Raw genomic sequence first — 112,111 nt, forward strand, 5'->3', positions numbered from 1 at the left:
CGACCACGCGGCGGCCAGTGCGCAGGCGGCCCCGCGTGTCCCGACACGGGCGTCGCGCCGGTCGGCGGCGGCCGGCAGCAGGGCCAGCAGCGGAGTGCCATGCGGCGGGGTGCCATGCGGCGGGCGGTCTCTTGTCGCAAGTCGCGCCATTACCTCGTCGAACAGCGCTACGCGCACGCGGGCTCCTGTTGCGCCTGCGGGCGGGGCGTTGCCGCCGTGGTTTGCGGTGCGAACTGTACGGCGCCCGACGGCCACGGACCGGCCGGCGACCCCATCCAGCGCGTGCCGGCCGGGATGTCCTCGCCCTTGCTGACCAGCGTCAGCGGGCCGAGTTCGGCATCGGCACCGACGCTGCCGTTGTACAGCACCGTGCAGCGCGTGCCGACATGGACGCCGGCGCCGATCCGCACGTGGCCGATCTTCATCACCCGGTCTTCGAACAGGTGGGTCTGCGGGCCGCAGGCGGCACCGAGCACGACGCCGTCGCCGAGTTCGACGCAGTCGAATTCGGTCATGTCGGTGGTGTCTAGCCAGACGTTGCGGCCGACCCTGGCGCCGAGCGCGCGGAAGGCCCACGGCAGCCATGGCGTGCCGCGCAGGTAGTTGACGAAGTTCGGTACGGCGATCGATTCGTAGACGTTGGTGATCGCTTCGCTGGTCCAGACGAATGGGGTCCACATCGACACCGCGCGCGGCCGGTAGCGGCCGATCAGCAGCCATTTGAGCGCCGCGACGAAGGCAAAGGTGCCGATGCCGTAGAGCAGGCCGAACAGGCACAGCAGGCCGGTGACGGTACCCCAGTGGTTGAGCTCGGCATACGGCTCGACGATGGTCACCATCAGGTAGCCGGCGGCGATGATCACCGACGTCGGCAAGACGATGCGCAGTGCCTCGATCGCGCCACGGGCGATGCGGCGCCAGACCGGCGGGTGGAAGGTCAGCGAATCCGGGAAACCCTGGGTCTGTTCGCGCGCCGGCAGCAGCATCGGCGGCGAGCCCATCCAGGTGTCGCCGCTGCGCGGTTCGGCCGGGGCACGCGACTGCACGCCGACCAGTACGCCCGAGGGCAGCACCGTGCCGTCCGGTACGTAGGCACCGTTGCCGACGAAGCTGCGGTGGCCGATCACCGTCGGCTTGATGCTCATCCAGCCCTGATCGATTTCCTCGTCGCCGAGCATCACCGCGTCGGCGATGAAGGTCTCGTCACCCAGTGTCAGCATGTCCGGCACGACGCCCATCGCGGTCGAGATCTCGGCGTTGCGGCCGACTTTGGCGCCGAGCATCCGGTACCACCACGGCGCATAGACGGTCGCATACAGACCGTGCAGCACGGCGAGACTCGATTCCTGCACCAGGTTGGCAATCCACTTGCGGTGGTACAGCGCACTGTGCACGCTCCAGCGGCCGGGTTTCAGCCGGCCGAGCACCAACCAGCGCAATGCCGCACCGACGCAGGCCGTCATCGCGACCAGCACCGCGCTCGCCGGCAGTGCCAGCAGCAGGTAGAACGCGAACGTCAGCACCGCCGGTGCGTGGTTCTGGGTCAGGTCGAGCCAGTTGCCGTCAACGACGTCGATCAGCATGAAGCTCGGGAATACCGGCAGGAAGAACACTGCCGACACCAGCGCGGCGCAGACGAAGTGCAGCACCAGCTCGAACGCGGCGGCGCCCCGGCCGTGCGCCGGGCGCGGTGGCAGGCGGTTCGCGTCGACCGTGCCGGTGCGGCGCGCCGGCGAGCCCTGCCAGACTTCTCCGGCCGGCACGTGGCCGCCCGGCGGCAGTGCCGACAGGCCGTCGAGCCGAGCCGCCGTGCCGACGACGCAATCCTCGTGCATTGCGCAGTACGAACCGACGTAGCCGCGCTCGCCGATGACGATGGACCCGACGACGAGCTCTTCGCCGTCGACGCGGACGTTCTCCAGATTGACCGACGCCCCGACACTGGCGCCGGCACCGATGTGCAGCAGGTCCGGTGCACGGACGTTGATGGCGCCGAGCTGGGCATCGAAGCCGATCTTCGCGCCCATCAGCCGCAGGTATGCACGGTGCAGCGGCGAGTTCGACAGCAGGTGCTTGGGCGGCAGATCGGTCAGCCGGTCCGCCAGCCACCAGCGGAAGTAGAAACCGCCCCAAAGCGGATAGCGGCCCGGCCTGACGCGGCCGAGCAGCAGCCACTTGGCTGCGACCGGCACGGCGAAACTCAGCACGTTGGCAGCGATGTAGGCGCCGATCGCAGTCAGCACCGCCAGCGGCACGCTGTCGCCCGGTCCGCCGGTCATCACGTGGTAGACGAGGAAAGGCACCAGCCACATCAGCATGCGCAGGCCGATCAGTACCGGCAGCGCGGCGAGCTGCGCCGCGCCGCAGAGCGCGCGGGCCAGCGGCCGGGTCGTCAGCCGGCGCGGCGTGCGAGTCGGGCCGGCCTGCGTTGTCCCCTTGGCCGACAGCGCCGCGGCGATCGCACCCAGCGTGCGGTGCTGGTAGACGTCCTGAACCGACGCCGTCGCCAGTTGCGGGGCCTTGCGCAGCGCCGAGATCAGCCGTGCCGCCAGCAGCGAGTGGCCGCCGAGGTCGGCGAAGAAGTCGTCGGCAAAGCGTAGCGGCTGGCCCGGAAAGAGCTGGCCGAGCGCGGCGAACAGTGCGGTTTCGACCTCGCCGCTCGGCTCGTCCGATTCGCCGCTGCGGGCCTCGAACGTCACCGGCAGCGCCTTGAGTGCCTTGCGGTCGATCTTGCCCGACAGCAGGCGCGGCATGGCCGGCAGCGTGACGAACAGCGCCGGCAGCATGTAGGGCGGCAGCTTTTCGCGCAGTGCCTGACGCAGGGCGCCCGCATCGATCCGACTCCCGAGCGGACCGTCGGCGACCAGATAGGCGACCAGCTGGTCGATGCCGGCCACCGGCTTCAGCGAGACGGCGACGGTGCCGACATTCGGCTGCTCCGCCAGTGCGGCTTCGATCTCGCCCAGTTCGACGCGGAAACCGCGCACCTTGACCTGATCGTCGGCGCGGCCGAGGCAGTGCACCTGGCCGGCCTCGTCGATGCGCGCCAGATCGCCGGTGCGGTACATGCGCTCGCCCCAGACCGGGGTGACGAATTTTTCCGCGGTCAGTTCGGGCCGGCCGAGATAGCCGGCGGCGACACCGGGCCCGGTGATGCACAGCTCGCCGGTTTCACCGGGAGCTACGATGTCGCCGGCTTCGTTGATCACCAGCAGGCCGTAGTTCGGCAGCGGCTTGCCGATGGTGACCGGCGAGCCGCGCTTCAGCAGCGCCAGACTGGCAGAGACCGTGGCCTCGGTCGGGCCGTAGGTGTTGAACAGCTGGCGTTCCGGCGTGGCGAAGCGCTCGACCAGCGTGTCGGGGCACATTTCGCCGCCGAGATTGATGATGCGCAGGTTGGGCACGTCGTGACTGAACAGCGCCAGCAGCGTCGGCACGCAATGGAGCACGGTGATGCCGTGTTTCTGCAGCGCTGCCGGCAGCGCGTCCGGGTCTGCGACGATGGCTTTCGGCGCCAGCCACAGGGTGGCGCCGACCAGATAGGAAATCCAGATTTCCTCGAACGACATGTCGAAGGCGACCGAGAAACCCTGATAGACCTTGTCGTCGCCGCGTACGCCGAGGACGGCGTTTTCGCTGCGCAGGAAGTGGCAGATGCTGCGCTGGCTGATGGCGATGCCCTTGGGCTTGCCGGTCGAGCCCGAGGTGTAGATCACGTAAGCGGTGTGTTCGGGCGTATGGCCGTTGCGGCGGCGCAAGGTGCCGTCGACCCGGCGCTGCAGCGCCTCGGCGGTCCACACCGGCAGGCCGAGGCTGGCGAGTTGCGGCATCAGCGCGTCGCAGCTGACGAGGCCGGCGGCATCGGCGTCCTCCAGACAGGTCTGGATCCGGTCGACCGGGGTGTCCGCATCGAACGGCAGCCAGGCACCGCCTGCCTTGGTGATCGCGGCCTGCATCACCAGCAGGTCGATGCCGCGTGGCAGCCACAGGCCGACGATGCGGCCGGGTTCGAGTCCGGTTTCGAGCAGGTGGTGGGCGGCGAGGGCGCTGAGCCGGTCGAGCTCGGCGTAATTGAGCTGACGGTCGTCGCAAATCAGCGCGATCTTGTCGGGATGGCGGGCTGCCGTGGTCTCAAGCAGGTCCGGCAGCGTTTCGTCGCACAGCAGCTCCGGCCGTTGCGGGCCCCGGGCGTGCCATGCGGCGTGTACGGCTTGGTCGAATTCCGGCTTCATCGTCTGGGTCTCGTGCAGTTTGCGGTGTAAGTGCGGCCCCTTGGCGAGCGGGAGCACGCCATGGTCGCATCATCCTGCTGACGCGCCCCGGGCCACTGCTAAAACGCACGGTGCGCTGTTGCGCTGACGTCGGAAACGGAGAAATACGTACGGCCACGTAACGGCGGGTACACCGGTGTGACGGCGCAGGGCCGCCGGACACGGCAGGGCATGCAGCGTGAATGTGCCGCTTGGCAAGCCCGCGCGGGCCGGCGACGATGGCCGCCTTTCGCGCATCGCCGTGTCGGGCGTGCGAAAGTGATTGCCGTCTGCCACGATACTGGCCATCTTCAAAAGACCCGCGTTGCCGTGACGGCAGCCGGGCGATTCCACTTCCGGTAGAGACCCGCATGCGCATGCCTTCGTTGCCCCGACTTGTCCTCTTCGTCGTCGTCTATGGACTGCTGGCGCTGTTCAGCATGAGCACGCGCGATCCGGTCACGCATTCGACTATCGTCTGGCCGGCGGCCGGCATTCTGCTGGGTACGCTGATGCTTGCGCCGTACCGGCAGTGGCCGGTCTGGGCGCTGGTGGCCGTGGCGCTGCACACCGGCATGGCACTGCTGCACGACCGGCCGCTGGCGGTGTCGCTGCTGCTGTCGGTGATCAACCTGCTGATCATGGCCGGCATCGCCGGTGCATGGCGGCGCAGGGTGGACGAACCGGCATCGCTTACGCAGCCGGCCAGCCTGTTCTGGTTCGTGCTGCTGGTCCTCGTCGGCTGCATTGCGGGCGCCTACGTGTCGATTGCGGCGCTGCACGGTCTGGGCTTCGTGTCGGGCCGGCTGAATCCGCTGGTTTTCGCGATCTCGGACGGTGTCGGCGCGCTGATCGGCGCACCGCTGGTCATCGCCTGGGCCGGCTTCCATCCGGCGCGCTCGGCCGGAGCCCCGCGGCGTACGGCCTGGCAGGGGCTGCTGGGCTTTGTCGCGCTGATCGTGTCGGCCGAGCTGGCCTTTGACGGCCCGACCGCGACCATGGTGCTCGAATCGACCAAGTACGAGCTTTCCTACCTGCCACTGCTGTTCGTCGTGCTGATCGCCATGGCCTGGCAGCGCCGCGGCATGACGCTGGCACTGGTCGTGCTGGCCGGCATTGCCGGGCTCAATACCTATCAGGGCGAGGGCCCGTTTGCCGCCTCGGCCGGCCTGCTCGGCAATCCCTTGCTGGAGGTCCAGCTCTATCTGGGCGCTGCGGCGCTGCTCGGCTTGCTGATGGCGGCGATGAACGCCAGCCGGGACGAGGCGCTGCGCGAGGCGCTGGCGTGGAAGGTTCGGTCGGAGGGCATGCTGATCGGCACCCGCCAGCTGATGTACGAGGTCGATCCGCGCAACGGCAACGCGGTGTGGGCCGGGCCGCTGGACGAGCTGCTCGGTCTTGCGCCGGCCGACCTGCCGACGCTGGCCGCGTTTCTCGAACGCGTGCATCCGGACGATCGTGCGCGTGTCGCGGCCTACGCCGAGCAGCGCGGCAACGGCGATACGGGTGCGCTGACCCAGCGTTTCCGCTTCCTGACCGGATACAACGACTACGTGATGCTGCAGGACATCGGTGCGCCGGTGATCGACTTTGACGATACCGTCTACCGGATCGATGGTCTGTTGCGTCTTGACGAGCACGGTGTCGAGCAGGGCTGAGCGCATGGACGCCACCGAAGCCCGCAACCCGGTCGGGGTGCTGCTGGTCCACGGACTGGGCGGCACGCAGTACGACCTCGGTTCGCTGCACAAGATCCTCAAGCGTGCCGGCGTCGAGGCGCACACGCTGACGCTGCCGGGGCACAGCGGCAAGCCCGAAGACCTGCTCGACGTGCGGGCCGAGGACTGGGTCGACACGGTCGAGGCACGCTACCGCGAGTTGGCGGCACAGCACGAGACGCTGCACGTCGTCGCCATGTGCCTCGGTTCGCTGATTTCGGTCGAAGCGCTGAAGCGGATCGCGCAGCCGTCGGGCAAGCTCGTGCTGCTGGCGCCACCGGTGTTTCTCGATGGCTGGGCGACGCCGTGGTACTGGATCTTCCGCCACATCGTTTACCGGATACCGTACTTCGCCCGCGGCATGAAAATCGCCGAGGAAGAGCCGTTCGGCGTCAAGAACGATCTGGTGCGCAGCATCGTCAAGGCCAAGTTCGAGCGCGGCGACGATTTCCACTATCCGTGGGTGCCGTTGGCGTGCATCAAACAGGTCGACCGGCTGCGGCGCTGGGTGGCCAGGGGTCTCGATGCGATCCGCAGTCCGACGCTGATCATCCACGCCCGCGAGGACGACCTGACCAGTCCGCGGTCGGCCGAATTCCTCGTGCGGGAAATGGGCGGGATGGCGCGGATGGTGCTGCTGGAAAACAGCTACCACATGATCTGCGTCGACAACGATCGCGACCAGGTCGCGATCGAAATGCTGCGCCACCTCGATCTGGACGCATCGGTGGTCAAGGTGCGGAGCCGCGCGCGCGGCTGACGGCGGGGTTTACCAGCGGCCGGCGCGGTAGGCCGACTCGATCAGGCGCACCGTGGCCGCGGCGTCGGCACCGGTCACCGGCATTGCCTGCCCGGCGGCCAGACTGTCGAGCCAGGCGTCGAGCTCCTGCCGGTAGGGGTCGGCGTCCGAAAAGGCGAGGTCGTCCAGCGTCAGCCCGGTCGGCGACGTCAGCCTGACCCGGGCCGGGTCGAACGCGACGTCGCTGCTGATCGTCGCGTGCTCGAACCGCAGGCAGAAACCATGGCTGTTGCCCGGGAAGGCCGTTCCGCCGAGGTAGTGCGCGCTGGCGCCATCGGCAAAACGCAGCTGCAGCGCGACGGTGTCCTCGATCTCGTGCGGTGACGGTTGCTGCTTGCCGATCTGGGTCTCGATCGACTCGGGTTCGCCAAGCAGCGTGCGCAACCAGTCGAGCTCGTGCGCGGCCACTTCGTACAGATAGCCGCCACTACCGGCGCGCTGGGCTTTCCACGGCGCGATGTTCAGAAAGTCGCGCTCCAGACGCCAGAACGACAGGTGCAGCGCACGTCCCAGCCGGCCGGCGCGGTAGAGGTCGGCGATCGCACGGTAGGGCTCGAACCAGCGCAGCACGTGGCCGACCATCAGCGGGACGTTTGCCGCGGCGGTTGCCGCGTTGATCGCCTCGCAGGCGGCGTTGCCCAGCGCCATCGGCTTTTCCAGAAACACGGCTTTGCCCGCGCCGGCCGCCCGGACCGCATTGTCGCAATGCTGCGCCGGCGGTGTGGCGATCAGGACTGCGTCCAGCTCGGACAGTGCCAGCAGGGCCGCCTCGTCGGCACAGGCCCGGGCACCCAGCAGTGCCGCAGCCTTGGCGCTGCGCGCCGGGTCGACGTCGGTGACGGCGACGATGCGCGTACGACCGGTCTGGACGGCGGTACTGGCAAGAAACAGACCGAACTGGCCACAGCCGATCAATCCGAGACGCACACGGTTCATGTCGATTTCCTCATCGTCGCCAGCGCGACCGGCTTGCCGGTGCGTGCCGCGGCCAGCGTGGCGTAGTAAGCGTCAACCTGTTCGAGCATCAAATCCGCCGGTATCGGTCGCGTTCCGTCGGTGAAAAAGCGCCGCATCGCCTCGAACAGCAGGGTGTAGCCGACATCGAATTCGATCTCGGGCGCCGATTGTGTTTGCCCGAACAGTTTCAGCGTGAAGCCGTACCATGCGCTGTCCGGGCCCAGCAGGGACAGGACACCGCGCACCGGTCCGACGGCCGAGTCGGCACCGTATTCGACGAGGGTGCTGGCCGGCGCGACCAGCTGGTGCGGGTTCCCGTCGTTGCAGGGCAGTTCGGCGTGGACGATGCGTTCCAGCCCTGTGCCCAGCGTACTGGCCAGGCAGGCGTAGAGGTGCGGCAGGTACCAGTCTGCCGTGTCGGTGGGGCCGGTCAGCGTGAAAAAACGCAGCGGCCCGATCTCGGTCAGTGCCTGCCTGACCCGCGCGGCCGCACCGGTGTGCATGAGGGCCGACGCCGAGTAGACCGCACCGCCGTGCCGGTCGGCGAGGGCGAGCAGTTCGCGCGCGTCGTCCGGACTGCCGGCCAGGGGCCGGTTCAGGAAAACGCGCCGTCCTGCGAGCAGGTGCGGACGGGCAAGGGCCAGGTAATCGCGCGGATCGAGTCCGGTGATGACGACGCCGTCGCAGTCATCGCCGACCGCGTCGGCCGAAAGAGCGTGACTGGCGCCGGTTTCTGCCGCCAGCGTCGCAGCCACGGCCGGGTCGGCATCCCAGAAACGTGCGGCGACCAGCCCGTGTGCCGGCTGCTGCTGCCATTGTCCGGCCCACATCAGCCCGTGGCTGCCCGGGCCGCAGCCGATGATGCCAAGGCGCAAGGCGCCGTTCCGCGTGCTGTTCATTAGCGTTTCCTGATGGATTGGCCCATTGTGCGCGGCAGGAGAGGGAGCGAACAGTGTCGGGGATCAGGTCTGCAAGCTCGGCAAAACGGCGAGGGCCGTTCTGCCGTGTGCAGGGAGGCACAGGCGGCGCGAGGCGCCGAGCCGCCTCAGGAGGATTTGCGGCCGAGCACGGCGGCGAGGGCGTTGGCCATGGCGGTATCCGGCAAGGCCTGGCTTGCCTTGGGCGCGCTGGCCGGCTTGGCCGGACGCGGCTTGCTGGCCGGCTTGCCGCGCTTGGCGTTGGGTTGCGCCGGCTTGCCGTTGCCTTCTGCCGGTTTGCGGGCCGGACGTGCTTCGGCCTGCCTTGCTGCGTATTCCTTGGCGCGCTCGGCGCGGCGAGCGTCCTCGGCGGCCTTGATCCGTGCCTTGATAGCCGTCGAGACCGCTGCGGCGTGCGACTGCTGTTCGGCGGTCATCTCGCCGCTGGGCGTGCCGTCGAGGGCATAGCGCTGGCCGCCTGCAGCCATCGCCGCCTGATAGGCTGGACGGCGCACCCACAGGAAGACCGCGCGGGCAATCTTGTCCACATCCAGTCCCTTGGTCTCGCACTCGGCCTTCAGGCGTTCGCGCGTGTCCAGTGCCAGCGGTTTGGTTTGCTTGAGATCGAACACGGCAGGCCAGTGCTCGGCCAGCAGCGCAAACGCGGCCTGGCGTTCCTCGGCCATTTTCTGTTTGCGGTTCGAAGATTCGGTCATGGTGCCTCCTGACAGGCGCAGTGCAGACGAAAAACCCCGATGCGTCGCCCGGGGTTGGCGCCGGACGGACGGCTGGGCGGATCCGGAGACTCCCGAATCGCTGCGCAACGCGGCGTGACGGCTTTGAAACCGGCGATCATACCATAGCGCTTGCGCGGGCCAGCGGCACCTGCCTACTTTTGCGGGGGATGAACAACGGAGGACGTCCCCGGCAAGCAGCCAGCTACTCGAACTTGCAACGACCGCGTTGTTCATTGCGCTAAGCTCCTAAATATCTACTGGCAGCGAAGTAACCCTGCTGGACCTGGAGATGGGCCCAACCTTGTCGCAAGGAGGCTCGAATGACACTCAAACGCATGCTGGTCGTTTTGGTTTCGACGGCCTTGATGGCCGGTTCGCCGTTGCTGGCTGTCGGGGCCGGTTCGGCCGTCGTGGTGCCGTGGACGGACCTGCAATGGAAGGACCTGGGCAACGGAATCGCTGCGGCGCCGGTTTCGGGGCGCATGGAGCAGGAGCGGAGCCGGTTCTTCCTGAAGTATCCGGTCGGTCTGGTGACGCCCAGGCACCATCACGATGCGGACCACTACGTGACGGTGCTGTCGGGCACGATCACGCTGAGTGTCGAAGGCAAGGACTATCGGCTGGGGCCCGGGGCTTACTTTGCTTTGACGAACAAGGTGCCCCACACGGCGAGGGTCGAGGGGAACGAGGACGCGGTGTTCTTCATCCAGGCCGACGGGCCGTGGAATGTCGTGATGGAGAAGTAGCTGGCAGATACGTACGCGGGTCGACGCGCGGAGCCGTTGCTCGGCTCGGCGTCATCCATGCCACGGCAGGGTGAAGCTTCGCCGATTGCAACGCTGCTTGGGCGTTCTTTGCTTTGACCAGGGCCCCGGCCGGGGCCTTGGCGTGCCCTGAACCCTGCCGGCCGGTCGCCGGCTTCAGTTGTTGCCGCCGACGATCGGCTCGCGGGGAAACAGGGAATCCACCAGATTGATCGGGCCTTCGCGTTTGCCAATCCAGATGTCGTGATGCGGCGCGGTTTGAAAAAATGCGACCTGACTATTGTCGAGCGGCACCCACGCATAACTGACGATGCTGCGTTTCCATTGCGATTGCAGATAAGGATCCAGAGGGCGGATGTCGCTGCTGCCTTCATGGGTTTTTCGTCGGTCGCGAATCAGGAATATCAATTGATCGGCGACCGAGATCTGAATTGCCGATACCGACCAGCGGGTGCCGGTCAATTCGTCCGATTCGATGATGTCTATCGTGCCGCCGCGGCAGACACCGTAATACTTCAGTCCGCGGTGATTGATCGATACTTCGTAATTGCAGCCCATGCTGTTGACCACAACAAACCCCAGAAGTGCGAGCGTCAGCAGCGGCAATATGAAATGGATTTTCTTCACGGCTGGGCCTGCTGATTCGTGTTCACGACATTCACCATCCGGCCGGAGATCAGCACGACGCTGCCCGATTGCACCGGTCCGGTTTGCGCAGAAAGGGGGGTGTGATTGTCGACCGCACACACCCATTTGCCATTGGTCTGCGTGCAGTCGACGTCAATCCATTCGTGATAACTCACCAGCAGCGTCACCAACAGCAAAACCAGGCAGATCAGATTGATGGCGCGCCAGCGGCATCTCCGCGCATCGTTGGCGGGTGTTGCTGCAAGGACGGGCGACGTGTCGGGCCGTGCGGGGGCGGGTGCTGCCTCGGGGGGCGGATCGTGCAGGGGTCCGGCAGGGGCCGGTATCGCCACGGCTTCGACCGCAGCGGGGCGAAACTCGGCTTTCAATCCGACCAGCAGCGTCAACAGGTAACCCTGACGAGGCTGGTTGTGGATTTCCACTTCCGGCGGGACGGTCTGCAAGTGCCTGCGCAGGGTGGAGATCGCCACGGCCAGCGAGCTGGCGCTGATCGGTTTGCCCTGCCAGCCGATGGCGACCAGTGCGTCCTTGCTGCAGATCTGGCCGGGATGGTCGAGCAGGTGGGCAAGGATTCTGGCTTCTGCACCGGAAAGGCGCACCCGGGTTTCCGTTTGCGACTGTGTGTGCAGGGTCAGATAGCGCAACTCAGGCTGAAACTCGAACGAGCCGAACAGTAAGCGAGATCCTGACACGCATATTCCCTTGACGTAGAAATTCACGACACCGGCATTCGTCGGCGCGGTGCTTTCAAAGCCGGAGCCCGATGATAGCTCAGGGGAATCGGGGCGAACAGCGCTGTATTAATTGGATTTTTCGTAAATTTTAATAATTTTTGATCCATTTACGCGGCATGTCCGCTGGCTCAGAGTCGATTCGCCAGCAAGACGAATGTTCCGACGCACCGCTAGGTCCGGGCCGGATTGCGGGGTGTCGGGAGATGAATTCATGCAGGGCGTGAAAGCGGTTGTTGGGATTGCTGCGACAGAGACGGAGCGGGTGCTCGCCACACACCTGGTCCACCCCGGATCCGGTCTGCGCATTGCACTGGCAACGGGTCTGGTCAGCGTGCCGCTCCAGCCGAACTCACTACAGCGTCGCTTCAGTCTGGATCTGGGCGGGCGGGAGCGCGCGTTGTTGCGTGCGCTGGTGGAAAGGAACGGCCGGACCGTGCCGCGTTCGCAGCTGGAAGTCCTGGCGTTCACCGGGCGAAAGGAGCCGGCCACGTCGCTGCGCCTGGCGATCGTGCGACTGCGCCGGGTTTTCGTGCGCGTCGATGTGCAATGCAGTTGTCTGCAAACGGTCTATGGCGTCGGCTATCGCTTTGATGCCGGTTTGTCCGGATTCGACATCGTATTTGAGTCAAGCGCGTGTGTTTCAACCTGACACCCGGTTTGAACGGTTTTTGATGGGATTGAATTGACAGGAGTTGGCGATGAAACATCGTGCATTGGTAATGGCGGTCGTATTTGCTTTTCAACCGGTTCTGGCAAGCGCTTCCGCTTCGTTCGATCCGCACAGCGTGGTCGGTTCGGATTCGAGTTACGCCAAATCGACGCTGAAGTCCAGCGGCTATCAGCAGGTCCACGAGCAGGCGGGGACCGATCGCCGCTGGGTCAGCTGGTGGAATTCGAATAGCGAGGATTGTGTGGTGACAACCGAAAAGAATGATCGCTATATCGATGCAATCGGCACGGTACAGGCCGAATGCAAGCAGTACGTCAAAAGCGCCGGCGTTTCGGGCGTCGCGCTTGCCGCCGGGGCCGCGGCGCTGATCGGCGGCATTGCCCTGTATCAGCACAACAAGCACAAACAGAAAGACGAAGAAAAGCAGCACAAGGATGAACAATACCAACGGGGTTATACCGACGGCCGCAATCATGACGGTCGCCACAATATCGATCGTTCCGATGATTACAACGCCGGCTACGACGCCGGGCTGGCCGAATACCGCGAGCAGCGTGGCCGCGATGACGATGATCGCCGCGACCATCACGGCCGGCACCGGCAGGACTTCGTCGCCGTTGCCGACCTGATCGGCGCACGGGCGTCGTCCGGTGAGAGCCAGCTGATCCAGCGCGGCTTCTACAACGTCGACGGCCGCAAGGGCTGGCACAACAGCTACACCAGCTGGTGGAACGAGGCGGCGCGCGAATGCGTGCAGGTCGTTACCAACGACGGCCGCTACCGCGACGTGCGCGTTGTTTCGCCGAACAACTGCGCCTGATTTTTGCCGGGTCGTGTGCCGGCCCGCTTGAGGGAGCGGCCGGCGCACGACATTGGCGCCCTTCCTTTCATTCCCTTTGCGAATGACCCAACGATTCGGCTACGCCGGCGAGCGCCGCGTGTAGTGAAACAGGAGCAACACCATGAAACCGACCAGGATCGTCGCCTGCCTGGCACTGTATGCCGCCGCGAACGTCGTGACGACTGCCAGCGCCGCGACGCATGAACAGGAGCAGGATTCGTTGATCCAGCAGGCGCTGCATACGCAATGGTATGCCAATGACAATCGCGGCATGATTCTGCACCTGCAGGGCGAGGCGACCAATAACAGCAACGACGTTCAGGTGCTGGAGCAAGTAGTCACCCATCAAGACCAACAGCTGCAAACGCTGGGCAATGGCTTGGCCAAGTCGCAAGGCGATATCAAGACGCTGTTTGCCGATCAGGGCCGCCAGGATAGGGCGCTGGATCGGGAGGCGTCACTGCGCGAGGCCGGTGACAAGGCCAATTCGGCCGCGCTTGGCCAGGAAGCGATCGATCGCGAGAACGGCGATGCGCTGAATGCGCAAAAGCTGGGTGCCGAACGGGCCGAGCGCCTGGCGGGGGATCAGGCCAATGCAGGGCGGATTGCGCAGGAAGCACAAACGCGGGCGGATGGCGATGCGCTGAATGCGCAGAAACTGGACGATGAAGCGACGCAACGACGCGGTGCCGACCGGCAACTCCATGCCGACCTGGGCGCTGAAACCCAGGCGAGGATTCAGGGCGACCAGCGCAATGCCCGGCTGTTTCAGGGCGAGCAGCAGCAGATCGACAACGAGCAGATCCGGATCAGCAATGAAGTGGTCAACCGGATCAATGCCGTCAATACCGAGGCCCGGGCGCGGGCCGACGGTGACGTCCGGACGCTGAAAGCGGCCAACGACTATACCGATCAGCGCATCGACACGCTGGCCGGCGAAGTCCGGAGCAGCAACGACAAGCTGGAACGCGGCATCGCCGGTGCGCTGGCCGCGACCGGCCTGCATTACGCCAACGGCCCGCATGGTGCCGTCTCGGTCGGATACGGCAACTATGCGGGACAGTCGGCGGTTGCGCTGGGAGTGATGGCGCACGTCACTTCGAGGGTCGACGTCAACCTGGCGGCATCGTACGACGGCGAGCAGGCCGGGGTGGTTGCCGGGGCCTCGCTGGGCTTCTGAGCGCATTCAGGCCGGGGCGCAGTCGGTGTGCGGTGCCGGCAAGGCTGAAAGACATGGATTCCCGAGTCAAGCGTCTGGTTCTGTTCTGCATTGTTGCAATGGCATTTCCCCCGGCCGCGATCTACCTGGTGCTGCTGTACCTGCGACACAAGATCCGGCGGCGGTGACGCCGCTCTGCGAAGGAATCGCTTCGTCGCGTCGAGCCGCCGTACGGTACGCCGCGACGGATACGCGGTTCCGGGGCAATATGAGTGCCGCTACGCGCTTTTCCGAGTCTGTGCCGGCAGGACCGCGTGATTCCTTTACCGACCTCCGGCTGCCGGACCGCGAACCGGCAGCGCCGGCATGCTGCAGCAATGCGTTCAGGCACGCATTGCGAATCCGTGAAGATTGAACACCGGGGCAGGGAATTGTTCCGGCCAATGTCTGTGCGGTCTTGCAGGTGCCGGCGGCGTTGTCACGGGGTTTCAATCTGGCGGGGTGAAGATGGGAGCGACGGCTGTCCGTCATATCTTCCCGGAGTTACGCCATGCGCCTGCGACTTCGCCGTTTTGCATCGATGGCAGCGGGTCTGTTGACATTGGTGGCGTGCACGTCCTTACCCGCGACCGGTACCGAACAGGTCGCCGGGTCGGCAGTCAGCTATGCCATTGCCGGTTCGACGGGGCCGGTTGTGGTGCTGCAATCGGGGTTGGGCGATGACCGCAGCCCGTGGCGGCTGGTTGTGCCGGCGTTGAGCAGCCGGTACACGGTGTTCAGCTATGACCGCCCAGGCTATGGCAGCAGTGCCAGCAGCCTTGAATCTCGTGATGCCTGCACCATCGCCCGCGAACTGCACACCTTGCTGCTGGCGGCCCGGATGCCGCCGCCGTACGTGCTGGTCGGGCATTCGCTTGGCGGACTGTATCAGTACGCCTATGCCAGGCTGTACCCGCAGGAGGTGGCCGGACTGGTGCTGGTGGACGCCACGTATCCGGCGCACTGGCAGCGGATGCAGCAGGACGTGCCGGCGCTGGCCGGCGTGCTCACGGCGCTGCGGGCCACAACGTTCAGCGGTACCGAACGGCGCGAATTCGATGCACAGGAAAACTGTCTGGGCGCGCTGGCGGCCACCCCGCTGGCGATCCCGACCCGGGTGCTGAGGCGCAGCGAGTACGGCGCGATCGAGCAGGGTGCCTTTGCCCGGCTCGACCGCGAGCTGGCGCAGGACTGGACCCGCCTGACCGGGGCATCGCGCGTCGACGTCGTATCGAACTCGGGGCACTACATCCAGCAGGATCAACCGGCCAAGGTGGTAGCCGCGGTCAACGCTGTGGCCCCGGTGCGTTGATTCGGGCAAAGCGTCGCAACGTTGCCTGCCTGCAAATCGGCAATCGCAGAACGCGACGAGCGCGCTCGAATCGGCGCCGGATCATGCATCGACGCGACTACGAAGCTCGTGCCGTCATCGCGGTTCAGACCAGCAGGCGCCCGGCGTCGTCGAACACCCAGGCATCTTCGTAGCACACCTCAAACAGATGCCCGTCGGGATCCCGGAAATACCCGGCGATTCCCCAAGCGGTCTGCGTGGCGGGTTTGACCAGCGTCCCGCCGTGTTTCACCGCCAATGCCAGTGCTTCAGCCACTTCACCCGGCTGCCGGGTCAGGTAGACGAGCGCACTGTGCGCCGCCTGCGACGGCAACGACGCAGGCTGGCCCGCGTCATCAGCCAGATCGCGCCGGGCGATCAGGCCGAGCACCACACCGCCAAGATCGATCTTGACGAAGCCTGCGTGCGAACTCGGCGCGGCCAGCCAGCCGAGCGCGGCATAAAAAGCCGAACTACGCGCGATGTCGTCCACGCCAAGCAAAATCAGGTTTAAACGAGGCTGCATGCGTGCTCCGCCAATTGAAATAGGACGTTCGTTCTATTCTGACATGACTGCATCCGTCTGTCATCGGGATGACGGCTGATTTTTCTGGTGGTCCGGATACACGCTTTTGCACGTCGGTGACGTGGGCTCAGGTTGGTGGCCGGGGTGCGGGATATGAAGGGCGTCGAGCCAAGGGCAGCGAAGTGGAGTGACCGGCCTTTATTCAGACAGTTGTCCAACAAGCCAGAAAAGACAAAGGGCCTAGCGGAAGCTAGGCCCTTTGATAGTACTGGTGCCGGCGCCAGGATTCGAACTCGCTACCCCCTGATTACAAGTCAGGGTATTTTATGTCTCTTGCGGTCCCGATGTATTTCGTAGATCGGCTGTAGGTCGCATAAATACTTGATTTATGCATTTCACTTGTCTCACATTGTCTCAGGTAGATCGACAAAATCTCGCGCCATGTGTAAACATAAGTGTAACCATAAAACTGGCGAGTGAGAGACGGTGGTCAAGAAGCTAACGGTCAAAGAAGTCGACAGCGCCAAGCTGCCGGAAGGCAAACGCGAGGCGTATTTGCGGGACGGTGATGGTCTTGAGCTGCGTGTGACTGCGAGCGGGGCGTATTGGCAGATGCGCTACCAGTTTCAGGGGCGGCGGCGTGTGCTGGGAATGAACGAGGACGAGAGCGAGCGAGACGGGGAGGCCAAGTCTGGCGAGCACAAATTGCTGTCCGCTCGCCGCTGGCGGGCGTGGTGTCGCCTGCAACTGGCCAAGGGGGGCGACCCGGCCGAGGCGCGCCAAATGCTGGAAAGCGAGCGCAGGCGTGCAATGAATGCTGCCAAGGAAGCTCTGGAAAGCGCCGAGCGAGAGGCTGCTCGCCTTGCGGCGCGGATGACGTATGGAGAGCTTTTCGAGCGCTACCGCCTGGCGCACGTTGAGACGCTGCGTGGCAAAGCTGAAATCATCCGTCGGCACAAGAAAGATGTGCTCCCGGCCATTGCTAGTGTTTATGCCGATGAAGTGACGCGGCAGATGGTCGCTAATATCGGGCAGGCGATATCGGCGCGCGGCGCTCGTCGAGCCGCTCATCTGACCTTGGGTGATATCGCGGCTTGCTTCAAATGGGCGATTGATACTGCCTTGCTTGATGAAGGCCAGAATCCGGCTGCGGCGATCAAGAAGACCCGCATTGGCGATGCTTCGAAACTGCGTGATCGTGTTTTGTCAGAAAGCGAACTTCGCCATTTGCTGCAGTCGGCCTTGCCTGCGAGCAAGCTCTCGGCAAGGGCAAAGGCTGCAGTGCAGATCATGCTTGCAACGCTGTGCCGGGTGGGTGAGGTTTGCCGGGCGCAATGGTCGCATGTGGACTTGGCGGCCGGTCTGTGGCGCATTCCGGCGGAGAACGCCAAGAACAATGAAACCCACGTTATCCACCTCAGCGAGTTTGCGCTTACTGCATTCCGCGCTCTGCAGGAGGTGGCGACGAGTCCGGTTTGGGTTTTGCCTGGCAAAAGCGACGACGTGCACATTTGCGTCAAAACCACGACTAAGCAGATCGCGGACAGACAACGTACCGATGCAGAGCCCATGTCGAGACGTTCAAAGGAAACGGCGAGTTTGGTGCTGGAAAACGGGCACTGGACCAGCCACGACTTGCGCCGAACCGGCGCAACCATGATGGGGGAGCTGGGTGTGGCGCCTCATGTTATCGACAAATGTCAAAATCACGTCGAGAAGAACAGGGTGACGCGCACCTATCAGCGCCAAGAGTTGATGGCGGAGCGCAAGGCAGCCTTTGAGCTATTGGGGCGTCGGCTGGCGTTGCTGGCTGATCCGGGTGCCAATCATGTGCTGCTGTTGCCGCGTGCCTGATGCGGTTGGTGCACGACAAATACAGCAGGAGAGCAAACGACTCTCCGCGAGACTGCGCAACCTAGTACACTCGAATCTATAGGCTGGCTGTTTTGGCGACCAAACCATGCTTCGAAATGAAATTTCAACCCCGTATTGATGCGGGGTTTTGTATTTCTGGCCGCCACTTAATGCCCATGCTGGTCGAGCTGGTTGTTATCGGCCAGCCGCCAGTTTGACTTCTGGCTTAGGCCCCCGGCTGCTTTTGCAAGTGGCTCACGATGTGTAAACCCGTGCCGATCGTGCACGAATGCAGTTCAACCCTAGCAAGGTATTCAATGACCCCGCCCAACTGCGGGGTTTTTTAGTTTGTTGCCCCCTGCGAATCAATAACGCCGGGGGCTTTTTCATTTATGGATGTTCATGACTACGAAATATCTTCGCCCCCGTGCGTTGGCTGAATACCTGCAGATTAGCCGTGCGACGCTTTATCGCTGGCTTCAAACCGACCCGACTTTCCCTCGTCCGGCCCGCTGCGGCGGTGTGACGCTGTTTCCTGTCGAAGAAGTCGAGCGATGGCTCGCCATGAAGGTGAGCTGATGCGGTTCGATTTCACTGTTCCACCCCCAAGCCCTGCTGCCTTTGCATGCGGGGTTTTTTGTTTGAGGCAATGCATTGCGCAGGTGACACAACTCACGTTGAAATCGCCCCGCCCACTGGTTGCCAAGCCCCTGCTACGGCTGGACTTCAGCTGGTCTGCCACTCACCGGAATAATCCTATTCCTGTCCGGTTTGTGATTGTGTACTGCCAAAAGCAGTGCGAGGCGGAAAGTCCTGCAGCGGCTGGGAGCGGGCAAGGGCGCACTACTTGGCCGGGGCAGGGGGCATGGCAATGAATGCCCGCCTGACCAATCCATCCAAATGCGGCTCAGCAGCGCCGACCCGGATGGCGCAGCGCAAGCAGACGGCAATGTTGCCTTTATCCACCGGCGGCGAGCGCTCGATCTACCTGCCCATCATGACGGCGATTGACGATGTCCTTTCATCGGCGCGGCAAGAGATGGCCAGACCGGCCGCTGCTATGGTGCGGGTGACGTTGTTGCGTGATGACTCGATGGCCAAGGTGATGCAGCTGCTGTGCGAGCATTTCACGCGTCGTGGTGCATCAAGACCGGGCTATGTCTGGGCATTGGAGCTGGAGCCGGACGACAAGCGCGATGACTATCCCCACTACCATCTGATGGTGGTCTTTGATCTGAAGGCCAATTACATCGGTACGCTGGTCGATGCATTGAAGCGCCTGAAACAACGGGGTTGGATCGAGGGTTTTCATATCAGCAAGGATCGGGGAAGGCTCAAAATCCATGCATTGGATTCCGATGTTGCAAGGGACGCCTGCCGCGAACATGCGGGCTATATCGCCAAGGTTGATACCAAGCGGCGACAGCCTGGGCGTCGGCTTTACGGCCGCTCGCAGATCAGCAAAGTGTTGGCGGCTGCGACTACGCCCGAAGCATTGGCCATTCCGCTTCAGAGCACGGTTCATATCGAAGCCGGAGCAATGTGCCAATGCACGCCATCGCCGTGGCGGTTTCCCCATTCTACAGCGCCCCGCTGTATCGCACTGGATGGATGCCGAAGGCGTTCGGGCGAGCAAATCAATGCGGTGAGATTGAACGCAGGGCAGTACGCAGCCCCGTGTGAATCCGGGGGCGTCGTGGGTCATTCGGGTGCCGTGTTGCAATCATCCGTCATGCCCTTGGCACCTTGAGTGGAAAGTGTATTCGGGGGCATTCGATCGCGGTTTGGCTTGGTGGCAGGATGGAGCTACCGTGCTCGGTACGCAGTACGCACTTTCCGCGAACGAACTGAAAAGTGCGTACCGCATTGGCAAGATCAGTGGGCGTGTGTGGATACAGCCTTAGCCCTCATCCGGTACCGAAACCGTCCAGATGCGCTTGAGCGGCAGTTCGGCCTTGAGTTCGTCCTGCAGCTTGTCGTAGTGCACGAACAATTGCTCCAGCAGCTCGTTGCGGCCCCACAGGCGCAGCCGGAAAAAACTGCTGGCCAGGTCCTTCTGCACGTTCGGCTTGAACCCGCTCCACGACACGAACAAACCCTGGTTCGCGTTGAACTTGGTCATTGCACCGAGCAATTTGTCGACGGTCGGCCGGTCGATCGGGCCGCTTTCCGATTTCACTTCGACGCAGATGCACTGCTGGCCGAAGCCCATCGGACCGTTGCCTGCGAGGATGTCGGCGCCGCCGTCGGCACCTTCGGAGCTGCGCAAGGTCGTGTAACCCTGCGCCTTGCAGGATGGCTTCGACCGGCCAGGTCAGTTTGTGTCCCTTGAAGCGGCCCTCGATCAACGCGGCGATGTGCCCGTATGCAAGATTGCAGATCGTTGGGACAAGGTTTCGAGTAGTTTTGTGCGGATTTGCTGCCGATCATCGCCGTAATGTGCACGGCGATGATGCTCCGGGCAGAGCGCCACAACATTTTCCACCTCATCCGGGCCACCTTCGCTCAGCGGAACAACGTGGTGGGTTTCCAGATAAATGCGACCGTCGTGCGTGGTAAATCCGGGGGTGCTGCAGTACTCACAAAGCCCCTCGGCATGCTGCAGTACGCGCATACGGACGCGTGCACTCCGGATAAATGAACTGGTTTCGTGGCTTACCTTTGCCGGAGGCTCTGGCTGTACATTCAACGAGAACTGATCCACGTATTGACCTGGAGGGGCGTCTCGAACCAGCTGATATTCGCCGCTCATCATGTCGTACTTCGTCAATGCCCAAGTCTGTGCATCAAGGGCACGGTACAGGACTCGCGACGCCACCTCTTCGTTGACATCGGCATCCGTCATTCTGCCTGCGCACAGGATGACGCGTACCGGCAGCGAATGGCGCCAGACCTTTTGCAGCACGCCATCCATGCGGTCGGCACGGTTTTTCCACGTCGACTTGCCCTTGCTGGCAGCGTCCAATCCGAAGGCACGAATGTTAAAGCGATGGCTGATCACGCCCTCGTCTTCATCCATTTCCTCCACCCACAGATTAACGATGGCAGGGTGATCATCCTGCAGGAAAGACCACTCATAACAATATTTCGGGTTTGAAGCCGCCTTGGCTACCCCACCTTTGAAGTTGGCCCAGTCCGAGACATCCAGACCAACCTCGGACAGCAAATCCATGACGCGTGCACGTTGCCGGGGTTTCAGATCAGCCAGCGTGGTCATGGCTGCACCCCTTTGCGTCCACGCTTGGGTTTCGGCGCTGCTTCGCGTTGCGTGGCCAGGCGCTTGAGCAACTCGCTCGCCGGTTCGTCATTCGGGTCCTGCGGCACCAGCTCGCCGCGGAAGGCTTTGGCCAGTAGCGACGGCGTCAACCGGTCGGCGGCGGTTTGCGCTGCGGCGAGGCGGGCTTCGAGGCGCTCGGCGAAGGCGAATAGCGTTTCTACGCGGTGGATGATTTCGGTTTGCTCATCAATGGATGGCAGCCTTAAGGGCAACGAGCGCAACTCTTCCGAGTTGATGTTGTTCACGCCACTGGTCGATTTAGCCGTCATTTCTATGACTTGCCTAATCTGCGGTGAGCTGATGACCATCCATGAAAATTTCGGGATGATGCGGATCTCATCGGGCCTCAGCCTTATCAAATAGCCCGCAAACAACATGCCCTCTGCTGCACTGTCAATGACAGACGCCTTTCCAACCAAATCGACGCTACCATTCGAACGAATAATCAGGAGGTCGCCAATCCGAAGTACTAGTTTTGCGCGTTCGATCTCATCAAATTCGGCGTACTTCAAGTCGTTCAGATTAGGCGCGCCATCGGCCCCAATATTAGGTATGCGCAAGACCGCCGATCCAATAGCTACCTCGCTACACTTCTTGGCGGTGCCATACCGCAGATCAAGAGCAATTTCGCCAAACGTCGAGTCGACCCAATCTAAAGCTAATTTTCTTGAATCCCGCCAATCCTCGGTCAGCCTGCCCGAGGTCGCGGCGGCGAGGACGGACTGGCGGAAGCGTTTGAGGATGGGCGCGACGCGGGCAAGGCGTTCGCGGCAGGCATCGACCCGCGCCAGTGTCGCGTCGAGCTTGTCGGCGATGCGTTTTTGTTCGGGGAGCGGGGCGAGTTGAATTTTTAAAGCTTTAAGCTTTGAGCCATTTACATTTGGCTGGCCGATCCCAGAACTAAACTCTGTTATTTGATTCCAATAAAAATCTGAACCAAAAAAATAATTTAGGTATTTAGATGTCTCTACCAAGGTCGGTCGAACACGAATTAGATAGGAAGCAAATACTGCGTTTTTGATGTCGGAAACAATCAGAAAGCTTTTCCCAACTGTCGCCCCTGTGCGCGCAAACACTATATCGCCATCGTTTAATGAGTATTTAGCCAAGCCATCATGAGAGATGTCGCAGAACGGCACAGATGACCAATTAACCTTGTTGTCCTGAATGTCTGTGATTCGAAGCATTCTGGCATCGCCGCTCAAAGAGTTCGCTTTGGCCGTATAGCCGTATGAAACATCTTCAGCGATTACTTGTAGTTCGCACTCTGCCCACCCCTTCGGCAAGCCACTCATTCCGCCACCTCTTCACCCAGCTCGGCCAGAATCGCTTCGAGTTCGGCTAAGGCACCATTCAATTCATCCATCGCTTCGCGTGCCAATACACTCGGTTCGGGCAAATCGGCGGCATCCTCGGCGCTGTCGTCCTTCAGCCATGAAATATCCAGACTGTCGCCGCGTTCCTTGATCCAGTCGCGGCCGAACACGCGGAAGCGACCGGTTTCACCCTGATCCATGCGTGGGCTGCTGCCGTGCGGGTCGGTACCGAAGGCGGCTTCAAAGTCGGCGAAGTGGCCGCGGGTGAACGGGGTGCGCTTGCCGAACTTCGGCATATTGGCGCGCAGATCGTAAACCCAGACATTTTGCGTGCTGGCGGTGGCTGCCTGGCTGACTTTGCTGAAGAACAGCACATTGGTTTTGACGCCCTGGGCATAGAAGATGCCGGTGGGCAGGCGCAGGATGGTGTGCAAGTTGCACTTGTCCATCAGATCGCGACGGATGTCGGCGCCGACGCCGGATTCGAACAGCACGTTGTCCGGCAGCACCACGGCGGCGCGGCCACCGTCTTTCAGGTGGCGGACGATGTGCTGGACGAAGGCGAGCTGCTTGTTGCTGGTGGTGAAGGTGAGGTCGTCACGCGTCGGGCCGCCTCCGCCCTTGGCGGTGCCGAACGGCGGGTTGCTGAGGATGAGGCTGGATTTGGGTAACTGGCTGCCGGCGCTGCCGAGGGTGTTGCCGAGGTGAACTACGCCGGCGTCGTCGCCTTCCATGCCGTGCAGCAGGCAGTTCATCAGCGCGAGGCGACGGGTGTCGGGCACCAGCTCCATGCCCAAGTAAGCGTGGTTGCGCTGGAAGCTGCGCTGTTGCTCGGTCAGGTCGTAGAGGTCGTCGGTGTTGGCCTTGATCCAGGTGTCGGCGGCGATCAGAAAGCCGGCGGTGCCGGCGGCCGGGTCTTGTATGGTTTCGCCGGGCTGCGGCTGCATCAGTGCGACGATGCTGTCGATCAGCGGCCGCGGGGTGAAGTACTGGCCGGCGCCGGATTTGGTTTCGCTGGCGTTTTTTTCCAGCAGGCCTTCGTACAGATCGCCCAGGCCGTCTTTTTGCGCCGAGAACCAGTCGATGCCGTCGAGCGATTTGATCAGTTGCTCAAGATGGCGAGGCTCGCGCAAGCGCGTTTGCGCGTCGGCGTAGATCGCGGCGATCAGCGGGTCGTCGTGCTGGCTGAGCTTGAGCAGCGTGGCGCGGTACTCGTTTAGCAGGTTGATGCCAGAGAGATTGGTGAACACGCTCCAGCGCGCGTAGTCGGGCAGTTTGTGCGTGCTGAGGATGCCGCTCTGGGTGTTTTCGTGCTCCATCTTGATGAACAGCAGCAGCGCCAGTTCGGTGACGTAGTCGCTGTAGTTGATGCCGTCGTCGCGCAGCACGTCGCACAGGTTCCAGAGCTTCTGGACGATGTCGTTATTGGTCATGCTTGTTCCTTGCTAACGACGCCGGGAGCGCCGTCGAGATTGATCTGGTAACGGGTGCTGCGGCCGCCGCCGGGCAATTGGTACAGACAGCCCTTGGCGAGCAAGTCGGCAAGGTGACGCGTGGCCGTGGCCTTGCTGACCTTGGCAACCTTTTGATACTGGCTGGCGCTGATGCCTTGCTCGAAGCCGCCGCGTTCGTCGGTATCGCCATCGAGCAGGCGGTTGAGCACCTTGCGTTGCTCGGGCAGTAGCTGGGTGTCGCGGTAGCGCAGCCAGAAATGGCTTTTGCCGAGCACGCGGTCGATTTTGCCGAGTGCATCATCCATCGCCTGCGTCAGTGTGGCGAGGAACCAGGCGAGCCAGCCGGTGAGATCGAGCGGCACGTCGGGGGCAATGGATTGGTGCGTTTCGAGCTGATCATAATACTGCTTGCGCTGCGCCTGAATGGCGGCGGACATCGCGTAAAAACGCACGCTTTGACCTTCGCCTTGCGCCAGCGCCAGATCGGTGAGCGCGCGGGTGATGCGGCCGTTGCCGTCCTCGAACGGATGCAGTGTGACCAGCCAGAAATGCGCGATGGCGGCACGCAGCAAGGGATCGAGCGTGCCGTGGCTGGCGTTGAACCAGACGACAAAGCGCGCCAGCTCGATATCGAGCACATCCCGCGGCGGCGCTTCGAAATGGATGGTGGGTTTGTCGATGCGGCCGGACACGACCTGCATGGTTTCATCGCCGCGCCAGTCGCCGACATGCAAGCGCAACGCCATCAGCTCGGGCACATCAGCAAACAGCCATTGGTGCCATTGCAGCAAGCGTTGCAGCGTGAGTGGCTCGGCCAGATTGCCGGTGGCGTCGAACATGATCTGCGCGAGGCCTTCGCTGCGGGCTTCGCCACGTGCCGGCGCATCCAGTCCCAGCCTGCGCGCCAGACTGGAGCGCACCGAGCCGACGTTGAGCACTTCGCCTTCGATCGCGCTGGACTGAACGATGTTTTGCAGCATCGCATCCAGGCTGAATTCGGCCGACAGCGCCGGCCCGGCCCCTTGGGCTTTGCCCAGCAGCTGGCCCTGGCGGTATTGCGCCGCTCGCAGCGCATCCGCCAGCGCGTCGGCGCGCCAGACAAAGCGCGGGCCTTCCTGCGCGAGCCAATCAGGGTGCAGCCAGATCCAGTGCTTCATTGTCTTTGGCTTGGGGTGGTCGATGAGCCGAATGGTAGCATTATTCGGCTCATTTACAGATTCGAATGATGTTGATTTAGGGACCTGATCGGCTCAGTTCGGGGACTTGTTTCAGGACTAGGCGAGGCTGCGTAGGAAGCGAGTGCTTGCGACGTGGCCTTCCATGCTGAACGCGCAAGACTGGTGCGCCTACCCGGCCGGAAGTCGTCCCATGCATGAGCCGTGCCTTCCGACCGTGTGATGCTGTTGGCTGCTCCTTCGACAAAGTCGACCAGCGGCAGGCAATTTTAAAGAGCAACTTCTACTCGGCCGAATCTGCTACTCGCCCGGGCCCAGTGAAAAGACTGATTCCATAGCGGACCTTCGCTGAAAAGTGATTCGCTGACTGCTCCTCGGCCATAACAGGCGTAGAGGGTACTTGCAGCCAACGACGACAATCTCCCATCGTAGCCACTCGCGAACTACAAAGCTAAAAGGTGTCCATTTCAGGCTGAATATTGCTTCATTGAGAAGTCCTATAGGCCCTTCAACTTCTTAACGCCATTCCCCACTTTATTTTGGCGGTAGCTTGCGTCGAGTTTTGTTGAGCTTAAATCCCTCGGGCACTGGCTTGAATGAATCCTCACGGTTTGTCCAGCGTTTGGCTCTACTTTGAAATGCGCGTAAGGAGTCAATGTCCAGTGTGGCGGCAATAACAAAATCATTATTTCCACCACGTACACGTGCAATGTCACGCATAAATGACTCTTTGGCAGGGGCGCGTACTCGGCTGTCGCCGTATTTCCGGTTGTTTACTAAAATTGTGTAGGCATGCACATCCAACGCAGCGGATTCAATTAGTGAAGCAAAAGTTTCCAGATCTTGATTCCAGCTCAGCACCATCAAGGCATCCACCTCTCCCTGAAACTTTACTCTGGCTTTGCTGTTTTGAAGCTCTGAACAGACCATGACGCCAAAGTGAACATTGTTGTGTACATAAACTGGCTTGTTGCGCTTCCCGTGCAGTTTGGATAACGCCCAGTACTTGCCATATTTTGTGGTCAGCTCCTTATCTTCGCCAACCGCTGGTTCCAGCTTGGGCTGCCAAATCTTCACCGTAGCTGGAAAGCCTAGTCGATTGTCGGTAAGTACGAGACAAGCCTCACTCAGAAGCTGATCATTGTCAAAGTGGCGGTACTCGGTTCCTGCAATTAGGCTTATACCCATGGTGTTCAGTCTTGCCGCCAAGCTATCTATCCATTTTAAAGGGATAGATAGCTCTGGGAATAGCAAGTAATCGGGGCGAGGCTTTAATCGAATAGCCTGATTGACCAGCTCTGAAATGCGCTGATATCTCTCGCGAGATAAATTTGGCCTATTGCAGGCCGTGGCTGACCAATCCTTGTCTTCTGTTTTTAGGTTGGTTAGTGCAATAGTGATTTTATTTTTGTGGTCTGTGCCAATCCGAATGTATTTGCGTGAGCTCTGGAGACTTGGCATGTCTTTATCTTCCTGCTCTGTGGCGAGCAGTGTTGGCTTTATCCATACCCCCCGAAGTGCTTGAGTGTACTTCGCCCAAATCACCGACGGTTTTTCTTGGCAAGGTTTACCGTCCCCCCTTCGCAAACCGACGCACTCGGGCGCAAGTTCCGATATTTCAGCCGGGGTTAGTGGACGTGTCGGGAATAGATAAGGCAAAAAACTTTCGCTCTTACGTTTGCCGGCTTCAACTGGCTCAAGCCGGCGAAGGCGGGTTGATCTCAAGAAGCCTTTCAGTACTTCGGTATTTAATAGCTGCGAGGTTTCAATCAGTTTTAAAATTCGCCTTTCTTTCTTGCTTTCGCGCTGATCTACTAATTTACCAGCAGATTTGCTATGCAAAATACGCTTATACGGTACTTTGGCTAGATCGGCCATGGCGACCAAGGTGGCTTTTCTTTCAAAGTCTTCCGAATCAAAGCGAAAATCAAGCAAGGCTTCAACTTCAAGTAGACTATCAAAGATACCTTTCAAAAACAAACTGGCTAGGCGCTGCTCTTTTTTTGAATGCTGCTCGACAAGTAATTGATTGGTGTCGTAATAACGGGACGCCGAATCAATAAATAACCAAGTAAGGGTTCCTTTTACCATTGGCCATAGGTTTTTCCCGGCCTTGGTGTTAACACCATTAACTGTTATTGATTGTCCTTTTGGTATTGCTATTGCTAATTTTTTCAAGGAGTTGTATGCGCGCAATGCAATTTGTTCCGCCTGTCGCCACTCATTCAAGCTAATGGCAAAACCCAATAAACGAGGTAAGTAGGTGAAGTGCGAAAATAAATTATCTGGACGAAGTATGTGGTTGTGGGCGAATTGATAAAATTCCTCACGTTGCTCATGCCACTCTTGTGGCGGTAGATCACGGGCCAGAGTTTCCACATGCCTTAGTTGTAAAGACCAACTTAAACGACGAATGGTTAAGCCATCGGCGCGCCGTAAGGTATCTGCACTTTCGCCGACACTGCCCGCTGCCGATAACACGCGGGCAGCAGTAGAGTCTTCAAGTTGATCTGGTGAAGGCATGAGTCTGTGTTCGCTAGAAAGTTCTCCGATCTCCTTCTCTATGCTGTCCAGCAGATCAAGTCCGGCGCGACCCTGCAGCAAAAAGAGCTTCTGCTTGTCCGATTGCAGCATTATTTTCGTCTGACCTTGAAAATCCTCCCCCTGTTGTATCTGCCAAATTTGATCATCAGCCAGACCTACTTGAGAAACGATCTCTGCCCCCATCCTGTCCTGCAAGTACTTCATAAATTGCTGGCTATTACTGATAGTGTTCGTGTCACGTAGCACCAGAAACATATCGTCTACATAACGACCGTAATGAATTGGCGCAATGCGCTCTTGAATCAGCTTGTCCCAGCGATATAGCAAAACATTCGAAATAATGCGGCTGGCAGTGAGTCCAATAACGAGACCGCCAGGGATTGCGACCTTCCCCGATGTGACTTTTTTCGAGAATTTACCGGCCCCATCGGACCAGTGTTTGAGGAATTTAGCAAAATCTGCGGTAAAAGCCTGCTCTTCATCGCTCAGATTAAGGCCTAGTTCGTCATGGAGAACAGCTGAGGCCAAAGCCATCGGATCGACAAAATGATAAAAACCTTTTAAATCCAGCGAGACGGCGATAATTTCTCGGTTTTGCTCAAGTTCGCTGCGAATAGCTTTCAGACCATCATTGCGCCACTGCTGGTAAGGCTGAAAGTACGGAGCGAAGGATCCAATAGCACTGATATGAAATGGCTTTTCTTTTTGTTCACTAAACAGCTCGTCGTCACGAATGCGTCTTAACCTAGCGCCATAGCAGCTATCAGCCAGTTTGGAATCAAGCTGATGCCCCACGGTATTGATCCATAAAGCGGATAGGATATGAGTGTCTACGGGAAAGTCACCGACTACTCGAAACTCTGGGGTAACGTCGTGGTGATCAAGCAGGTGTTCTACCGCGCGATCAGAACTTGAGAAGTGTACATGGCCATTTGCTGGAGCGTTCTTCTTTGGCTTGTTGGATAATTTTTTCGGTAGAAGGCGAAAATTGCCCAGCAGATTTGTATTGCCTGAAAATCCCTTATCGCAATGCAGGCATTCAAGTAATTTTTTTAGATTGGCGAGTAAATCCTGCTCGTAGTCTGCAAAATTTATGGCCGCAGGAAAGGTGTTTTCAAAAAAACAATCTGCCTTGGCTTTGCGGTAGGCCACCAACAAATCTTCGAGCGTAATGTTTTGCCAACCAGTAAACGTTGCCTGATAGCCCATTGTGTAGCCTTTGTTGTGCTGCAGTTATCAATGATTAATTAGTTTGGGTATGACCAGTCTCTAAGCAATCCAACTGAATATTCTGCGTATTGAATCGTCTTTGGTTTTGTAGATGCAGCCGGTCGGTTCTTGCTGACTGCAATCTATCACCAATGGCAGCTTTTGGCCGAATAGTGAACCTACAGGGCATTGCGATTGGACGACTTCTCTTGGTCGACTCCAGCTATCCTCTGCGCATTATCGCTATGTTGCTCTGTTATGGGTGACAAACATGGCCACCTAACCGGCCTCATACCAAATATGAGCCGAATCACGGCTCGATTCGGCTCATGCTGCTTGCGGCCACAGCGAAGCAGCAAGCGTATCGAGCACCTTCGGCAACTGTTGGCCAAGTAGCTTGTCGAGCTGGGTTGCGCCGCCGTCGTTGGCAAAGGCCTGGTTGACGAAGGCGGTATCGATGACGATTTCGTGAGTGAGTTGCTTGGCCAAGCGTTCAAGCCAGCGCCGTTGCACTGGCGTCCAGCTGTGCATGGCGTAAATGCGCTGCATGGCTTGCGCCACACGCTGTTCGAACGGCATGAGTGCTTCACCCAAAGCGGCTTGGCGGATATAGCCGATGATGCTGGCGGCGATCTCCTGATTGGTGGCATTGCGCCAGGCGGCTTTCAGGCTGGCTTCGTTGTAGTGATGCTCGTCGAGCAATAAACGCACTTCTTTGAGGTGCGCGCGAGTCAGGTCTTTTGGCCGGTTGACCACTACCGACAGCGCGGCAGACTGGTTGAGATTGCGGGCGATGAAATCCTTGAAGCTGTCGAGATAATCAGCTGGCTTGAAGTACACGCCGTAGCTTTGTTCGCGCAAAACCAGTTCGTCTTTGTGTTGCGAGATCAGCGGTCGGTAATCCGTGCCGATCAGCTGGCGCACTTCGTCGAGCTGCCTCAGCAGGCGACCATGTTGCTGGACAAAATCGGCCGCACCACGGGGGCCGAGCTCACGCAGGTGTGCGTGCAACTTGTTTGGCGCGACGCCCCATTGCGCCTCCAGTTCGGCCAGCTTGCCGCGCACATCCGGGCGCTTTTCAGCCTTGTTGTGCGCCTTGCGCAGCACGCGCATCACTTTCTGGCTGACCATGGCGAGGACATCGTCAGCGTGTGTTTTGCCTTCGGTCGAGCCAATGGCGGTATAGCTGGCGGGGTTGTGCAGTTCATCGACGAGCTGATCGAGTGTCACGTTCGGGTCTTTCACCAGTGGCCGCATGGTGTTGACGTCCTGCAGCGCGGCGTAGATATCGACTGGGTCATAAATCTTGAATACGGTCTTGCCGATATCGTCGCAACGGCGTGTGGCGCGACCGATCATTTGCTCGTAAAGGATGCGCGAACGTACCCGGCGCAGAAACACCAGATGGCAGATCGTCGGGACGTCGATGCCGGTGGTGAGCAGGTCGACGGTAATGGCGACGCTGGGAAAGCGCTCGTTCTTGTAGCGCTTGATCAACTGATCCACTTTGTCCGACGCGCCGGTGATTTTTTCTACTGCAGCATGATTGTAATCGTCACCGTACAACGCCTTGAAGGCGTCGTTCAGCAGGCGTTTGACCATGTCGGCGTGCGCGTCGGTCGCGCAGAAGATCATGGTTTTCTCTTCGCCAAGCGGGTCGATTTCCTGTGCCAGTGCTTCGCAGATCACCCGATTGAAATCTTCGGTAATCACACGGCGGTTGAAACTTTCCACGTCGAAGCTGAGTTCGTCGTCGAGTTCGGCGGCTTCGATCAGGCCGGTATCGGTATTGATGACCGATACCGCTTCTCCCTTTGCAAAAGTGATGCCTTTCTGGCTGAGCAGCGTCTGGTAGCGGATTGGTGGTTCGTGATCGATCAGCCAATCGTCAGCCACCGCTTCGCGATAGCTGTAGGTGTAAACCGGCTTACCAAAGATATCGCTGGTGTGCTTGGCCGGCGTGGCGGTCAGGCCGATTTTCACCGCGTCGAAGTAGTCGAGTACTTGGCGATAGCGCGACAGATACTGGCTTTCGTCACGGACCGCCTGTTCACCCTCGGTCATCTCCTGGTCGAGCGTGTAACCGCGGTGTGCTTCGTCGACGATGATGCAGTCGTATTCGCCGACGCCTGGCGGGTTGTCCGAGGACAGCACGCGCTTGACCATTGCCTGCACGGTGGCGACTTGCACGCGGGTTTCGGCTTCGGCGGCCATATCGCCCAGGTCGGCAATGTTGTACGCCTTGGAAAGCGTGAGTCCTTGTTCGAGCGGCGCTTCGTTGAAAGCGTCGATCGCCTGACCGCCGAGTGCGGTGCGGTCCACCAGAAACAGGATGCGGCGAAAGCGCTCGGCCTTCAGAAAACGGTAAATCAGGCCGATGATGGTGCGGGTTTTCCCTGTGCCCGTAGCCATGGTCAACAGCGCGGTGCGGTGGTTGTCCGCCAGGGCAGCTTCAACGGCTTCGATGGCTTTTTGCTGGTAGTCCCGCACCTTGAGGTAAGCAAAGCCTTCGTGCCGCAGCTTGTCCTCGGCGGCTTCGCGACTGCGTTTGAGCAGGTCTAGCAATTCATCCGGGCGATGAAAGTCGGCCAGCGCGCGCGCAAGATTGGCAGCGCTACGCACGTCGCGGAACCAGGTACCGCTTTGCTCGGCGAGCTGTTTGAAGTACGGCCGGCCATTGCAGGAATAGACAAAGGGGATGTGGAAGGTTGCCCCCGAGGTCACTGTCCAAGGCTTGGCAAGCCCGTTGAGCTGCCATGCTGCTTGATGCTTATCTTCGACGCGAAAGTTCTGGCTGTAACGCTCGGCCTGCCCAATCTTGCCGGCGACATTGACGTTCTCGCGCTTGGCTTCCACTACGGCGATCGGCACCAGCCCGGCAAACAGCACGTAATCGGCTGATTGTTTACCGGCACACGGCCATTCGGCAATTGCCTGGTTCTTGCCCGCCTGCGGTCTTGCGCCAAGCGCATGCGTCAGCATCTGGCTATCGGCTTCCCAGCCCGCTTCAACGAGTTGCTGATCGATGATGATGCGTGTGAGTTCTTCACTCAAATACAGCTGCTTTGTCGCTGCCGCTGTTTTCTGCCGTGCTTGCTGTGTTACGCCCGATTGCTGTTGATTGGCCCGCTGCAGTTCGGCAACCTGACGGGCAAAACCCTCGCGGGCAGCCTGCAATTCGGCTTCGTGTTCGCGGGCAATCCTTTCGAATGTGCGTGCCTCGGCGTCCATCTGTTCGGCCAGCACTGCATATTGCTCTTTCTCGCTCGCAATCAGTGCTGCCAGTTGCTGATTGCTGTCCAGCGCTTGTTTTGTGTCGGTGAGTTCGGCACGCAACTGCTCGATCTGCTGCTGAAGTTGCCGCAATTCGGCGCTTGGATCGCTTGGTGGGACAAAAGGACCGGGTTTGAAAGCCGTTCCTGATCTACCAAATGACTGGTGATACCAGATGGCGAGCGCACGTGCGACTTTAAGGCCATCCATGGCCTCTTTGTGCTGGGTCCGGAACTCGTGGGTAGCGCGGTTACCCTCAATGCGCAGCGTGTGAAACAGACTGCGGATCTCGTTATCCAGCCCGATTTCGCGATTGAGTTTGTACAGCAAGTCGTTCTGCGAAGTGCCGTCGTCAAATTCGACACCGCTGCGAACCGCAAGCTCCTGCGCAAGGGCCTCTCCTAGCTGGCGAAGCTTGATCAATGTGATGTTCGGATCACTCGCGAATGCCTGCTCAGCGGACGAGGCGAGCTGCACGAAAAGCTGCGAATGCTCGGCCAGAAATCCGAAATTTTCAGAAGAAGCCACGATCTCACGCACCAGTTGGATAGTTCGCTGCTGAATTTACTCGAAAAGCACAGCAAACTGGACAGATTTGTAAATAGTTCTGCAGCTGCAGGCTTGTGATTCTGTGTTGGCTGGATGCTGTGACAAGCGACAATAGGCGGGGAATGAAAGCTTCATTCAGCCCGCAAGACTTATTCAATTTGGAGATGGACTATGCCACGACAGTGGACGCAAGCTCAGCGCGAGCAGCAGCGTCTTCGAATCATGCAACAGCAGCCGTGGTTGAGTTCAACCGGGCCGCGAACGGAACAGGGTAAGGCTCGTTCGTCGTTGAATGCGATCAAGCACGGTTTCTGTTCCTGGCGATATCGCGGCCAGCTGCGCGAGATCATGCGTACCGTGAAAGCGCGGCAAAAAATGCTTGATGCGCTGCGGTTCAAGTATCGGCAGTTGGTGACGCTTCGGTGATCTCATCGGCCAAGGCGTTGCCCAGCATGGTCAATCCATCCAGAGCACCTTGCTTTATCGGGAAGGCCGTCGCGCTGGCGGGGGCGTCGGCATGCAGCGGATTGATGCGGATCAGCGGCGCCTGACTTCGCTCGCTGAATTGGCGCACGGTTGGAATGGCAACACCAGCCCCCAGTTCGATGACAACCAAACGCTGAAACTGCCCACGCCATTGGCGGTAGCGCTCGGCTTGCCGGTCGCTGCGTTCAGACTGCCACGACCAGTCATCGAACATCATGATGTTGGGACGAGCCAGTGCGCCGCAGTTGGGGCATAAGGGCAAAGGCGACAACATGCGGCAGGCGAGGAGGTCGATCTCGGGTTCGAACGGGGTCGCAGCCCAAAGCGGTGCGCCACAGTCGCGCGTGCATTGGAGATGATGGATCGATCCGTGGCACTCAACGATGCGCGTTTCGTCAAAACCGGCTTTTTGAAACTGGCCATCGACGTTGCTGGTAAAAACGAATGCACCGTGCGGCATCGTGGCTGCGATCGATTGCAGGATGGCAAAACCGCGGTGTGGCATGGTCTCGCGGTACAAGCGCAAGCGGTGGCCGTAGAAGCCCCAAGCCAGCTTGGCATCATCGTCGAATGCCAACGGATTGGCTATCTCGGCAAACGATAGCTTTCGCTCTCCCAGTACCGGGTAGTGCTGCCACAACCCTGCGTCGCCACGAAAATCAGGCAAGCCCGAGTCAACACCGATCCCCGCGCCGGCGGTGATCAGTAGACCATCCGCATTGCGAAGCCAGTGCACTGCATCGAAGAGCGTGGGGGATGTCATGGGGTCTCCGGGTTCTTGAGGCGCCAATGTGTGAACCATGATGGATCGTTGTGCAGCGAGTCGGAAAACTCAAGGCAAAGCTATGGCATTGAGCCGGGCTGAGCAGTGCCGGCGAATGTGGTCAGGGATGCGAAGCGAGGAGGGAGTGCGCGGGGGCGATCGTGCAGGCTGGTCAAACGTGATCGCCCTGCACGTAGAACTTAAACGGGTTGATGTGCACGACAGGACAGGCTTCGGGCCTAGTCTTCGCTGACTGTAACCATAACTGTAAACATAAACAGGGTCCCAGTCTGAAATGCAACAAGGGGTCACAGACTCATCATCTGTAACCCCTTGATTTTACTGGTGCCGGCGGCAGGATTCGAACTCGCGACCCCCTGATTACAAGTCAGGTGCTCTACCAACTGAGCTACACCGGCGAAGAGCGGCATTCTAGCCGCTTGGTGCGGGCTTGGGAACTCTTGCGTGACGAAATGGGCCGATTTGATTCACAGCGATCGGTTTCACGGCTAAAATGCAATTCAGTTGCAATTAGACCGGTCCGTGTCTTCGTACGGACGCCATGTGATGACTCATAACGTTTCCAATACTCTCCCCAGCGTGCCGAGACGGCTGGCCAGCTGGCTGTTTGCGCTCGGTGCAGGGCAGCGTCTGCTGCTGGTGTCGCCGCTGATCGTGCTGGTCTGGGCGCTGGTGGACTGGTCGCTGCAATGATCACGCTCGATCATGTCTGCGTGAAGTACCGCCAGCGACTGGCGGTGGCCGAGGTATGCGGTACGTTTGCAACCGGACGCTCGACTGCGATCGTCGGTCCCAACGGCGCCGGCAAGACGACCCTGCTCAAGGCGATGGCGGGGCTGCTGCCGTTGGCGTCGGGGCAGATCCACGCGCCGGAGCGGGTGGCCTATCTGCCGCAACGCACCGAGCTGGACCGGCAGTTTCCGATGACGGTGGCCGAGCTGGCGCTGTCGGGCAGTTGGCGGCGTAGCGGAGCGTGGCGCCGGCTGGATCGCGCCGAGCAGGAACGTGCGACGCACGCGCTGGCACACATGGGGCTGGCAGAGCTGGCCAACCGGCCGATCGGCACGCTGTCGGGCGGGCAGTTGCAGCGCGCGCGGTTTGCGCGGCTGATGGTGCAGGACGCACCGGTGCTGCTGCTCGACGAGCCGCTCAACAATCTCGACCCGGCCAGCCGCGACCTGCTGCTCAAGCAGCTGACCGACTGGCAGATGGAGGGCCGGACGGTGATCGCGGTGATGCACGACCTGGATCTGGTCTCGCGGCATTTCGACGAAACCTTGCTGCTCTCGGGCACGGTGCAGGCCTGGGGGACGACGCCGGCGGTGCTGGCTGCGGCACGGGCCGAGATCGGTTTTACCGGCCATTCCTTGTGGGTGAACCCGCTGGCCGAGGAGGCGGGATCGTGAGCCTGCATGAGCTGTTGATTGCGCCGTTTGCCGAGTTCGACTTCATGCGCCGGGCGCTGGTCGGCTGCGTGGTGCTGGCGCTGAGTTGCGCGCCGGTCGGGGTGCTTCTGGTGCTGCGGCGGATGAGCCTGATGGGCGATGCGCTCTCGCACGCGGTACTGCCCGGCGCGGCGGTCGGTTATCTGATCGGCGGTTTCGCGCTGCCGTGGCTCGCTGGCGGCGGCATCGTCGCGGCGCTGCTGGTCGCAGTGCTGGCCGGCGTGGCCGGGCGCTACACGGTGCTGAACGAAGACGCGAGCTTTGCCGGCTTCTATCTGATGGCGCTGGCGCTTGGCGTGGTGCTGATCTCGCGCTGGGGGAGCCAGGTCGACCTGATCCACCTGCTGTTCGGTTCGGTACTGGCAATCGACGATGCCGCGCTTTATGTCGTGGCCGCGGTGGCGACCGTCAGTATTGCCTGGCTGGCGCTGTGCTATCGCGGTGTGGTGCTCGAGTGCGTCGACCCGAATTTTCTCGCCGCGGCCGGTCGCGGCGGCAGCCCGTATCACCTGGGGCTGATCGTCCTGACGGTGCTCAACCTTGTCGCCGGTTTCCAGGCCATGGGCACGCTGATGGCGATCGGGCTGATGATGTTGCCGGCCACGGTGGCCAGGTTGTGGGCGGATACGTTGCCGGGGCTGATGGGGGTCGCCTGGCTGGTCGGTCTGGTGTCGACGGTCGGCGGCCTGCTGGTGTCGTACCACGCGGGCCTGCCGTCCGGGCCGGCCATCGTCCTCGTGGCGAGCCTGTTCTACCTGCTGTCCCTGACGCTGGCGCCGCATGGCTGGCGCGGGCAGCGCGGTCCGCAAAGCGACGCACGCTAGTCGCATCTTTGTTTCAATGGAGTTGAGCATGATCCGTCGTTGCATTCTCGGCGTGGCCTTGGCCATCGGTGTGAGCGGTATGGCGCAGGCGGCCGAGCCGTTGCCGGTGGTCGCCAGCTTCAGTATTCTCGGTGATCTGGTGCAGAACGTCGGCGGTGACCGCATCAAGGTGGCGACGCTGGTCGGCGCCGACGGCGACGCCCATGTGTACCAGCCGACACCGGCCGACGTCGGCACGCTGGCCAAGAGCCGGGTGTTCTTCGTCAACGGTCTCGGCTTCGAAGGCTGGATGAAGCGGCTGACCGCGTCGAGCAAGTACAAGGGCACTGTGGTCACCGTGTCCGACGGCATCAAGCCGCGTGCCATGGCCGGCGATGACCACGACGATCACGGCCACGATCACGGTACCGATCCGCACGCATGGCAGGACATCGGCAACGCCCGGCTGATGGTGAAGAACATCGCCGGGGCGCTGACGAAGATCGACCCGGCCGGCGCCAGCCTGTATCAGGCGAACGCGAAGAAGTACGACGACCAGCTCGTCGAATTGTCGAAGTGGGCCGATGCGCAGGTCGCGACGATTCCCGAAGCCCGCCGCAAGGTGATCACCAGCCATGACGCCTTCGGTTATTTGGGCGCGCGTTACAGGATCACCTTGCTGTCGCCGCAGGGCCTGTCGACCGAGGCCGAAGCGAGTGCCAAGGACGTCGGCAGGCTGATTCGCCAGATCAAGCAGAGCGGCATCAAGGCGGTGTTCGTCGAAAACATCAGCAACCGCAAGCTGATCGACCAGATCAGTCGCGAGACCGGAGCCTCGCTCGAGGGCGAGCTGTACTCGGATGCGCTCTCGAGCAAGCCCGAGGCCAGCAGCTACCTGAACATGTACCGCCACAACATCACGACGCTGGTTGCGGGGATGAAGGCGAACAGGTGATCGGCCGCCATCGAGGATGAAAAAAACCCGGCATGGCCGGGTTTTTCGTTTGCACTGCCGCCGCCTTACTTCTTGGCGGTGTCCTTCGACGAGAAGAACGCGTCGGAGAAGAACTCGTCCTCGGGCAGGCCGCGCGAGACGCAGTGCTGGTACGCCGCCTCGACCATCACCGGCGCGCCGCAGGCGTAGACCTGCCAGCCGGCAAGGTTGCCGAAGTCGTCCATCACCGCGTCGTGCAGGAAGCCGGTCCGGCCGGCCCATTCGCCCTTGGGCTCGGACAGCACCGGGATGAAGGTGAAGTTCGGATGCTCGCGCTGCCAGGCATCGGTCAGCTCGGTCATGTAGTAGTCGTCGACCGTGCGCGCGCCCCAGTAGAGGATCATTTCGCGCTGGATGCCCTTGTTGAAGGCGTGCTCGAGGATGCCCTTGATCGGCGCGAAACCGGTGCCGGTGGCAAGGAAGATGATCGGCTTGTCCGAATCCTCGCGCAGGAAGAACGAGCCCAGCGGCCCGGTGAAGCGGAAGATCTCGCGCTCCTTCAGCTCGTTCCACACGTATTCGGAGAAATCGCCGCCGGCGACATGGCGAATGTGCAGCTGCAGGTATTCGCTGTCATGCGGCGCGTTGGCGATCGAAAAGCTGCGCTTCTTGCCGGTCTTGGTGTGGATGTCGATGTACTGGCCGGCGAGGAACTGAATCCGCTCGGTGGCCGGCAGCTTCAGCGACAGCACGGCAACGTCGTGCGAGACCTTGTCGATCTTCTGCACCCGGCACGGCAGCGTCTTGATCTGGATGTCCTTGGTCGCGGCGACCTCGCGGCATTCGATCGTCACCGAATCGGTGACTGCGGTGGCGCAACAGAACAGCGCCAGCCCGCGCTCCATTTCGGTTTGCGACAGAGCCGACTCGGCATGCGGGCCGTGTTCGACCCGGCCGTCGACGACCAAGCCCTTGCAGGCGCCGCAGGCGCCGTTCTTGCAGCCGTACGGCATGTTGAAGCCGCTGCGCATGGCTGCATCGAGGAGAGTTTCATTGCCTTCGAGGCTGATTTGCTGGCCCGAAGGCAGAATGGTAAGTTGCTTCGACATTTCTTCGTCTGTTGGCTGATCTTGCGTAAACCGAACCTGAAACCGCGCCTGCTGATCGTCGGCTGCGGCGATGTAATGGCCAGAGCGCTGCCGTGGCTGCAGCGCCGTTTCCGTGTCTGCGCCACCGCGCGTTCGACAGCGTCTGCTGCTGCGCTGCGCGTACTGGGTGTCGTCCCGGTTACGGCCGACCTCGACAACGGCATTCCGCTGCGGCTGGCGGGGATTGCGCGCTGGGTGATTCACAGTGCGCCACCGGCGGCGACCGGCGGACGCGACCTGCGTACCCGCCGCTTGCTGGCGGCACTGGCGCGACCGGGCCGGGCCAGTTTATCACAGCGCCATGTTGCACCGCGCCGACTGGCTTACATCGGGACCAGCGGCGTGTACGGCAATGCCGATGGCGCGTGGGTGACCGAGACGCGTCGGGCCGCGCCGGATTCGCCGCGCGCGCAGCGTCGTGCCGATGCCGAAGCCGCGCTGCGCGCGTTTGCGCGACGCCAGCACGTTCGCCTCGGTCTGTTGCGTGCGCCGGGCATCTACGCCGAAGGCCGTCTGCCGGAAGCGCGCGTCCGTCGCGGCGAGCCGGCGATTGCGGCGGCGGAAGACAGCTATTCGAACCATATCCATGCCGACGACCTGGCGCACGCGGTCTGTCTGGCGCTGTTCCGTGCCCGGCCGCTGCGCAGCTACAACGCCAGCGACGATGCGCCGGGCAGAATGGGGGACTGGTTCGATCAGGTGGCCGACCTGCTCGGCCTGCCAAGGGTGCCGCGCGTCAGCCGTGCAGACGCACAGGCACAGGTGTCGCCGGGGCTGCTGAGCTACCTGAACGAATCGCGCCGGCTCGACAACGCACGGATCAGGCGCGAGCTGCGGCTGCAGTTGCGCTGGCCCTGCGTCGCGGACTGGCTGGCGAGCCGCCCGGCGCAGAGCGTCCGACTGCAGGCGGGGGCCGGTCCGGTCAAGTGACCGGCTGTATGCCGGTGGCCTGCGACCAGACGACCTGCCACGTGCCATTCCGCTTTTCGTAGAGATCGGTATGCCAGTACGCGGTTCGCGGCACGTGGCGAGTTCCGAAGCTGACTTCCATGTCCGAGCGGTAGCGGAGCGCGGCTGCTTCTCCGTACAGGCGCACATCGATCGGGCCCGGTTTCCAAACGTGATAGACCAGCATTCCGGCGGCAATGGCACCGAGGTACTGGTCCCTGGACAGCGTCATGCCGACGGGTGTGACCAGCTGGAAGTCGGCCGCGTGCAACGGCGACGCCTGGGCGATGTTCCGTTCTGCCAGTGCCGCCAATCTTGCCTGCTCGACGGCACGTAGCGCATCGCACTCGCGATCGTGCAACCTGTTCTGATCTTTCGCGGTTTCGGACATCATGCCTCTCGGGCTGCAGGGAAAGTGGCTGGGCCTAGCCCGTCAGCGCCCGGCGTTCGCGTTCGAGCTGGGCAATCTGTCGCTGCAGCGCCGCTTCGGCACCGCGCGGCAGCGCGACGAACTGGCAACCGAGCAGCTGCTGCTCGCCCTGCGGCAGCAGTACGGTGCGGGTACCGCGAACCGACAGGTCGGTCTGGAAGGCGATGCCGGCACCGAGGTCGAGCGCTGCGCCGTGCAGGATCTCGCCGCGCGTCAGCTGGCCGACATTGAGGGCGCCAGCCCACAGACCGACTCCACCGAGCGAGATGTCGTGCAGGTTGAAGCTGGCGGCAGTGCCGTCGGGCAGGGTGACGCGGCAGCGGTAGGGGTTGACGATCGGCGTCTGCAGCCGGAAGAACTCGCGTCGCTGCAGTTTGACGAGCTGCTCGGGCAGGGCGGCTTCGAACGCCGACGCACCGTCGTACTCGACGATGGTCGGCGCGCCACAGACGAACTGGACCTTGACGCCGTCGGGCAGCGCGACGAACACGTTGCGCGGCGACGCCTGCAGTGCGCGGTTGATGGCGTCCTGCCCGGCCCAGTCGAAACGGAAACGCCGCGCCTTGACGTCGACGTCGAGGATGCGCGTCGTCAGCATCGACTTGCCGCGGTCGAAATAGATCGTCACGAAATCGCCGCGGTTCATCAGGTTGCGCAGCACGGCGGCGACTTCGAGCGGGTTGGACAGCGTGTACTGCGCGAGGTCGTCGCTCTCGGCCAGCGGGTGGAGGTTCGGGTCGTGCATCGGTGAAGCTTATTCCTGGACGAGGGCACGCAGATCGTGGCCGAGCACCGCGCTGCCCGCACCGTAGTTGACCAGCACGCGCAGCTTGCCCTGCTTGTCGATCAGGTAGGTGCCGGCGCTGTGGTCGACGGTGTAGTTGGCGCCGTCGCCCTGCTGCTGGACGATGACCTTGTACTGTCCGGCCACCTTGTCGACGTCCGCCTTGCTGCCGGTCAGCCCGATGAAGCGCGGATCGAACGCCGGCACGTACTGCGCCAGGACCGCGGTGGTGTCGCGCGCGGGGTCGACGCTGACGAACAGCACCTGCACCTTGTCGGCATCCGGGCCCAGCTGCTTCATCACTTCCTTGAGCTCGACCATCGTCGTCGGACAGACGTCCGGACACTGGGTGTAGCCGAAAAACAGTGCGACGGCCTTGCCGTGGAAGTCCGAGAGCTTACGCGGTTTGCCATCCTGCGCCGTCAGCGTGAAATCGCCGCCGAAACTCGCACCGGAAATGTCGCTGCCCTGGAAGCTGGTCGACTGGCCACAGGCGGCAAGCAGCAAGGCAAAGGCAACGGAAAGCAGGAGTCGGAAGGCGCGCATGATGAGCCGGTCGGAATCAAACCGCGAGTGTGCAATGGGCCGGCCTTGGCGGCAAGCAGCTTTCAACCTTACGCTATCAGTTGCGCAACGGCCGGTGTGTCCAGCGTTCCGCCCGCGGCATCCGGCGTATGGGCGATTTCGCCGAGCATCGGCGCCGGAAGGTAGCGCTTCAGCCAGTCGAGGTTGTCGGCGTAGCGGTCCATGTTCGGATCGATACGGTTGGCGATCCAGCCGGCCAGCGGCAGCCCGGCGGCGGCGACGGCATTGGCCGACAGCAGTGCGTGGTTGAGACAGCCGAGGCGCATGCCGACGACGAGGATCACCGGCGCGTTGAGGCGCTGCGCCAGTACCTGCATGTCGGCCTCGTCGGTCAGCGGCGCGTGCCAGCCGCCGGCGCCTTCGATCAGCAGCACGTCGGTCAGCGTCTGCAACTGCGCTGCGCAAGCGGCGAGGTGGTCGAGCGAGACCGTGATTCCGGCTTCGCGGGCCGCGAGATGCGGCGAAATCGGCGGCGCAAAACGGTAGGGGCTGGCCAGTTCGTCCGGGACAGGGACATTGCCGGCAGCGCGGTGCGCTTCGACGTCGGCGTTGACGAGTTCACCGTCAACCGTGGTGCAGCCCGAGGCGACCGGTTTCATCGCCACCGCACGCAGCCCGTGCGCGGCAAAGCCGCGCAACAACTGGCAGGTGGCGACGGTCTTGCCGACGTCGGTATCGGTGCCGGTGATGAAGAAGGTGTTCATGACCGCTCCTCGCGCGCGTCGAGCTTGCGCGCATGACCGCGGGCCAGGTCGGCCGGATACTTTTCGGCGTTGAGCGCCAGCTTGCGCTCGACCACCGCGTTCAGGTCCAGCCCGGCGACGTCGGCCAGCCGCAGCAGGTACAGCAACACGTCGGCGACTTCCTCGCCCAGCCGGGTGGCGAACCCGGGGTCGGCACACAACGATTGCGACTGCTCCGGCGTCAGCCACTGGAACAGTTCGAGCAGTTCGGCCGCTTCGACCGACAGCGCGCTGGCGAGGTTTTTAGGAGTATGGAACTGGTCCCAGTCGCGCTCGGTGCTGAAGGCGCGCAGGCGGGTTTGTAGTTCATCGATATTCATGGGCGATAGGTGTTCGTGAGAGGCTTGCGTACTGGGGCGGTTCTGCGGCTGAGGCTACATCGCATCGTGAAGCGTGTGGAGGTGCTCGATGGCGATCCGTTCAGTCATAGTGGCTTCTGGCCAGTCCGGATCGGCAAACACCGATTCGATATGCTCAAACACGCAAATGACGATCGCGAGTTGTTCCTTGGTGAGCAAGGCCAGCCTTGCCGCCGTCTTGGCGCCAAGGCTGTTTTTTAGCGGGTGCGGTGAGAGCGAACCGATCAGGTGGTCGGTGACGACATCGAGACCGACGGGATCGTCGAGGGCTGCGATCAAATAGGCGGGCAGCCAATAGTGGTAGGCTGCCGGCGTAAAGAAAATACAGAGAGCGGATTCTTGCCGCCTGAGCTGATCGACGCTATGGCCTTGCCAGCGTGTTCCAGCGAAATAGTCGGCGACGCCGTCGTCGTTTGATTGTACGGAAATATGCGCTTTTTCCGGACGCGGGATGCCCCGCCACGCATTCTCTATGCGTTGTACAAGCTTTTGTTTCTCCTCGCTGTTCAAGCGATCCCTCGATGCAATAGCGCAATCATGCGGGCTGCAAAACCGCGCTGCTGCCGTTCAGTTGCACCGCCACCGGTGCCCCGATGCGGAGCTGGTCGACGTCGGCGCTCAGCGTTGCCACCGTGTCGTTGCCGATGGCGACGGTGACGCGCCAGAGCACGTCGGCAGGTTCGATGGCGAGGACGGTTCCTGAGAGCGCGTGGCGGCCACCGGGTGTCGGCGGCAGCAGCACGTCGCGCGGCGTGCCGAGCGCGGCGACCTTGCCCGGTTCGAGCACGGCAACGCGGTGCGCCAGCCGGAACACGTCACCGAGGTCGTGGCTGACGATGACCGTTGTCAGTTGCACCGTGTGCAGGATCTCGTCGATTTCCTCGCGCAGCGCGACGCGCAGGGCAGGATCGAGCGCCGACAGCGGTTCGTCCATCAGCAGCAGTTGCGGTTCCTGCGCCAGCGCCCGGGCCAGTGCGACACGCTGGCGCTGGCCGCCGGAGAGCTGGTGCGGGTAGCGTTCGGCCAGCGGCGCCAGCCGGGTCAGCGCGAGCAGCTCGTCCAGCCGGTTCCGGTTCGGGGTCGGCTGGGCAAAGGCGAGGTTGTCGCGGACGCGCATGTTCGGAAACAGTGCGTAGTCCTGAAACACGTAACCGACACGGCGTTCGCGCGCGGGGGCGTGCACGCGGCGCCCGGTGTCGCACCAGACGGTGTCGCCGAACGCGATCCGGCCCTGGTCGGGGCGGGCAAGGCCCGCGATCAGCCGCAACAGCGTCGTTTTGCCGACGCCGGACGGACCGTACAGCGCCAGCCGTTCGCCCGGGGACAGCGCCAGCTCGACGTGCAGCGGACGCGGGCCTTCCGGCGTCGGGATCGTGTGGGTCAGCGCCAGGTTCAGCATGGCCGGGTCTCGTGGCGCGACTGGATCAGCCTCAGCAGCAGCAGCACGACGAAGGCGAACGACACCAGCACCAGCGCGTAGCTGTGCGCGCCGGCGTAGTCGAGCGCCTCGACCTTGCGGTACAGCGCGATCGATGCGACCTGGGTGTCGCCGGTCACGCCGCCACCCAGCATCAGCACGACGCCGAATTCGCCGACGGTATGCGCGAACGCCAGTACGGTGCCGGACAGCAGGCCGGCACGGGCGTTGGGCAGGATCACCCGGGTCAGGATCGTGCCTTCGGTCTTGCCGAGCGTGCGTGCGGCGTCGATCAGGTTGGACGGCAACTGGCGGAATGCCGCCACCAGCGGTTGCAGCATGAAGGGCAGACTGAAGATCACCGAGCCGATGACGAGGCCGCTGAAGGTGAACACGAGCTTGAGCCCGAGCACGTCCTGCAGCCAGCGGCCGGTAAACGACACCGGGCTGAACGAGACCAGCAGATAGAAACCGAGCACGGTGGGCGGCAGCACCAGCGGCAGGTTGCACAGCGTCTCGACGATCGGGCGCAGCGGCGATCGGCCGAACGCCAGCCAGCGGGCCAGCGGAATTGCGAGCACGATCAGGACCATCGTGGTGATCGTGGCCAGCTTGAGCGTCAGCCAGAACGGCTGGATGTCGGCCGCCTGCAGCGCGATCACGCGGTTTCCACCGCCATCTCGTTGGCCTTGACCAGCCATTCGACGTCGTCGCCGATGCGCAGGCCGAGCCGTTGCGCCGAGCCGGTCGTGATGACCGAGGCAATGCGCTGGCCGTGCCAGTCCAGCTGCACGCGCGTCAGCACGCTGCCGCTGTCGAGGCCCACGACGCGTGCGCCATGGCGGTTGCGCAGGCTGATCTCGCCGCTGAGGTGCTTGGCCAGCGCGACTTCGGTTTCCTTGCAGGCGAGCACGACCGCGGCGCCGACCGTCAGGGCGACTTCACCGACGATGGTGGCGACCAGCGGCAGGCCGCTGCGGGCCGCGGCTTCGGCCTCGATCAGCGTCATGCCGGCGCCGTGCTCGACCCGGGTCAGGGTAGCGGGGATGCGGTTCATGGCAGCTTGTAGCCGGCCTGCTTGAAGATGTCCTGCGCCTTTGGCGAGAACAGGAACTGGTAGAAGCGCTTCGCGTCCGCCGTATCGTGGTCGGCGGAGTACTTGAGCAGCGCGGCGCGCTGGGCGATCGGCTCGTACGCGGCGGCCGGCAGCTCCAGCCAGCGGCCCTTGCCCTGCATTTCGGTCGACAGTACGACGGACTTGGCGGTGAAGCCGAGATCGGCGGCGCGGGTCGAAATGAACTGGTTGGTCTGGCCGATGCTTTCGCCGAACACCAGCTTGGAATGGGTTGCCTCGGTCAGCTTGAAGTGCGCCAGCGTCTGCACTGCGGCACGGCCGTAGGGCGCGGTTTCCGGATTGGCGACGGCGATGCGCTCGATGCCCGGCTCGCGGACCAGTTTGTCCCACTGCTTGAGATCGAGGTCCTTCAGCGTCCACAGCACCAGCGCGCCATGCGCATAGACCTTGCTCGGTTCGAGCGTCAGGCCGGCGGCATCGAGTTTCTGCGGGTAGTTCGCGTCGGCGGACAGGAAAACGTGGAAGGGGGCGCCATTGCCGATCTGGGCGAAGAACTTGCCCGATGCGCCATAGCTCGGGTTCACGTCGAGCCCGGTCTCGGCCTTGTAGGCCCTGGCCAGATCGTCAAACGTGTACTGCAGGTTGGCGGCAACGGCGACGTTGATCGGCGCGGCCCACGCGGGCGAGAGTGCGGCAAAGGCCAGACCGGCGAAGAGAAAGCGGAGCGAGCGCATGTTTCTTTCCTTGTATGACGTCGGGTTCAGTATATCGGCGCTGGCGGCGCACGTGCGATACGCCGGACGATCTAGTCAGGCCGAATGGTGTTCCAGCGTGAAGCCGGCGCCGGTATCGAGTGCCAGTGCGTCGGCCAGCAGCGGCATCACCGGTTTCAGCGTGTCGGCGAGCGTATACGGCGGGTTGACGATGAACATGCCGCTGCCGTGCATGCCGAAGCCGTCGGCCGACGGCGATTGCACCTGCAGACGCACGTCGAGCCAGCCTTTGGCCGGCAGCTTTTTCAGTGCTTCGGGCAGCTCGCGCGATTCGGCGCGCTGCAGCGTCGGATACCAGATGGCGAACGTGCCGGTGGCAAAGCGCCGCAGGCCTTCTTCCATCGCCTTGACCACGGTGCGGTAGTCGCCCTTGTCCTCGTACGGCGGGTCGATCAGCGTCAGGCCGCGGCGCGGCGGCGGCGGCAGTACCGATTTCAGGCCGTTGAACCCGTCGCCGAGCTGGACCTGTGCCTGCCGGCCCAGCGTCTCGCAGTTGGCTTCGAGCAGCTTGCTGTCGCTCGGGTGCAGTTCGAACAGCCGCAGCTTGTCGTCGCGGCGCATCACCGCCTGCGCGACCAGCGGCGAACCCGGGTAGAACGCCAGCTTGCCGTCCGGATTGAAACGGCGGACCACCTCGACGTAACGCGCCAGCGCTTCGGGCAGGTCATTGCGTTGCCACAGCCGGGCAATGCCGCCCTCGAACTCGGCGTTCTTCGCCGCATAACCCTCGGTCAGCTGGTACAGGCCGGCGCCGGCGTGGGTATCGACATACCAGTAGGCCTTGTCCTTCTGGTTCAGATAGCTCAGCAGCTCGACGAGGATGAAATGCTTGAGGACGTCGGCGTGGTTGCCGGCGTGGAAGGCGTGGCGGTAGCTGAGCATGGGAAGACCTTTTGCAAAGACGGGATTTTCCGGCATTGGGCGCCGCTTGCCAAACCGCGGACGCCTGCCGGGCGGTTCGCGCGTGATCAGACGTGGAAAAAAGTGCCGTCGTCGGGCCGGTGAGGGCGCGTTCCTTACGAAATGATTTTGACTTTTTTGTGATTTTTCTGACATCAATCCTGTTTTTTCTGCTGAATGGGGTTTGTGATGACGATGTTCCGTGCCGTTCCCGCTCTGATGCTTGCAGGCCTTTGTGCCGGCCCTGCCTTGGCCGATGTCAACGGCAGCGACCTGATGCTGAGTGGCGGCTACATGTCGGTGATGTCGCCGCTCCTGTCGGTCACCGGCAAACCGGTTCAGGCTTCGGGCGCGCTCGCGGCGGGCGTGGTGCTGACCGTGGTGGGTCTGGGGTATGGCGCAGGCGAGGTGAGCGCCGTGACCGTCGAAAAGGCCAGCGATGGCAGCCGGTACGTCATCAACGCCAGCGAAGCCAGGCTCAAGGCGCTCGGCGTTGCAGTCGGGACGTCGGTTCGCGTCACCGCCGAGAGTACCGGCTATGTCCTGGTTGCTTCGGGGCAGATGCTGGCCTTCATCCCGAACGAAGTCGGCACCGCCCTGCTGCACCAGTCCCGCGTTTCCGCAGGCAAGGCGCAGTGATGCGCTGCTCGAAACTCGTCCTGGCGGCGTGGCTGGGGGTCGCTGCCGCCTCGGCCTGGGCCGGCCGTCCCTGCAGCGAGGCACCGCCGAAACCCGAAGTCTTCAGGAAGGCCATGGCTGCCGGATACGCCAGCCAGCAAAAGCTCGAGCAGCTCCAGCCGCAGCCGACGGTCGCACTGATCGCCCGCGTCGGTCAGGATCTGTCCGAATACCGGATGCGCTACTCGCACATGGCGTTCGTGTGGCGCGATCCGAAGGAAAACGGGCAGTGGCGGGTTGCGCACCTGCTCAACGAGTGCGGTACGGCGAAGTCGGATCTCTGGCGCGAAGGGCTGGGCAACTTCTTCATGGACGATATGTTTGCCTACGATGCGCTGATTCTGGTGCCGTCGCAGCCGGTACAGGAGCGCCTGCAGGCGTGGCTGTCCAACCCGGCCGCCATGCAGCAGTTGCGCGGAGACCGATACAGCATGGTGGCTTACCCGTTCTCGACCAAGTACCAGAACTCGAACCAGTGGGTGCTCGAGGGGCTCGCGGCGGCCATGAGCAGGGATGTCGACATCGTGGCGCGGCCGCAGGCGCAGCAGTGGTTGAAGCTGACCGGTTACCAGCCCAGCGACCTGCAGATCGGCACCTTCAAGCGGCTCGGCGGACGTCTTTTCAGGGCCAACGTCGCGTTCGACGATCATCCGACCGACCGCCGGATGAGCGGGCATATCGACACGGTCACGGTGGATTCCGTCGTGGCGTTCCTGCTGCGGCAGAACAAGGAAAGCCGCACCTATGTCGTCGAGGCAAAGCCACTGCCGCCGCTGTAGCGGTGCCGGCCCCGTCAGTGGCCGGCGTAGACCGATGCCGCGCGCAGACGCCGGGCAATGCCGGCCGCGATCACGCAGGCGGGCAGCAGCGCCAACAGCAGCTGGACCTGCCCGGTCATCTCCAGCACCATCAGTGCCGACATCACCGGTGCGTGCGTCGTTGCGGCAAGGAACACGCCCATGCCCGCGATCGTGAACAGCTGGCCGCTGCCGGGAACGAGCGGGGCGGCCAGGTGGGTCAGCAACTGGCCGAAGGCGGCGCCGACCAGCAGTGTCGGTGTGAACACGCCGCCGGGCGCGCCGGAGCCGATGCTGCCGGCCACGGCGATCAGCTTGCACAGCAGGATCAGTACGACGATCTGCCACGTCGCCGGCTCCAGCAGCAGCGCCTGCACCGCGCTGTAGCCGTTGCCCCAGGCTTCGGGCCGCAGCACCGACACCAGTCCGACCACGAGGCCGCCGGCGGCCAGTGTCAGCGGTTGTGGCCAGCCCAGCCGGGCAAAGGCAACCTTGCTGCCGTCGAGCCAGAACAGGAACAGCGGTCCGAGTACGCCGGCCACGACGCCGGCCAGCGCGACCAGTGCCAGCCCGGTCGTATCGAGCGGGGTGCTCGCGGCCACCTGATACAGCGTTGCGTCGCCGGCCAGCGCATGGGTGATCAGCGCCGATGTGACGGCGGCAAGGATCACCGGTCCGATCGCCGCCAGCGCGAGCGAGCCCAGCAGTACCTCGGCAATGAACAGCGAGCTCGCCAGCGGTGCGTGGTAGGCCGCGGCAAACCCCGCCGCGACGCCACAGGCGACCGTCAGTTTCAGGTCGATCAGGTGGCGCCAGCGGGCACCGATGAAGGAGCAGGCCAGCGCGGCGAGCAGCACCATCGCCCCTTCGCGGCCGACCGCGCCACCGGCAACGACGACCAGAAAGCACGCGCCTACCTTGCCCAGCCCGCCGCGCAGATCGAGCCGGCCGTCGCCGATGGTCACCGCCTCGATGTAGTCGTCCGCATGGCGCACCGGCGTGGCGCGCGACCGGTTCCACCGCCACAGCAGCGTGCCGGCCGCCAGACCGCCCAGCATCGGCGTGACGATGCGCTGCCATGCCGGCAATCCGCGTGCGGCCGCGACCAGCCCGTCGCTATGACCGTACAGCCACGTTTCGGCGTGTTCGAGCACCTGATGGAAGACCCAGACCGCCAGTGCACCGATCACGCCGGCGGCAATCGCAGCGAGTACGCGCAGCAGTTGCGGATCAAGCCGGCCGGCCGGGCCGGAGCGCAGTTTGGCCAGTCGCACGGAGGCGGGCATCGGATTCTCGCGGTTCGTGCCGGTCTGGCACGCGGCTCTACTTTAAAGCCTGCCGGCGTTCTTTTCATCGTCGCGGTGGCGGACCGGACTGCCGGCGCAGGGGATGGCAGGGGATGAAAAAACCACGCGGTGCGCGTGGCTTGTGTGCTGTGGCGGGCTTCAGGTGCTGCTGTGCAGCAGCTTGAACGCGTGGGTCCACTCGTTGCGCAGGAAGCCCGGAATGCACCACAGCATGCACAGCGGTTCGATCGCACGCGCGGCTTCGGCCGTACCCATGTCGGCCACCTCCCAGCCGAACTGGTCGAGCAGGCCACCGACCGTCTGCTTTGCACCGGCATCGTTGCCACAGATGAACATGGTCGGTTTTCCGCCCGGAAACTGCGGGTTGACCATGCGGTTGTTGCCGACCGAGTTGAATGCCTTGACGAAATGCACGCCGGCAAACTGCCGCTGGTGCCGCTCCAGCAGCGAATCGTCGAGGTTGGTGAAGAACCTGAGCACGCCGTTGTCCGGCGGTGCGTCGGCGATAGGGTTGGTGGTGTCGATGACCGGCTTGCCGGCGAGATTTGCGGCGCCCGCAGCGTCCAGCACGGCCGCTGCTGCATCTCCCTTGACGGCAAGGACGACGACATCGCCGAAAGCCGCGGTCTCGGCAAAGCTGCCGGTCCGGCCTTGCGGGTGGTCGCCGGCCCATTGCGCCAGCTTTTGCGTGTCGCGCGTACCGACCATCGTGTCATGGCCATGCTGGAGGAAACCGCTGGCCAGTGTCTTGGCCACATCGCCCGATCCGAGAACTCCGATTTTCATTGCAACGCTCCTGTGATTGAGTTGCCGCTTTCCGGACGGCGGTCCACCGATGCCGGGCGGCGCACCGCTGCGGCTCATCCGCGCCGATGCCGTCGTCATGGTGGCGTATGCCGCCGGGCCGGGCGTTGGCCGAGCTTGCCCTTGACGTAACTGCAACGAAGCCGGCAAGCCGTGGCGCGCGGCGGTTCGTGCCGCCGGCCACGCTGCAGGATCGCGTGCTCGCGCGGCGCATCGCTTACAATCGGCCGATGAACACCACTCCGTACGCCACGCTCACACCCGATACCGTGCTCGATTCGCTCGATGCCGTCGGCCTTGCCACCTCCGGCCATCTGCTGACGCTGAACAGCTTCGAGAACCGCGTCTTCCAGGTCGGCATCGACGATGGCGCGCCGCTGATCGCCAAGTTCTATCGCCCGGGGCGCTGGAGCGACGCGCAGATCCTCGAGGAACACGCGTTCACCGCCGAGCTGGCGGCACTGGAAATTCCGGCCGTGCCGCCGCTGGAAATCAACGGCCGCACGCTGAACACCGGCATCGACGGCTTCCGTTTCGCGGTCTTCCCACGTCAGGGCGGTCGTGCGCCGGAGCTCGACCGTGAGGGCACGCTTGAATGGCTGGGCCGCTTCCTCGGCCGCATCCATGCCGTCGGCGGAACGCGGCCGTTCGAACACCGGCCGGCGCTGACGCCGGCGTCATTCGGCGAAACGCCGAGCCGCTGGCTGATCGACTCGGGCTTCATTCCGCTCGAGCTGAAGACGGCCTACCAGCAGGTAATCGTCGATGCGCTGGCGAGTGTATCGCAAGCGTTTGAACGCGCTGGCAACGTCAAGGCGATCCGGCTGCACGGCGACTGCCACCTCGGCAACGTGCTGTGGACGGACGGCGGCCCGCACTTCGTCGACTTCGACGACGCGCGCAGCGGCCCGGCGGTGCAGGACCTGTGGATGCTGCTGTCGGGGGAACGGCACGAACGCATTTCGCAGCTGGCCGACCTGCTTGCCGGTTACGAGGACTTCTGCGATTTCGACGCGCGCGAGCTGCATCTGGTCGAGGCCATGCGCACCTTGCGGCAGATCCACTACGCCGGCTGGCTGGCCCAGCGCTGGGACGATCCGGCCTTCCCGGCGGCATTTCCGTGGTTCAACACCATGAACTACTGGCAGGAACACATCTACGCGCTGCGCGAGCAGATCGAGGCGATGGCCGAGCCGCCGCTGTGGCCGGTTTGAGCCTGGTTGCGGTGCCAGATCTATTTTTCCGACGAAGAATTGCCATGATTCGCATGTTGTTTGCGACCGTTTTAGCGCTCGGCCAGATGCCGGTTTGGGCAGATGACAGCCCGCAGCCCATGGCGACCATGGTTCAACCGCGCGTACCCACTCGACCGGAGTATCCGAAAACATCCCGCGAGAAAGGCGAAGAAGGTCTGGTGCAGGTCTTGGTCAACGTGCGGAAGGATGGCAGTGTTGAAGACACCTCGATCAGGCTCAGCTCGGGATTTCCGGCGCTGGATGCCTCGGCGCAGAAATACGCCGCATCGCTTCGGTATGTTCCGGCCAAGCTGAAAAGCGGCGAATCAATCGGGACGAAGGTCATTGTGCCGATCGATTTCAAGCTTAATGACAATCGCGACGCCTTCAAACTGGATAAATTTGCCGATCCCGACGTACTGATGATCCGCATCGGCAAGATATATACCGGCTTGGGACGTGATCTTGGTGCGGCAGTACTGCGGCAAGCGGCCGCTGCGCCCCGGTTCATCATTCTGGATTTGCGTGGCAATACCGGCGGCACGATGTACGATGCTGTCGTGCTTGCGTCGGCGTTTCTGCCCGACGGGCTCACGCTGGCGACGCTGAAACGCAGTGACAAAGATGCGCCAGTTCGTCTCCGGTCCGGCTCTGACTTTTACAAGAAATTCTACAAAACACCCGACCCGCTCGCGGAACTCCCAGCCTATTTCAAGACCGTGCCGGTAGGGGTGTTGGTGAATCAGAAAACAGCGTGGTCTGCCGAGCTTGTCGCCTCCGCTTTGCAGCATTACCAAAGGGCGACGATCGTTGGCAGCAACACTGCCGGTGATGCTTCGATGCTGTTGGGCCAGTTCAGGGTTGAATGGCTTGATGCCGGCAGCAGGTCGATCGCCGGCCGTGGCGTTGTTCCCGATGTGCCGTGGCACAGCTTGAACATTGGTGAGGAGATGCCCGATATCGCCGTTGTCGAAGCCGTGTCGGTCTATCTTGAGCGGATGTCGGCACCGGCAGCTAGTACGGACTGACAAGTGCCGTAGCGCTGTCATTGCTTCCTTGTGCAAGGATGCATCTTGCGAACGATACCGACGATCGTTGCTACGGGCTGGCTGGCCGGAATGGCGGCGTGACCAGCGCTGTCGAGTGCGGGTACGCACACCTGCTGTGTGTTTTGCGTCCCGCTTACTGCGGTTGGATGAACTGGTTAAACCGGTTTGAGGATGGGTAAACCCTGATTTTCTCCGATGTTGCCCGGCGCTAGTGTGCGGGCAGGGCGCCCGTTCGGGTCGTCATCGTTTCCGGAGTTTGCGCATGAACCGAACCCTTTTGAGCGCCGTGTTGCTGCTGCTGCCGGTGGCCGCGCTGGCAATCGACACCTCGGCGCCGGTCGAGCTGCAGGCCGAGCAGGCCAGGGCCCGTGATGCACGTGCCCGCGCCGTGGCTGCATCTGCTGCGTCCTCCGCGGTGGCCGCGCCCAAACCGGCAACTGTCGCCGCACCGGTGGCGCCGGTTGTCGCCACGCCGGTTCCGGTGGTGTTGCCGGCCGAACCGTTGCGTCCCGCAGCCCCCTCCGTGGCACAACCGATTGCCGGAACGGCGCAGGCCAGCGCGCCGGCTGCCGCAGCCGGTACACCGACGGCCGCCAAGGGCAGCAGCTGGACCGACCGGATCACCGGCAAGGTGCAGATCGAGGATTGGGCCAGTTCGGACCTGCCGCTGCAGGGCGGTGCGATCAACGCGGTGATTGACGCCAAGGCTGCCGCTGGCGAAGACTAGCCGGATTCCGACTTTCGCCGGCAGACCGCCGGCCTGCCCACCATGCGACTGCTGCTGGCCGAAGACGACGACATGATCGGCCGTCACCTTGAAGCCGGATTGCGCGACGCCGGTTTCAGCGTCGACCGCGCCACCGACGGCGTGGCGGCCGATCTGGCTTTGCAGCAGCAGGAGTACGGGCTGGTGCTGCTCGATCTGGGCCTGCCGCGCGCCGACGGCCTGACCGTGCTGCGCCAGTTGCGCCAGCGCGGCAGTGCCACGCCGGTGCTGATCCTGACCGCGCGTGACGCCGTGTCCGACCGTATCGCCGGGCTGGATGCCGGGGCCGACGACTATCTCGTCAAACCCTTCGATTTCGACGAGCTGCTGGCGCGCATCCGCGCGGTGCAGCGCCGTCACGCCGGCCGTGCCAGTCCGCTGTTCGAGCACGGTGCGCTCCGGCTCGATCTGGCCAGCCATCAGGTCTGGCTGGGCGAGCGCGAGGTGCCGCTGTCGGCACGCGAATACGCGCTGCTGTTCGAGCTGCTGCAGAAACCCGGCACGCCGCTGTCGCGGGCACGGCTGGAAAACCGGCTGTACGGCTGGGACGAGGAAGTCGCCAGCAACGCGGTTGAAGTGCATATCCATGCGTTGCGGCGCAAGCTCGGTGCGGCGTGGATACTCAATCTGCGCGGCGTCGGCTACTACGTGCCCAAACAGCCGCCGGAGGCCGCATGAGCTCGCTGCGTCGGCAACTGATGCTGATGCTGCTCGGCGGCATGGCGCTGGTCATCGCCGTCGCTGCTGCGCTGGCCTTCCACCGTACCCGCAACGAAGCCAACGAGCTGTTCGACTACCAGCTGCGCCAGCTGGCGCTGTCGGTGGTCAACCAGACCTTCATCCCCGGCCGCTCGTCGCTGCGAACCACGGCCGGCTTCGATTTCGTTATCCAGGTCTGGGACCCGGACGGCGTGCAGCTTTACTACTCGCACCCGCACCGCGTGCTGCCGGCGCAGGTCCAGCTCGGCTACGCCATCGCGGCGACCAGCGAGGGCGACTGGCGCACCTATGCCGTCGCCGTGCCGGGCAAGGTGATCCAGATCGCCCAGCCGATGCAGACGCGCAACCGGCTTGCACTGAATACCGCCTGGCGCACCACGGTGCCGCTGCTGATCGCCTTGCCGCTGCTGCTGCTCGGTGCCTGGTGGGTGATCGGCCGGGCGCTGCGGCCGCTGGAAGCGTTGCGCCGCGAAGTGGCCGCGCGTACGCCGGATGCGCTGGCGCCGCTGCCGGCGAATCTGGCGCCCGACGAAGTCCAGCCGCTGATCGACGAAACCAACCGCCTGCTGTTGCGACTGGGCGATGCGCTGGCCGCGCAACGCGCCTTCACCGCTAACGCCGCGCACGAACTGCGCACGCCGCTGGCGGCGCTGCAGCTGCAGCTCGCCAGTCTGGAGCGCGCACCGGACGATGCCGGCCGTGCCGCGGCGATTGCCGAACTCAAGGCCGGCCTCGCCCGTGCCGGCCACATGCTGAACCAGTTGCTGACGTTGGCGCGCAACGAAACCGCATCCGAACACACGGTGCTGGTGCTGGCGCCCGTCGTGACGGCCGTGCTCGCCGAACAGGCGCCGCTGGCCATCGCCGCCGGGCTTGATCTGGGCGCCACTGACATCGATCCCGAGCTGCAGGTACTTGGCGATGCGGATGCACTGCGCTCGCTGGTCGCCAACCTCGTCGGCAACGCCATCCGCTACACCCCGAGCGGTGGCCGGATCGACGTTGCACTGCGCCGCATCGACGCGGACGGCGAGGGCCGCGCGCAACTCACCGTCGCCGACAGCGGCCCCGGCATCCCCGAAGCCGAGCGTGAACAGGTGTTTCAGCGCTTCTACCGCCGCCCGGGTAGCGCCGGCGCGGGCAGCGGCCTCGGGCTGGCGATCGTTCGCGCCGTGGCCGAAGCGCACCGGGCAAAAGTCTCGCTGCGCGCGTCGCCGCTGGGCGGGTTGCTGGTGACCGTAGTGCTGCCGCAAGCCCCGCATGGAGCCACACAGCGCTCACCCATCCAGTAAAGGTTGTTTTGCTGTCGCAAAATCAATGAAAAATTGACTGGCCATGAATGAATTGGCAAAAAGGGCTGCCCCTCGCGCTACGATTCTGCATCGCACACAGGCTGCCAGTACTTGGCGGGTGAATGAAGTCAGCGTGTAAGCATGGTGCGTCTGGCTTTTTATTGGACAAGCCGGAAGAGGTGGGTGTGCGCTGGTAGCTGATTGATTTTATTTGTTTTTTTGTGGTTGCTTGGCTTTTTCAATCAATTTTTGGCGTTTGTCGCCGATGTTATAACGACAGATGTCGCGATATTTTTTTATGCGCCATGGTGCATACACCACGTTAGATGGCTTTAGCATGAGCAGGGCTCCGATGCGTCACCAACTCATAGAACAATTTGTAAATGAAATAATTCGTATGCTTCAACTTCACGAGTTTTTTCAAGAGAGTCCCCAGTATTTTCACTGGAAAATTATCGAAAACACCGCACTACTTCATGATCTTCAAGCGGCTGCCGCAGCAACTTGCATCGACAACACCCCTACAATGATTCTCGCGAATGATTGGGATTTGGAGTGTGACTCATATGCGATTGCCCACGAGACAATTCATTTAGCTCAAATCCTGAAAGGTGACCTAGTGCCAATACCGCATGACGGTGCAAATGTTATGTGGAAAGGAAAGAAATTTCGCATCCTGAATGGCGATGCAGAAGACTATTACTCAGCCCAACCTTGGGAAGGCGAAGCCAGGGAATTTCTGAATAAATTGGGCGCCATCTAACACTTCAGTCAAACGGGACCGGCTAAACCCGGCCCGTTACTTCAAACGTTAGGCATTTCAAGGTTGTCGCATGGAAACAATTTACACGCTGACCGAAAATCATGTAACCCAACTCCATGAACTCTATCAACAGGAGTCGTGGACACAGGGGCGCTCACTGGAGGATACAAAGAAAGTAGTCAATGGATCTCAAATTTGTATTGGCCTTATAAATGAAGCAAATGACCTCGTAGGTTTTGCTCGCGTTATTACCGACTACACATTTAAGGCAATGATTCTTGATGTCATCGTGCGCAATCAAGAAAGAGGAAAAGGCCTCGGAGGCAAACTCCTCTCAACAATCAAAGAGCACAGCCAATTGGTTGCTGTAAAGCACATTGAGTTGTACTGTCGGCCAGAGCTATTAGGCTTTTATTCTAGACATGGCTTTTCGACAGCTATTCCAATGCAGCTGATGAGGGTGAGCAATGCCTAACACTTCCATCAACCGGGACCGGCTAACGCCGGCCCGTTATGTCAAACGTTAGGCACCAGCGCCATGGATACATCATGCGACGAAGGTCTTGTCATAATGCCAATGCCACCGCTTTGTTTAATTCTCCTTCACTTGGAGCGAAACAAAGGGGGGCCTTTAACTGAAGCTGAAGTTCTGGCTGTCCGTGGCTCCGCTGTGTGCATGACGGCGCCACGCTCCGTTCAACAATCCATGGAAGAGTCACGCGGCTATCGCGACCTGGATTTGGAAAATGTGTGGAATGATTGGCTGAGGTTCAAAGCTTGGATGGCAGAATCAAATGCCTAACACTTCAGTCAATCGGGACCGGCTAACGCCCGCCAGTCAATTTCAACGTTAGGACCTCATGGCTCCGAAGATTTTCGCCTTACTGGCATTCTCAATTGCAGCAACTACGGTTGTTGCTTCTTGCAATTCACCTGAGTCGCTATTAGAATCAAAATCCTGTTTGCTAGGCGAATATGAAAAACTTGAAGCCAGGCTTAATTATAAATATCAAGAAATATTGAAATCGCTAGGCAAGTCAGCGGATGGCTACTATGATACAGCAGAAATACGAAAGGCCGTCATCTCTGCCCAGAAAACATGGCTACTATTTCGTGAAAAAAACTGTAACATTTACGTTGTGCTAAACAAAAATGGCAACAATGGTAGCCAAGAGGAATTGCAATGCAAAATAGAGATCACGAAACTCCGCATTCAAGATTTGGACAATTTCAATTTGGACGCAAGGTCCTAACACTTCAGTCAACCAGAACCGGCTAACGCCGGCCCGTTACTTCAAACCTTAGGCAATTGGAGTCACTATGTCCGTATGTCCAAAATGCGATAGAACGCTGAATGCTGATGAGTTTTATGCCGGCTCAACAAAGATCTGTAAGGGTTGCATGACTTGGCAGAACCTGAGCTACAACGCAAAAAAAGAAGGGCATGCTGTCGGTTTCACGAAACCAACCTTCCTAACGTGGTACGGCCTCTCAGCTAACAGAGCGTGTAGTTACTGCGATATTTCCGAAGCAGCTTTTACTGGCTTAGGGCGTAAAAACCCACGCGGATATCACGTGCAATGTCTGGGAGTGGACCGCTCGGACTCATCAAAGGGATACACACCTCAGAATGCGAGATTTGCCTGCTTTGTATGTAATCGCATCAAATCAAACATATTTACTCCAGATGAAATGGAATTGTTGGGCTCTGGAATATCCGATGTCTGGAAATCCAGGGGTATTGCCTAACCATTCCGTCGAGAGGGACCGCCCACAAGCTACGTTTGTGGGTTCCCTTCGCAGCTTCGCCGCTACGGCGGCAGCTCACGTCAAACGTTAGGCGGCGTTACGGCGCGTAGATCTGCGCTAGCTGGGAAGAACGATTTCAAATGAATCATTATGACATTCTCGGGCTATCGACAGGGCTACTGGTCTTATGCATTTACCTGGCGCCAATCATCTGGGTAGCGATGTCGGACCGTTCCCATGGCGGCGCAAAGTTTGGTTGGTTTCTCGTAACACTTTTCTTCTCATGGCTAGGGCTTGCTGTATTTCTCATCCTCACGCAAGCCTCAAAGGACCGTCGCAGCTAGGCCAAAATATATGCGAGAGTGGGGGCAGAATGGCATTCTGCAGCATCGGCTCTAGGCCGCGCCTAACACTTCATTTAAATGGGGGCGGCTAACGCCGGCTCCTTAATTCAAACGTTAGGCAGAGCATGACGACTCAGCTGATTTACATGGCTGTTATTATCGTCACTGCAATTTTGCTTTTTCGCATTGATTTTTTTGTGCTGACCGATTTTTTAATAAAACGGAAGAAGATGAGGAGCTCTCCGGAATCGGTTTTCGCTTGGTAAAGCAATGCTTGAAATGTGTTCGTTAATTATTTCAATATGTATTGTTGTCTGTCTGCTCGTGCGTTATTTGTAGATGATGGATGGATGGCAATTCGGTTGGTTTGCCAAGGTTAGTGCTAAAATGGACCGCTGGAAAGTTGTTTTTTCGTCTTACTATTCGCTCGGGTATTACCTGGCGTTGGAGGTTGATCGTTAACCGTTGATGCCGGATTTTTGATCGATGCTGCTTAATTGCAGGCTACTGGAGGTACATGTTGGCCATGTCGAACCTAAATGAAGATTTGCCACCATCCGAATTCATCGACCGAAAAATCGGCGAACTCGGCGACTGGCGCGGTGAAACTTTGGGCAGGCTGCGCGACCTGATCAAGGCGGCGCTGCCGGATGTGCTCGAAGAGGTGAAATGGATGGGCACGCCGGTGTGGTCGCACGGCGGGATCATCTGCACCGGCGAGACCTACAAGGCCAAGGTGAAGCTGACCTTCCTCAAGGGCGCGTTGCTCGATGATCCGGCCGGGCTGTTCAATGCAAGCCTCGATGGCAACGCCCGGCGGGCGATCGACCTCCAGAAAGGGGAGGAGATCGACGCGGAGGCGTTTACCGCACTGATCCGCGCCGCAGCGGTACTGAATGCGGCCGGCGCAAAGGCAAAGAAGGCGAAATAGACTGTCCGTACGATCCGTCCGAATCATTTCGACACCTTCAATACAAACGGAAAACACCATGTGGGACGAGCGCTACAGCACCGATGATTATGCCTACGGCACCGCGCCGAACACCTTCTTGGCTGATAACGTCGGTGCGCTACCCAAGGGCCGGGTACTGAGCCTGGCCGAAGGCGAGGGACGCAATGCGGTGTTTCTGGCAACGCAGGGTTATGTCGTCACTGCCGTCGATGCGTCGAGGGTGGGACTGGAGAAGGCGGGCCGACTGGCGTCGGCGAACGGGGTGGACATGGAGCGGGTACACGCTGATCTGGCCGCCTTCGAATTGGGTGACACGTACTGGGACGGCATCGTGTCGATCTTCTGCCCGCTGCCTTCGCAGCTGCGCAAGGCGCTGCATCGCAAGGTGGTCGGAGCGCTGAAGCCGGGTGGCGTGCTCCTGCTCGAGGCGTACACGCCGGCACAGCTGCAGCACGGCACCGGTGGCGGCAGTTCGGCCGATACGATGGTGACGGCGGCGATGCTGCGGGACGAACTGGCCGGGCTGGATTTCCGCATCCTGCGCGAACTGGAACGCGAGGTGATCGAAGGGCGATACCACACCGGGCTGGGTGCGGTGGTGCAGGCGATTGCCGTCAAACCGGTCTGAGCACGCCGGCGCGGGGCGAGCGGAAGTCGTGCCCTTAAGTTTTCTTTAAGTCATGCTGCTTTACGGTGACGCTACCCAATAGCAATACCGGAGCGAGCATGATGACAACCCATACCTCCCAAGCAAAAACCTGGTGGCCGAAACTGACAGCGCTGGTCGTCGCGGCAGCGCTGGGCGGGGCGGTCGGGGCCATCGGCAGCCGTGCGCTGCCACTGGCCGATGCGGCCCCGGCGCCGGTGGTCGCGGCTCAGTCGGCGCCGCTGTCGGCACCGGCCGCTGTGGGCCTGCCCAGCTTCAACGATATCGTCACCCGTTACGGGCCGGCGGTGGTCAACATCAGCACCACCGGCATGACCAAAACCGCCGACGAGCAGCAGGGGCCGCAGCTGGACCCGAATGATCCGTTCTACGAATTCTTCCGACGCTTCGGCGTGCCGATGCAGCCACAGCGCCCGCAGGTCACGCGCGGCCTCGGTTCCGGTTTCATCGTCGGTGCGGACGGGCTGATCCTGACCAATGCGCACGTCGTCGACGGCGCCAGCGAAGTCACGGTCAAGCTGACCGACAAGCGCGAATTCAAGGCCAAGGTGATCGGCGTCGACAAGCCGACCGATGTGGCGGTACTGCGCATCGACGCCAAAAACCTGCCGACGGTGAAGCTGGGTGATCCGGCCGCCTCGCGCGTCGGTGACTGGGTACTGGCGATCGGCTCGCCGTACGGCTTCGAGAATTCGGTGACCGCCGGCATCGTCTCGGCCAAGTCGCGCAGCCTGCCGGACGAGAGCTACGTGCCGTTCATCCAGACCGACGTGGCGATCAATCCGGGCAATTCGGGCGGGCCATTGTTCAACGCCGCCGGCGAGGTGATCGCGATCAACTCGCAGATCTACAGCCGTTCGGGCGGTTTTCAGGGTCTGTCGTTCTCGATCCCGATCGATGTGGTCAAGCAAGTCGAGCAGCAGATACTGACCCACGGCAAGGTCGTGCGTGGCCAGCTCGGCGTGATGGTGCAGAACGTCGATCAGTCGCTGGCCGATTCGTTCGGGCTCAAGTCGCCGAACGGTGCGCTGATCAGCGGCGTCAATCCGGGTGGTTCGGGTGCGAAGGCCGGACTGAAGCCGGGCGATATCGTGCTCAAGTTCGGCGATACGCCGATCGCCGCATCGGGCGACCTGCCGCCGCTGGTGGCGAACGTGAAGCCGGGCGAGACGGTGCCGATGACGATCTGGCGTGACGGCAAGGAAAAGGTCCTGCCGGTGAAGATCGACGCGGTCAAGGATGCCAAGGTGGCACAGGCGCCGCAGGATCAGGGGCAGGCCAAGCTCGGTCTGGCAGTCCGTCCGCTGACGGCGCAGGAAAAAACCGAAAGCGGCATCGGCAGCGGGCTGGTCGTCGGTCAGGCCAGCGGCCCGGCCGCCAAGGCCGGTATCCAGCCCGGTGATGTGGTGCTGGCGCTGAACGGCACACCGGTGAATTCGGTCGAGCAGTTGCGCAGCCTGGCCGCCAAGGCGGGCAAGCATGTTGCACTGCTGGTACAGCGCGACGACGCACAGATTTTCGTGCCGCTGGATCTGGGGTAAAAGGGTAGCAGGCTGGACCGGTTGAGGGACCGGTCCGGTCTCTTGCGTTGTTATCAAAACGGGCTGCATTGCAGCCCGTTTTGTCGTCTAAAGCGCCAGCGCGACCTTCATGCCTTCCTCGATCGCCCGCTTGGCGTCGAGTTCGCCGGCCTTCTCTGCGCCGCCGATGCGAAAGGCGCTGACGCCGCGAGCGAGCAGTTCGTCGTACAGCGCATTCACCGACTCCTGCCCGGCGCAGATCACCACCTGATCGGCCGGTAGCGTTTCCTCCTTGCCGCCGTGGCGGATCGTCAGACCGGTGTCGTCGATCCGTACGTATTCGACTTCGCCGAGCAGGTGGACACCACGGTGCTGCAGTTCCAGCCGGTGTACCCAGCCGGTGGTCTTGCCGGGGCCACTGCCCGGACGGCCTTTGCGGCGCTGCATCAGCCAGATTTCGCGCGGCGATGGCGTAGCATGCGGCGGCGTCAGACCGCCGGCCTGCGTCAGCGTCGCGTCGATACCCCAGTCCTTGCGGTAGTCGCCGATCCCGTCGCCGTGATGATCGGTTTCGGAGAGGAAGACCGCCGTGTCGACGCCAATGCCGCCGGCGCCGACGATGGCAACACGGCCTTGCGGTGCGACCTTGCCCGACAGCAGATCCGGATACGCGACGGCCTTCGGGTGATTGACGCCGGCGATCTCGGGGATGCGCGGTTTGACGCCGGTGGCGACGATCACGTGGTCGAAATGGCCGGCCAGATCGGCAGCGGTGACCGGCGAATTCAGCCGGATCGCCACCCTGGCGAGTTCGAGCTGGCGGTTGAAATAGCGCAGCGTTTCGCGGAACTCTTCCTTGCCCGGCACATGGCTGGCGAGACGGAACTGGCCGCCGATGGCGTCCGACGCTTCGAACAGCGTCACCGCATGGCCGCACTGGGCTGCGGTCAGCGCCGCCGACAGGCCGGCCGGGCCGGCGCCGACGACGGCGACGCGCTGTTTCGCAGCGGCGGGCTTGAGCACGAACACGGTCTCGCGACCGGCGCGCGGGTTGACGAGGCAACTGGCCGGCTTGCCTTCGAACGCGTGGTCGAGGCAAGCCTGGTTACAGGCGATACAGGTATTGATTTCGTCGGCGGCGTTGCGCGCGGCCTTGGCGACGAAGTCGGCGTCGGCGAGCATCGGTCGCGCCAGCGAGACCATGTCGGCGCCGCTGTCGAGCACCGCTTCGGCGACCTCGGGTGTATTGATGCGGTTGACTGCGACCAGCGGTACGTTCACGTGCGGCTTCAGCGCGGCGGTCACCCAGCCGAAACCACCGCGTGGCACCGCCTGGGCGATGGTCGGTACGCGCGCTTCGTGCCAGCCGATGCCGGTGTTGATCAGCGTCACGCCGGCCGCTTCGAGCGCCTTGGCAAGCCGGACGGCTTCGTCGAAGGTGCCGCCCTGCGGCACCAGATCGAGCAGGGACAGCCGGAATATGACGATGAAATCATCGCCGACGGCGGCGCGGACCGCCTTGGTGACCTCGACCGCAAGGCGCATCCGGTTTTCGAACGTGCCGCCCCAGTCATCATCGCGGTGGTTGACGCGTTCGACGAGGAACTGGTTGATCAGATAACCCTCGCTGCCCATGATCTCGACGCCGTCGTAGCCGGCCTCGCGCGCCAGCCTCGCGGTGTTGGCGAAGTCGGCGATGGTCTGCAGGATGTCGTCGTGGCTCAGTTCGCGTGGCGTGTACGGCGAGATCGGCGAGGCGATGGCCGAGGCACTGACCGCGTCCGGGTGATAGGCGTAGCGGCCCGCGTGGAGGATCTGCAGCGCGATCTTTCCGCCGGCCGCGTGCACCGCTTGGGTCACCGGCAGGTGGCGGGCGACGTCGTCTGCGCTGGCGAGCATCGCTGCGTCCGGGTAAATGCGACCTGCCGGATTCGGTGCAATGCCGCCGGTGACGATCAGCGCGACACCGCCACGGGCGCGTTCGGCGTAGAACGCAGCCAGCCGCTCGGGGCCGTCCGGCGCTTCTTCGAGCCCGGTATGCATCGAGCCCATCAGCACGCGGTTCTTCAGCGTGGTGAAGCCCAGATCGAGCGGGGCGAGCAGGTGGGGGTAGGCGGTCATGTCGGCTCCGGTAGGGCGGCAGAAACTGTTTCAAAAGACTGTTTGAATTTTGAGCCTAGCGCCGGGGTGCGGCAAGCGGTAGTCGGGGTTTGCCCTTGGGCAGGGTTTTCAAACGGCACGGCGCCGGGCGCCGGACCGGCGGCCATGAACCGGCCGGCACGGGGCACGCAGGCGCTCTAAGCTGGACCAAGTCCCCGTCATGGAGTCGCCCATGTCCCGCCTGCTTGCCATCCTGATGTTCGTCGCCGCAACCGCCCATGCCGATCCGTTGCCATCGTGGCAGGAGGGCGCCAGCAAGACGGCGATCACCGGTTTCGTTGCGCGTATCAGCAAGGAAAAAACGCCCGACTACCTGCCGCCCGAGGCGCGCGTTGCGGTGTTCGATGTCGACGAGCCGCTACTGTATGCCAGCAGCGCCGAACTGGCGTTTGCCGTTGACGAGGTCAAACGGCTGGCGCCGCAGCGGCCGGAGTGGACCAAAACGGCGCCGTTCAGCACCGTACTGGCCGGCCAGCCGGTGAGAAGTGCTGCCGACGCGCAGGCGCTGATTGCCGCAACGCACGACGGCAGCGTCGACGCGCTGACGGCGCGGGTGCAGCACTGGCTGGCCGAGCCGGCCAATCGCAGCGCCGCGCAGGGCTATGCGCAGGTACGTGAACTGATGGCGTATCTGCGCACCAGTGGTTTCAGGGTCTGGATCGTGTCGAGTGGCGACAGCGGCTTCGTGCGCCCGTGGGCCGAGCGGGCCTACGGCGTGCCGCCGGAGCAGGTCGTCGCCAGTACGCTGAAGGCCAGGCTGGCCTTGCAGGGCGGCAGCGCAACCATCGTGCGCAGTCCTGCGTTCGAGACCGTCCTGACCGGTGCGGCCAAGCCGGTGGCGGTGGAACGCGTGATCGGCCGCCGGCCGGTACTGGCGTTCGGCGACAGCGATACCGACCTGCCACTGCTGCAATGGGTGTCGGCCGGCCGGACCCGTTTTGTCGCACTGCTGGACCGGGGTGACGGTGCCGAACAGGCGCAGGCTGCGGCATTGAATCTGGGCTGGCTGGTCGTCGACGCCGGGCGCGACTGGCGACAGGGAGCCGCCGCCACCGCAACTGCGACGGGGCAGCAGCAAGCCGCCAGTACGCAGGCCGAGCCGAGCGCACTGGTGCTTCACGCGCGTGACATGCTGCGTTAGGTATACTGGGGCGCGATTCGCTGGTTGATAGAGATTGCCTATCGGTTGCATCAACAATGCCGATTGGACAGCAACTCGCTGCAGCGACTATCTTTTACGCGATTTTTTCAAACCGATTCAGGAGAACTTCCATGGCCGTACTCGTTGGCAAAAACGCTCCGGACTTCAACGCCTCTGCCGTGCTCGGCAATGGCCAGATCGACGACAACTTCAACTTCAAGAAGGCCACCGAAGGCAAGTACGCCGTCGTGTTCTTCTACCCGCTGGACTTCACCTTCGTCTGCCCGTCCGAACTGATCGCCTTCGACAACCGTCTGGAAGAGTTCAAGAAGCGCAACGTCGAAGTGATCGGTGTGTCGATCGACAGCGCCTTCACCCACAGCGCATGGCGCAACACCCCGGTTGAAAAGGGCGGTATCGGCCAGGTCGGTTACACCCTCGTCGCCGACATCAAGCACGAAATCTGCCAGGCGTACGACGTCGAACTGGCTGGCGCCGGCGTTGCGTTGCGCGGTTCGTTCCTGATCGACAAGGCTGGCGTGGTTCAGCACCAGGTCGTCAACAACCTGCCGCTGGGTCGCGACATCGACGAAATGCTGCGCGTGATCGACGCCCTGCAGTTCACCGAAGAGCATGGCGAAGTCTGCCCGGCTGGCTGGAACAAGGGCAAGAAGGGCATGAAGGCTGACGCTGCCGGCGTCGCCAAGTATCTGGCTGAAGAAGCCGCAGCTCTGTAAATCGATCCATCAGGCGGGCTGCGCCTGCGCCTCTCGCGCCCGTCCGATGCTCGAAGTCCTCACGTACTCAATGTACGTTCCGGCTTCTGCGCTTCGGGCGTGCACGACCTGCTTTGGCTCGCCGGCCCGCTGGACCGATTCGGACAATAGGTGCATCAAGCATCAGCCTGCGCGAAGAGCGCCGCCCCCGGGCGGCGCTTTTTGCTTTCCGATCGGTCATAATTGCCGCTTTGCCGTCATCTGGTTTTTCGCATGTCGCAACACGTGATCGCCCCGCCGCAGGAAGGACAGAGCCCGCAAGCCTGGTACGACAGCCTCAAGGGGCAGGAGGGCTTCATCGCCGACGGCGCGCAGGCCGCGGCCATTGGCCGGCTCGATACGCTGTGGCACGAACTGGTCGAGTTCAAACGGAAGCGCGGGCGCTTTCTGGGCAAATCGCTGCTGCCGCAACCGGCACTGCCGCGCGGGCTGTGGTTCTGGGGCGGCGTCGGCCGTGGCAAGAGCTTCCTGATGGATGCGTTCTTCGCCAGCCTGCCGTACAAGCGCAAGAAGCGGCTGCATTTCCACCAGTTCATGCAGGAAGTCCATGCCGAACTGAAAAAACAGGCCGGCACCGATGACCCGATGGCCGGCGTGGCCGCCAAATGGGCCAAAGCGGTGCGGGTGCTGTGCTTCGACGAGTTCCACGTCTCGGACATCGCCGATGCGATGATCCTCGGCCGGCTGATGGAAGGGCTGTTCGCACGCGGCGTGGTGCTGATCGCGACCAGCAATTACGCGCCGGACGGGCTGTATCCGAACGGCCTGCAGCGCGCGAACTTTCTGCCGACGATCGCGCTGCTCAAAGACAAGCTCGACGTGCTCAATATCGACTCGGGCAACGATTACCGGATGCGTACGCTGTCGAAAGCACGCACCTATCTGAGCCCGGTGACCGCCGGGACCGATGCCGAACTCACCGCGCTCTTCGATGCCGTTGCGGTCGGTGCGCCACTGTCGAAAACGCTGACGATCGAAGGCCGCAAGATCACCGCGCTGCGGCATGCCAACGGTGTGGTCTGGTTCGATTTTGCGGTGCTGTGCGGCGATGGCCGTGCGCAGGCCGACTACCTCGAACTGGCGCGGCGTTTCCACACGGTGATCGTTGCCAATATCCCGAAGCTGGGTCCGGCGACGTCGAACCAGGCGCGGCGGCTGACCTGGCTGGTCGACGTGCTTTACGACCATCGGGTCAAGCTGATCCTGTCGGCCGCGGTCGGCGTCGACGACCTGTATACCGAAGGCACGCAGGCGAGCGAGTTCTTCCGCACCGCCAGCCGGCTGACCGAAATGCAGTCGAAGGAATACCTCGCGCTGCCGCACCAGACCGTGCAGGAGCAGCTGGCAGGGATTTCCGAAACCTGAGCGGAGCGGGATCATGACCGAGACAATGCAAGCCGTATTGCCCGAGGCCTATCCGCGCCTCGTCTGGGGCGAGCTGCCACGGCCGGTGGCCGGGTCCGGACAGTTGCTGGTCCGCGTCCGCGCGGCCGGCATCAACCGGGCCGATCTGGTCCAGGCTGCCGGTCACTATCCGCCGCCACCCGGCGAATCGGCCGTGCTCGGACTGGAAATCGCCGGCGAGGTGGTGGCAACGGGCGAGGGCGTCAGCGGGTTTGCCGTTGGCGACGCCGTCTTCGGTCTGGTGCCGGGGGGCGCGTATGCCGGGTACTGCGTGCTCGATGCCGCACTGGCCATCGCAAAGCCTGCCGCGCTGGGCTGGGCCGAAGCGGCCGGCCTGCCCGAAGTCTGGATGACCGTCTGGCTCAATCTGGTCGAGCTGGGCGGGCTGCGTGCGGGGCAGCGCTTGCTGGTCCATGCCGGTGCCAGTGGTATCGGTGCCGCAGCGATCCAGCTCGGCAAGCGTCTCGGTGCGGAGGTGCTGGCCACGGTCGGCAGCCTTGAGAAGGCCGACTGGTGTACGTCGCTGGGTGCCGACCGGGTCATCCACTATCACGACGAGGATTTCGTCGACGTGGTGAAGGCGGCCGGCGGGGCCGACCTGATTCTCGAGACCGTCGGCGGCGATTACCTCGGCCGCGACCAGCAGTGCCTGAACCGGGACGGCAGCATCATCGTCATCGGCCTGCTGCGCGGCACGAAAGCCGAGCTCAACGTCGGCCTGCTGCTGGTCAAGCGCCAGCGCGTGCAGGGTTCGGCACTGCGCAGTCAGCCGCTCGACGCCAAGGCGAGAACGGCTGCGGCCGTTGCCGAGCACGTTGTGCCGGACATCGTCAGCGGTGCGCTCAAGCCGTCGCTCGACCGCGTGTTCGCTGCCAGCGATGCGCAGGCCGCGCACGATTACGTCGCGCAGAACCGCAACCTTGGCAAGGTGGTGCTGACCTTCGATTGAGGTCAGCCTCGGGTGTCGCCCGGCGGGTGGGCGGCAAACCAGTCGACGATGGCCGGCATGTGTTGCTCGAAGCCGCCCGGGAACGACAGGTTGAGCACACCGGCGCGCGCGCCGCTGCGGTTCTCGAAGTCGTGCTGCACGCCACCGGGCGCCAGCACGAAACTCCCCTTGGGCGCGTCGCGCCAGTCGTCGCCCAGCAGGAAGGACATCGTGCCTTCGATGACGAAGAACACGTCGTCTTCGTCATGGTGATGCGCACCCGGGCCGCGGGTATGCGGTTCGAGCCACCATTCGGAAATCGAATACCCGTTGGCCGTCTCGGCACGATCGGCCTTGAACACGGCACCGATGTGGCCCATTGCGTAACGGCGGCCTTCGCCGGGATTCAGGAAAATCGGTTTTCGCTCGTCCATCACCATTACCTGCGTCGGTTTGATGACACCCAGTATGGTGGTAGCGGACGATGCCCGGATTACCGTGCCGATTGATGGCGCCGTGCGGCCTCCCTGGCCTTGCGCTCGGCGGTATACGCCCACCAGGGTTGTGGCGGCTCGCCGTCCATGAAACGGACGACGGAGACGAGCACGTCGATCATGCACGGGTCCTGCCGCGTGGCCGTCGCCACGCACAGCAGGTCGTAGAGTTCGTACGGATCGCGCCCGACCAGCTGCGCCGGTGCGGTGATGCCGATCCGCCGCAGGTAGCCGGCGCAGGCCTTGCCGATGTTCGGCAGGTCCTCGAGCGAGTGAACGCGGGCGCGGTCGACCTTGGCGGGGTTCATGTTCAGGGGGCGTCGGGACGCTTGGCCGGCGCGAGATAGAAGTCTTCCGGCTTGACCAGCTTCGGCGTGTGCGGATCGTCTTCATAGTTCGGCGACATGATCTGCACGCCGTATTCGTTGAACACGTCCTGCACGTTGCCGTTGAGCTCGGAAAGGATCTGCAGCCGCAAGCGCGGCTCGTCGAGCGCGAAGCGCAGGTGGTATTCGACGTAGAAATCCGACAGTGCGGTCTGGTAGACCACCGGCTGCGGGTCCTGGCGCAGTCCCGGTGTGCGCTTTGCCGCTTCGAGCAGCATCGCGTGAACCTGACGCCACGGCGTGTCGTAGCCGATGGTGACGACGATCTTGCAGATCACGCCGCCGCCGCGGGCCAGGCGCGAAAAGTTCTTCACGCTCTGGCTGACCAGTACCGAGTTCGGGATGCTGACCTCCTCGCGCAGATTGGTGTGGACCTTGGTGGCGAACATGCCGATTTCCATCACCGTGCCTTCCTCGTCGCCGATCTGCACGTACTCGCCGACCTTGATCGAGCGCGAGTAGATCAGGATCAGCCCCGAGGCGAACTGGCCGACGACGCTGGATGCACCCAGCGACACCATCAGGCCGACGATGACGCTGAGGCCCTTGAACGCATCGGTATTCGCCCCCGGCAGATAGGGATAGATCATCGCCACGGCGAACAGCCAGGCGGCAACCGACAGCAGCTTGCGCGTCGTTGCGGCGGTGTCGGCGTCGAAGAAGCCGAGCTGGACCCGGCCCGATTCGACCTGGACGAACAGGTAGTTGATGCCGCGGACGAACCAGCGCGTCAGCAGCAGGATCAGCACGACGACCGCCAGACTCGGCAATGCCGAGAGGATGGCGATGGCGAACTGGCTGGCCAGCGCCAGCATCGCCGCGTCGAGCTGCTCGCCCCAGATCCGCGTGTACGGGAAGCAGCGCAGGACGAAGGACATCCACACGTAGGCGATGCCGAGCGCGCTGGGCCAGAAGATCAGGTAGCCGAGCAGACGCAGGCCCAGCTTGATCAGCCGGACCGGTACGACGCTGCGCATGTGGTTGAGCTTCTGGATGATCCGGCCGAGCACGAAGCGGACCAGCCGGCTCCACAGCTGCCAGACGCGCCGAAGCAGCCACAGCGCAAGGCCGAAGACGAGTGTCGCGACGACGGCCTTGGCAATCGCCAGCAGCCATTCCTGCGGCTTGTCGAAACCGCGCATGTCGGTGAAGAGGTCGGTCAGTTCCTGTTTGGCGCTCTCCAGATCGCCGTGCAGCGTTTCGCCGGCCAGCGTGTCGACGTCGGCGGTGCTGATGAAGAACAGCGGGTTGCCGTCGTACATCAGCGAACCACCCTCGTCGTTGGTGCGCACCGACAGCTTCAGCGGGGTTGCATCACCGACCAGCCGGCGGATGCGCTTCTCGGCCGCCTCCTTGCGCTGCTGCGGTGTCGAGCCGAGGAGGTTGCCGCGGAAGACGACGATGGTGCGGTTGTTGAGCACCAGCGGTACTTCGTCCGCACCGGATGCTGCCGGCGGCAGGGATGCGGGAGCCGAGGCATCGCCGGCGTGGGCCAGCAGCGACAGGCAGAACAGGAAGATCAACGTAATCAGTCGCATGGCGGTGTCGTGGTGTCGTGGTGTCGTGGTGTCGATTGTGGTGACTGCCGTTCGTCAGGAGGCATGCGGACGGCATCGAGAATCATTATTGATAATGAATCTCATTTATGTTTGAATGCTTTCCACCGGCGGCAAAAGCCGGGTGCATATCATCATACAAGGAAGAAAATCCCATGAATGCTTACCTGGTCGGCGCCGATGTGCTCGGCAACATTCCGGATCTGCTCAACCGCTACGGCATCACCATCCACAAGCACGTCTCCGGTCGCCACGCCGCGCACCAGCGCAAGCCGGCCAGCCTCAAGGGCGTCGACCTGATCATCCTGTTTACCGACTTCCTCGGCCACAACGTCATGCGCCATTACCGCGAGCTGGCGAACGAGGAAAACATCCGCTTCGTGGCCTGCCGCCGCTCGGTCTGCTCGCTGTCGCAAACCCTGGACAAGCTCGGCCACTGTGCCGGCAACCCGTGCGACACCTGCCCGCAGCGCAAGCTGCACTGAGGCCGGTTGCCGGGCGCCGCCAACGGCGGGCGAATCCGGCAGCAGGGCGGCAAAACTTGCCGCCGCCGCATTGCCAACAGGCCCGGCCTTCGCTGCCGGGCCTTGTTTTTGGTCGTTGCCCGTGATGGCACGCTTCCTGCTTTATCAGGAATCCGTGATTGACCCAGACCGGCCCACTCCATGCTCGGACGCATCGACGATTACTTCAAGCCACAGGAAACCGCGCTCAGGCTCCGCAGCGAGCGTCAGCAGGTACTGGCGGCGAACATCGCCAATGCCGATACGCCAAACTACAAGGCGCGCGATTTCGACTTCGGTGCTGCGTTCAAAGCCGCCATGGGCGGCAGCACGCAGCCGGTGATGAAGCAGACCGACCCGCGCCACCTGCAGCCTGCCGCCGCCGCCGATCCGCTGGCACCGCAACTGGGCTACCGGATTCCGGCGCAGGGCGCCATCGACGGCAACACCGTCGAGATGGACAACGAGATGAGCCAGTTTGCCGACAACACGCTGCGCTACCAGGCGGCGCTGACGTTCATGCAGAGCCGGATTTCGTCGATCAAGACCGCCCTGAGCAACCAATAAGGCCCGCCATGTCGCTGTTTCAGGTTTTCGATATCGCTGCCTCGTCGATGAAGGCGCAATCGCAGCGCCTCAATGCCGTTGCGAGCAACCTTGCCAATGCCGAGTCGGCGACCAGCTCGAATGGTCAGCCCTACCGCGCGCGTCAGGTCGTGTTTCAGGTCGCGCCCCTGCCCGGCGGCAGCGTCAGCACGCCGGGCGTGCGCGTCGCCGGCGTGATCGAGGACCCGGCGCCGCCGAAGCTGGTCTACGAGCCGGCCAATCCGCTGGCCGATGCCAACGGTTACGTGGCCATGCCCAACGTCAATGTCGTCGAAGAGATGACCAACATGATTTCCGCGTCGCGTTCGTACCAGACCAGCGCCGACGTGATGAACACCGCCAAGACCCTGTTGCAGCGCACGCTGCAGCTGGGCCAAGTCTAATCCGTCCGGGAGACCGCCATGTCCGCCGTCAACGCCACCAGTGGTTTCGACTACAGCACGCTCAACGCCAAGGCCGAAAAGGCCAAGGACACCGCTGCCGACATGCAGCAGAGCTTCCTGAAACTGCTGATCACGCAAATGCAGAACCAGGATCCGATGAACCCGATGGACAACGCCCAGACCACGTCGCAGATGGCGCAGATCAACACGGTCACCGGCATCCAGCAGCTGAACACGACGATGACGCAGATGATGGCGAGCATGGCCGGTGCACAGGGGCTGCAGGCGGCTGCAGTGGTCGGCAAGGACGTGATGGCACCGGTCAAGGAACTGGATTACGCCGGCAAGGATGGCGTCGATCTCGGCCTCGACCTGCCGGCCGGCCACAAGGGCACGCAGCTTGCCATCGTCGATGCGGCGGGCAACGTCATCGAGAAGGTCGACATCCCGGCTTCGCAGACCGGCTACATCAGCATCAAGTGGGACGGCAAGCTGGCCGACGGCACGCAGGCGCCGGCCGGCAGCTATCACGTGCTCGCAGCCAGCATCAACGCGTCGGGCAAGGAACAGGCGATCGACGTGTTCGGCTGGCAGAAGGCGGCCAGTGTCACGCTGGCGAGCAACGGCACCAAGGTGCAGCTCACCGACGGCACCATCGTCGATTTCGACAAGATCAAGCAACTGCGCTGAAACGCCGGTCCATAACACGATATCGGGCCGGTAGACCGGCCTTCGGAGGCAGAAATGGGTTTCCAACAGGGTTTGAGCGGCCTGAACGCATCGTCGAAGAGTCTGGACGTGATCGGCAACAACATTGCCAACGCCAGTACCGTCGGCTACAAGGGTTCGCGTGCCGAGTTCGCCGACATCTACGCGGCGACCTTCGCCAACTCGGGCACGCTGGCCGGCATCGGCGCGCGGCTCGACAACGTTGCGCAGCAGTTCGGTCAGGGCAACATCAGCACCACCAGCAATCCGCTTGATCTGGCGATCACCGGCAACGGCTTCTACCGCGTCGTCGACGGCAACGGCAGCGTCAGCTACACCCGCAACGGCCAGTTCCAGCTCGACCGCAACGGCTACATCGTCAACGGCAGCCAGAAACTCACCGGCTGGCCGGTCGATCCGCGCAGCGGCTTGCTGAACAAGGGCGGCGTACCGCAGCCGCTGCAGCTGACCGTCGGCAATGTCGGCGCCAGCGCCACCGGCGCGTCGGGCCTGGCCAACGCCGGTCTGGCGATGATCACCAACCTCGACGGTTCGAAACCCATCATCGACCGTGCCGCACCGCCGGCCGGTACCGGTCCGCTGAACGTGCAGGACCCGACCACCTACAGCGACGCGACCACGGCCAGCGTGTTCGACGCGCAGGGCGTGCGCCACTCGCTGACCTTCTACTTCACCAAGACCGCGACGAACCAGTGGGAAGTGCAGACGTCGTTCGACGGCGCCAACCCGGTACCGGCAACCGGCACGGCCGGTACGCAGGCCTATCTGTATTTCGACGGCAACGGCAAGCTCGACACGACGTCGAATCCGACGACCAATGCCGCCGGCTTCACCTACACGACCGCGCTGGCGGCACCGAACGGCGCAACCAGCCCGTTCACCTTCCCGGTGTCGTTCGCCAAAAGCACCCAGTTCGGCAGTGCCTTCGGTGCGACCTATACGCAGGACGGCTACGCCGACGGCACGCTGACCGGCATCAGCGTCGACAAGAGCGGCGTGATCGTCGGTTCGTACTCGAACAGCCAGACCAAGGTGATCGGTCAGGTCGTGCTGGCGAACTTCGCCAACGTTCAGGGCCTGCAGCCGCTGGGCGACAACCGCTGGGCCGAGACCTTCGCATCGGGTGCGGCCAACGTCGGCGATCCGGGGTCGAGCAACCTCGGTTCGCTCCAGTCGTCGGCGCTCGAGGATTCGAACGTCGACCTGACCGGCGAGCTCGTCAACCTGATCACGGCGCAGCGCAACTACCAGGCCAACGCCAAGACGATTTCGGCGCAGGACACCATCCTGCAAACGCTGGTCAACCTCGGCTAAGCCGGCGGGACATAGACAAACATGGACCGGCTGATCTACACCGCGATGTCCGGCGCCAAGCACACGATGCTGCGCCAGAGCACGATCTCGAACAATCTGGCGAATTCGCAGACACCGGGTTTCCGCTCCGAGCTGGCGGCGTTCCGTGCGCTGCCGGTGCTCGGCGGTGTCTTGCCGACGCGCGCCTTCGTCACCGAGCAGACCACCGGTGCCGACTACACTCCGGCACCGCTGATGCAGACCGGTCGCGAGCTCGATGCCGCCATCGACGGTGACGGCTGGTTTGCAGTGCAGACCGGAACCGGCGAGGCGTACACGCGCAACGGCAGTTTCGAAATCGACGCTGCCGGCTTGCTGAAGACGCGCAGCGGCGCGGTCGTGCTGGGCGAGAACGGTCCGATCACGATTCCGGAAAATACCCGGATCACGATCGGCCCGGACGGCACGATCAGCGGCGTTTCGCTCGACGATGTCACGCAGAACAACGATCTGGGCCGGCTCAAGCTCGTCAACCCGGCGGTGGCCGGGCTGGAGCGCGGCAGTGACGGGCTGTTCCGCCAGCGTTCGGGCGAGGCCGCGCCGGCCTCGGCCGACGTCAAGCTGGCGGGCGGCATGCTCGAAGGCAGCAACGTCAACCCGGTGGCCGAACTCGTCAACATGATCTCGGCGCAGCGCCAGTACGATGTGCAGATCCAGCTGCTGCAGAAGGCCAGCGACAACGCCCGCGCAGCGGCGCAGGTGATGGCGTTCAACGCGTGATGAGACCGCCGTACGCAAGCCGTACCCGTCGTCGCAGTACCCAAACACAATAAGCGGCAGCGCATGGCGCGTCGCGGATCACGGTGCCCCGCACCGGATCGCTACAAAAACAATCAATCTCTCTCGGGATAGTCATGATTCGCTCGCTCTGGACTGCCAAGACCGGCATGGACGCCATGCAGATGAACGTCGACGTCATCTCCAACAACCTGGCGAACGTCAACACCAACGGCTTCAAGCGTCAGCGCGCGGTGTTCGAGGACCTGCTGTACGTGAACCTGCGCCAGCCCGGTGCATCGACCAGCCAGCAGACGCAGTTGCCGACCGGCCTGCAGCTCGGCACCGGCGTGAAGCCGGTCGGTACCGCGCGCATCTTCACGCAGGGCAATCTGCAGCTGACCGACGGCAGCCTCGACATGGCGATCAACGGCCAGGGCTTCTTCCAGATTTCGCTGCCGGACGGCAACACCGCGTATACCCGCGACGGCTCGTTCCAGGTCGACAACCAGGGCAACGTCGTCACCGCCAGCGGCTACCAGATCCAGCCGGCGCTGCAGGTCCCGCAAGGAACGACCAGCCTGACGATCGGCAAGGACGGCACCGTGACCGCCGTGATCAACGGCGCGACGTCGGCACCGGTGCAGCTCGGCACGATCCAGCTGGCCAGCTTCATCAACCAGGGCGGCTTGCAGTCGGTCGGCGACAACCTGATGCTCGAAACCGCCGCCTCGGGCGCGCCCAACGTCGGCCAGCCGGGCACCAACGGGCTCGGGGCGATCAACCAGGGTTATGTCGAAACCTCGAACGTCAACGTCACCGAAGAACTGGTGAACCTGATCGAGGCGCAGCGCGCGTACGAAATCAATTCGCGTGCGGTGAAGACGTCGGACGAGATGCTGCAGCGTCTGTCCAATCTGTAAAAAGGAAACCGTAGTGAAGGCTATCGAGCGTGTTTTGAGTGTGGTCATGGCGACGTTGTTGTCGGCATGCGCATCGATGCAGCCCCAGATCGTTTCGGCCCCGACGACGGCCAGACCGCTGCCGCCGGTCGCCACCCAGCAGAACCCGGGTGCGATCTTCCAGACGACGTCGTCGCGCATGCTGTTCGAAGAGCGCGTCGCGCGCTACGTCGGCGACGTCCTGACGATCCAGATCGAGGAAAACCTCAGCGCCAGCAACTCGTCGACCAGCAGCGCCAACCGCGACGGCAGCACCAAGATCGGCGGCTCGGGCGACCTGCCGTACTTCCCGGGTGCCCTGAGCAAGTTCTTCGACGCCAACGTCAGCATGTCGGCCGGCAATACCTTCTCCGGCAAGGGCGCGACCAACAACAGCAACACCTTGCGCGGTACGCTGGCCGTGACGGTGATCGACGTGCTGGCCAACGGCAATCTGGTCGTCGGCGGCGAAAAGCAGATTGCCGTCAACGGCTACCAGAACGCCTGGCGCTTCACCGGCGTCGTCAATCCGTTCGACATCAAGACCGGCAACGTCGTGTCGTCGACGCGTGTCGCCGATGCGCGGATCGAACAGGTGGGGCAGGGCGCAATCGCCGACGCCAATTCGGTGGGCTGGCTGCAGCGGCTGTTCCTCAGTCTGAGCCCGTACTAAGGAGACCGACATGCTGCGTAAACTGATGCCGGCGCTGCTGCTGGCGGCCATTGCGATCGCACCGGCCGCGCAGGCGCAGAAGCTGCGCGAACTGGCGTCCGTCGCCGGCGTGCGCGACAACCAGCTTATCGGCTACGGCCTCGTTGTCGGCCTCGACGGCAGTGGTGACCAGACCACGCAAACCCCGTTCACCGTGCAGTCGGTGATCAACATGCTGAACAACCTCGGCGTTCAGGTGCCGACCGGCGGGAACCTGCAGTTGAAGAACGTGGCCGCGGTGACGGTGACGGCGAACCTGCCGGCTTTCGCCCGGCCGGGCCAGCCGCTCGACGTGACCGTTTCGTCGATCGGCAACGCCAAGAGCCTGCGCGGCGGCACGCTGGTACTGACGCCGCTCAAGGGCGCCGATGGCCAGGTGTACGGCATGGCACAGGGCAACATCATCATTCCGGGTGCCGGCGCTGCGGCGGCCGGCAGCAGCGTGACGATCAACTCGCTGGCTGCGGGGCGCATTCCGAACGGCGCGACCGTCGAACGTGCGGTGCCGAATGCCATGAACAACAGCGAGTTCGTCCAGCTCGAACTGCTGCAAACCGACTTCACCACCGCCAGCCGCATGGTCGAGGCGATCAACCGCAACCTCGGCCCGGTTGCCGCGGCGCTGGACGGCCGTGTCGTGCAGGTCCGCGCGCCGCAGGATGCCAACCAGCGCGTGACCTTCCTGTCCCGGCTCGAGAACATCGACGTCAATGCGGCGCCGGTCGTCGCCAAGGTCATCATCAACGCGCGCACCGGTTCGGTGGTGATGAACCAGTCGGTCGAAATCGATCCGTGCGCCATCTCGCACGGCAACCTGACGGTGACGATCACGACCGACAACCAGGTGGTGCAGCCGAATCCGCTTGCCGGTGGGCGCACCCGGACCGTGGCGAATGCCGACATCCAGATTCAGTCCGATTCGGGCGGTGTCGTCCGCCTGCCGAAGGCGGCCAATCTGCGCGACGTGGTTCGCGCGCTCAATGCCGTTGGCGCGACGCCGCAGGACCTGCTGGCGATCCTGCAGGCGATGAAGGCGGCGGGCAGCCTGAAGGCCGAACTCGAAGTGATCTGATCGGCAGGCACAGCAATTGCTTATAAACCGCGGTAACCTTGCCGCGGTTTTTTTCATGATCACCACCAAGCCCGTTCTGACCGGTCAGGACTTCGCCACCGACACCCGGGGCGTCGAGTCCTTGCGGCAGACGATCAAGTCGTCGCCGAAGGCGGCCGCCCACGCGGTCGCGCAGCAGTTCGAAAGCATGCTGATGCAGCAGCTGGTCAAGTCGATGCGTGACGCCTCGCCGCATTACGACGAGCTGCAGTCCTCCGCTACCGATCTGTATCGCGGCATGTATGACCAGCAGATGTCGCTGATGCTGGCGAAAAAGGGCGGGGTCGGGCTGGCCGGCGCGATCGAAAGGCAGCTCGAGGTCATGCAGAACCCGGCGCTGCTGAAGACCGTACAGCGGCACAAGTCGCTGCAGCAGGGCGAGCTGGCACCGGTCACCGGCGGCAGTGCGGCGGCAAATTCTGCCGCTTCGACGGCGAATGGCGGCTTTGTCGACAACGTGCTTGCCGCGGCAAAGACCGTGGCGCCGACGCTGGGCGTGGCACCGCAGCTGCTGCTGGCGCATGCCGCGCTCGAAACCGGCTGGGGCAGGAAGCCGATTCGCGACGCGGCCGGTGGCGACAGCCACAACCTGTTCGGCATCAAGGCCGGCAAGGACTGGCAGGGCAAGACCGTCGACGTGACCACGACCGAATACGTCGACGGAGTCGCACAGAAGCGGGTCGAGACCTTCCGTGCCTACGATTCCTACACCGATGCACTGGCCGACTACGCCGGGCTGCTCAAGCGCCGCTTCGCCGACGCGGTCGGCAAGGGCGAGGATGCGCTCGGCTTTGCCAGGGCACTGCAGGCCAAGGGCTATGCCACCGATCCGCAGTACGTCGACAAGTTCGCGTCGGTTGCACGGCGAATCAGCCGGCAACTGGCCGGTTCGACCTCAAGTTAATGCCCGTCCTGCCGATATACAGATGAATTCGGAGTAAAAACATGGCTTCCAGTATCTTCGGGATTGGCGTTTCCGGCCTCAATGCGGCCAACCTCGGCCTGACGGTGACCGGTCACAACATCGTCAACGGTAGTACGCCCGGCTATTCGCGGCAGAACATCGTCCAGAGCGCGCCGTACCCGCAGAGCACCGGCAACGGCTTTGTCGGGCTTGGCGTGCGTGTCGACGACATCCGCCGCTCCTTCGACCAGTTCCTGACCCGCAACGTCCAGGTCGCGCAGTCGCAAGCCAGCTATTACAACGAGTTGCTGTCGCACCTCACCGAAGTCGACAACATCGTTGCCGACCCGACCGCCGGCGTGACGCCGGCACTGCAGAACTTCTTCAGTGCGATGCAGAACGTCGCGACCAATCCGTCGAGCACCCCGGCACGGCAGGCACTGCTGTCGTCGGCGCAGACGCTGGTCAACCGCTTCCAGGTGTTCGACCAGCGGCTGACCGAGTTGCGGGACAACCTCAACGGCGAGCTCGGCAACACGGTGTCGAGCATCAATGCGATTTCCAAGCAGATTGCCCAGCTCAACAACCAGATTGCCGTGCAGGGCGGTTCCGGCCATCCGCCCAACGACCTGCTCGACCAGCGCGACGAGCTCGTCAAGCAGCTCAATACCTTCGTGAAGGCAACCGCGACGACGCAGCAGGACGGCTCGATCAACATTTTCATCGGCAATGGCCAGAGCCTCGTGGTCGGCAACCAGCCGTTCGAGCTTGGCGTCGAGCCGTCGCCCAGCGATCCGCAGCGGATGTCGGTCGTCTACAAGCAGAACAACAACCTCGTGTTCCTGCCCGAGTCGCAGCTGACCGGCGGCAAGCTGCAGGGCCTGCTCGATTTCCGCAGCAAGACGCTCGATACCGCGCAGTCGTCGCTGAACCAGATTGCGCTGGTGACGGCCCAGACGCTCAATACCCAGCAGCGTGCCGGCGTCGATCTGACCGGGGCGATGGGCACGGGCATGTTCGGCTTCAATACCGATCCGACCACCGGTGCACCGACGCTGGGACAGGTGTATTCGAACACCGCCAACACCGGCAACGCGCAACTGGGCGGCTACATCAGCGACGTCGGCAAGCTGACGTCGAGCAATTACGAATTTGCTTTTGATGGCACCAACTACATCCTGACGCGGCAGTCGGACAAGCAGAAGACCGTGTTCACGCCGGCGCAGGTCGCGGCCGGCCCGGTCGGCGTCGACGGCCTGCAGCTGTCGATCAGCAGCGGCAACATGGCGGCCGGCGACCGGTTCAACATCCAGCCGACGGCCGGTTTCATTCGCGGCCTATCGGTCAGCATGACCGAACCGTCGCGCGTTGCGGCGGCAGGCGCAGTCGTCGCGGCCGCACCGAAAACCAATACCGGCTCGCTGACCTACACGCAGCCGGCCACGACGGTGCCGGTGACCGATGCCACCTGGAAACCCGGTGCATCGCTGCAGAACCCGGTGACGATCAACTTCACCTCGCCGACCAGCTTCACCATCACCGATACGGTGACCGGCGTTACCGGCCCGGCGCAGGCCTACACGCCGGGCATGACCGTCTCGGCCAATGGCTGGTCGATGAAGCTCGACGGCACGCCGGCGACCGGCGACGTCGTCAACATCGGCCCGAACACCAATGGCGATGCCGACGGCCGCAATGCGCTGGCGATGGCTGCGCTGCAGACGCAGAAGCTCGTCAACGGCAATGTGAGTTATCAGGACGCCTACGGCCAGTTGGTGTCGCAGGTCGGCGTGCAGACTAACGACGCCAAGATCATGTCGGACGCGCAGGATACGGTGCTGGAGCAGGCAACCGATGCCCGCAATTCGGTGTCCGGCGTCAATCTCGACGAAGAGGCCGCCAACCTGCTGCGCTACCAGCAGGCCTACCAGGCGGCAAGCAAGGTAATCCAGATCGCGCAGGAGGCTTTCCAGAGCATCCTGCAGATCGCGAACTGAGGCAGATCCAGATGGCCATTCGCGTTGCAAGTTCCACCGTCTACGACATCGGCAGCCGCGGCATGCAGTCGCAACAGTCGCTGCAGGCAAGGTTGCAGAACCAGCTGTCGACCGGCCGGCGCATCCTCACGCCATCGGACGATCCGATCGGCGCGTCGCGCGTGCTGTCGGTGAATCAGGCGCAGTCGATCAACACCCAGTACAGCGTCAACAGCAAGGCCGTCGATTCGGCGCTCGGTCTGACCGAGTCGACGCTGCAGCAGGTGACCGAGCTGGTGCAGAACGTCCAGCAGCTTGCAGTCCAGGCCGGCAATCCCGGCCTGAGTGCCGCGGACCGGCAGTCGATCAACGTCGAGCTGAAGTCGCGTTACGAAGAGTTGATGGGGCTGGCGAATACCACGGACGGGTCGGGCCAGTACCTGTTCTCGGGCTTTCGCGGCAGCACCAAGCCGTTTTCCGAATCGAGCTTCGGCAACGTCCAGTACCTCGGCGACGAAGGCCAGCGGCTGGTGCAGATTTCGGCATCGCGCAACCTGCCGATTTCGGAGTCCGGCACGACGGTGTTCGGTTCGGTGAAGAACGGCAACGGCACTTTCCAGACTGCTGCCGCTGCAGGCAATACCGGCTCGGGCATGGTCGACATCGGCACCGTGACCAATCCGCTCAAGTGGTCGGCCGCCGGCAACGTGCAGGATTACAAGGTTGCGTTCAACGTCGATGCCGCCGGCGTGACGACATATGACATCGTCGACGCCACGAGCAACAAGTCGATGATCGACGGTTTCGACTATGCGACCGGCACGCGTCCGGCGGGTATGCCGCGCGCGTACAACGCCGGCAGCGAGATCGAGCTCAAGCAGCTGCCGACCGATCCGGCGGGACCGGCCTGGGATGCCGGCGTGTCGCTCGGCATCAAGGGCGTGCCGGCCAATGGCGACAGTTTCAGCGTCCAGCCCTCGCAAAGCCAGGACATGTTCTCGATGCTGGCGGACTTCTCCAACATCCTCGGTGCGCCGCAGTTCGACGAGAATTCGAAGGCGACCTATCAGAACGGTCTGGGCCGGGTCATCGGCAACCTGTCGAACGCGCTCGACAGCGTGCTGTCGACGCAGTCGAAGATCGGTGCGCGGATGAACGAGACCGAGTCGGTCCGCAATACCAATGAAGACCTCGACCTGCAGTACAGCCAGACCCTGTCCGGATTGCAGGACCTCGACTACTCGAAGGCGATCAGCGATTTTGCCTTTACCCAGACGCTGCTCGACGCGGCACGGGCGACGTACTCGAAAGTGCAGGGCATGAGCCTGTTCAAGTACCTCTGACACCGGTTCTACCCAGCAGAACGGCCCGCCAGTGCGGGCCGTTTGCGCTGTTACAATGGCGGGCCGAAACCCCGACCGCGATTTTCCATGGCCAAGGACAAAACCGTTTACAGCTGCAGCGCCTGCGGCGGCCTTTCGCCCAAATGGCAGGGGCAGTGCCCGAGCTGTGGTGAATGGAACACGCTGAGCGAAGCGATCGCCGAATCGAAACCCGGTGGCAGCGGCAACCGCTTTGCCGCGCTGGCCGCCGACGGGCAGGTCCGCCAGCTCGCCGACGTCGATGCCGAGGAGCTGCCGCGCACGCCGACCGGGATTGCAGAACTCGATCGCGTACTCGGTGGCGGACTGGTCCCCGGTGGCGTGGTGCTGATCGGTGGCGATCCGGGCATCGGAAAATCGACCTTGTTGCTGCAGGCGCTGACCCGGCTGGCACCGGAACGCAAGGTGCTCTACGTCTCCGGTGAGGAGTCGGCGCAGCAGATCGCGTTGCGTGCCAAGCGGCTCGATCTGGCCGATGCGCCGGTGTCGCTGTTCGCCGAGATCGGCCTCGAACGCATCCTGACGATGCTCGACCGCGAAAAGCCGCAGGTCGTCGTCATCGACTCGATCCAGACGATGTACACCGAGGCGCTGACCAGTGCACCGGGCAGTGTCGCCCAGGTGCGCGAGTGTGCGGCGCAGCTGACCCGTTTTGCCAAGCGCCACGGCACGACGATCCTGCTGGTCGGCCACGTGACCAAGGAAGGTGCGCTGGCCGGGCCGCGCGTGCTCGAGCACATCGTCGACGCAGTGCTGTATTTCGAAGGCGATACGCATTCGAGCTTCCGGCTGATCCGGGCGATCAAGAACCGTTTCGGGGCGGTCAACGAACTGGGCGTGTTCGCGATGACCGACAAGGGCCTCAAGGAAGTCGCCAACCCCTCGGCGCTGTTCCTCAGTCAGCACAAGGAGCCGGTACCCGGCTCGTGCGTACTGGTGACGCAGGAGGGCTCGCGGCCGATGCTGGTCGAAGTGCAGGCGCTCGTCGACGATGCGCACGCGCCGCAGGCACGGCGGCTGGCGGTCGGTGTCGAACAGAACCGGCTGGCCTTGCTGCTGGCGGTGTTGCACCGGCATGCCGGCATCGCCGCGTTCGATCAGGACGTGTTCATCAACGCCGTCGGTGGCGTGCGCATCAGCGAGCCGGCCGCAGACCTGGCGATGCTGCTGGCGATCGTCTCGTCGCTCAAGGACCGGCCGCTGCCGCACAAACTGGTGGTGTTCGGCGAAGTCGGCCTGGCAGGCGAGGTACGGCCGGTACAGCGCGGGCAGGAGCGGTTGCGCGAGGCCGCCAAGCTTGGCTTCACCCACGCCATCGTCCCGAAGGCCAACCGGCCGCGATCGCCGATCGAAGGGATGACCGTGACCGCAGTCGAGCGCTTGGCCGATGCGGTCGGCGCGGCACTGTAAGTGCCTAGGCTGAGGCTATCATTGCGATTGAATCGTTTTTACCGGCTGACGGTTGAATGACGATAAAATGCCCCCATTGATTCGATAACGCCTTGCCGTCCTAGCGGTGCGGCAACCGACTACCCCTAAGCGGAGATTTTTCATGAGCGAACATATCGTGCAAGTAACCGACGCCAGCTTCGACGCCGACGTGCTGCAGGCGCAGACCCCGGTTCTGGTCGACTACTGGGCTGAATGGTGCGGCCCTTGCAAGATGATCGCGCCGATTCTTGACGAAGTGGCGGGCGAGTACGCCGGCAAGCTCAAGATCGCCAAGCTCAACATCGACGAAAACCAGGCTACGCCGCCGAAATTCGGCATTCGCGGCATTCCGACGCTGATGCTGTTTGTCGGTGGCGAAGTGAAGGCCACCAAGGTCGGTGCCCTGTCGAAGTCGCAACTGACCGCATTCCTCGACAGCAACCTGTAATTCCCCGACCGTCAACACCGTTGGCGGTTTGCAAGGCGGGCAACTCCCACGGTTGCCCGCCTTGACATTGCATTTTGTTGGCGTATACGCTTACAAGTATTCTTTGCGCCGGGGTTCTCCCGCGCAGCCGTTCCCGCACCCGTTCCAGTCTTTCCGACTCCACAGCCCATATCCTATCGGCCGCCCTCTATGCATTTGTCCGACCTCAAGCCGCTCCACGTTACCGAACTGGTCGAAATGGCCACGAAGTTCGAAATCGACGGCGCCAACCGCATGCGCAAGCAGGACCTCATCTTTGCGCTGCTCAAGAACCAGGCCAAGAAGGGCGAGAGCATCTTCGGCGACGGTACGCTGGAAGTCCTGCCGGACGGATTCGGTTTCCTGCGCAGCCCGGACACCAGCTACCTTGCCGGGCCGGACGACATTTATGTCAGCCCGAGCCAGATCCGCAGGTTCAACCTGCATACCGGCGATACCGTCGAAGGTGAAATCCGTACGCCGAAGGAAGGCGAGCGCTATGTCGCGCTGGTGAAGGTCGACAAGATCAACGGCCAGCCGCCGGAAGTGTCGAAGAACAAGATCCTGTTCGAGAACCTGACGCCGCTGTTCCCGAATCAGCGCCTTCATCTCGAGCGGGCGATCAAGGCCGAAGAGAACATTACCGGTCGCGTGATCGACCTGATCGCGCCGATCGGCAAGGGCCAGCGCGCCCTGCTGGTCGCGCCGCCGAAGACCGGCAAGACGGTGATGCTGCAGAACATCGCCCACGCGATCACTGCCAATCATCCCGATGTCGAGCTGATCGTGCTGCTGATCGACGAGCGCCCGGAAGAAGTGACCGAAATGACGCGCTCGGTGCGCGGCGAAGTGATCAGCTCGACCTTCGACGAGCCTGCCACGCGCCACGTCCAGGTTGCCGAAATGGTGATCGAGAAGGCCAAGCGCCTCGTCGAACACAAGAAGGACGTCGTGATCCTGCTGGACTCGATCACCCGTCTGGCACGCGCCTACAACACCGTGGTGCCGGCATCGGGCAAGGTGTTGACCGGTGGTGTCGATGCCAATGCGCTGCAGCGTCCGAAGCGTTTCTTCGGCGCGGCCCGCAACATTGAGGAAGGCGGCAGCCTGACGATCATCGCCACCGCGCTGATCGACACCGGTTCGCGCATGGATGACGTGATCTACGAAGAGTTCAAGGGCACGGGCAACAACGAGCTGCACCTCGACCGGCGCATGGCCGAAAAACGCCAGTTCCCGGCGATCAACATCAACCGCTCGGGTACCCGTCGCGAAGAGCTGCTGATTCCGCAGGAACAGCTGCAGAAGATCTGGGTGCTGCGCAAGCTGCTGTACCCGATGGACGATCTCGAGGCGATGGAATTCCTGCTCGACAAGATCAAGGCGACGAAGACGAACAACGACTTCTTCGATTCGATGCGCCGCTAATCCCGATCTTGCCGCGAGCAGTCCGATCTGGAATAATGTTGCGTCTTGCGCCGGCACAATCCCGGCGCGCAAACTCTAGGAAAAGCCATGAAAGCCGATATCCATCCCGAATACAACGAAGTCATCTTCTTCGACGCAAGCGTTGACTTCAAATTCCTGACCCGTTCGACCCTGAAGCCGAAGGGCGGTGAGACCATGAAGTGGACCGACGGCAAGGACTACCCGGTCGTGCGTCTGGACGTGTCGTCGGAATCGCATCCGTTCTACACCGGCAAGCAGAAGATCGTCGACACCGCTGGCCGTATCGAGAAGTTCCGCAACAAGTACGCGATGTACAGCAAGTAAGCCGGAACCCGGTCAAACAAAAAAGGCAGCTTTACGGCTGCCTTTTTTGTCTTCTGCGCTTATCCTTTTCCTTCCTTCTCCGATCCGCGTCCGCATGCTGACCTATCTGCCGCCTTCCGAGCGAGAAACGCCGCCCCCGCCGTCCGACAAACCCTGGTTGCTGTTGCTGCTGTGCGTGTTCTGGGTCTTTCCCGGTCTGGTCGGTCACGATCCCTGGAAGCCGGGTGAACTGGAAACGGCAGCGGTAATCGGCCGATTCCTTTCCGGCCAGCACTGGTCGCTGCCGTTCTTTGGCGAACAGCCTTATCTGATCGCCGGACCCTTGTATTACTGGAGCGCTGCCTTGCTGGCCTGGCCGCTCGGCAAGCTCGGCCTCGCTGTTCACGACGCCGCACGACTGATTACCGGCGTGTGGACTGCTCTGGCGATGTGGGGGGTAGGGCTGGCCGGGCGCGAACTGTTCGGTCGGCGGCAGGGACGCGTCTGCGTGATGGTGCTGATCGGTTCGATCGGCCTCGTCGTCTGGGGGCATCACCTGGCGCCACCGATCCTCACGCTGACCGCGTTCGCGTGGCTGGCCTATGCGCTGGCGTATGCGCGGCGCCAGCCGCTGCTGGCGGGGTTGCTGCTCGGTCTGGTGTGGCTGGTGCTGATCGCTGGCAGCAATCTCGGGCAGCTCGGCCTGGCTGTACTGATGGCGGTTGTGGTCGGGGCACTCGGCCCTTGGCGCCGGTCCGCCTATCTGGTGACGTTGCTTGCCGCGCTGGTGATTGCCATTCCGGTGGGGGCCATCTGGCTGATCGATCTGGTTCGGTATGACCCAGCGGCCTTCGCGCAGTGGCTGCGCCTGTTTGCTTTCGGACCATATGACGGTATCGGCAGCTCCGCCTGGCTGGGAACTGCCGGCTATGTGCTGGCCGTCGTGCCATGGTTCGCCTGGCCGGCATTGCCGCTGGCGTGCTGGGGGATCTGGAGCAACCGGGCCGAGCTCGGTTCACAGCCGAAGTTGTTGCTGCCGCTGATCATGGCCGGGCTCGGTCTGCTGTGGCTGCTGCTGGCCGGTGACGTGCGCGAATCGGACCTGCTCGTGCTGTTGCCCTCGCTGTCGCTGCTGGCGGGGGCCGGCATCGACAGCTTGCGGCGCGGGGCGGCGGCTGCGCTGAACTGGTTTGGCGTGATGACCTTCGGCATTGGTGCCGCGCTGCTGTGGCTGGGCTGGCTGATCCTGCATCTCGGGGCCCCTGCAAGCTGGGGCAATGCGCTGCAGGCTGCGAGTCCGGCTTACGAGCCGTCCTGGCACTTCGGTGGTCTGCTCAGTGCGGCGGCGATCAGCGCACTCTGGTGCTGGGTGCTGGTACGCAAACGTCCGTTGGGTCGGCTGGCCGTAACCAACTGGGCCTGCGGCGTGACCCTGCTCTGGGGGGTGCTGATCGGTTTGTGGCAACCCTGGCTGGATGCGTCCAAGAGCTATCGGGATGTCGTGATGTCGCTGCGGCAGGCGCTGGACCAGCAAGTGCCGCCGGGATGCATTGCCGGCGAGGTATCGACATCGATGCTGGCGTCACTCGATTACTTTGCCGGCATCCGCCTTCGCAGCGGGCCTGCGGCGGCGGAATGCTCGCTGGTGTTGCGGCAGGGAACGCCGCCGGTGGGATCGTGGATCCGCTGGGAGGGGCAGCGCGCCGGTGAGAGCCGGGAGCGTTTCTACCTGATCCAGCTGCCCGAAGGCGGCGGCGAATAAAAAAACGGCGGGAAATCCCGCCGTTTTTTTATTCCTTGGTGCTGGCCGGTGCGTCAGGGTCGACCGCGTTGAGGATGTTGCGTCGCACGAACCAGAAGAGGTAGCCGGCCATGCCGCAGACGAACACGATGGTGAACAGGCTCAAGAGGCCGATGTCGGACGTAAGCAGTGTTTGTAGCGGTGTGTTTTCCATTTTCGGGGCTCCTGCGTCGATGCCCCAATATGCCGAAGGGATGTTCGGCAGGCCTTGATGCCGGTCAAGGTATGAGGGCGCTCTGTTGCTGGCAAACGCGGTTGCGACCGGCATGTTTGGCGTCGTAGAGCGCTAGGTCGGCCCGCTTCAGCAGCGGGTCGATCAGCGTGTCGCCCGGCTCCAGTGGCGTGATGCCAATGCTGGCAGTGAAACGTATCGTTTCGCCGCTGGGAATGACCAGTTCGTGCGCTTCGATCCGGGCACGTAGGCGTTCGGCGACCAGCAGCGCCATCGGCATCGGTGTTTCGGGTAGCAGCGCAGCGAACTCCTCGCCGCCCAGCCGGCCGATCACGTCGGCATCCCGCAGCGTACTGCGGCAAAGCGCGGCAATGGCCCGGATGGCCGCGTCACCGGCATCGTGCCCGTACGCGTCGTTGATGCGCTTGAAATGGTCGATGTCGATCATCATCAACGTCAGTGGCCGGCCATAGCGCTGGGCGCGGATCAGTTCGTGGTTGGACACGTCCATGAAATGCGCACGATTGGCCAGCCCCGACAGACCATCGGTGGTGGCGCGACGTTGCAGTTCGGATTCGAGCGCCTTGTGCTCGGTGATGTCGCTGATGCCGATCAGCAGGGTGGTGCCGGCACTGCCCTGTGCCAGCGACATCGACAGATGGCCCCAGAACGTCTCGCCATTGCTCCGACGCAACCGCACTTCGAGATTGCGCACCGGTTGGCTCTGCCGAACATTCTCCAGTTGATTGAGGAAGTCGAGCCGGTCCTGATACAGCTGGAACACGCGCATCGAGAGCGCGGTGGCCTGCGGCAGCGCGAACATCTGCGATGCCTGCTGATTGATGTAGGTGATGAAGTGGTCACCCGGACGGCTCAGTACCAGTGCGACCGGTGTGGTTTCGATCATCTGCCGGAAGCGCGATTCGCTGGCGTCCAGCCGCTTTTCCTTGCTACGCAGATGGGTCGACAGCTGCCGCGATTGCCAGAAGAAATAGGCCATCAGCAGCGCCATGGCCATCAGTAGCGCACCACCGATCAGGTAATAGCGGGTTTCGGCGTGCCAGCGTGCGAGATAGTCGTTCGAGGACAGGCTGACGGCGACAAAAAACGGCGTGTCGCCGATCTGCTGGTAGGCCGTCTGGCGGGTGATGCCGTCGATGCGGGTCTGGCGGACCTGGATGCCTTCCTGGGCACCGTCGCGCAGTGCGCGCAGTGTGGCGGCATCCGGCTCGAAACCCGCCGGTTGCGGCGGATAACTGGCGATGACGCCGAGGCGCTCGTCGACCAGCATGGCCACGCCCTGATGGCCGAGCGCCAGATTGCCGAATACGCGGTCGAAATACTGGGTGGTGATCGTCGCGCCAACCCAGCCGTCGAGCTGTCCCGGCGTGATCTCTACGCGGTGGACGATGATCAGGCCGGGACGCTGCAGGCCACCTTTTCCGTCGAGTCTGGCGTAGTCCCGTTCGATAAAGGGGTTGTTGCGCATCCGGTCCAGCGCTTCCGCTTTGAGCGGAATGTTGCTGCCCGGCGTATCCAGCGCCCGATGGGTCAGGACCGCATCGGGGCTGAACAGCGCGAGATTGTCGAGCTGGCGGATTTGCGCCAGCTGATCGAGCAGCAGGCTCTGCAGCGTCTTGTTGCGTGCCTCTCCCAGATCCGGGCTGCTCAGGTCGCCAGGTTGCAGTTGCAATCCGAGGCCATTGACGACCAGATCGACCTCGCGAAGCGCCGAACCGAGTTGCCCTTCGAGGACGCCGGCGAGATTCCGTGCTTCGTCGCGGGCCCGCTGTACTTCGGCCCGGTAGGAACTGTTGATCTGCAGGCTGAGGATCAGCAGCAGGCCGAGCGCGAACAGCACGGTCACGACACCGCTGATCAGCGATTGGCGTCCGGACCAGCGCAGCAGGGCTAGGCGCATGCGCGACCGCTCAGTCGCGGAAGTTCTGGTACTGCAGCGGGAAGTCGGTGATCGACTTGCGCATCAGTGCGATGACTTCCTGCAGCGTGTCGCGTTTGGCACCGGTCACGCGGACGGCGTCGCCCTGGATCGCGGTCTGCACCTTGAGCTTGGCGTCCTTGATCAGTTTGATGATCTTCTTGGCCAGTTCCTGGTCGACGCCGGCCTTGATCTTCAGCACCTGCTTGACCTTGTTGCCGGAAATCTTCTGGACGTCGGCGGCTTCAAGCCGCTTGCTGCTGTCCGGTTCCTTCTTTTCGAGTGCCGGAAACAGCAGTTCCTTGATCTGGTCGAGCTGGAAGTCCGAATCGCCGTACAGCGTGATCGTTTCTTCCTTTTCCTGCAGCTCGACCTTGGCACTGGTGCCCTTGAAATCGTAGCGGTTGACAATCGCACGCTCGGCGATGTCGATCGCATTCTTCATTGCGACCATATCGACTTCGGAGGTGATATCAAATGACGGCATGGCAGTTCTCTTGCTGGCTTGAAGCGGAAAGGGCGGCTTGCGCCGCCCCGGGTCTGGCTCAGTCGAAGTGGCAGACGTAATGCAGCGTTTCGGTGACTTCGATGTCGAAGCTCGAATTGCCCGGCACATTGAAGGCCTGGCCACCGATGACTTCAACCGGATGTGCGCTGCCGGCGACCTTGACGACGCAATGGCCGTCTTCGATTTCCATCAGTTCCGGCGCGCCGGTGTTGAAGGTGTAGGTGCCGGGCAGGATCACGCCGACGGTTTTCTTGCTGCCGTCGGACAGAATGATGGTGTGCGAGACGCACTTGCCGTCGAAGTAGACGTTGGCTTTCTTGACGACGGCGACATTGTCGAACTGGGACACGGACAACTCCTTGTTGAATGGGGGTTATTTTTGCAGGACTTCGGTCAGCACTGTCTTGACGATGAATCCGAACATGCCGAAGCCGAGGACGAAGGCCAGCACGATCGTGCCGTAGCGGCCGGCTTTCGAATCCTTGGCCAGCTTGTAGATGATGAAGCACATGTAGGCAATCAGTGCCGTGCAGAGAATGGTCACCGAGAGGGTGGTGAACGTCTCTTCGTCCATGTTCAGGAAGGCGTCGAGCATCGGGTCCGCAGTCTGTCTGAATGGTGGGGAATAGCGGCCGGCCGCCGCGCGGGCTTAAACCCGGCGTGGCAGTCGGTATCGCGATCAGCGGCCTTTCTTGCCGGCGATGCGCAGGCGCAGCGCGTTCAGCTTGATGAAGCCGCCGGCGTCGGCCTGATTGTACGCGCCGCCGTCGTCATCGAAGGTCGCGATGGTCTGGTCGAACAGCGTGTCCTTCGAGTCGCGGGAAACGACCGAGACGCTGCCCTTGTACAGCTTGACGCGCACCCAGCCGTTGACGTTCTTCTGGGTATGGTCGATCAGGGTCTGCAGGGCGACGCGCTCCGGCGCCCACCAGTAGCCGTTGTACACCAGGCTGGCGTAACGCGGCATCAGGTCGTCCTTCAGGTGCGCCACTTCACGGTCGAGGGTGATCGACTCGATGCCGCGATGCGCCTTCAGCAGGATGGTGCCGCCCGGGGTTTCGTAGCAGCCGCGGCTCTTCATGCCGACGTAGCGGTTCTCGACCAGATCGAGACGGCCGATACCGTGCTTGCCGCCGAGTTCGTTCAGCTTGGCCAGCACTTCGTGGGCCTTCAGGCGCACGCCGTTGATGGCGACGACGTCACCGTGTTCGAACTCCAGATCGACGAATTCGGCGGCATCCGGCGCGGCTTCCGGCGATACGGTCCAGCGCCACATCGACTCTTCGGCTTCGGCCTTCGGGTCTTCGAGGTGACGGCCTTCGAAGCTGATGTGCAGCAGATTGGCGTCCATCGAGTACGGGGCGCCGCCGTTCTTGTGCTTCATGTCGACTTCGATGCCGTTGGCTTCGGCGTAGGCCATCAGCTTTTCGCGGCTCAGCAAATCCCATTCGCGCCACGGTGCGATGACCTTCACTTCCGGCATCAGCGCATAGGCGCCGAGTTCGAAGCGGACCTGGTCGTTGCCCTTGCCGGTTGCGCCGTGGCTGATCGCGTCGGCCTTGGTTTCGCGGGCGATCTCGATCAGCCGCTTGGCGATCAGCGGACGGGCGATCGAGGTGCCGAGCAGGTATTCGCCTTCGTACAGCGCGTTGGCACGGAACATCGGGAATACGAAATCGCGGACGAACTCTTCGCGCACGTCGTCGATGTAGATGTTTTCCGGCTTGATGCCGAACTTCAGTGCCTTCTGGCGTGCCGGCTCCAGCTCTTCACCCTGACCGAGGTCGGCGGTGAAGGTGACGACTTCACATTGATAGGTGTCCTGAAGCCACTTCAGGATCACGGACGTGTCCAGGCCGCCCGAGTAGGCGAGTACGACTTTCTTTACATCAGACATGGAGTTCCCCGATCGGTAACAGTTGGGTGAAACAGGAGCGGTTGCATGCGCGCAACCGGGAGGTAACGGTCCGGAGCCTCAGCGCCCGAGGGCGAGTCTGGCGCCGAAGCTGACAAACAGCAGGCCGGTGAAGCGTCCCAGCAACGGCGCAATCCATCGTCGTCGCGCCAGTCGCTGGGCAATGCGCGAACCGGCGAGAATCAGCAGGCTCAGGTAGCTGATGCTGGCCACTTGCACGATGAGGCCGAGTGCGGCAAAGGTAAGCCCGACGTGCGGATAGCCCGGGTCGACGAACTGCGGGAAGAAGGCCATGAAGAACAGGATGGCCTTGACGTTGACCAGCGAGATCGACAATGCCTGCTTGTAGGCATGCTGGGCGGGGACGTCCGGCTGGCCGGCGTCGGTATGACGACGGCGGCCGAAGACCAGCTTCAGCCCCAGCCAGCCCAGATAGGCTGCGCCGGCATAGCGGACGACATCAAAGGCCACCGGGTACGCCTTCATCAGCGAGGCGACGCCGAGTGCGGCGGCAAGCATCAGGACGAAGTCGCCGGTGACTACGCCGGCGGCGGCAGCGAAACCGGCGCGTGTCCCGCGTTTGGCCGCCACCGACAGCGTGAACAGCGAGTTCGGTCCCGGCATCAGGATGATGACCGCGGTACCGACCAGGTAGGTCGCAATGTCGGTGATGCCCAGAATGCTCACGGCGGAATCAGTCCTCGATCTTGCCCAGCAGCAGGTACTCGATCACGGCCTTCTGCGTGTGCATGCGGTTTTCGGCTTCGTCCCAGACGACCGATTGCGGACCGTCGATCACTTCCGGATCGACTTCCTCGCCACGGTGTGCCGGCAGGCAATGCATGAACAGGGCATTGGCCTTGGCCTGCATCATCAGCTTTTCCGAGACCTTGTAATTGATGAAGTCCTTCTTGCGCTGCAGCGTTTCGCGTTCGTAGCCCATCGACACGCTGACGTCGGTAGTGACGATGTCGGCGTCGCGCGCGGCCTGGTACGGGTCGTAGAACTGCTCGAAGTGCTCGCTGCCGTACGTCTGGCCGTCGAGCACGGTCATCTCGTAGCCGCGCGGGCAGGCGAGGTTGAGCTTGAAGTTGAACGTTTTCGCGGCTTGCAGCCAGGTCCGGCTGACGTTGTTGCTGTCACCGATCCAGGCGACGGTCTTGCCTTCGATCGAGCCGAAGCGTTCGATGTAGGTGTAGATGTCGGCCATGATCTGGCAGGGGTGATACTCGTTGGTCAGGCCGTTGATGACCGGGACTTTCGAGTTTTCGGCAAAGCGTTCGATGATGCTCTGCTCGTAGGTGCGCACCATGACGATGTTGACCATGCGGCTGATGACCTGCGCGACGTCCTCGATCGGTTCGCCGCGGCCGAGCTGGGTGTCCTTGCTCTGCATGAACATGGCGTGGCCGCCGAACTGGGCCATGCCGGCCTCGAACGAGACACGGGTACGCGTCGACGACTTCTCGAAGATCATGCCGAGTACCTTGCCGACAAAAGGCTGGTACAGCTCGCCGCCCTTCAGGCGATCCTTGATGATCTTGGTGCGCTGGAACAGGTAGTCGTACTCTTCGCGGGAGAAGTCGGAAAATTGCAGGTAATGACGCATCGGCAGGCCTTTGTCGTCGCGGCAATCGCGCACGCGTTTTTTCTAATAAAACGGCTATTATTCAGCGGTTTGTCGGTTACTGGCAAGAACGCTGCTTGGAGTTGGGGGAGATCCGGATGCCCGGACCCGTTCGTTCGCTGGCGCGCGGTGGTACAATTCGCGCTGTTCGGCGCTTGCATGAACGTCCCCGAGTCCTCCATTCAGCAGACTGCCAATGATCTGTAATCCATACGAAATCATCATCCAGGGCATCACCAGCAACGGACGGGAATTCCGCCCCAGCGACTGGGCTGAGCGGCTGTCGGGCATTCTTTCCACATTCGGCTTCGACCAGAAGCTGTCCTATGCGCCGTATGTCCGGCCGATGGTGCACGAAAACGTGCGTTGCGTAGCCGTCGACAAGCAGCTCGAGAAAATCGACCCCCGGGTGTTCGAATTCATCATGACCTTTGCGCGTGACAACGATCTGCGCATCGTCGATTGCCGCACGCTGATCGATCAGTACAACGCCGTTCCGCCAGGACGCAATCCGGCCGCCTGACAGGTTCAAACACCGGTCGGCTCAAGGTTGTTGCGCCGCACAAATCTGACTATCCTGCATTCGTGAGCCCGGGTACGGGACTATTTTGCGATGCGGAACGGGGTATTTGAGATGAGACTGAAGGGCAAGGTAGCAATCATCACCGGTGGCGCGAGCGGCATCGGTTACGCAACGGCGAAAAAGTTTGCCGCCGAGGGCGCCAGGGTTGCCGTGTGCGACGTGAACCAGAAAGGGATCGACGACGTCGTTTCCGAGCTGGTTGCCGGTGGCGCGGAAGCCAGCGGCCACCTCGTCGATGTGACCAATCGCGAACAGATCGCCGCCATGGTCGATGGCGTCAAGGCCGGGTTTGGCCGGATCGATGTCCTGGTGAACAACGCCGGTATCGTGCTTGATGCGCAACTGGTGAAAATGACCGACGACCAGTTCGATCAGGTCATCGACATCAACCTCAAGGGTGTCTACAACTGTACCCGTGCCGTGGTCGAAACCATGGTTGCGCAGGGTGGTGGCGTGATCCTCAATGCGTCGTCGGTGGTCGGTGTCTACGGCAACTTCGGCCAGACCAACTACGCAGCCAGCAAATTCGGCGTGATCGGCTTCGTCAAAACGTGGGCGAAGGAGCTGGGCAAGAAGGGGATTCGCGCCAATGCCGTGTGCCCGGGCTTCGTGGCGACACCGATTCTCAAGAGCATGCCGGAGAAGGTCATTGCCGCGCTCGAAGAGCGAGTGCCGATGCGCCGTCTGGCTCAGCCCGAGGAAATCGCCAACGTCTATGCCTTCCTTGCGAGCGACGAAGCCAGTTACATCAACGGCGCCGCGATCGAAGTGACCGGCGGTCTGACGCTCTGACTTGTACTGTCGCACACGAAAAAGCCCGGATTATCCGGGCTTTTTTCATGGCGATCCGCTCAGGATTTCGCTGCGCCGTCCCAGACGATGCGCCAGTCGTTGTCGACACGTTGCCAGTACTGGCGCCGCACGCCGCCGGGTGTTTGCGCGTCGTCGAAGGTTGCCACGCGCTGTTCGGATGCGACGTTGCCGCCGAAAAGACTGAGCCCCTCAGGCGGCGTTGCCCGGTCCTGGTCGAGCATGGCCAGTGCTGCCTGGCGCTGCTGCTGCCATGCACTGCGCGGCAGCCAGTTGATCTTGCGGACGATGACCACGGGTGTCACGCCGATCTGCAGGCTGGTCGACAGCGCGCGCATGTCCTCGTTGCCGAGCGCGACACAACCGTTTGACGACCACGGCGCGCGTGCGTAGGTATCGTAGGGAACCCCGTGCAGCCAGATGCCGTGGCCGGTGCGGCCCTGCTGGCGGTCGAGCTCGTTCGGATAGGAGATCGGCCAGGCGCCGATGCCGTACAGGTCGGCCTTCTTGCCCAGCATCGCGTCGAGCTGCGCACGCGGCATCTCGCCGGTGACGAAGTAGACGCCGAGCGGTGTGCGCTGGTCGCCTTCCTTCTGTTTGTCGACGCCGAGTTTGCCGATGGTGGTGTAGAAATCGCTGACCCGTTTCGGCACGCCCTGGTCGTTGCGGAACAGGTAGACGCGCGAGGTGTCGGCCTCGACCACGACGACGTGCTTCTGTTTCGGTGACAGGATCAGCACGTTGGCCGGCAGTGCATCGGCCGGTGGCGGGTTGCGTGCTGCCTGGACGCGTGCCAGTGCTTCGTGCCGCAATCCTTCGAGGACGTCCGCCGGGCCGCTGGCCGCACCGCCGACGGCGCGCAGCGGGCCGCTGCGCATCGCGTACAGATCGGCCGACAGCAGGTGGGCGAGGCGGTAGTCGGGCTCGCTGGCGAGCAGGGCGTCGACGGTGGCGCGTGCATCCCGCATCCGCCCGGCGCGGATTGCATCGATGGCCGCGACGATCATCTGCTCGGGCGAGCCGCTGGCGGCACGCCCCTCGCGCGATTGCGGTTCGGCATCGAGCGACGCACTCATCGGAGCGGTGAATTTCGGCTGGGCCGCCGGTGCAAGCACCAGAAGCAGGAGTACGGCGACGAGCCGGCGGGCCCGGGACAACGTGGTCGACATGACGATTCAGCCTGTCAGCGGCCCGAGCGCTCTTCGCGGATCAGCCATTCGCCGCCGCTCTTTTCGAGGATCAGCGTCTTGCCGGTGGTGCTGGTCAGCCGGTCCGAGCGATAACTCTGGCGCAGTCGGACCTTGGCGGTCTTGTCGTCGCTGAAATCGACGCGGATGTCGGACAGTTTGACTTCGATCGACTTCGGCGCCGCAACGCGCTCCCGACGTTCCTTGGCCCAGTTCGCGTGGCTCTGCCCGGCCGGTGCGTAGTCCTTGGTATAGGCGCCGAGATAGCCGTTGACGTTCTGACGCTCCCACATCTGCGCCCAGCGTTGCACGGCGGCGACAACATCCTGCTGGCGGGCATCGACGGCCGGTTTGGGGGCGGGCGTCGGCGTCGGTGAGGGTTGCGGGACCGGCGTTGGCGCAGGGGTCGGTTTGGGTGTCGGTGCCGGCGTCGGTGCCGGCGTCGCTGCCACCGCTGGACCCGGCGCGGCAGACGGCTTGACCGGCGCCATCGCGACGGCTACCGGGCTAGGCGCGGGCGCCTTGCTTGGCGTTGCTGCCGGCCGTGCCGGTGTGCCGTTGCGGCTGAAGAGTTCGTTGACGAGCTTGAGCTTGGTCTGCGCGCTGCCCTTGTTGCCTTCAAGTTGCAGCGCCTTGTCGTAGGCTTGTGATGCCAGCCGTGCGTACAGGTCGCCGAGGTTCTCGTGCGCGGTTGCGTAGCTCGGGTTGGTCTGAATTGCCATCTGCAGCGCAGTGCGTGCCTTGTCGTACTGGTTCTGTTGCGCGTACAGCACGGCCAGATTGTTGTACGGCTCCGGCAGTTGCGGATAGTCCTCGGACAGACTGACGAAAGTCTTGATCGCATCGTCGCTGCGGCCGAGTTCGGTCAGCGCCAGTCCCCGCAGGAAGCGGATTTGCGGGTCCTTCGGCGTCTTGGCCAGTGCCCGGTCGGCGCGTTCGAGCGCCGGGGCGTACTGACGCGCCTGCAGCAGCTGCTGGATATCTTCCTTGTCACCAGCCTGAACGGTTCCGGCAAGCAGTAGCAGGGCAAGGGAGAGGCGACGCAAACGCATGAGCATAATTCCTGTTTTCGGCGCGATTCGGCCGACGTAGACTGCGGCGATTCTATCAAAACCCGGCTACCGGTTGCGGATCATGCCCCTGCCTGTTGGATTGCAGACCATCCTGCTGTTGATTGCCTCGAACGTGTTCATGACGTTCGCGTGGTATGGCCACCTGAAGTTCGCACACAGCAAGCCTTGGGTGATCGCTGCGTTGCTGAGCTGGGGCATTGCGCTGTTCGAGTACCTGCTGCAGGTGCCGGCCAACCGGATCGGTTACGGCACGTTTTCGCTGGCGCAGCTCAAGATCATCCAGGAAGTGATCACGCTCTCGGTTTTCGTCCCCTTCGCTCTATTTTATGCCGGCCAGCCGTTCAAGCTGGACTTTGTCTGGGCCGGGCTTTGCCTGGTCGGGGCGGTCTACTTCATGTTCCGCAGCTAGGCGGCAAACCCGGACTTTCGTCAATGGCGCTTGCGCCACGGACGGATACAATCAATTCATACAATCTATCTGTCGGGATTCACCATGCACATTCACGTCGTCAACCATCCGCTGGTGCAGCACAAGCTTTCCCTGCTGCGCGCCGCCGAGATCAGCACCAACAAGTTCCGCATGCTGACCGACGAGCTGGCCCGGTTGCTGGCGTACGAGGCAACACGTGACCTGCCGCTCGAACCGGTGACCATCGACGGCTGGTGCGGTCCGGTCGACGTGCAGCAGATCAAGGGCAAGAAGATGACGGTGGTGCCGATCCTGCGCGCCGGTATCGGCATGCTCAACGGCGTGCTGGATCTGGTGCCGTCGGCCAAGATCAGCGTCGTCGGTCTGGCGCGCAACGAGGAAACGCTGCAGCCCGAACCGTACTTTGAAAAGTTCGTCGGTGACCTTCACGACCGGCTGGCACTGATCATCGATCCGATGCTCGCCACCGGCGGTTCGCTGGTCGCGACGATCGACATGCTCAAGCGCAAGGGCTGCAAGGAGATCAAGGCCATCGTCATGGTGGCGGCGCCCGAAGGGGTCAGGCTCGTCAACGAAGCGCATCCGGACGTGCAGATCTACGCCGCATCGCTCGACTCGCACCTGAACGAGCACGGGTACATCATTCCGGGGCTCGGCGACGCCGGCGACAAGATTTTCGGGACGCGCTGAGCGGACCGAATCCGGAAACGGGCGCCAACAGGCGCCCGTTTCGTGTGTCTGCGGCAATCAGCCGCTCCCAAACAAAACCAACACAGGGATGACCATGTTCTCCACCGTCAAACAAGCGATCTCGGGCGCGCAGATCCTGTTCGTCGCCTTCGGCGCGCTGGTCCTGGTGCCGCTGCTGACCGGGCTCAACCCCGCGCTGGCACTGCTCGGCGCCGGCATCGGCACGCTGATGTTCCAGTTCGTCACCAAGCGGGAAGTGCCGCTGTTCCTCGGTTCGTCGTTCGCCTTCATCGGCCCGATCATTTTCTCGATCCATACCTGGGGGCAGGCGGCGACGCAGTTCGGTCTGTTCGCCGCCGGCTTCATGTACTTCCTCGTCGCCGGGCTGATCCGCTGGCGCGGTATCGCCTTCATCCACCGGCTGCTGCCGCCGGTGGTCATCGGTCCGGTGATCATGGTGATCGGTCTGTCGGTTGCCGTTGCCGCATCGGGCATGGCCATGGGGCAGGGCGGCGGCAAGCAGCTGATTCCGTACCAGACGTCGATCCTGCTGGCGGCGATTTCGCTGGCGACGACCATCGTCGTCGCGGTGTTCGCCGGCGGCATGTTGCGACTGGTGCCGATCCTGTCGGGTGTGTTTGTCGGTTACGGTGCTGCCGTGCTGATGGGCGTGGTGAATTTCGCGCCGATCGCCGCTGCACCGTGGTTTGCACTGCCGCACGTTGTCCATCCTGAAATCAGCTGGGCGGCGGCACTGTTCATGATGCCGGTGGCGATCGCGCCGGCCATCGAGCATATCGGTGGCGTGATGGCGATCGGCGGGGTGACCGGCAAGGATTACACCGCGTCGCCGGGCCTGCACCGGACCCTGGCCGGTGACGGCTTGGGCGTCTGCTTTGCCGGCCTCGTCGGCGGCCCGCCGATCACGACCTACGGTGAAGTGACCGGCGCGCTGATGATCACCAAGAACTTCAATCCGGTGATCATGACCTGGGCGGCGGTGCTGGCGGTGATTCTGGCGTTCTTCGGCAAGTTCAATGCAATCCTGCAGTCGATTCCGCTGCCGGTGATGGGCGGCATTATGGTGCTGCTGTTCGGGACCATTGCCTCGATCGGCCTGAAAACACTGATCGACGCCAAGGTGGACCTGATGGCACCGCGCAATCTGGTCATCGTTGCCGTGGTACTCACCTGCGGCGTTGGCGGCCTGACGCTGCAACTGGGCGACCTGAATCTGGCTGGCGTCGGCCTCGTGAGCCTGCTGGCGATCGTGCTCAACTTCGTGCTGCCGCAGGACAAGCATCACGAGGGCATTGTCGAGGGCCAGGACGTCTGACGGTAGGCGATGCACAAAAAAAACGGCCCCTCGGGGCCGTTTTTTCATGATGGTCCAGCGTCAGAAGAACAGCGGCACCAGCACCAGTGCGCACAGCAGTGCCCAGGCTGCAGCGCCGACCGACATCACCAGATAGGCGACGTCTTGTGCCTCGATGTCCTCGGTGGTGCCGAGCAGCGACGGGACTCCGTGGTACAGCAGGCAGAAGGCCGCGCCGAGTCCGATCGCTCCGCACAGCGCATTGAACGCGATGCTGGGCACGAACAGCGTCAGGGCCGACAGCCACAGCGGAACCGCCGCCAGTGCCGCAAGCAGATAGGCGCTGTCACGGTCCGTCGAAAAGTCGCGAATTGCCGCAACCTGGCGGATGACCGTCGCCATCAGCGAGACGGTGACGATTTCGGCGCAGAAGAAGATCGTCGCAACGGCGATCCAGCGCGAGAAAGGTGCTTCGGGTGCGTAGTAGTTGCCGTTGACGCCCCCGGCGTACAGGATCATTGCCGCCGGCAGCAGCGACAGCGGGATCACCAGTGACAGCAGGATCTTCAGGCTGGCCGGATGGCGGGATTTCAGTTCGTCCCAGCCCTGGTGATAGGACGTCAGCATGTGGGGGTAGTCGCTCGCTTTCATGGTTCGATCTCCTTGCCATCGAATCGCTGCGCCCGTTGCGCATCTATCCATGAGCTTAGACCCGCCTACGGGTGACGATTTCCGCCGTTGGGCCTTTTCCCGGCAGTCGGTTGCTTTGAGTCGAAAAAGCACCTTGCCGGGTTGGATCGCGGCGGAGTGTGCAGCCTGTTTGAAAAGCTGGCCGTGTTCCCCCGTCTCGCGTTACATAGCGATTCCGTTGCGCAAAATTTGCCAGAGTCATGCCATGAACCACCGCCAATCCGGTGTCCTGTTGCTTGCCCTGCTGTTGATCCAGCCTTGCCTGGCAAAGCCCGATGCGTCGTCCGCGGACGACGACGAGGAGGCGGAGGCCGGACTGAGCTGGTCTTATCAGCGCTGGACATTCGGGGTGTCCGGCTCGCTGGCGGGGGAAATCCACCGCAATGCGGCTTCGAAAGGCGCAAACAAGTGGAACACCGAGCTCGACCCGGTTTTTGCGCTGGATCTGGCTTATGCGCTGCCGGATGACGACCGGCTGGTGGTCAAGGTCGATACCGGTCTGGAAAGCTGGCGGCCCGCGAGTCAGCGCAAACCGGGCAACCGCGAGGCCTATCTGGGTTATCAGTCCGACACCTGGGGGACGGTCAAGCTGGGAACGAACGGCTCGCCCAGCTGGCGGTTGCTCGACGAGGAATACGGCACGCACGGCTTGAACTGGCCGGTCAGCTATAGCGGCTATGGCCGGCTGAATGTATTGCGGATGGCCGACTGGGTGAAAAACACCCTGGCCTATGCCAGCCCGGAATACGCCGGGTTCAGCGGCGAACTCGCCGTTTTGCTGGCGGACAATGACTGGCTCGAGCGTTTTCACGACGTGTTGCTGCATTACGCGCAGGAAGACCGGTTCCGTGTCGATCTGGGTTTTGTCGGGCAGCAAACGGATCGTCCTGTAGCGCCGTTGCGGCAGCATTTCCTTGCCGGTGAATACAGCTGGCAAAGCGTGACGCTGAGTCTGGGTTACAAACACATGGCGCAAGACCGGACCATGGACCGGTCGGTCATCTGGTCGCAGCTGGGCTATGCATTCGGCCAGAACGAACTGCATTTGGGCGTGGCCCGGGTCAAGGACCGCGCGTTCGCTGCGCTGGATATCGGCACCATGGTGCTGGGGACCGGCTACACCCTGCACATGAACCAGTACCTCGATTTCTATTCCGATCTGACCTGGGCCAGAAACCGTGCCGACGGCGGTATCGGCGCCAGCGATGTCGATCCCCGCTACAGCCTGGGCAGCGTGCGATCCAGCCAGTGGATCACCGGCCTGAGTCTGGATTTCTGAGTGTATTTTGCTTGATTCCGGCGCAAGGCACGTTTCTGACAAAGCCGTTTCAGATCAACCACTTCCGTAGTATCTAAGTCATTGATTATTGACGATTTTGCCGTGCGAGCCGGATAATCGGTGGTTTGAGCCATTCGACAGCCCCATCGAGCATGAGCAACGAGCTTCCGGTCAGCAATTTCATCCGCCACATCATCGATACCGACCTCGCCAGCGGCAAGCGCAGCACGGTGCAGACGCGGTTTCCGCCCGAGCCCAACGGCTACCTGCACATCGGTCATGCCAAGGCGATCACCGTCAATTTCGGTCTCGCCCAGGATTACCAGGGTCTGTGCAACCTGCGCATGGACGACACCAATCCGGAGAAGGAAGAGGACGAATACGTCCAGGCGATCCAGGACGACGTGCGCTGGCTCGGTTTCGACTGGAGCGGCGAGACGCGTTTCGCGTCGGACTACTTCCAGCAGCTGTACGACTACGCCGAAGAGCTGATCCGGACCGGCAAGGCCTTTGTCTGTGACCTGACGCCTGAAGAGATGCGCCAGTACCGCGGCAACTTCGAAGTGCCGGGCCGCGAGAGCCCCTACCGTGCGCGCCCGGTCGACGACAACCTCGACCTGTTCCGCCGAATGAAGGCCGGCGAGTTCGCCGACGGCAGCAAGACGCTGCGGCTGAAGATCGACATGCAGAGCCCGAACCTGAACATGCGCGATCCGGTGATCTACCGGATCAAGCGGGCCGAACATCACCGCACCGGCAACGACTGGTGCATCTATCCGATGTACGACTACACGCACTGCATTTCGGACGCGATCGAAGGCATCACCCACAGCCTGTGCACGCTGGAGTTCGAAGACCATCGTCCGCTGTACGACTGGGTGCTGGACAACATCAGCATCGGCAACCATCCGCAGCAGATCGAATTCTCGCGCCTCGAAACGCTGTACGTCGTCACTTCGAAGCGCAAGCTCAAGCAACTGGTCGACGAGCAACTGGTCGACGGCTGGGATGATCCGCGCATGCCGACGATTTCGGGCATGCGCCGCCGTGGCTACAGTCCGGAAGGCGTGCGCCTGTTCGCCCAGCGTGCCGGCGTGTCGAAAACGCCGAACGTCGTCGACTTCTCGTCGCTCGAAGGCGCCGTGCGTGAAACGCTGGAAGAAGCCAGCCCGCGCGTCATGGCGGTGCTCGATCCGATCAAGGTGACGCTGACCAACTTCGACCCGGCAACCACCGGCTCGCGCAGCGCGCCGTTCCATCCGCACCACGAGGAGTTCGGCGAGCGCCTGGTGCCGATCGCGCGCGAGCTCTACATCGAGCGCGACGACTTTGCCGAAGTGCCGCCGCCGAAATGGCAGCGGCTGACGCCGGGCGGCGAAGTCCGCCTGCGCTACAGCTACGTGATCAAGTGCGATGAAGTGGTCAAGGATGCCGACGGCAAGGTGGTCGAGCTCAAGTGCTCGATCGATCCGGACACGCTGGGTCAGAACCCGGTCGGCCGCAAGGTCAAGGGCGTGATCCACTGGGTCTCGGCCGAACATGCCGTCGAGGCGGAAGTCCGCCTGTACGACCGGCTGTTCACCGAGGCCCGCCCGGACGCGGTGCGTGGCGACGACGGCCAGTACGTCGACTTCAAGCAGTTCATCAATGCCGACTCGCTCAAGGTCGTCACCGGTTACGTCGAAGCCTGCGTCAGCGATGCCGCGCCGGAAACGCGCTACCAGTTCGAGCGCCTCGGCTACTTCGTGACCGATCGCCACGACCACAAGGCGGGTGGCAAGCCGGTCTTCAACCGCACCGTGACACTGCGCGATTCGTGGGCCAAGGAAAACGGCTGATGCGCGCGCTGCTGTGCGCCGTGGTGCTGTGCCTGAGTGGTGCGGCGCTGGCCGACGCGTCGGCACCGGCCGTTGCCGCGCCTTTGCCGGTCTACACCGGCAAGCCCGGCCACGCGCCGGTCGAGGTGGCCTTCGATTACCTGAAGGACCGCATCGCCGACGAGCACGGTCTCGGCGAGTACCGGCAACTGGTCATCGACCAGCAGGGCAAGGGCGGCGAGATTCCGGATCAGGTGGCGTTGCGGGTCGAGATGCGCGGTCTGCTCGACGATGCCGTTGCCGTCCAGCGTTACGTCTTCGCGATGCGTTTCGACGACGTGTGGAAAATCGACGCAGTGCGACAGGACTGGCAGTGCCGGCGCAGCAAAAAAGGCTGGACGCAACGTCCTTGCCCATAATCAAACCACGCTGATTCCCGCGGGCGAGCCGGTCTCGCCCGTTCACGTTCCGAGGCCCCGACGCGATGCAGGCATCCGCTCCCGCAAATGTACCTACCGTCCGCCACCTGTTCCGGCAGTTCTGGCGACTCGCGAAACCGTTCTGGACCAGCGAGGAGAAGTGGAAGGCCTATGGCCTGCTCGCCGTCGTCGTCGGCCTGAACCTCGGTTCGGTCTACATGAACGTGTTGTTCAACAGCTGGTACAACACCTTCTACAACACGCTGCAGAACTATGATCCGGGCGGCTTCAAGGCGGCCATCGTCAAGTTCGGCTGGCTGGCGCTGATCTGGATCATCATCAGCGTCTACCGCTTCTACCTGCAGCAGGTGCTCGAGATCAAATGGCGGCGCTGGTTCGCAGGCCACCTGTCGCAGCGCTGGCTGGCGCATCAGGGCTACTACCGCCTGCAGCTGACCGACCGGCACACCGACAACCCCGACCAGCGGATCGCCGAAGACACCCAGGCCTTCGTCAGCACGACGCTCGGGCTCTCGCTCGGGCTGATGAACTCGCTGGTGACGTTCTTTTCTTTCGTCACCATCCTCTGGACGCTGTCCGGACCGCTGCACTTCACGCTGGGTGGTCACGAGTTCAACATTCCGGGCTATATGGTCTGGGTGGCGCTGATCTACGCGCTGGTCGGTTCGGTGGTGACCGTGCTGGTTGGCCGGCCGCTGGTCAAACTCAATTTCGAACAACAGCGTCGCGAGGCCGATTTCCGCTTCGGGCTGGTGCGGGTGCGCGAAAACGCCGAGTCGGTAGCGCTGTATCACGGCGAGGTCGGCGAACAACGGACGCTGCGGGCGCGAATCGACGCCTTCATCGCCAACTACTGGACACTGGTCCGCCGGCAGAAGCGGCTGATCTGGTTCACCTCGTTCTGGGGGCAACTGGCGATCATTTTCCCGATGATCGTCGCCGCGCCGCGCTACTTCGCCAAGGAGATCCCGCTCGGCGGACTGATGCAGATCAACAGCGCCTTCGGTCAGGTCTACGGTGCGCTCGATTTCGTCATCGGCAGTTTCGCTTCGCTGGCCAGCTGGAAGGCCATCATCGACCGGCTGGTGACGTTCGAGGACAGTCTGTCCAAGGCCGACGCGCTGCCGGTCGTCCGCCCGGCCGAAGCGGCCGAAGGGCTGCGGATCGACGGCCTCAACGTGCGCAAGCCGGACGGCACGCCGCTGTTCAGCGGACTGCAGCTCGAACTGCGCGCCGGCGACCGGTTGCTGGTACAGGGCCCTTCGGGCAGCGGCAAATCGACGCTGCTGCGTACGCTTGCGGGCATCTGGCCGTATTCGGATGGCGAAATGGCCTACGTGATGGAGCGCGGCGTGCTGTTCCTGGCGCAGAAGCCGTACTTGCCGCTCGGCACGCTGCGTGAAGTGCTGTGTTATCCGGCCCAGCCGTCGAGCGACGATGCCGACCTCAACGCACTGCTCGTGGCTGTCCGGCTGGAGCATCTCGTCGGCCGGCTCGACGACGTCGACAACTGGTCGCACATCCTCAGCCTGGGCGAGCAGCAGCGGATCGCCTTTGCCCGCGCGCTGTTCATCCGCCCGGCTGTCCTGATGATGGACGAAGCCAGCTCGGCGCTGGACGAAGCCAACGAAGCCATCCTCTACCAGCTGGTCGAAGACCGGCTGCCCGACAGCATCATCGTCAGTGTCGGCCACCGTTCGACGCTGCGGACCTTTCACAATCACCACCTGGAAACGCTCGGAGACGGCGGCTGGCAGCTGGCCTGAACCGGGAGCGACGACTCATGACCCAACTGCAAAACGATACCTTCCTGCGCGCACTGCTGCGCCAGCCCGTCGACTACACTCCGGTCTGGCTGATGCGCCAGGCCGGCCGCTATCTGCCGGAGTACTGTGCAACGCGCAAGCAGGCCGGCTCCTTCCTGCAACTGTGCAAGAACACCGAACTCGCGACCGAAGTCACGCTGCAACCGCTGGAACGCTTTCCGCTCGATGCCGCGATCCTGTTTTCCGACATCCTCACCGTGCCTGACGCAATGGGACTGGGGCTGTATTTCGCCGAAGGCGAAGGCCCGAAGTTCGAGCGGCCGCTGCGGGACGAGGCCGACATCCGCAAGCTGGCGGTGCCGGACCTGTCCGAACTGCAGTACGTGTTCGATGCGGTGTCGTCGATCCGCAAGGCGCTGAACGGGCGCGTGCCGCTGATCGGTTTTTCGGGCAGTCCGTTCACGCTGGCGTGCTACATGATCGAAGGCGGCAGCTCGAGCGATTTCCGCCGCGTCAAGACGATGATGTACGACCGGCCCGAGCTGCTGCACCACATCCTCGACATCAACGCGCAGACCGTTACCGATTACCTGAACGCACAGATCGATGCCGGCGCGCAGGCGGTGCAGATTTTCGATACCTGGGGCGGGGCGCTGGCCTACGGCAAATACCAGGAGTTCTCGCTCGCCTACATGCGCCGCATCGTGGCCGGGCTGAAGCGCGAGGCCGACGGTCGTCGCGTGCCGGTGATCCTGTTCACCAAGGGCGGCGGCCTGTGGCTCGAGGATCTGGCCGATACCGGCTGCGATGCGCTGGGACTCGACTGGACCGTCGACCTGGCCGATGCGCGCCGCCGTGTCGGCGACCGCGTCGCGCTGCAGGGCAATTTCGATCCGAATGCGCTGTTCGCCAAACCGGCCGCGATCGAGGCCGAGGTGGCGCGCTTGCTGACGTCCTACGGCGGCGGCAGCGGTCACGTCTTCAACCTCGGTCACGGCATCAACCAGTTCACGCCGCCGGAGCATGTTGCCGCACTGGTCGAGGCCGTACACAAGCTTTCACGCTAATGTCATGTTGCAACGCAAAATCTCAAATGTGACAAGGATTTAGCGTTGCTTCGTCAGAAATTACACTGATGCTGACCGTAAGTTACTAACAAAGGCAGGTCGGGAGTGATCGGGCTTGTCAAGCCCGATCTGCCGATATTCCGGAATTGCGTTATTTTCGTAAGTCATTGATTTATAAAGAAATGCGTATTCGGTTTAAAATTTGTGCAACCTAGCTGAATCAAGAGCAACGCTGGCTTTGGGGCACATCCGCACCAGCTGTTCACAAAGTTATCCACACAATTTGTGGGTAGTTTTCTCGACCGGCAATATTCCGTCTTGAACCCGTCCAGAATGCCGTACGTCTACCTATCGGTCGCACTTGATCTTCCCTTGCCGCGCAGTTTCGACTATCGGGCGCCAGCGGGGGTGACAGGCGTGGGCGAACGGGTCATCGTGCCTTTTGGCCGTCAGACACTGTCCGGCGTCGTGCTGGCGGTCAGCGACGTGCCGCCCGATTTCCCCAAGCTGAAGGACATCGCCGAAGCGCCGGCCGATCTGCCGGCGCTGCCGGCCGACGTCATGGCGTTGTGCCGGTTCTGTGCCGACTTCTATGCTGCCCCGCTCGGCATGGTGCTGGCGGCCGCCTTGCCGGCCGCCCTGCGTCAGCCCAGACCGTGGGCCGGCGACGGTACGCACTGGCACTGGCAGGCCGTGGATGCCGATGGCCTGCTGGCGCGGCTGTCGCCGCGGGCCAGAAAGCAGCGCCAGCTCGCCGAGCTGTTGCGCACGCCGCAAGCGCGTGAAGCCGTCCGCGACGTTGCTGGCGACGCGCTGCGCTGGCTGGGCGAGTGGCAGGCGAGCGGGGATGTCGTTGCCGTTGCGCCGGTACGCGCTGGCGGCGTACCGCGACAGGTGGCGTTGCCGGCGCTCAACGCGGCGCAGGCCGCGGCCGTGACCGCGGTGGATGCCGCCGACGGGTATGCCGCTTTCCTGCTCTACGGCGTGACCGGCTCGGGCAAGACCGAGGTCTATCTGCGCACGATTGCCGCGCGGCTGGCCCGCGACGAGCAGGTGCTGGTGCTGGTGCCGGAAATCAATCTGACGCCGCAGCTCGAGGCGCGCTTTCGCGCACGTTTTCCCGACGAGGCGATCGTCAGCCTGCACAGCGGTCTGGCCGATGGCGAGCGTACGCGCAACTGGCTGCAGGCGGCGCGGGGCGACGCGCGCATCGTCCTCGGGACGCGGCTGGCGGTGTTCACGCCCTTGCCACGGCTGGGGCTGATCGTAGTCGACGAGGAACATGACGGTTCGTACCGGCAGCAGGAAGGCGTGCGCTATTCGGCGCGTGATCTGGCGGTATGGCGGGCGCGCGACCGCAAGCTGCCGGTGCTGCTCGGCTCCGCGACGCCGAGCATCGAGACCTGGAAGAATGCCAGCGAAGGGCGCTATACGCGGCTGGACCTGCCGGTGCGTGCCGTTGCCGGCGCGGTTGCGCCGACCCTCGAGCTGCTGCCGACCGGCCGGATCGCGCTGCAGGACGGTATCCATCCGCTGGCGCTGGAGCGGCTGCGCGCGACGCTGGCGCGCTGCGGGCAGGCGCTGGTGTTCATCAATCGTCGCGGTTACGCGCCGGTCCTTGCCTGCAACGAGTGCGGCTGGGTCAGCAACTGCAAACGCTGTGAGGCCAGGCTGGTGCTGCATCTGGGCGATCGCCGCCTCCGCTGTCACCACTGCGGTTTCGAGTGCACGATTCCGGCCGAGTGTCCCGATTGCGGCAACGCCGACCTCAAGCCGCTGGGGCAGGGCACGCAGCGCATCGAGGATGCGCTGGCCGCGCGTTTTCCCGATACGCCGCCGTTGCGCATCGATCGTGACAATACCCGCCGCAAAGGCAGTCTCGAGGCGATGCTGGCGCAGGTCCACGACGGCCGGGTGCGACTGCTCGTCGGTACGCAGATGCTGGCCAAAGGCCACGATTTTGCCAATCTGCAGCTCGTGGTGGTCCTCAATGCCGATGCAGGTCTGTTCAGTGTCGACTTCCGGGCCGAAGAACGATTGTTTGCACAGTTGCTGCAGGTGGCCGGGCGTGCCGGCCGGGCCGGACAGCCCGGCCAGGTACTGATCCAGACACGCTATCCCGAGCACCCGTTCTATGCGGCGCTGCTCGCCGGCGACTATGCGGCGTTTGCCGACGAACAACTGGCGACACGGCGGGAGTTGCTGCTGCCGCCGTGTGCGGCGTGGCTGATGATCCGCGCCGAAGCCAAGCGCATCGAGACCGCGCTGGCCTTCCTGAACGCCTTGCGCGGGGCGCTGGCGGGTCAGGGCGTGCAGGCGATGACGCCGATCGCGGCGACCATGAGCCGCAAGGCCGGCTGGGAACGGGCGCAACTGCTGGTTACCGCGCCGACGCGCGGTCCGGTCGTCGCGGCGGCCTCTCACCTGGCCGAGTTGCTTGTGGCCAAGCCGCCGAAGGGCGTGCGCTGGGTGATCGACGTCGACCCGCAGGACGTCTGACGGCAAAACGCCGCATACTGATCCCGGTCCTTTGGGGAGTGCCGCATGACGACGACCATGATGTTGATCCTGAACGGCAAGGCCGCATCGAATGCCGCGGTGCGCAATGCGGTTTCCGCGCTGCGCGAGGCCGGGCACCACGTCGACGTCAGACTGACCTGGGAAGGCGGCGACGCTGCACGTTACGTCGACGAGGCCCGCCGGCTCGGGCTGGACACGGTGGTCGCCGGCGGAGGCGACGGGACCGTCAACGAGCTGGTAGTGGCCCTGCTGAAGCTGCCCGCACCTCAGCGGCCTTCACTGGCCGTGTTGCCGCTCGGCACGGCCAACGACTTCGCGCGCGGCTGCGGCATCCCGCTCGAACCCGACCTTGCCCTGGTACTGGCCTTGCAGCCACCGGTCCCGATCGACGCCGTCCGGGTCAACGACCGCGGCTTCATCAACATGGCCACCGGCGGATTCGGTACGCAGATCACCGTAGAAACACCGCCGGAGCAGAAAGCCCTGCTCGGGGGATTCGCCTATCTGCTGACTGGCCTGACACGCTTCGGGAGTCTGTCGGCCGATGCCGGGAGGCTGAGCGGTCCGGATTTCGAATGGGAAGGGCAGTTTCTGGTGCTGGGGCTGGGCAACGGCGCCCAGTCCGGCGGCGGCCACCGGCTGTGTCCGGATGCCAGACTCGACGACGGACTGCTCGATCTCCGGCTGGTCACCGGTACCGAACTGCTGCCGGCCTTGCTGCAGCAGTGGATCGACGGTGGAAACAGCGAGCGGGTGCTGACGGCGAAGCTGCCGTGGCTGACGATTGCCACGCCGCACGAGATCAACCTCAACCTCGACGGCGAACCGTTGTCCGGTACCGAGTTCCGCATTGAAGTCGAGCCGGGGGCATTGCGTTGCCATCTGCCCGCCGAATGTCCGCTCCTGCTCGGCAAGGCATGAAAAAGCCCGGCGGCGCCGGGCTGGTCACGAGGTGCGGTCGACTCAGAGCGCCTGCTCGTTGATTTCACCGGTACGGATGCGCACGACGTGCTCGACCGGCGAGACGAAGATCTTGCCGTCGCCGATCTTGCCGGTGTTGGCCGCTTTGACGATGGCTTCGATCGCGCTGTCGACCAGATCGTCGGCGAGGACGACCTCGACCTTGGCTTTGGGGAGGAAGTCGACGACATATTCGGCGCCGCGATACAGCTCGGTGTGGCCCTTCTGGCGACCGAAGCCTTTCACTTCGGTCACCGTCAGACCGGAAATCCCGAGGTCGGACAGCGCTTCGCGCACTTCGTCGAGTTTGAACGGCTTGATGATCGCTTCGATTTTTTTCATGTCGGGGTCCGTGGGCATTCACAGTGAACTGAACGCGATTATAAGCGGCTTGTGACGCTTCGAGCAGCTGTGCCGTGACCTTGGGTCGTTGTGCTCCGGTGTACGCATTGGGCTTGGTGGCACGTTACTGTCCTGCGCCCCGCCGGCTTTGGGGGCATCCGGTCAATGCGACACGGCGCCAAGCTGCAGCGTGCGGGCCTTGCCGTCACCGGGCAGGCGTTCGAGCAGGGGGGCAAACAGCGTCGCCTGGCCATCGGCGGCCTGCAAACGCAATGCTCCTTGCGGGCCTGCCGGGCCGAGTGATCCCTTGCCGCTGATGTCGAGCCGGCCGCCTTGCGGCGCCAGCTGCCAGTCCAGCGTGTCGCCGTTGCGCTGCAGTGCAATGCTGTAGTTGCCGAAGGGATTGGCCTGTGGCGTCACCAGCGAGCTGGCGTCCTGCCACAGTACGGTGGTTCCGGTCAGTGTATGGCGGTCGATCCGTCCGGCGTTGATCAGCAGCGTGCCGCCCAGCTGGAACGGTGCCAGCGGTTTGGCCAGCGCCAGCAGCGGTGCAGCCGGCAGTCGCGCATTGAGGTCTTCGATGCGTAGACCGCCGAAACCGGCCAGCAATCTTGCCGTTACCGGTGTGCCCGGGTTGCCGCTGTTCAGCGACCAGCCGAACTGGCCGCGCAGCAGCGCCGCAGGTTGCCATTGCCACGCGAGGTCCCGGACCAGCTCCTGACCGTCGAGGCCAAACTGTGTTGCGCGCCCCTCCCACAGCGTGCCGCTGATGCCGGACACTTGGAACGGTGCAGGTACAGCCCGGAGCAGCAGAGACGCGGGCAGGCGAACGAGGGCAAACAGGGCAAAAGCGAGGAGGCCGCACCCCCACAATGTACGGCGGCTCATGCTTCGACCACCAGTTCGGCCTGGACCGTACCGCGCTGGCCGTGAACCTCGGCGCGGATGATGTGCAGCTGCTGATCGTTTTCCAGCGCGGCCAACAGGGCCAGTACGCGATCGAATGGCGCACTGCCGATGACGATGCGGACCTGATCGCCCGGCAGGGCCTGCAGTTCGGCGCCGAGCTGCTGCGCGTCCAGTGTGGCCTGCACGTGCTGGCGTAGCGCGCCGGGTTCAATGGTTGCGCGACGAACGCCTGATTGTTTGAACGCAGCAACACCGCGGTGCAGCTCGGCCAGGCTGGCCTGCAATTCGGGCAATTGTCGGGAAAGCCGGGCCGACGATTGCGATACAGGCTGCCAGATGCCGGCATAGAGCACGGCAACGGCAAGCGCAGCGCCGCCGATCGACAGTGCGCGTCGTTCGCGCGGTTCGCGACCGCGCCACCAGGTTTGCAGGGGTTGGAGTCTGGACATGGGCATTACCATTGCAACCGGACCTGGTCGGCGCCGGCCGGTTCGCGGGTGAAGGTTTCACCGGCAGCAGCAAGTTGTGCCGCGAAGGTGTCGGCCGCGGCCGGCGTCAGCATCAGCGTCAGCCGGCCGTTCTGGTAGCTGATGCGGCTGATCGCGCTTGCGCCGATGCCGGCACCGTCGAGCCGCTGAAGTCGTGCCGTCAGCGTGTCGGCCTGTTTTCCGGTCTGGCGCAGTTTGCTCGCCAGCTGCAATGCCGGATCGACCACGGGCTCGCCCGGAAACGCCGCCGCGTAGCTTTGCCGCAAGGCCTGGCGAGTGGATTCGACCGATTGGCGCAACTGCCACCAGCGTGCGATGTCGCTGGTCAGCCACAAGACCAGTGCAATCGCGGCGAGCGTGCCGATCCGTTGCCAGCGGCGCCAGTCGAAGCGGGGCGTGACCCGCGGTGCGAGTGCACCTTGCAGGACGTTGACGCCGTCGCACTGTCGCAACGCAAGCTGATCGAGGTCGACCACCGTAGCGTCGGCAATCAGTGTGCCGGCCAACTCGGCATCGTCGAGCCAGACCACATCCCCCGCGTCGTCGCGCAGCAGGGCGCCCGGTGCCAGCGGCAGTTGCTGGGCGCCCTGACTCGGGTCCAGCAGGTCAGACAAGGCCCACGCAGCAGCGGGGGAACGATGGAGCGTAGCAAAACGTTGCAGCCATGCCGATAGCCAGGTCCGGTCGATACTGCGTACCTCGACTCGGCCGTCGGCCTGCTGCTGCATTGCCAGATGCAGTGATTCGACCGGCACCAGCAGCTCGTCATCGAGCGTGTGCGGCAACAGCGCGCGTAGCCTGGCCGGCGACTGGCGCGGCAGCGTCGGCACGTGCAGGCCAACAAGGGCAGGGGGGATCAGCCATTCGAGCCGGTTCGCAGCGGGCAGGGCATCCGGTAGCGATTCGCCCTGCGCCGCCACGGCGCCGGTTTGGCCTGCCCACCAGCGGAGTGGTACCGGCGATGCGGGATCTCCG

Annotated in this window: 110 protein-coding genes, 1 tRNA gene and 1 pseudogene (2 of these 112 only partly in view); 62 read left to right on the forward strand and 50 right to left on the reverse strand. The window is 62.9% G+C overall.

Annotated elements, in window-relative coordinates:
* Together IE097_RS02430 and IE097_RS02435 are read right to left on the reverse strand one after the other, a co-directional pair.
* Positions 1-177, reverse strand: partial view of a 4'-phosphopantetheinyl transferase family protein gene (locus tag IE097_RS02430; protein ID WP_189458538.1) — the 5' end (the start) only. It extends 456 nt beyond the left edge of the window; the window shows 177 of its 633 coding nt (coding positions 1-177); the start codon lies at positions 175-177; its stop codon lies off the left edge, out of view.
* Positions 168-4,232, reverse strand: a complete 4,065-nt coding sequence (locus IE097_RS02435) for a Pls/PosA family non-ribosomal peptide synthetase (RefSeq protein WP_189458539.1) — start codon at positions 4,230-4,232, stop codon at positions 168-170. The genes IE097_RS02430 and IE097_RS02435 overlap by 10 nt, the downstream gene beginning before the upstream one ends.
* A gap of 389 nt (positions 4,233-4,621) precedes the next feature.
* On the opposite strand from IE097_RS02435, the gene IE097_RS02440 reads away from it, so the two are divergent.
* Positions 4,622-5,908: an MASE1 domain-containing protein gene (locus IE097_RS02440; protein ID WP_189458540.1), complete on the forward strand. Its 1,287-nt coding sequence runs from the start codon at positions 4,622-4,624 to the stop codon at positions 5,906-5,908.
* A 4-nt stretch (positions 5,909-5,912) separates the two neighbouring features.
* Positions 5,913-6,728, forward strand: a complete 816-nt coding sequence (locus IE097_RS02445) for an alpha/beta hydrolase (protein ID WP_189458541.1) — start codon at positions 5,913-5,915, stop codon at positions 6,726-6,728.
* Between the two features lie 9 nt (positions 6,729-6,737).
* Here the strand turns inward: IE097_RS02445 and IE097_RS02450 are convergent, their stop codons facing one another.
* From IE097_RS02450 to IE097_RS02460, 3 genes are all read right to left on the reverse strand, one after another.
* Positions 6,738-7,703, reverse strand: a complete 966-nt coding sequence (locus IE097_RS02450; RefSeq protein WP_189458542.1) for a Gfo/Idh/MocA family protein — start codon at positions 7,701-7,703, stop codon at positions 6,738-6,740.
* The gene (locus tag IE097_RS02455) at positions 7,700-8,623 is read right to left on the reverse strand and encodes a Gfo/Idh/MocA family oxidoreductase (protein WP_189458543.1); all 924 of its coding nucleotides are present in this window, start codon (positions 8,621-8,623) and stop codon (positions 7,700-7,702) included. Before IE097_RS02455 ends, IE097_RS02450 begins: the two co-directional genes overlap by 4 nt.
* A 146-nt stretch (positions 8,624-8,769) precedes the next feature.
* On the reverse strand, positions 8,770-9,357 hold the full coding sequence (locus tag IE097_RS02460) for a ProQ/FINO family protein (RefSeq protein ID WP_189458544.1): 588 nt from the start codon (positions 9,355-9,357) through the stop codon (positions 8,770-8,772).
* A gap of 341 nt (positions 9,358-9,698) precedes the next feature.
* Here IE097_RS02460 and IE097_RS02465 point away from each other — a divergent pair, with 341 nt between their 5' ends.
* Entirely contained in the window at positions 9,699-10,124 is a 426-nt protein-coding gene (locus IE097_RS02465) for a cupin domain-containing protein (protein WP_189458545.1), read from the forward strand.
* Positions 10,125-10,298: 174 nt separating this feature from the next.
* Here the strand turns inward: IE097_RS02465 and IE097_RS02470 are convergent, their stop codons facing one another.
* Both IE097_RS02470 and IE097_RS02475 read right to left on the reverse strand, forming a co-directional pair.
* Positions 10,299-10,769, reverse strand: a complete 471-nt coding sequence (locus tag IE097_RS02470; RefSeq protein ID WP_189458546.1) for a hypothetical protein — start codon at positions 10,767-10,769, stop codon at positions 10,299-10,301.
* Positions 10,766-11,509: a winged helix-turn-helix domain-containing protein gene (locus IE097_RS02475; protein WP_189458547.1), complete on the reverse strand. Its 744-nt coding sequence runs from the start codon at positions 11,507-11,509 to the stop codon at positions 10,766-10,768. The genes IE097_RS02470 and IE097_RS02475 overlap by 4 nt, the downstream gene beginning before the upstream one ends.
* A 226-nt stretch (positions 11,510-11,735) precedes the next feature.
* Between IE097_RS02475 and IE097_RS02480 the strand changes: the two genes are divergently transcribed.
* The 4 genes from IE097_RS02480 to IE097_RS02495 all read left to right on the forward strand — a co-directional run bounded on the left by IE097_RS02480 (position 11,736) and on the right by IE097_RS02495 (position 15,545).
* Positions 11,736-12,173, forward strand: a complete 438-nt coding sequence (locus IE097_RS02480; protein WP_189458548.1) for a helix-turn-helix domain-containing protein — start codon at positions 11,736-11,738, stop codon at positions 12,171-12,173.
* Positions 12,174-12,222: 49 nt separating this feature from the next.
* Positions 12,223-13,014, forward strand: a complete 792-nt coding sequence (locus IE097_RS02485; protein ID WP_189458549.1) for a hypothetical protein — start codon at positions 12,223-12,225, stop codon at positions 13,012-13,014.
* Between the two features lie 142 nt (positions 13,015-13,156).
* On the forward strand, positions 13,157-14,215 hold the full coding sequence (locus IE097_RS02490; protein WP_189458550.1) for a YadA-like family protein: 1,059 nt from the start codon (positions 13,157-13,159) through the stop codon (positions 14,213-14,215).
* Between the two features lie 529 nt (positions 14,216-14,744).
* Positions 14,745-15,545 (forward strand): alpha/beta fold hydrolase, encoded by an 801-nt coding sequence (locus IE097_RS02495; protein ID WP_189458551.1) that lies wholly within the window; start codon positions 14,745-14,747, stop codon positions 15,543-15,545.
* A gap of 124 nt (positions 15,546-15,669) precedes the next feature.
* On the opposite strand, the gene IE097_RS02500 is transcribed toward IE097_RS02495, so the two are convergent.
* A complete protein-coding gene (locus tag IE097_RS02500) occupies positions 15,670-16,089 on the reverse strand; it encodes a VOC family protein (protein WP_189458552.1) in 420 nt (139 codons plus the stop codon).
* 486 nt (positions 16,090-16,575) lie between these two features.
* Between IE097_RS02500 and IE097_RS02505 the strand changes: the two genes are divergently transcribed.
* The 3 genes from IE097_RS02505 (at position 16,576) to IE097_RS02515 (ending at position 19,693) form a co-directional block, all read left to right on the forward strand.
* Positions 16,576-17,943, forward strand: a complete 1,368-nt coding sequence (locus tag IE097_RS02505) for a tyrosine-type recombinase/integrase (RefSeq protein WP_189458553.1) — start codon at positions 16,576-16,578, stop codon at positions 17,941-17,943.
* 402 nt (positions 17,944-18,345) lie between these two features.
* Positions 18,346-18,522, forward strand: coding sequence for a helix-turn-helix transcriptional regulator (locus tag IE097_RS02510; RefSeq protein WP_229797379.1), 177 nt, complete (start codon positions 18,346-18,348; stop codon positions 18,520-18,522).
* A 292-nt stretch (positions 18,523-18,814) separates the two neighbouring features.
* Positions 18,815-19,693: a YagK/YfjJ domain-containing protein gene (locus IE097_RS02515; RefSeq protein WP_189458555.1), complete on the forward strand. Its 879-nt coding sequence runs from the start codon at positions 18,815-18,817 to the stop codon at positions 19,691-19,693.
* A 150-nt stretch (positions 19,694-19,843) separates the two neighbouring features.
* Here IE097_RS02515 and IE097_RS02520 read toward each other — a convergent pair.
* The 7 genes and pseudogenes from IE097_RS02520 to hsdR all read right to left on the reverse strand — a co-directional run.
* Positions 19,844-20,224: pseudogene (locus IE097_RS02520) on the reverse strand (restriction endonuclease); the annotation flags it as partial.
* A gap of 63 nt (positions 20,225-20,287) precedes the next feature.
* Entirely contained in the window at positions 20,288-21,160 is an 873-nt protein-coding gene (locus IE097_RS02525) for an HNH endonuclease (RefSeq protein ID WP_189458556.1), read from the reverse strand.
* Entirely contained in the window at positions 21,157-22,515 is a 1,359-nt protein-coding gene (locus tag IE097_RS02530) for a restriction endonuclease subunit S (protein WP_189458557.1), read from the reverse strand. The genes IE097_RS02525 and IE097_RS02530 overlap by 4 nt, the downstream gene beginning before the upstream one ends.
* Positions 22,512-23,969 carry a class I SAM-dependent DNA methyltransferase gene (locus tag IE097_RS02535; protein ID WP_189458558.1) on the reverse strand — a complete coding sequence of 486 codons (1,458 nt, stop codon included), beginning with the start codon at positions 23,967-23,969 and terminating at the stop codon, positions 22,512-22,514. The genes IE097_RS02530 and IE097_RS02535 overlap by 4 nt, the downstream gene beginning before the upstream one ends.
* Positions 23,966-25,147, reverse strand: a complete 1,182-nt coding sequence (locus tag IE097_RS02540; RefSeq protein ID WP_189458559.1) for a Fic family protein — start codon at positions 25,145-25,147, stop codon at positions 23,966-23,968. The genes IE097_RS02535 and IE097_RS02540 overlap by 4 nt, the downstream gene beginning before the upstream one ends.
* Before the next feature lie 552 nt (positions 25,148-25,699).
* A complete protein-coding gene (locus tag IE097_RS02545) occupies positions 25,700-28,918 on the reverse strand; it encodes an RNA-directed DNA polymerase (protein ID WP_189458560.1) in 3,219 nt (1,072 codons plus the stop codon).
* A gap of 327 nt (positions 28,919-29,245) precedes the next feature.
* Entirely contained in the window at positions 29,246-32,719 is a 3,474-nt protein-coding gene (gene hsdR, locus IE097_RS02550) for a type I restriction-modification system endonuclease (RefSeq protein ID WP_189458561.1), read from the reverse strand.
* 192 nt (positions 32,720-32,911) lie between these two features.
* Between hsdR and IE097_RS02555 the strand changes: the two genes are divergently transcribed.
* Complete coding sequence (locus tag IE097_RS02555) at positions 32,912-33,166, forward strand: hypothetical protein (RefSeq protein WP_189458562.1); 255 nt, start codon at positions 32,912-32,914, stop codon at positions 33,164-33,166.
* On the opposite strand, the gene IE097_RS02560 is transcribed toward IE097_RS02555, so the two are convergent.
* Both IE097_RS02560 and IE097_RS02565 read right to left on the reverse strand, forming a co-directional pair.
* Positions 33,135-33,989, reverse strand: a complete 855-nt coding sequence (locus tag IE097_RS02560) for an SIR2 family NAD-dependent protein deacylase (protein ID WP_189458563.1) — start codon at positions 33,987-33,989, stop codon at positions 33,135-33,137. The genes IE097_RS02555 and IE097_RS02560 overlap by 32 nt on opposite strands.
* Positions 33,990-34,332: 343 nt before the next feature.
* Positions 34,333-34,408 (reverse strand) — tRNA-Thr (locus IE097_RS02565).
* A gap of 148 nt (positions 34,409-34,556) precedes the next feature.
* On the opposite strand from IE097_RS02565, the gene IE097_RS02570 reads away from it, so the two are divergent.
* From IE097_RS02570 to IE097_RS02585, 4 genes are read left to right on the forward strand one after another with little or no spacing between them, the layout of a single operon-like run.
* Positions 34,557-34,703 (forward strand): hypothetical protein, encoded by a 147-nt coding sequence (locus IE097_RS02570; protein WP_189458564.1) that lies wholly within the window; start codon positions 34,557-34,559, stop codon positions 34,701-34,703.
* Complete coding sequence (locus IE097_RS02575) at positions 34,700-35,416, forward strand: metal ABC transporter ATP-binding protein (RefSeq protein ID WP_189458565.1); 717 nt, start codon at positions 34,700-34,702, stop codon at positions 35,414-35,416. The genes IE097_RS02570 and IE097_RS02575 overlap by 4 nt, the downstream gene beginning before the upstream one ends.
* The gene (locus IE097_RS02580) at positions 35,413-36,279 is read left to right on the forward strand and encodes a metal ABC transporter permease (protein WP_229797381.1); all 867 of its coding nucleotides are present in this window, start codon (positions 35,413-35,415) and stop codon (positions 36,277-36,279) included. Before IE097_RS02575 ends, IE097_RS02580 begins: the two co-directional genes overlap by 4 nt.
* A gap of 28 nt (positions 36,280-36,307) precedes the next feature.
* Entirely contained in the window at positions 36,308-37,213 is a 906-nt protein-coding gene (locus IE097_RS02585; protein WP_229797382.1) for a metal ABC transporter substrate-binding protein, read from the forward strand.
* 65 nt (positions 37,214-37,278) lie between these two features.
* On the opposite strand, the gene IE097_RS02590 is transcribed toward IE097_RS02585, so the two are convergent.
* Positions 37,279-38,301 (reverse strand): CDP-6-deoxy-delta-3,4-glucoseen reductase, encoded by a 1,023-nt coding sequence (locus tag IE097_RS02590; RefSeq protein ID WP_189458567.1) that lies wholly within the window; start codon positions 38,299-38,301, stop codon positions 37,279-37,281.
* A gap of 75 nt (positions 38,302-38,376) precedes the next feature.
* Between IE097_RS02590 and IE097_RS02595 the strand changes: the two genes are divergently transcribed.
* Complete coding sequence (locus IE097_RS02595) at positions 38,377-39,270, forward strand: Rossmann-fold NAD(P)-binding domain-containing protein (RefSeq protein ID WP_189458697.1); 894 nt, start codon at positions 38,377-38,379, stop codon at positions 39,268-39,270.
* On the opposite strand, the gene IE097_RS02600 is transcribed toward IE097_RS02595, so the two are convergent.
* The 11 genes from IE097_RS02600 to IE097_RS02650 all read right to left on the reverse strand — a co-directional run bounded on the left by IE097_RS02600 (position 39,263) and on the right by IE097_RS02650 (position 46,336).
* Positions 39,263-39,682 carry a nuclear transport factor 2 family protein gene (locus tag IE097_RS02600; protein ID WP_229797383.1) on the reverse strand — a complete coding sequence of 140 codons (420 nt, stop codon included), beginning with the start codon at positions 39,680-39,682 and terminating at the stop codon, positions 39,263-39,265. The two genes, IE097_RS02595 and IE097_RS02600, sit on opposite strands and share 8 nt — an antisense overlap.
* Before the next feature lie 31 nt (positions 39,683-39,713).
* A complete protein-coding gene (locus IE097_RS02605; RefSeq protein ID WP_189458568.1) occupies positions 39,714-40,463 on the reverse strand; it encodes a flagellar brake protein in 750 nt (249 codons plus the stop codon).
* Positions 40,464-40,472: 9 nt separating this feature from the next.
* Positions 40,473-41,048, reverse strand: a complete 576-nt coding sequence (locus IE097_RS02610) for an SCO family protein (protein WP_189458569.1) — start codon at positions 41,046-41,048, stop codon at positions 40,473-40,475.
* Positions 41,049-41,116: 68 nt separating this feature from the next.
* Complete coding sequence (gene bioD / locus IE097_RS02615) at positions 41,117-41,791, reverse strand: dethiobiotin synthase (protein ID WP_189458570.1); 675 nt, start codon at positions 41,789-41,791, stop codon at positions 41,117-41,119.
* On the reverse strand, positions 41,788-42,150 hold the full coding sequence (locus IE097_RS02620; RefSeq protein WP_189458571.1) for a nucleotide pyrophosphohydrolase: 363 nt from the start codon (positions 42,148-42,150) through the stop codon (positions 41,788-41,790). Before IE097_RS02620 ends, bioD begins: the two co-directional genes overlap by 4 nt.
* Before the next feature lie 54 nt (positions 42,151-42,204).
* Positions 42,205-42,699 (reverse strand): DUF6714 family protein, encoded by a 495-nt coding sequence (locus IE097_RS02625; RefSeq protein ID WP_189458572.1) that lies wholly within the window; start codon positions 42,697-42,699, stop codon positions 42,205-42,207.
* A 25-nt stretch (positions 42,700-42,724) separates the two neighbouring features.
* A complete protein-coding gene (locus IE097_RS02630) occupies positions 42,725-43,588 on the reverse strand; it encodes a sulfate/molybdate ABC transporter ATP-binding protein (protein ID WP_189458573.1) in 864 nt (287 codons plus the stop codon).
* On the reverse strand, positions 43,582-44,268 hold the full coding sequence (gene modB / locus IE097_RS02635; protein WP_229797384.1) for a molybdate ABC transporter permease subunit: 687 nt from the start codon (positions 44,266-44,268) through the stop codon (positions 43,582-43,584). The genes IE097_RS02630 and modB overlap by 7 nt, the downstream gene beginning before the upstream one ends.
* A complete protein-coding gene (locus IE097_RS02640; RefSeq protein ID WP_229797385.1) occupies positions 44,265-44,663 on the reverse strand; it encodes a TOBE domain-containing protein in 399 nt (132 codons plus the stop codon). The genes modB and IE097_RS02640 overlap by 4 nt, the downstream gene beginning before the upstream one ends.
* On the reverse strand, positions 44,660-45,415 hold the full coding sequence (gene modA, locus IE097_RS02645) for a molybdate ABC transporter substrate-binding protein (protein WP_189458575.1): 756 nt from the start codon (positions 45,413-45,415) through the stop codon (positions 44,660-44,662). Before modA ends, IE097_RS02640 begins: the two co-directional genes overlap by 4 nt.
* Positions 45,416-45,490: 75 nt before the next feature.
* Entirely contained in the window at positions 45,491-46,336 is an 846-nt protein-coding gene (locus IE097_RS02650) for a 23S rRNA (adenine(2030)-N(6))-methyltransferase RlmJ (RefSeq protein WP_189458576.1), read from the reverse strand.
* A 267-nt stretch (positions 46,337-46,603) separates the two neighbouring features.
* Between IE097_RS02650 and IE097_RS02655 the strand changes: the two genes are divergently transcribed.
* Together IE097_RS02655 and IE097_RS02660 are read left to right on the forward strand one after the other, a co-directional pair.
* Positions 46,604-46,993 (forward strand): hypothetical protein, encoded by a 390-nt coding sequence (locus IE097_RS02655; RefSeq protein WP_189458577.1) that lies wholly within the window; start codon positions 46,604-46,606, stop codon positions 46,991-46,993.
* Entirely contained in the window at positions 46,993-47,811 is an 819-nt protein-coding gene (locus IE097_RS02660) for a DUF2145 domain-containing protein (RefSeq protein WP_189458578.1), read from the forward strand. The genes IE097_RS02655 and IE097_RS02660 overlap by 1 nt, the downstream gene beginning before the upstream one ends.
* Before the next feature lie 14 nt (positions 47,812-47,825).
* Here IE097_RS02660 and IE097_RS02665 read toward each other — a convergent pair whose 3' ends face one another.
* Complete coding sequence (locus IE097_RS02665; protein ID WP_189458579.1) at positions 47,826-49,115, reverse strand: chloride channel protein; 1,290 nt, start codon at positions 49,113-49,115, stop codon at positions 47,826-47,828.
* Between the two features lie 159 nt (positions 49,116-49,274).
* Positions 49,275-49,922, reverse strand: a complete 648-nt coding sequence (locus IE097_RS02670; RefSeq protein ID WP_189458580.1) for an NADPH-dependent F420 reductase — start codon at positions 49,920-49,922, stop codon at positions 49,275-49,277.
* A 248-nt stretch (positions 49,923-50,170) separates the two neighbouring features.
* On the opposite strand from IE097_RS02670, the gene IE097_RS02675 reads away from it, so the two are divergent.
* The 11 genes from IE097_RS02675 (at position 50,171) to IE097_RS02725 (ending at position 61,018) form a co-directional block, all read left to right on the forward strand.
* A complete protein-coding gene (locus IE097_RS02675) occupies positions 50,171-51,154 on the forward strand; it encodes a serine/threonine protein kinase (protein ID WP_189458581.1) in 984 nt (327 codons plus the stop codon).
* 44 nt (positions 51,155-51,198) lie between these two features.
* The gene (locus tag IE097_RS02680) at positions 51,199-52,203 is read left to right on the forward strand and encodes a TonB family protein (RefSeq protein ID WP_189458582.1); all 1,005 of its coding nucleotides are present in this window, start codon (positions 51,199-51,201) and stop codon (positions 52,201-52,203) included.
* A 283-nt stretch (positions 52,204-52,486) separates the two neighbouring features.
* Complete coding sequence (locus IE097_RS02685; protein ID WP_189458583.1) at positions 52,487-52,951, forward strand: hypothetical protein; 465 nt, start codon at positions 52,487-52,489, stop codon at positions 52,949-52,951.
* A 42-nt stretch (positions 52,952-52,993) separates the two neighbouring features.
* Entirely contained in the window at positions 52,994-53,668 is a 675-nt protein-coding gene (locus IE097_RS02690) for a response regulator (RefSeq protein ID WP_189458584.1), read from the forward strand.
* Positions 53,665-55,002 carry an ATP-binding protein gene (locus IE097_RS02695; protein ID WP_189458585.1) on the forward strand — a complete coding sequence of 446 codons (1,338 nt, stop codon included), beginning with the start codon at positions 53,665-53,667 and terminating at the stop codon, positions 55,000-55,002. Before IE097_RS02690 ends, IE097_RS02695 begins: the two co-directional genes overlap by 4 nt.
* Positions 55,003-55,354: 352 nt before the next feature.
* On the forward strand, positions 55,355-55,765 hold the full coding sequence (locus IE097_RS02700) for a hypothetical protein (protein WP_189458586.1): 411 nt from the start codon (positions 55,355-55,357) through the stop codon (positions 55,763-55,765).
* A gap of 70 nt (positions 55,766-55,835) precedes the next feature.
* Positions 55,836-56,240 (forward strand): GNAT family N-acetyltransferase, encoded by a 405-nt coding sequence (locus IE097_RS02705; RefSeq protein WP_189458587.1) that lies wholly within the window; start codon positions 55,836-55,838, stop codon positions 56,238-56,240.
* 385 nt (positions 56,241-56,625) lie between these two features.
* On the forward strand, positions 56,626-57,018 hold the full coding sequence (locus IE097_RS02710; protein WP_189458588.1) for a lysozyme inhibitor LprI family protein: 393 nt from the start codon (positions 56,626-56,628) through the stop codon (positions 57,016-57,018).
* Between the two features lie 1,357 nt (positions 57,019-58,375).
* Positions 58,376-58,789 carry a DUF1801 domain-containing protein gene (locus IE097_RS02715; protein ID WP_229797386.1) on the forward strand — a complete coding sequence of 138 codons (414 nt, stop codon included), beginning with the start codon at positions 58,376-58,378 and terminating at the stop codon, positions 58,787-58,789.
* 58 nt (positions 58,790-58,847) lie between these two features.
* A complete protein-coding gene (locus IE097_RS02720; RefSeq protein WP_189458589.1) occupies positions 58,848-59,438 on the forward strand; it encodes a class I SAM-dependent methyltransferase in 591 nt (196 codons plus the stop codon).
* A 98-nt stretch (positions 59,439-59,536) separates the two neighbouring features.
* Entirely contained in the window at positions 59,537-61,018 is a 1,482-nt protein-coding gene (locus IE097_RS02725) for a DegQ family serine endoprotease (RefSeq protein WP_229797387.1), read from the forward strand.
* An 87-nt stretch (positions 61,019-61,105) separates the two neighbouring features.
* On the opposite strand, the gene IE097_RS02730 is transcribed toward IE097_RS02725, so the two are convergent.
* Positions 61,106-63,118: an oxidoreductase gene (locus IE097_RS02730; RefSeq protein ID WP_189458590.1), complete on the reverse strand. Its 2,013-nt coding sequence runs from the start codon at positions 63,116-63,118 to the stop codon at positions 61,106-61,108.
* 211 nt (positions 63,119-63,329) lie between these two features.
* Here IE097_RS02730 and IE097_RS02735 point away from each other — a divergent pair, with 211 nt between their 5' ends.
* The 4 genes from IE097_RS02735 (at position 63,330) to IE097_RS02750 (ending at position 67,427) form a co-directional block, all read left to right on the forward strand.
* Positions 63,330-64,298 carry an HAD family hydrolase gene (locus IE097_RS02735; RefSeq protein WP_189458591.1) on the forward strand — a complete coding sequence of 323 codons (969 nt, stop codon included), beginning with the start codon at positions 63,330-63,332 and terminating at the stop codon, positions 64,296-64,298.
* Positions 64,299-64,429: 131 nt separating this feature from the next.
* Positions 64,430-65,035 (forward strand): peroxiredoxin, encoded by a 606-nt coding sequence (locus IE097_RS02740; RefSeq protein ID WP_189458592.1) that lies wholly within the window; start codon positions 64,430-64,432, stop codon positions 65,033-65,035.
* Between the two features lie 252 nt (positions 65,036-65,287).
* The gene (gene zapE, locus IE097_RS02745) at positions 65,288-66,439 is read left to right on the forward strand and encodes a cell division protein ZapE (RefSeq protein ID WP_189458593.1); all 1,152 of its coding nucleotides are present in this window, start codon (positions 65,288-65,290) and stop codon (positions 66,437-66,439) included.
* A 13-nt stretch (positions 66,440-66,452) separates the two neighbouring features.
* Entirely contained in the window at positions 66,453-67,427 is a 975-nt protein-coding gene (locus IE097_RS02750; protein WP_229797388.1) for an NAD(P)H-quinone oxidoreductase, read from the forward strand.
* 2 nt (positions 67,428-67,429) lie between these two features.
* On the opposite strand, the gene IE097_RS02755 is transcribed toward IE097_RS02750, so the two are convergent.
* From IE097_RS02755 to IE097_RS02765, 3 genes are read right to left on the reverse strand one after another with little or no spacing between them, the layout of a single operon-like run.
* Positions 67,430-67,840, reverse strand: coding sequence for a cupin domain-containing protein (locus IE097_RS02755; protein WP_229797389.1), 411 nt, complete (start codon positions 67,838-67,840; stop codon positions 67,430-67,432).
* Positions 67,841-67,899: 59 nt separating this feature from the next.
* On the reverse strand, positions 67,900-68,208 hold the full coding sequence (locus tag IE097_RS02760; protein WP_189458595.1) for a helix-hairpin-helix domain-containing protein: 309 nt from the start codon (positions 68,206-68,208) through the stop codon (positions 67,900-67,902).
* A 2-nt stretch (positions 68,209-68,210) separates the two neighbouring features.
* On the reverse strand, positions 68,211-69,824 hold the full coding sequence (locus IE097_RS02765; RefSeq protein ID WP_189458596.1) for a mechanosensitive ion channel family protein: 1,614 nt from the start codon (positions 69,822-69,824) through the stop codon (positions 68,211-68,213).
* 173 nt (positions 69,825-69,997) lie between these two features.
* Here IE097_RS02765 and IE097_RS02770 point away from each other — a divergent pair, with 173 nt between their 5' ends.
* The 17 genes from IE097_RS02770 (at position 69,998) to IE097_RS02850 (ending at position 86,570) form a co-directional block, all read left to right on the forward strand.
* Positions 69,998-70,327, forward strand: coding sequence for a DUF2325 domain-containing protein (locus IE097_RS02770; protein WP_189458597.1), 330 nt, complete (start codon positions 69,998-70,000; stop codon positions 70,325-70,327).
* 180 nt (positions 70,328-70,507) lie between these two features.
* Positions 70,508-70,912, forward strand: coding sequence for a flagellar basal body rod protein FlgB (gene flgB / locus IE097_RS02775; protein ID WP_189458598.1), 405 nt, complete (start codon positions 70,508-70,510; stop codon positions 70,910-70,912).
* Positions 70,913-70,920: 8 nt separating this feature from the next.
* A complete protein-coding gene (gene flgC, locus IE097_RS02780; protein ID WP_189458599.1) occupies positions 70,921-71,334 on the forward strand; it encodes a flagellar basal body rod protein FlgC in 414 nt (137 codons plus the stop codon).
* An 18-nt stretch (positions 71,335-71,352) separates the two neighbouring features.
* Positions 71,353-72,024, forward strand: coding sequence for a flagellar hook assembly protein FlgD (locus IE097_RS02785; protein ID WP_189458600.1), 672 nt, complete (start codon positions 71,353-71,355; stop codon positions 72,022-72,024).
* A gap of 54 nt (positions 72,025-72,078) precedes the next feature.
* A complete protein-coding gene (gene flgE, locus IE097_RS02790) occupies positions 72,079-73,377 on the forward strand; it encodes a flagellar hook protein FlgE (RefSeq protein ID WP_189458601.1) in 1,299 nt (432 codons plus the stop codon).
* Between the two features lie 21 nt (positions 73,378-73,398).
* Entirely contained in the window at positions 73,399-74,136 is a 738-nt protein-coding gene (gene flgF / locus IE097_RS02795) for a flagellar basal-body rod protein FlgF (protein ID WP_189458602.1), read from the forward strand.
* A 134-nt stretch (positions 74,137-74,270) separates the two neighbouring features.
* Positions 74,271-75,056 (forward strand): flagellar basal-body rod protein FlgG, encoded by a 786-nt coding sequence (gene flgG, locus IE097_RS02800; protein WP_189458603.1) that lies wholly within the window; start codon positions 74,271-74,273, stop codon positions 75,054-75,056.
* 46 nt (positions 75,057-75,102) lie between these two features.
* The gene (locus IE097_RS02805; RefSeq protein ID WP_189458703.1) at positions 75,103-75,747 is read left to right on the forward strand and encodes a flagellar basal body L-ring protein FlgH; all 645 of its coding nucleotides are present in this window, start codon (positions 75,103-75,105) and stop codon (positions 75,745-75,747) included.
* A 10-nt stretch (positions 75,748-75,757) separates the two neighbouring features.
* Positions 75,758-76,858 (forward strand): flagellar basal body P-ring protein FlgI, encoded by a 1,101-nt coding sequence (locus IE097_RS02810; RefSeq protein ID WP_308429673.1) that lies wholly within the window; start codon positions 75,758-75,760, stop codon positions 76,856-76,858.
* A 55-nt stretch (positions 76,859-76,913) separates the two neighbouring features.
* Entirely contained in the window at positions 76,914-77,801 is an 888-nt protein-coding gene (gene flgJ / locus IE097_RS02815; protein ID WP_189458604.1) for a flagellar assembly peptidoglycan hydrolase FlgJ, read from the forward strand.
* A gap of 41 nt (positions 77,802-77,842) precedes the next feature.
* Positions 77,843-79,798 carry a flagellar hook-associated protein FlgK gene (gene flgK, locus IE097_RS02820; RefSeq protein ID WP_189458605.1) on the forward strand — a complete coding sequence of 652 codons (1,956 nt, stop codon included), beginning with the start codon at positions 77,843-77,845 and terminating at the stop codon, positions 79,796-79,798.
* An 11-nt stretch (positions 79,799-79,809) separates the two neighbouring features.
* Positions 79,810-81,120: a flagellar hook-associated protein FlgL gene (gene flgL, locus IE097_RS02825; protein ID WP_189458606.1), complete on the forward strand. Its 1,311-nt coding sequence runs from the start codon at positions 79,810-79,812 to the stop codon at positions 81,118-81,120.
* 87 nt (positions 81,121-81,207) lie between these two features.
* Entirely contained in the window at positions 81,208-82,569 is a 1,362-nt protein-coding gene (radA, locus tag IE097_RS02830) for a DNA repair protein RadA (protein WP_189458607.1), read from the forward strand.
* A gap of 142 nt (positions 82,570-82,711) precedes the next feature.
* A complete protein-coding gene (gene trxA / locus IE097_RS02835; RefSeq protein WP_070527125.1) occupies positions 82,712-83,038 on the forward strand; it encodes a thioredoxin TrxA in 327 nt (108 codons plus the stop codon).
* Positions 83,039-83,227: 189 nt separating this feature from the next.
* Positions 83,228-84,484, forward strand: a complete 1,257-nt coding sequence (gene rho / locus IE097_RS02840; protein WP_189458608.1) for a transcription termination factor Rho — start codon at positions 83,228-83,230, stop codon at positions 84,482-84,484.
* 87 nt (positions 84,485-84,571) lie between these two features.
* Entirely contained in the window at positions 84,572-84,829 is a 258-nt protein-coding gene (locus tag IE097_RS02845; RefSeq protein ID WP_189458609.1) for a type B 50S ribosomal protein L31, read from the forward strand.
* A 94-nt stretch (positions 84,830-84,923) separates the two neighbouring features.
* Positions 84,924-86,570, forward strand: coding sequence for an ArnT family glycosyltransferase (locus IE097_RS02850; RefSeq protein ID WP_189458610.1), 1,647 nt, complete (start codon positions 84,924-84,926; stop codon positions 86,568-86,570).
* Positions 86,571-86,598: 28 nt separating this feature from the next.
* Here the strand turns inward: IE097_RS02850 and IE097_RS02855 are convergent, their stop codons facing one another.
* The 8 genes from IE097_RS02855 to argF form a co-directional block, all read right to left on the reverse strand.
* Entirely contained in the window at positions 86,599-86,763 is a 165-nt protein-coding gene (locus IE097_RS02855) for a DUF3149 domain-containing protein (protein ID WP_189458611.1), read from the reverse strand.
* A 64-nt stretch (positions 86,764-86,827) separates the two neighbouring features.
* Positions 86,828-88,702 carry a sensor domain-containing diguanylate cyclase gene (locus tag IE097_RS02860; RefSeq protein ID WP_189458612.1) on the reverse strand — a complete coding sequence of 625 codons (1,875 nt, stop codon included), beginning with the start codon at positions 88,700-88,702 and terminating at the stop codon, positions 86,828-86,830.
* Positions 88,703-88,712: 10 nt separating this feature from the next.
* On the reverse strand, positions 88,713-89,207 hold the full coding sequence (locus IE097_RS02865; protein ID WP_189458613.1) for a YajQ family cyclic di-GMP-binding protein: 495 nt from the start codon (positions 89,205-89,207) through the stop codon (positions 88,713-88,715).
* Positions 89,208-89,265: 58 nt separating this feature from the next.
* On the reverse strand, positions 89,266-89,577 hold the full coding sequence (ppnP, locus tag IE097_RS02870) for a pyrimidine/purine nucleoside phosphorylase (RefSeq protein ID WP_070527107.1): 312 nt from the start codon (positions 89,575-89,577) through the stop codon (positions 89,266-89,268).
* Between the two features lie 24 nt (positions 89,578-89,601).
* Positions 89,602-89,823, reverse strand: coding sequence for a DUF2788 domain-containing protein (locus tag IE097_RS02875; RefSeq protein WP_229797390.1), 222 nt, complete (start codon positions 89,821-89,823; stop codon positions 89,602-89,604).
* Between the two features lie 84 nt (positions 89,824-89,907).
* The gene (locus IE097_RS02880; protein ID WP_189458614.1) at positions 89,908-91,125 is read right to left on the reverse strand and encodes an argininosuccinate synthase; all 1,218 of its coding nucleotides are present in this window, start codon (positions 91,123-91,125) and stop codon (positions 89,908-89,910) included.
* Between the two features lie 78 nt (positions 91,126-91,203).
* The gene (gene leuE, locus IE097_RS02885; RefSeq protein WP_229797391.1) at positions 91,204-91,830 is read right to left on the reverse strand and encodes a leucine efflux protein LeuE; all 627 of its coding nucleotides are present in this window, start codon (positions 91,828-91,830) and stop codon (positions 91,204-91,206) included.
* Positions 91,831-91,837: 7 nt separating this feature from the next.
* On the reverse strand, positions 91,838-92,785 hold the full coding sequence (gene argF, locus IE097_RS02890) for an ornithine carbamoyltransferase (RefSeq protein ID WP_268247075.1): 948 nt from the start codon (positions 92,783-92,785) through the stop codon (positions 91,838-91,840).
* A 181-nt stretch (positions 92,786-92,966) separates the two neighbouring features.
* Here argF and IE097_RS02895 point away from each other — a divergent pair, with 181 nt between their 5' ends.
* Together IE097_RS02895 and IE097_RS02900 are read left to right on the forward strand one after the other, a co-directional pair.
* Positions 92,967-93,293, forward strand: coding sequence for a DUF3579 domain-containing protein (locus IE097_RS02895; RefSeq protein WP_189458615.1), 327 nt, complete (start codon positions 92,967-92,969; stop codon positions 93,291-93,293).
* A 111-nt stretch (positions 93,294-93,404) separates the two neighbouring features.
* Positions 93,405-94,145: a beta-ketoacyl-ACP reductase gene (locus tag IE097_RS02900; RefSeq protein ID WP_189458616.1), complete on the forward strand. Its 741-nt coding sequence runs from the start codon at positions 93,405-93,407 to the stop codon at positions 94,143-94,145.
* A 59-nt stretch (positions 94,146-94,204) separates the two neighbouring features.
* Here the strand turns inward: IE097_RS02900 and IE097_RS02905 are convergent, their stop codons facing one another.
* Together IE097_RS02905 and IE097_RS02910 are read right to left on the reverse strand one after the other, a co-directional pair.
* Positions 94,205-95,332 (reverse strand): L,D-transpeptidase family protein, encoded by a 1,128-nt coding sequence (locus IE097_RS02905; RefSeq protein WP_189458617.1) that lies wholly within the window; start codon positions 95,330-95,332, stop codon positions 94,205-94,207.
* Positions 95,333-95,346: 14 nt separating this feature from the next.
* Positions 95,347-96,402 carry a tetratricopeptide repeat protein gene (locus tag IE097_RS02910; RefSeq protein ID WP_229797392.1) on the reverse strand — a complete coding sequence of 352 codons (1,056 nt, stop codon included), beginning with the start codon at positions 96,400-96,402 and terminating at the stop codon, positions 95,347-95,349.
* 82 nt (positions 96,403-96,484) lie between these two features.
* Between IE097_RS02910 and IE097_RS02915 the strand changes: the two genes are divergently transcribed.
* The 3 genes from IE097_RS02915 (at position 96,485) to IE097_RS02925 (ending at position 98,879) form a co-directional block, all read left to right on the forward strand.
* Positions 96,485-96,832 (forward strand): DMT family protein, encoded by a 348-nt coding sequence (locus tag IE097_RS02915; protein ID WP_189458619.1) that lies wholly within the window; start codon positions 96,485-96,487, stop codon positions 96,830-96,832.
* 84 nt (positions 96,833-96,916) lie between these two features.
* The gene (gene upp / locus IE097_RS02920) at positions 96,917-97,543 is read left to right on the forward strand and encodes a uracil phosphoribosyltransferase (protein ID WP_189458620.1); all 627 of its coding nucleotides are present in this window, start codon (positions 96,917-96,919) and stop codon (positions 97,541-97,543) included.
* 94 nt (positions 97,544-97,637) lie between these two features.
* Complete coding sequence (locus IE097_RS02925; protein WP_189458621.1) at positions 97,638-98,879, forward strand: uracil-xanthine permease family protein; 1,242 nt, start codon at positions 97,638-97,640, stop codon at positions 98,877-98,879.
* Between the two features lie 60 nt (positions 98,880-98,939).
* On the opposite strand, the gene IE097_RS02930 is transcribed toward IE097_RS02925, so the two are convergent.
* Positions 98,940-99,509, reverse strand: a complete 570-nt coding sequence (locus IE097_RS02930) for a YIP1 family protein (RefSeq protein ID WP_189458622.1) — start codon at positions 99,507-99,509, stop codon at positions 98,940-98,942.
* A gap of 49 nt (positions 99,510-99,558) precedes the next feature.
* On the opposite strand from IE097_RS02930, the gene IE097_RS02935 reads away from it, so the two are divergent.
* From IE097_RS02935 to yegS, 7 genes are all read left to right on the forward strand, one after another.
* A complete protein-coding gene (locus tag IE097_RS02935; RefSeq protein ID WP_229797393.1) occupies positions 99,559-100,827 on the forward strand; it encodes a porin in 1,269 nt (422 codons plus the stop codon).
* 152 nt (positions 100,828-100,979) lie between these two features.
* On the forward strand, positions 100,980-102,665 hold the full coding sequence (locus tag IE097_RS02940) for a glutamine--tRNA ligase/YqeY domain fusion protein (RefSeq protein ID WP_189458624.1): 1,686 nt from the start codon (positions 100,980-100,982) through the stop codon (positions 102,663-102,665).
* Positions 102,665-103,063: a hypothetical protein gene (locus IE097_RS02945; RefSeq protein WP_189458625.1), complete on the forward strand. Its 399-nt coding sequence runs from the start codon at positions 102,665-102,667 to the stop codon at positions 103,061-103,063. Before IE097_RS02940 ends, IE097_RS02945 begins: the two co-directional genes overlap by 1 nt.
* 65 nt (positions 103,064-103,128) lie before the next feature.
* On the forward strand, positions 103,129-104,850 hold the full coding sequence (locus tag IE097_RS02950) for an ABC transporter ATP-binding protein/permease (protein WP_189458626.1): 1,722 nt from the start codon (positions 103,129-103,131) through the stop codon (positions 104,848-104,850).
* Positions 104,851-104,867: 17 nt separating this feature from the next.
* The gene (gene hemE / locus IE097_RS02955) at positions 104,868-105,917 is read left to right on the forward strand and encodes a uroporphyrinogen decarboxylase (RefSeq protein ID WP_189458627.1); all 1,050 of its coding nucleotides are present in this window, start codon (positions 104,868-104,870) and stop codon (positions 105,915-105,917) included.
* 333 nt (positions 105,918-106,250) lie between these two features.
* Positions 106,251-108,416, forward strand: a complete 2,166-nt coding sequence (locus IE097_RS02960; RefSeq protein ID WP_189458628.1) for a primosomal protein N' — start codon at positions 106,251-106,253, stop codon at positions 108,414-108,416.
* Positions 108,417-108,461: 45 nt separating this feature from the next.
* On the forward strand, positions 108,462-109,358 hold the full coding sequence (gene yegS / locus IE097_RS02965) for a lipid kinase YegS (protein ID WP_189458629.1): 897 nt from the start codon (positions 108,462-108,464) through the stop codon (positions 109,356-109,358).
* 42 nt (positions 109,359-109,400) lie between these two features.
* On the opposite strand, the gene IE097_RS02970 is transcribed toward yegS, so the two are convergent.
* From IE097_RS02970 to gspL, 4 genes are all read right to left on the reverse strand, one after another.
* Positions 109,401-109,739: a P-II family nitrogen regulator gene (locus IE097_RS02970; protein ID WP_189458630.1), complete on the reverse strand. Its 339-nt coding sequence runs from the start codon at positions 109,737-109,739 to the stop codon at positions 109,401-109,403.
* A 162-nt stretch (positions 109,740-109,901) separates the two neighbouring features.
* Positions 109,902-110,627 carry a type II secretion system protein N gene (gene gspN, locus IE097_RS02975; protein ID WP_189458631.1) on the reverse strand — a complete coding sequence of 242 codons (726 nt, stop codon included), beginning with the start codon at positions 110,625-110,627 and terminating at the stop codon, positions 109,902-109,904.
* Positions 110,624-111,097, reverse strand: a complete 474-nt coding sequence (locus IE097_RS02980; protein WP_189458632.1) for a type II secretion system protein M — start codon at positions 111,095-111,097, stop codon at positions 110,624-110,626. The genes gspN and IE097_RS02980 overlap by 4 nt, the downstream gene beginning before the upstream one ends.
* A 5-nt stretch (positions 111,098-111,102) precedes the next feature.
* Positions 111,103-112,111, reverse strand: partial view of a type II secretion system protein GspL gene (gene gspL / locus IE097_RS02985; protein ID WP_189458633.1) — the 3' portion only. The gene runs 44 nt beyond the window's last position; 1,009 of the gene's 1,053 nt are visible here — the last part of the coding sequence; its start codon lies beyond the right edge, outside the window; its stop codon occupies positions 111,103-111,105.

Origin of the sequence: Jeongeupia chitinilytica (assembly GCF_014652315.1) — a bacterium.
In the GTDB taxonomy this organism is placed as follows: domain Bacteria; phylum Pseudomonadota; class Gammaproteobacteria; order Burkholderiales; family Chitinibacteraceae; genus Jeongeupia; species Jeongeupia chitinilytica.

What these genes read in the sequence shown, in the direction of transcription:
- IE097_RS02435 (WP_189458539.1), bottom strand. Translation starts at nt 4,232, where the DNA reads ATGAAGCCGGAATTCGACCAAGCCGTACACGCCGCATGGCACGCCCGG.
- IE097_RS02440 (WP_189458540.1), top strand. Translation starts at nt 4,622, where the DNA reads ATGCGCATGCCTTCGTTGCCCCGACTTGTCCTCTTCGTCGTCGTCTAT.
- IE097_RS02445 (WP_189458541.1), top strand. Translation starts at nt 5,913, where the DNA reads ATGGACGCCACCGAAGCCCGCAACCCGGTCGGGGTGCTGCTGGTCCAC.
- IE097_RS02450 (WP_189458542.1), bottom strand. Translation starts at nt 7,703, where the DNA reads ATGAACCGTGTGCGTCTCGGATTGATCGGCTGTGGCCAGTTCGGTCTG.
- IE097_RS02455 (WP_189458543.1), bottom strand. Translation starts at nt 8,623, where the DNA reads ATGAACAGCACGCGGAACGGCGCCTTGCGCCTTGGCATCATCGGCTGC.
- IE097_RS02460 (WP_189458544.1), bottom strand. Translation starts at nt 9,357, where the DNA reads ATGACCGAATCTTCGAACCGCAAACAGAAAATGGCCGAGGAACGCCAG.
- IE097_RS02465 (WP_189458545.1), top strand. Translation starts at nt 9,699, where the DNA reads ATGACACTCAAACGCATGCTGGTCGTTTTGGTTTCGACGGCCTTGATG.
- IE097_RS02480 (WP_189458548.1), top strand. Translation starts at nt 11,736, where the DNA reads ATGCAGGGCGTGAAAGCGGTTGTTGGGATTGCTGCGACAGAGACGGAG.
- IE097_RS02485 (WP_189458549.1), top strand. Translation starts at nt 12,223, where the DNA reads ATGAAACATCGTGCATTGGTAATGGCGGTCGTATTTGCTTTTCAACCG.
- IE097_RS02490 (WP_189458550.1), top strand. Translation starts at nt 13,157, where the DNA reads ATGAAACCGACCAGGATCGTCGCCTGCCTGGCACTGTATGCCGCCGCG.
- IE097_RS02495 (WP_189458551.1), top strand. Translation starts at nt 14,745, where the DNA reads ATGCGCCTGCGACTTCGCCGTTTTGCATCGATGGCAGCGGGTCTGTTG.
- IE097_RS02500 (WP_189458552.1), bottom strand. Translation starts at nt 16,089, where the DNA reads ATGCAGCCTCGTTTAAACCTGATTTTGCTTGGCGTGGACGACATCGCG.
- IE097_RS02510 (WP_229797379.1), top strand. Translation starts at nt 18,346, where the DNA reads ATGACTACGAAATATCTTCGCCCCCGTGCGTTGGCTGAATACCTGCAG.
- IE097_RS02515 (WP_189458555.1), top strand. Translation starts at nt 18,815, where the DNA reads ATGAATGCCCGCCTGACCAATCCATCCAAATGCGGCTCAGCAGCGCCG.
- IE097_RS02525 (WP_189458556.1), bottom strand. Translation starts at nt 21,160, where the DNA reads ATGACCACGCTGGCTGATCTGAAACCCCGGCAACGTGCACGCGTCATG.
- IE097_RS02530 (WP_189458557.1), bottom strand. Translation starts at nt 22,515, where the DNA reads ATGAGTGGCTTGCCGAAGGGGTGGGCAGAGTGCGAACTACAAGTAATC.
- IE097_RS02535 (WP_189458558.1), bottom strand. Translation starts at nt 23,969, where the DNA reads ATGACCAATAACGACATCGTCCAGAAGCTCTGGAACCTGTGCGACGTG.
- IE097_RS02540 (WP_189458559.1), bottom strand. Translation starts at nt 25,147, where the DNA reads ATGAAGCACTGGATCTGGCTGCACCCTGATTGGCTCGCGCAGGAAGGC.
- IE097_RS02545 (WP_189458560.1), bottom strand. Translation starts at nt 28,918, where the DNA reads ATGGGCTATCAGGCAACGTTTACTGGTTGGCAAAACATTACGCTCGAA.
- IE097_RS02555 (WP_189458562.1), top strand. Translation starts at nt 32,912, where the DNA reads ATGCCACGACAGTGGACGCAAGCTCAGCGCGAGCAGCAGCGTCTTCGA.
- IE097_RS02560 (WP_189458563.1), bottom strand. Translation starts at nt 33,989, where the DNA reads ATGACATCCCCCACGCTCTTCGATGCAGTGCACTGGCTTCGCAATGCG.
- IE097_RS02570 (WP_189458564.1), top strand. Translation starts at nt 34,557, where the DNA reads ATGACTCATAACGTTTCCAATACTCTCCCCAGCGTGCCGAGACGGCTG.
- IE097_RS02575 (WP_189458565.1), top strand. Translation starts at nt 34,700, where the DNA reads ATGATCACGCTCGATCATGTCTGCGTGAAGTACCGCCAGCGACTGGCG.
- IE097_RS02585 (WP_229797382.1), top strand. Translation starts at nt 36,308, where the DNA reads ATGATCCGTCGTTGCATTCTCGGCGTGGCCTTGGCCATCGGTGTGAGC.
- IE097_RS02590 (WP_189458567.1), bottom strand. Translation starts at nt 38,301, where the DNA reads ATGTCGAAGCAACTTACCATTCTGCCTTCGGGCCAGCAAATCAGCCTC.
- IE097_RS02595 (WP_189458697.1), top strand. Translation starts at nt 38,377, where the DNA reads ATGGCCAGAGCGCTGCCGTGGCTGCAGCGCCGTTTCCGTGTCTGCGCC.
- IE097_RS02600 (WP_229797383.1), bottom strand. Translation starts at nt 39,682, where the DNA reads ATGATGTCCGAAACCGCGAAAGATCAGAACAGGTTGCACGATCGCGAG.
- IE097_RS02605 (WP_189458568.1), bottom strand. Translation starts at nt 40,463, where the DNA reads ATGCACGACCCGAACCTCCACCCGCTGGCCGAGAGCGACGACCTCGCG.
- IE097_RS02610 (WP_189458569.1), bottom strand. Translation starts at nt 41,048, where the DNA reads ATGCGCGCCTTCCGACTCCTGCTTTCCGTTGCCTTTGCCTTGCTGCTT.
- bioD (WP_189458570.1), bottom strand. Translation starts at nt 41,791, where the DNA reads ATGAACACCTTCTTCATCACCGGCACCGATACCGACGTCGGCAAGACC.
- IE097_RS02620 (WP_189458571.1), bottom strand. Translation starts at nt 42,150, where the DNA reads ATGAATATCGATGAACTACAAACCCGCCTGCGCGCCTTCAGCACCGAG.
- IE097_RS02630 (WP_189458573.1), bottom strand. Translation starts at nt 43,588, where the DNA reads ATGCTGAACCTGGCGCTGACCCACACGATCCCGACGCCGGAAGGCCCG.
- IE097_RS02640 (WP_229797385.1), bottom strand. Translation starts at nt 44,663, where the DNA reads ATGAACCGCATCCCCGCTACCCTGACCCGGGTCGAGCACGGCGCCGGC.
- modA (WP_189458575.1), bottom strand. Translation starts at nt 45,415, where the DNA reads ATGCGCTCGCTCCGCTTTCTCTTCGCCGGTCTGGCCTTTGCCGCACTC.
- IE097_RS02650 (WP_189458576.1), bottom strand. Translation starts at nt 46,336, where the DNA reads ATGCTCAGCTACCGCCACGCCTTCCACGCCGGCAACCACGCCGACGTC.
- IE097_RS02660 (WP_189458578.1), top strand. Translation starts at nt 46,993, where the DNA reads ATGCGCTGCTCGAAACTCGTCCTGGCGGCGTGGCTGGGGGTCGCTGCC.
- IE097_RS02665 (WP_189458579.1), bottom strand. Translation starts at nt 49,115, where the DNA reads ATGCCCGCCTCCGTGCGACTGGCCAAACTGCGCTCCGGCCCGGCCGGC.
- IE097_RS02670 (WP_189458580.1), bottom strand. Translation starts at nt 49,922, where the DNA reads ATGAAAATCGGAGTTCTCGGATCGGGCGATGTGGCCAAGACACTGGCC.
- IE097_RS02675 (WP_189458581.1), top strand. Translation starts at nt 50,171, where the DNA reads ATGAACACCACTCCGTACGCCACGCTCACACCCGATACCGTGCTCGAT.
- IE097_RS02680 (WP_189458582.1), top strand. Translation starts at nt 51,199, where the DNA reads ATGATTCGCATGTTGTTTGCGACCGTTTTAGCGCTCGGCCAGATGCCG.
- IE097_RS02685 (WP_189458583.1), top strand. Translation starts at nt 52,487, where the DNA reads ATGAACCGAACCCTTTTGAGCGCCGTGTTGCTGCTGCTGCCGGTGGCC.
- IE097_RS02690 (WP_189458584.1), top strand. Translation starts at nt 52,994, where the DNA reads ATGCGACTGCTGCTGGCCGAAGACGACGACATGATCGGCCGTCACCTT.
- IE097_RS02695 (WP_189458585.1), top strand. Translation starts at nt 53,665, where the DNA reads ATGAGCTCGCTGCGTCGGCAACTGATGCTGATGCTGCTCGGCGGCATG.
- IE097_RS02700 (WP_189458586.1), top strand. Translation starts at nt 55,355, where the DNA reads ATGCGTCACCAACTCATAGAACAATTTGTAAATGAAATAATTCGTATG.
- IE097_RS02705 (WP_189458587.1), top strand. Translation starts at nt 55,836, where the DNA reads ATGGAAACAATTTACACGCTGACCGAAAATCATGTAACCCAACTCCAT.
- IE097_RS02710 (WP_189458588.1), top strand. Translation starts at nt 56,626, where the DNA reads ATGGCTCCGAAGATTTTCGCCTTACTGGCATTCTCAATTGCAGCAACT.
- IE097_RS02715 (WP_229797386.1), top strand. Translation starts at nt 58,376, where the DNA reads ATGTTGGCCATGTCGAACCTAAATGAAGATTTGCCACCATCCGAATTC.
- IE097_RS02720 (WP_189458589.1), top strand. Translation starts at nt 58,848, where the DNA reads ATGTGGGACGAGCGCTACAGCACCGATGATTATGCCTACGGCACCGCG.
- IE097_RS02725 (WP_229797387.1), top strand. Translation starts at nt 59,537, where the DNA reads ATGATGACAACCCATACCTCCCAAGCAAAAACCTGGTGGCCGAAACTG.
- IE097_RS02730 (WP_189458590.1), bottom strand. Translation starts at nt 63,118, where the DNA reads ATGACCGCCTACCCCCACCTGCTCGCCCCGCTCGATCTGGGCTTCACC.
- IE097_RS02735 (WP_189458591.1), top strand. Translation starts at nt 63,330, where the DNA reads ATGTCCCGCCTGCTTGCCATCCTGATGTTCGTCGCCGCAACCGCCCAT.
- IE097_RS02740 (WP_189458592.1), top strand. Translation starts at nt 64,430, where the DNA reads ATGGCCGTACTCGTTGGCAAAAACGCTCCGGACTTCAACGCCTCTGCC.
- zapE (WP_189458593.1), top strand. Translation starts at nt 65,288, where the DNA reads ATGTCGCAACACGTGATCGCCCCGCCGCAGGAAGGACAGAGCCCGCAA.
- IE097_RS02750 (WP_229797388.1), top strand. Translation starts at nt 66,453, where the DNA reads ATGACCGAGACAATGCAAGCCGTATTGCCCGAGGCCTATCCGCGCCTC.
- IE097_RS02755 (WP_229797389.1), bottom strand. Translation starts at nt 67,840, where the DNA reads ATGGACGAGCGAAAACCGATTTTCCTGAATCCCGGCGAAGGCCGCCGT.
- IE097_RS02760 (WP_189458595.1), bottom strand. Translation starts at nt 68,208, where the DNA reads ATGAACCCCGCCAAGGTCGACCGCGCCCGCGTTCACTCGCTCGAGGAC.
- IE097_RS02765 (WP_189458596.1), bottom strand. Translation starts at nt 69,824, where the DNA reads ATGCGACTGATTACGTTGATCTTCCTGTTCTGCCTGTCGCTGCTGGCC.
- IE097_RS02770 (WP_189458597.1), top strand. Translation starts at nt 69,998, where the DNA reads ATGAATGCTTACCTGGTCGGCGCCGATGTGCTCGGCAACATTCCGGAT.
- flgB (WP_189458598.1), top strand. Translation starts at nt 70,508, where the DNA reads ATGCTCGGACGCATCGACGATTACTTCAAGCCACAGGAAACCGCGCTC.
- flgC (WP_189458599.1), top strand. Translation starts at nt 70,921, where the DNA reads ATGTCGCTGTTTCAGGTTTTCGATATCGCTGCCTCGTCGATGAAGGCG.
- IE097_RS02785 (WP_189458600.1), top strand. Translation starts at nt 71,353, where the DNA reads ATGTCCGCCGTCAACGCCACCAGTGGTTTCGACTACAGCACGCTCAAC.
- flgE (WP_189458601.1), top strand. Translation starts at nt 72,079, where the DNA reads ATGGGTTTCCAACAGGGTTTGAGCGGCCTGAACGCATCGTCGAAGAGT.
- flgF (WP_189458602.1), top strand. Translation starts at nt 73,399, where the DNA reads ATGGACCGGCTGATCTACACCGCGATGTCCGGCGCCAAGCACACGATG.
- flgG (WP_189458603.1), top strand. Translation starts at nt 74,271, where the DNA reads ATGATTCGCTCGCTCTGGACTGCCAAGACCGGCATGGACGCCATGCAG.
- IE097_RS02805 (WP_189458703.1), top strand. Translation starts at nt 75,103, where the DNA reads ATGGCGACGTTGTTGTCGGCATGCGCATCGATGCAGCCCCAGATCGTT.
- IE097_RS02810 (WP_308429673.1), top strand. Translation starts at nt 75,758, where the DNA reads ATGCTGCGTAAACTGATGCCGGCGCTGCTGCTGGCGGCCATTGCGATC.
- flgJ (WP_189458604.1), top strand. Translation starts at nt 76,914, where the DNA reads ATGATCACCACCAAGCCCGTTCTGACCGGTCAGGACTTCGCCACCGAC.
- flgK (WP_189458605.1), top strand. Translation starts at nt 77,843, where the DNA reads ATGGCTTCCAGTATCTTCGGGATTGGCGTTTCCGGCCTCAATGCGGCC.
- flgL (WP_189458606.1), top strand. Translation starts at nt 79,810, where the DNA reads ATGGCCATTCGCGTTGCAAGTTCCACCGTCTACGACATCGGCAGCCGC.
- radA (WP_189458607.1), top strand. Translation starts at nt 81,208, where the DNA reads ATGGCCAAGGACAAAACCGTTTACAGCTGCAGCGCCTGCGGCGGCCTT.
- trxA (WP_070527125.1), top strand. Translation starts at nt 82,712, where the DNA reads ATGAGCGAACATATCGTGCAAGTAACCGACGCCAGCTTCGACGCCGAC.
- rho (WP_189458608.1), top strand. Translation starts at nt 83,228, where the DNA reads ATGCATTTGTCCGACCTCAAGCCGCTCCACGTTACCGAACTGGTCGAA.
- IE097_RS02845 (WP_189458609.1), top strand. Translation starts at nt 84,572, where the DNA reads ATGAAAGCCGATATCCATCCCGAATACAACGAAGTCATCTTCTTCGAC.
- IE097_RS02850 (WP_189458610.1), top strand. Translation starts at nt 84,924, where the DNA reads ATGCTGACCTATCTGCCGCCTTCCGAGCGAGAAACGCCGCCCCCGCCG.
- IE097_RS02855 (WP_189458611.1), bottom strand. Translation starts at nt 86,763, where the DNA reads ATGGAAAACACACCGCTACAAACACTGCTTACGTCCGACATCGGCCTC.
- IE097_RS02860 (WP_189458612.1), bottom strand. Translation starts at nt 88,702, where the DNA reads ATGCGCCTAGCCCTGCTGCGCTGGTCCGGACGCCAATCGCTGATCAGC.
- IE097_RS02865 (WP_189458613.1), bottom strand. Translation starts at nt 89,207, where the DNA reads ATGCCGTCATTTGATATCACCTCCGAAGTCGATATGGTCGCAATGAAG.
- IE097_RS02875 (WP_229797390.1), bottom strand. Translation starts at nt 89,823, where the DNA reads ATGCTCGACGCCTTCCTGAACATGGACGAAGAGACGTTCACCACCCTC.
- IE097_RS02880 (WP_189458614.1), bottom strand. Translation starts at nt 91,125, where the DNA reads ATGTCTGATGTAAAGAAAGTCGTACTCGCCTACTCGGGCGGCCTGGAC.
- IE097_RS02895 (WP_189458615.1), top strand. Translation starts at nt 92,967, where the DNA reads ATGATCTGTAATCCATACGAAATCATCATCCAGGGCATCACCAGCAAC.
- IE097_RS02900 (WP_189458616.1), top strand. Translation starts at nt 93,405, where the DNA reads ATGAGACTGAAGGGCAAGGTAGCAATCATCACCGGTGGCGCGAGCGGC.
- IE097_RS02905 (WP_189458617.1), bottom strand. Translation starts at nt 95,332, where the DNA reads ATGTCGACCACGTTGTCCCGGGCCCGCCGGCTCGTCGCCGTACTCCTG.
- IE097_RS02910 (WP_229797392.1), bottom strand. Translation starts at nt 96,402, where the DNA reads ATGCGTTTGCGTCGCCTCTCCCTTGCCCTGCTACTGCTTGCCGGAACC.
- IE097_RS02915 (WP_189458619.1), top strand. Translation starts at nt 96,485, where the DNA reads ATGCCCCTGCCTGTTGGATTGCAGACCATCCTGCTGTTGATTGCCTCG.
- upp (WP_189458620.1), top strand. Translation starts at nt 96,917, where the DNA reads ATGCACATTCACGTCGTCAACCATCCGCTGGTGCAGCACAAGCTTTCC.
- IE097_RS02925 (WP_189458621.1), top strand. Translation starts at nt 97,638, where the DNA reads ATGTTCTCCACCGTCAAACAAGCGATCTCGGGCGCGCAGATCCTGTTC.
- IE097_RS02930 (WP_189458622.1), bottom strand. Translation starts at nt 99,509, where the DNA reads ATGAAAGCGAGCGACTACCCCCACATGCTGACGTCCTATCACCAGGGC.
- IE097_RS02935 (WP_229797393.1), top strand. Translation starts at nt 99,559, where the DNA reads ATGAGCTTAGACCCGCCTACGGGTGACGATTTCCGCCGTTGGGCCTTT.
- IE097_RS02940 (WP_189458624.1), top strand. Translation starts at nt 100,980, where the DNA reads ATGAGCAACGAGCTTCCGGTCAGCAATTTCATCCGCCACATCATCGAT.
- IE097_RS02945 (WP_189458625.1), top strand. Translation starts at nt 102,665, where the DNA reads ATGCGCGCGCTGCTGTGCGCCGTGGTGCTGTGCCTGAGTGGTGCGGCG.
- IE097_RS02950 (WP_189458626.1), top strand. Translation starts at nt 103,129, where the DNA reads ATGCAGGCATCCGCTCCCGCAAATGTACCTACCGTCCGCCACCTGTTC.
- hemE (WP_189458627.1), top strand. Translation starts at nt 104,868, where the DNA reads ATGACCCAACTGCAAAACGATACCTTCCTGCGCGCACTGCTGCGCCAG.
- IE097_RS02960 (WP_189458628.1), top strand. Translation starts at nt 106,251, where the DNA reads ATGCCGTACGTCTACCTATCGGTCGCACTTGATCTTCCCTTGCCGCGC.
- yegS (WP_189458629.1), top strand. Translation starts at nt 108,462, where the DNA reads ATGACGACGACCATGATGTTGATCCTGAACGGCAAGGCCGCATCGAAT.
- IE097_RS02970 (WP_189458630.1), bottom strand. Translation starts at nt 109,739, where the DNA reads ATGAAAAAAATCGAAGCGATCATCAAGCCGTTCAAACTCGACGAAGTG.
- gspN (WP_189458631.1), bottom strand. Translation starts at nt 110,627, where the DNA reads ATGAGCCGCCGTACATTGTGGGGGTGCGGCCTCCTCGCTTTTGCCCTG.
- IE097_RS02980 (WP_189458632.1), bottom strand. Translation starts at nt 111,097, where the DNA reads ATGTCCAGACTCCAACCCCTGCAAACCTGGTGGCGCGGTCGCGAACCG.